At 63.3% G+C, this 115,343-nt stretch carries 102 protein-coding genes and 3 pseudogenes (2 of these 105 running past the window's edge); 55 read left to right on the top strand and 50 right to left on the bottom strand.

Features of this window, described 5'->3' with window-relative positions:
• Both HV770_RS12140 and HV770_RS12135 read right to left on the bottom strand, forming a co-directional pair.
• Positions 1–424, bottom strand: partial view of a LysE family translocator gene (locus HV770_RS12140; RefSeq protein WP_121321262.1) — the 5' portion only. 215 nt of this gene lie to the left of the window's left edge; 424 of the gene's 639 nt are visible here — the first part of the coding sequence; its start codon is at positions 422–424; its stop codon lies off the left edge, out of view.
• Between the two features lie 182 nt (positions 425–606).
• A complete protein-coding gene (locus tag HV770_RS12135) occupies positions 607–1,491 on the bottom strand; it encodes a LysR family transcriptional regulator (protein WP_175159869.1) in 885 nt (294 codons plus the stop codon).
• A gap of 162 nt (positions 1,492–1,653) precedes the next feature.
• On the opposite strand from HV770_RS12135, the gene HV770_RS12130 reads away from it, so the two are divergent.
• From HV770_RS12130 to HV770_RS12105, 6 genes are all read left to right on the top strand, one after another.
• Positions 1,654–2,088 (top strand): VOC family protein, encoded by a 435-nt coding sequence (locus tag HV770_RS12130; protein ID WP_175159867.1) that lies wholly within the window; start codon positions 1,654–1,656, stop codon positions 2,086–2,088.
• A 385-nt stretch (positions 2,089–2,473) separates the two neighbouring features.
• A complete protein-coding gene (locus tag HV770_RS12125; RefSeq protein WP_175159865.1) occupies positions 2,474–5,770 on the top strand; it encodes an efflux RND transporter permease subunit in 3,297 nt (1,098 codons plus the stop codon).
• Between the two features lie 29 nt (positions 5,771–5,799).
• The gene (locus tag HV770_RS12120; RefSeq protein ID WP_175159863.1) at positions 5,800–7,023 is read left to right on the top strand and encodes an efflux RND transporter periplasmic adaptor subunit; all 1,224 of its coding nucleotides are present in this window, start codon (positions 5,800–5,802) and stop codon (positions 7,021–7,023) included.
• Complete coding sequence (locus tag HV770_RS12115) at positions 7,023–8,522, top strand: efflux transporter outer membrane subunit (RefSeq protein ID WP_175159861.1); 1,500 nt, start codon at positions 7,023–7,025, stop codon at positions 8,520–8,522. Before HV770_RS12120 ends, HV770_RS12115 begins: the two co-directional genes overlap by 1 nt.
• A gap of 81 nt (positions 8,523–8,603) precedes the next feature.
• Complete coding sequence (locus HV770_RS12110; protein ID WP_042328199.1) at positions 8,604–9,290, top strand: heavy metal response regulator transcription factor; 687 nt, start codon at positions 8,604–8,606, stop codon at positions 9,288–9,290.
• Entirely contained in the window at positions 9,287–10,747 is a 1,461-nt protein-coding gene (locus tag HV770_RS12105; RefSeq protein WP_175159859.1) for a heavy metal sensor histidine kinase, read from the top strand. The genes HV770_RS12110 and HV770_RS12105 overlap by 4 nt, the downstream gene beginning before the upstream one ends.
• A gap of 121 nt (positions 10,748–10,868) precedes the next feature.
• On the opposite strand, the gene dinB is transcribed toward HV770_RS12105, so the two are convergent.
• The 5 genes from dinB to HV770_RS12080 form a co-directional block, all read right to left on the bottom strand.
• Complete coding sequence (dinB, locus tag HV770_RS12100) at positions 10,869–12,029, bottom strand: DNA polymerase IV (RefSeq protein ID WP_175159857.1); 1,161 nt, start codon at positions 12,027–12,029, stop codon at positions 10,869–10,871.
• Positions 12,030–12,507: 478 nt separating this feature from the next.
• Positions 12,508–13,185 (bottom strand): carbonic anhydrase, encoded by a 678-nt coding sequence (locus HV770_RS12095; protein ID WP_175160163.1) that lies wholly within the window; start codon positions 13,183–13,185, stop codon positions 12,508–12,510.
• 141 nt (positions 13,186–13,326) lie between these two features.
• Positions 13,327–14,046 (bottom strand): potassium channel family protein, encoded by a 720-nt coding sequence (locus HV770_RS12090; RefSeq protein WP_246290873.1) that lies wholly within the window; start codon positions 14,044–14,046, stop codon positions 13,327–13,329.
• 90 nt (positions 14,047–14,136) lie between these two features.
• The gene (locus HV770_RS12085; RefSeq protein WP_175159856.1) at positions 14,137–14,391 is read right to left on the bottom strand and encodes a hypothetical protein; all 255 of its coding nucleotides are present in this window, start codon (positions 14,389–14,391) and stop codon (positions 14,137–14,139) included.
• Positions 14,392–15,113: 722 nt separating this feature from the next.
• The gene (locus HV770_RS12080) at positions 15,114–16,889 is read right to left on the bottom strand and encodes a SulP family inorganic anion transporter (RefSeq protein WP_175159854.1); all 1,776 of its coding nucleotides are present in this window, start codon (positions 16,887–16,889) and stop codon (positions 15,114–15,116) included.
• 176 nt (positions 16,890–17,065) lie between these two features.
• Between HV770_RS12080 and HV770_RS12075 the strand changes: the two genes are divergently transcribed.
• The 10 genes from HV770_RS12075 (at position 17,066) to HV770_RS12030 (ending at position 32,961) form a co-directional block, all read left to right on the top strand.
• On the top strand, positions 17,066–17,464 hold the full coding sequence (locus tag HV770_RS12075; protein WP_175159852.1) for a hypothetical protein: 399 nt from the start codon (positions 17,066–17,068) through the stop codon (positions 17,462–17,464).
• 505 nt (positions 17,465–17,969) lie between these two features.
• Complete coding sequence (locus HV770_RS12070; protein WP_175159850.1) at positions 17,970–20,366, top strand: phosphoketolase family protein; 2,397 nt, start codon at positions 17,970–17,972, stop codon at positions 20,364–20,366.
• A 90-nt stretch (positions 20,367–20,456) separates the two neighbouring features.
• On the top strand, positions 20,457–23,018 hold the full coding sequence (gene ptsP / locus HV770_RS12065) for a phosphoenolpyruvate--protein phosphotransferase (protein ID WP_175159848.1): 2,562 nt from the start codon (positions 20,457–20,459) through the stop codon (positions 23,016–23,018).
• A 22-nt stretch (positions 23,019–23,040) separates the two neighbouring features.
• Positions 23,041–24,861 carry a PTS glucose transporter subunit IIBC gene (gene ptsG, locus HV770_RS12060; RefSeq protein ID WP_175159846.1) on the top strand — a complete coding sequence of 607 codons (1,821 nt, stop codon included), beginning with the start codon at positions 23,041–23,043 and terminating at the stop codon, positions 24,859–24,861.
• A gap of 18 nt (positions 24,862–24,879) precedes the next feature.
• Positions 24,880–27,378 carry a glycogen/starch/alpha-glucan phosphorylase gene (locus HV770_RS12055; protein ID WP_175159844.1) on the top strand — a complete coding sequence of 833 codons (2,499 nt, stop codon included), beginning with the start codon at positions 24,880–24,882 and terminating at the stop codon, positions 27,376–27,378.
• Complete coding sequence (locus HV770_RS12050; protein WP_175159842.1) at positions 27,365–29,458, top strand: glycogen debranching protein; 2,094 nt, start codon at positions 27,365–27,367, stop codon at positions 29,456–29,458. Before HV770_RS12055 ends, HV770_RS12050 begins: the two co-directional genes overlap by 14 nt.
• Before the next feature lie 89 nt (positions 29,459–29,547).
• Complete coding sequence (locus HV770_RS12045) at positions 29,548–31,137, top strand: aspartate:alanine exchanger family transporter (RefSeq protein ID WP_175159841.1); 1,590 nt, start codon at positions 29,548–29,550, stop codon at positions 31,135–31,137.
• Between the two features lie 65 nt (positions 31,138–31,202).
• Complete coding sequence (locus tag HV770_RS12040; protein ID WP_175159839.1) at positions 31,203–32,198, top strand: 2-hydroxyacid dehydrogenase; 996 nt, start codon at positions 31,203–31,205, stop codon at positions 32,196–32,198.
• Between the two features lie 48 nt (positions 32,199–32,246).
• On the top strand, positions 32,247–32,411 hold the full coding sequence (locus tag HV770_RS12035; protein ID WP_175159837.1) for a hypothetical protein: 165 nt from the start codon (positions 32,247–32,249) through the stop codon (positions 32,409–32,411).
• 37 nt (positions 32,412–32,448) lie between these two features.
• On the top strand, positions 32,449–32,961 hold the full coding sequence (locus HV770_RS12030) for a hypothetical protein (RefSeq protein ID WP_175159835.1): 513 nt from the start codon (positions 32,449–32,451) through the stop codon (positions 32,959–32,961).
• Positions 32,962–33,559: 598 nt separating this feature from the next.
• Here the strand turns inward: HV770_RS12030 and HV770_RS12025 are convergent.
• Positions 33,560–34,549: a hypothetical protein gene (locus HV770_RS12025; protein WP_246290872.1), complete on the bottom strand. Its 990-nt coding sequence runs from the start codon at positions 34,547–34,549 to the stop codon at positions 33,560–33,562.
• A gap of 305 nt (positions 34,550–34,854) precedes the next feature.
• Between HV770_RS12025 and HV770_RS12020 the strand changes: the two genes are divergently transcribed.
• Both HV770_RS12020 and HV770_RS12015 read left to right on the top strand, forming a co-directional pair.
• A complete protein-coding gene (locus HV770_RS12020; protein ID WP_175159833.1) occupies positions 34,855–35,046 on the top strand; it encodes a DUF2964 family protein in 192 nt (63 codons plus the stop codon).
• A gap of 483 nt (positions 35,047–35,529) precedes the next feature.
• A complete protein-coding gene (locus HV770_RS12015) occupies positions 35,530–36,702 on the top strand; it encodes a monovalent cation:proton antiporter-2 (CPA2) family protein (RefSeq protein ID WP_175159831.1) in 1,173 nt (390 codons plus the stop codon).
• A gap of 5 nt (positions 36,703–36,707) precedes the next feature.
• Here the strand turns inward: HV770_RS12015 and HV770_RS12010 are convergent.
• The 4 genes and pseudogenes from HV770_RS12010 to HV770_RS11995 all read right to left on the bottom strand — a co-directional run.
• Positions 36,708–36,845: pseudogene (locus tag HV770_RS12010) on the bottom strand (Y-family DNA polymerase); the annotation flags it as partial.
• 177 nt (positions 36,846–37,022) lie between these two features.
• The gene (locus tag HV770_RS12005; protein ID WP_175159829.1) at positions 37,023–37,601 is read right to left on the bottom strand and encodes a YceI family protein; all 579 of its coding nucleotides are present in this window, start codon (positions 37,599–37,601) and stop codon (positions 37,023–37,025) included.
• 49 nt (positions 37,602–37,650) lie between these two features.
• Positions 37,651–38,241, bottom strand: a complete 591-nt coding sequence (locus tag HV770_RS12000; RefSeq protein WP_246290871.1) for a YceI family protein — start codon at positions 38,239–38,241, stop codon at positions 37,651–37,653.
• A gap of 148 nt (positions 38,242–38,389) precedes the next feature.
• Positions 38,390–38,947 (bottom strand): cytochrome b, encoded by a 558-nt coding sequence (locus HV770_RS11995; RefSeq protein WP_175159827.1) that lies wholly within the window; start codon positions 38,945–38,947, stop codon positions 38,390–38,392.
• A gap of 187 nt (positions 38,948–39,134) precedes the next feature.
• Here HV770_RS11995 and HV770_RS11990 point away from each other — a divergent pair.
• Together HV770_RS11990 and HV770_RS11985 are read left to right on the top strand one after the other, a co-directional pair.
• Positions 39,135–39,323: pseudogene (locus tag HV770_RS11990) on the top strand (sensor domain-containing diguanylate cyclase); the annotation flags it as partial.
• 101 nt (positions 39,324–39,424) lie between these two features.
• The gene (locus tag HV770_RS11985; protein WP_175159825.1) at positions 39,425–40,672 is read left to right on the top strand and encodes an arsenic transporter; all 1,248 of its coding nucleotides are present in this window, start codon (positions 39,425–39,427) and stop codon (positions 40,670–40,672) included.
• A 63-nt stretch (positions 40,673–40,735) separates the two neighbouring features.
• Here HV770_RS11985 and HV770_RS11980 read toward each other — a convergent pair whose 3' ends face one another.
• Complete coding sequence (locus HV770_RS11980) at positions 40,736–40,981, bottom strand: hypothetical protein (protein ID WP_175159823.1); 246 nt, start codon at positions 40,979–40,981, stop codon at positions 40,736–40,738.
• Positions 40,982–41,193: 212 nt separating this feature from the next.
• Entirely contained in the window at positions 41,194–41,535 is a 342-nt protein-coding gene (locus tag HV770_RS11975; RefSeq protein ID WP_175159821.1) for a hypothetical protein, read from the bottom strand.
• 486 nt (positions 41,536–42,021) lie between these two features.
• On the opposite strand from HV770_RS11975, the gene HV770_RS11970 reads away from it, so the two are divergent.
• The 6 genes from HV770_RS11970 to HV770_RS11945 all read left to right on the top strand — a co-directional run bounded on the left by HV770_RS11970 (position 42,022) and on the right by HV770_RS11945 (position 50,562).
• The gene (locus HV770_RS11970) at positions 42,022–42,315 is read left to right on the top strand and encodes an EF-hand domain-containing protein (RefSeq protein WP_175159819.1); all 294 of its coding nucleotides are present in this window, start codon (positions 42,022–42,024) and stop codon (positions 42,313–42,315) included.
• A gap of 246 nt (positions 42,316–42,561) precedes the next feature.
• The gene (locus HV770_RS11965) at positions 42,562–44,133 is read left to right on the top strand and encodes an efflux transporter outer membrane subunit (protein ID WP_175159817.1); all 1,572 of its coding nucleotides are present in this window, start codon (positions 42,562–42,564) and stop codon (positions 44,131–44,133) included.
• Positions 44,123–45,334: an efflux RND transporter periplasmic adaptor subunit gene (locus HV770_RS11960; RefSeq protein ID WP_246290870.1), complete on the top strand. Its 1,212-nt coding sequence runs from the start codon at positions 44,123–44,125 to the stop codon at positions 45,332–45,334. Before HV770_RS11965 ends, HV770_RS11960 begins: the two co-directional genes overlap by 11 nt.
• Entirely contained in the window at positions 45,331–48,486 is a 3,156-nt protein-coding gene (locus HV770_RS11955) for an efflux RND transporter permease subunit (RefSeq protein WP_175159815.1), read from the top strand. The genes HV770_RS11960 and HV770_RS11955 overlap by 4 nt, the downstream gene beginning before the upstream one ends.
• A 16-nt stretch (positions 48,487–48,502) precedes the next feature.
• Positions 48,503–49,213: a response regulator gene (locus HV770_RS11950; protein WP_175159813.1), complete on the top strand. Its 711-nt coding sequence runs from the start codon at positions 48,503–48,505 to the stop codon at positions 49,211–49,213.
• A complete protein-coding gene (locus HV770_RS11945; protein ID WP_175159811.1) occupies positions 49,213–50,562 on the top strand; it encodes an ATP-binding protein in 1,350 nt (449 codons plus the stop codon). The genes HV770_RS11950 and HV770_RS11945 overlap by 1 nt, the downstream gene beginning before the upstream one ends.
• Positions 50,563–50,642: 80 nt before the next feature.
• Here the strand turns inward: HV770_RS11945 and HV770_RS11940 are convergent, their stop codons facing one another.
• The 5 genes from HV770_RS11940 to HV770_RS11920 all read right to left on the bottom strand — a co-directional run bounded on the left by HV770_RS11940 (position 50,643) and on the right by HV770_RS11920 (position 53,642).
• Positions 50,643–50,903: a hypothetical protein gene (locus HV770_RS11940; RefSeq protein ID WP_175159809.1), complete on the bottom strand. Its 261-nt coding sequence runs from the start codon at positions 50,901–50,903 to the stop codon at positions 50,643–50,645.
• A gap of 102 nt (positions 50,904–51,005) precedes the next feature.
• Positions 51,006–51,338 carry a DUF1634 domain-containing protein gene (locus HV770_RS11935; protein ID WP_175159807.1) on the bottom strand — a complete coding sequence of 111 codons (333 nt, stop codon included), beginning with the start codon at positions 51,336–51,338 and terminating at the stop codon, positions 51,006–51,008.
• Positions 51,335–52,228, bottom strand: a complete 894-nt coding sequence (locus HV770_RS11930; protein ID WP_246290869.1) for a sulfite exporter TauE/SafE family protein — start codon at positions 52,226–52,228, stop codon at positions 51,335–51,337. The genes HV770_RS11935 and HV770_RS11930 overlap by 4 nt, the downstream gene beginning before the upstream one ends.
• Complete coding sequence (locus tag HV770_RS11925) at positions 52,225–52,971, bottom strand: GntR family transcriptional regulator (protein WP_175159805.1); 747 nt, start codon at positions 52,969–52,971, stop codon at positions 52,225–52,227. The genes HV770_RS11930 and HV770_RS11925 overlap by 4 nt, the downstream gene beginning before the upstream one ends.
• A gap of 482 nt (positions 52,972–53,453) precedes the next feature.
• On the bottom strand, positions 53,454–53,642 hold the full coding sequence (locus tag HV770_RS11920) for a hypothetical protein (RefSeq protein ID WP_121321300.1): 189 nt from the start codon (positions 53,640–53,642) through the stop codon (positions 53,454–53,456).
• Positions 53,643–53,925: 283 nt separating this feature from the next.
• Between HV770_RS11920 and HV770_RS11915 the strand changes: the two genes are divergently transcribed.
• A complete protein-coding gene (locus HV770_RS11915; protein ID WP_175159803.1) occupies positions 53,926–54,753 on the top strand; it encodes an AraC family transcriptional regulator in 828 nt (275 codons plus the stop codon).
• A gap of 77 nt (positions 54,754–54,830) precedes the next feature.
• Positions 54,831–55,256, top strand: a complete 426-nt coding sequence (locus tag HV770_RS11910; RefSeq protein ID WP_175159801.1) for a cupin domain-containing protein — start codon at positions 54,831–54,833, stop codon at positions 55,254–55,256.
• Between the two features lie 28 nt (positions 55,257–55,284).
• On the opposite strand, the gene HV770_RS11905 is transcribed toward HV770_RS11910, so the two are convergent.
• Positions 55,285–56,466, bottom strand: a complete 1,182-nt coding sequence (locus tag HV770_RS11905; protein WP_175159799.1) for a serine hydrolase domain-containing protein — start codon at positions 56,464–56,466, stop codon at positions 55,285–55,287.
• Between the two features lie 169 nt (positions 56,467–56,635).
• Between HV770_RS11905 and HV770_RS11900 the strand changes: the two genes are divergently transcribed.
• The 11 genes from HV770_RS11900 to HV770_RS11845 all read left to right on the top strand — a co-directional run bounded on the left by HV770_RS11900 (position 56,636) and on the right by HV770_RS11845 (position 68,833).
• A complete protein-coding gene (locus HV770_RS11900; RefSeq protein ID WP_175159797.1) occupies positions 56,636–58,909 on the top strand; it encodes an SdiA-regulated domain-containing protein in 2,274 nt (757 codons plus the stop codon).
• Positions 58,910–59,203: 294 nt separating this feature from the next.
• Complete coding sequence (locus tag HV770_RS11895; RefSeq protein WP_175160153.1) at positions 59,204–59,536, top strand: ArsR/SmtB family transcription factor; 333 nt, start codon at positions 59,204–59,206, stop codon at positions 59,534–59,536.
• Between the two features lie 123 nt (positions 59,537–59,659).
• Positions 59,660–60,082 (top strand): arsenate reductase (glutaredoxin), encoded by a 423-nt coding sequence (arsC, locus tag HV770_RS11890; RefSeq protein ID WP_175159795.1) that lies wholly within the window; start codon positions 59,660–59,662, stop codon positions 60,080–60,082.
• Positions 60,082–60,846, top strand: coding sequence for an arsenical resistance protein ArsH (arsH, locus tag HV770_RS11885; RefSeq protein WP_175159793.1), 765 nt, complete (start codon positions 60,082–60,084; stop codon positions 60,844–60,846). The genes arsC and arsH overlap by 1 nt, the downstream gene beginning before the upstream one ends.
• Positions 60,847–60,890: 44 nt before the next feature.
• Positions 60,891–61,385, top strand: a complete 495-nt coding sequence (locus tag HV770_RS11880; protein WP_175159791.1) for a RidA family protein — start codon at positions 60,891–60,893, stop codon at positions 61,383–61,385.
• A gap of 166 nt (positions 61,386–61,551) precedes the next feature.
• Positions 61,552–61,791: a type II toxin-antitoxin system ParD family antitoxin gene (locus HV770_RS11875; RefSeq protein ID WP_175159789.1), complete on the top strand. Its 240-nt coding sequence runs from the start codon at positions 61,552–61,554 to the stop codon at positions 61,789–61,791.
• Between the two features lie 5 nt (positions 61,792–61,796).
• Entirely contained in the window at positions 61,797–64,931 is a 3,135-nt protein-coding gene (locus tag HV770_RS11870) for a CheR family methyltransferase (protein WP_246290868.1), read from the top strand.
• Between the two features lie 12 nt (positions 64,932–64,943).
• Positions 64,944–65,321, top strand: a complete 378-nt coding sequence (locus HV770_RS11865; protein WP_175159785.1) for a response regulator — start codon at positions 64,944–64,946, stop codon at positions 65,319–65,321.
• Positions 65,322–65,904: 583 nt separating this feature from the next.
• Positions 65,905–67,014 (top strand): sugar ABC transporter substrate-binding protein, encoded by a 1,110-nt coding sequence (locus HV770_RS11855; RefSeq protein WP_175159781.1) that lies wholly within the window; start codon positions 65,905–65,907, stop codon positions 67,012–67,014.
• Positions 67,014–68,024: an ABC transporter permease gene (locus tag HV770_RS11850; RefSeq protein ID WP_175159779.1), complete on the top strand. Its 1,011-nt coding sequence runs from the start codon at positions 67,014–67,016 to the stop codon at positions 68,022–68,024. Before HV770_RS11855 ends, HV770_RS11850 begins: the two co-directional genes overlap by 1 nt.
• Entirely contained in the window at positions 68,024–68,833 is an 810-nt protein-coding gene (locus HV770_RS11845; protein WP_175159777.1) for an ATP-binding cassette domain-containing protein, read from the top strand. Before HV770_RS11850 ends, HV770_RS11845 begins: the two co-directional genes overlap by 1 nt.
• Positions 68,834–69,173: 340 nt before the next feature.
• Here the strand turns inward: HV770_RS11845 and HV770_RS11840 are convergent, their stop codons facing one another.
• The 4 genes from HV770_RS11840 to coxB all read right to left on the bottom strand — a co-directional run bounded on the left by HV770_RS11840 (position 69,174) and on the right by coxB (position 74,184).
• Positions 69,174–70,499 (bottom strand): ferredoxin reductase family protein, encoded by a 1,326-nt coding sequence (locus tag HV770_RS11840; RefSeq protein WP_175159775.1) that lies wholly within the window; start codon positions 70,497–70,499, stop codon positions 69,174–69,176.
• Positions 70,500–70,643: 144 nt separating this feature from the next.
• Positions 70,644–70,982, bottom strand: a complete 339-nt coding sequence (locus tag HV770_RS11835) for a hypothetical protein (protein ID WP_175159773.1) — start codon at positions 70,980–70,982, stop codon at positions 70,644–70,646.
• Positions 70,979–73,516, bottom strand: a complete 2,538-nt coding sequence (gene ctaD, locus HV770_RS11830) for a cytochrome c oxidase subunit I (protein WP_175159771.1) — start codon at positions 73,514–73,516, stop codon at positions 70,979–70,981. The genes HV770_RS11835 and ctaD overlap by 4 nt, the downstream gene beginning before the upstream one ends.
• On the bottom strand, positions 73,513–74,184 hold the full coding sequence (coxB, locus tag HV770_RS11825) for a cytochrome c oxidase subunit II (RefSeq protein WP_246290866.1): 672 nt from the start codon (positions 74,182–74,184) through the stop codon (positions 73,513–73,515). The genes ctaD and coxB overlap by 4 nt, the downstream gene beginning before the upstream one ends.
• A 78-nt stretch (positions 74,185–74,262) precedes the next feature.
• On the opposite strand from coxB, the gene HV770_RS11820 reads away from it, so the two are divergent.
• Positions 74,263–74,775, top strand: coding sequence for a DUF2231 domain-containing protein (locus tag HV770_RS11820; protein ID WP_175159767.1), 513 nt, complete (start codon positions 74,263–74,265; stop codon positions 74,773–74,775).
• Here HV770_RS11820 and HV770_RS11815 read toward each other — a convergent pair.
• The 5 genes from HV770_RS11815 to HV770_RS11795 form a co-directional block, all read right to left on the bottom strand.
• The gene (locus HV770_RS11815) at positions 74,739–75,251 is read right to left on the bottom strand and encodes a CopD family protein (RefSeq protein ID WP_175159765.1); all 513 of its coding nucleotides are present in this window, start codon (positions 75,249–75,251) and stop codon (positions 74,739–74,741) included. The two genes, HV770_RS11820 and HV770_RS11815, sit on opposite strands and share 37 nt — an antisense overlap.
• A complete protein-coding gene (locus HV770_RS11810; protein WP_175159763.1) occupies positions 75,248–75,970 on the bottom strand; it encodes a cytochrome c oxidase assembly protein in 723 nt (240 codons plus the stop codon). The genes HV770_RS11815 and HV770_RS11810 overlap by 4 nt, the downstream gene beginning before the upstream one ends.
• 318 nt (positions 75,971–76,288) lie before the next feature.
• Positions 76,289–77,773 carry a CHASE2 domain-containing protein gene (locus HV770_RS11805; protein WP_175159761.1) on the bottom strand — a complete coding sequence of 495 codons (1,485 nt, stop codon included), beginning with the start codon at positions 77,771–77,773 and terminating at the stop codon, positions 76,289–76,291.
• Positions 77,774–77,811: 38 nt separating this feature from the next.
• Positions 77,812–78,378, bottom strand: a complete 567-nt coding sequence (locus HV770_RS11800) for an OmpA family protein (RefSeq protein ID WP_175159759.1) — start codon at positions 78,376–78,378, stop codon at positions 77,812–77,814.
• A gap of 65 nt (positions 78,379–78,443) precedes the next feature.
• Positions 78,444–78,911 carry a FecR family protein gene (locus tag HV770_RS11795; protein ID WP_175159758.1) on the bottom strand — a complete coding sequence of 156 codons (468 nt, stop codon included), beginning with the start codon at positions 78,909–78,911 and terminating at the stop codon, positions 78,444–78,446.
• 413 nt (positions 78,912–79,324) lie between these two features.
• Here HV770_RS11795 and HV770_RS11790 point away from each other — a divergent pair, with 413 nt between their 5' ends.
• Positions 79,325–79,471 (top strand): hypothetical protein, encoded by a 147-nt coding sequence (locus HV770_RS11790; RefSeq protein ID WP_175159757.1) that lies wholly within the window; start codon positions 79,325–79,327, stop codon positions 79,469–79,471.
• Between the two features lie 139 nt (positions 79,472–79,610).
• Entirely contained in the window at positions 79,611–80,507 is an 897-nt protein-coding gene (locus HV770_RS11785) for a fructose bisphosphate aldolase (protein ID WP_175159756.1), read from the top strand.
• Positions 80,508–80,604: 97 nt separating this feature from the next.
• Here the strand turns inward: HV770_RS11785 and HV770_RS11780 are convergent.
• Positions 80,605–81,087: pseudogene (locus tag HV770_RS11780) on the bottom strand (cellulose synthase subunit BcsC-related outer membrane protein); the annotation flags it as partial.
• 268 nt (positions 81,088–81,355) lie between these two features.
• On the opposite strand from HV770_RS11780, the gene HV770_RS11775 reads away from it, so the two are divergent.
• A complete protein-coding gene (locus HV770_RS11775) occupies positions 81,356–82,504 on the top strand; it encodes a GGDEF domain-containing protein (RefSeq protein ID WP_175159755.1) in 1,149 nt (382 codons plus the stop codon).
• A gap of 137 nt (positions 82,505–82,641) precedes the next feature.
• Entirely contained in the window at positions 82,642–84,975 is a 2,334-nt protein-coding gene (locus HV770_RS11770) for a bifunctional diguanylate cyclase/phosphodiesterase (protein ID WP_175159754.1), read from the top strand.
• Between the two features lie 43 nt (positions 84,976–85,018).
• On the opposite strand, the gene hpaI is transcribed toward HV770_RS11770, so the two are convergent.
• From hpaI to HV770_RS11735, 7 genes are all read right to left on the bottom strand, one after another.
• Positions 85,019–85,828, bottom strand: coding sequence for a 4-hydroxy-2-oxoheptanedioate aldolase (gene hpaI, locus HV770_RS11765; RefSeq protein WP_175159753.1), 810 nt, complete (start codon positions 85,826–85,828; stop codon positions 85,019–85,021).
• 10 nt (positions 85,829–85,838) lie between these two features.
• Positions 85,839–86,642 (bottom strand): 2-oxo-hept-4-ene-1,7-dioate hydratase, encoded by an 804-nt coding sequence (hpaH, locus tag HV770_RS11760; RefSeq protein ID WP_175159751.1) that lies wholly within the window; start codon positions 86,640–86,642, stop codon positions 85,839–85,841.
• A gap of 37 nt (positions 86,643–86,679) precedes the next feature.
• Positions 86,680–87,090, bottom strand: a complete 411-nt coding sequence (locus HV770_RS11755; protein ID WP_175159749.1) for a 5-carboxymethyl-2-hydroxymuconate Delta-isomerase — start codon at positions 87,088–87,090, stop codon at positions 86,680–86,682.
• Between the two features lie 17 nt (positions 87,091–87,107).
• Positions 87,108–87,971 carry a 3,4-dihydroxyphenylacetate 2,3-dioxygenase gene (hpaD, locus tag HV770_RS11750; RefSeq protein ID WP_175159747.1) on the bottom strand — a complete coding sequence of 288 codons (864 nt, stop codon included), beginning with the start codon at positions 87,969–87,971 and terminating at the stop codon, positions 87,108–87,110.
• Positions 87,972–88,058: 87 nt separating this feature from the next.
• The gene (hpaE, locus tag HV770_RS11745) at positions 88,059–89,516 is read right to left on the bottom strand and encodes a 5-carboxymethyl-2-hydroxymuconate semialdehyde dehydrogenase (protein ID WP_175159745.1); all 1,458 of its coding nucleotides are present in this window, start codon (positions 89,514–89,516) and stop codon (positions 88,059–88,061) included.
• 21 nt (positions 89,517–89,537) lie between these two features.
• Positions 89,538–90,296 (bottom strand): fumarylacetoacetate hydrolase family protein, encoded by a 759-nt coding sequence (locus tag HV770_RS11740; RefSeq protein WP_175159742.1) that lies wholly within the window; start codon positions 90,294–90,296, stop codon positions 89,538–89,540.
• Positions 90,293–91,066, bottom strand: coding sequence for a fumarylacetoacetate hydrolase family protein (locus HV770_RS11735; protein ID WP_175159740.1), 774 nt, complete (start codon positions 91,064–91,066; stop codon positions 90,293–90,295). Before HV770_RS11735 ends, HV770_RS11740 begins: the two co-directional genes overlap by 4 nt.
• 185 nt (positions 91,067–91,251) lie before the next feature.
• On the opposite strand from HV770_RS11735, the gene hpaR reads away from it, so the two are divergent.
• A complete protein-coding gene (gene hpaR / locus HV770_RS11730; protein WP_121323838.1) occupies positions 91,252–91,659 on the top strand; it encodes a homoprotocatechuate degradation operon regulator HpaR in 408 nt (135 codons plus the stop codon).
• A 33-nt stretch (positions 91,660–91,692) separates the two neighbouring features.
• On the opposite strand, the gene HV770_RS11725 is transcribed toward hpaR, so the two are convergent.
• The 3 genes from HV770_RS11725 to HV770_RS11715 all read right to left on the bottom strand — a co-directional run bounded on the left by HV770_RS11725 (position 91,693) and on the right by HV770_RS11715 (position 94,521).
• Positions 91,693–92,829: a DSD1 family PLP-dependent enzyme gene (locus HV770_RS11725; RefSeq protein WP_175159738.1), complete on the bottom strand. Its 1,137-nt coding sequence runs from the start codon at positions 92,827–92,829 to the stop codon at positions 91,693–91,695.
• Between the two features lie 29 nt (positions 92,830–92,858).
• Positions 92,859–93,500, bottom strand: coding sequence for an HAD family hydrolase (locus tag HV770_RS11720; RefSeq protein ID WP_175159736.1), 642 nt, complete (start codon positions 93,498–93,500; stop codon positions 92,859–92,861).
• 115 nt (positions 93,501–93,615) lie between these two features.
• On the bottom strand, positions 93,616–94,521 hold the full coding sequence (locus HV770_RS11715) for a LysR family transcriptional regulator (protein ID WP_175159734.1): 906 nt from the start codon (positions 94,519–94,521) through the stop codon (positions 93,616–93,618).
• 225 nt (positions 94,522–94,746) lie between these two features.
• On the opposite strand from HV770_RS11715, the gene HV770_RS11710 reads away from it, so the two are divergent.
• Positions 94,747–95,865: a hypothetical protein gene (locus HV770_RS11710; RefSeq protein WP_246290864.1), complete on the top strand. Its 1,119-nt coding sequence runs from the start codon at positions 94,747–94,749 to the stop codon at positions 95,863–95,865.
• Between the two features lie 73 nt (positions 95,866–95,938).
• Here HV770_RS11710 and aroQ read toward each other — a convergent pair whose 3' ends face one another.
• From aroQ to HV770_RS11695, 3 genes are read right to left on the bottom strand one after another with little or no spacing between them, the layout of a single operon-like run.
• Positions 95,939–96,376 carry a type II 3-dehydroquinate dehydratase gene (gene aroQ / locus HV770_RS11705; RefSeq protein ID WP_175159732.1) on the bottom strand — a complete coding sequence of 146 codons (438 nt, stop codon included), beginning with the start codon at positions 96,374–96,376 and terminating at the stop codon, positions 95,939–95,941.
• Between the two features lie 54 nt (positions 96,377–96,430).
• Entirely contained in the window at positions 96,431–97,498 is a 1,068-nt protein-coding gene (locus HV770_RS11700; RefSeq protein ID WP_175159729.1) for a Gfo/Idh/MocA family protein, read from the bottom strand.
• A 46-nt stretch (positions 97,499–97,544) separates the two neighbouring features.
• Positions 97,545–98,951 carry an MFS transporter gene (locus HV770_RS11695; RefSeq protein WP_175159727.1) on the bottom strand — a complete coding sequence of 469 codons (1,407 nt, stop codon included), beginning with the start codon at positions 98,949–98,951 and terminating at the stop codon, positions 97,545–97,547.
• A gap of 251 nt (positions 98,952–99,202) precedes the next feature.
• Between HV770_RS11695 and HV770_RS11690 the strand changes: the two genes are divergently transcribed.
• Positions 99,203–100,159: a LysR family transcriptional regulator gene (locus tag HV770_RS11690; RefSeq protein ID WP_175159725.1), complete on the top strand. Its 957-nt coding sequence runs from the start codon at positions 99,203–99,205 to the stop codon at positions 100,157–100,159.
• A 279-nt stretch (positions 100,160–100,438) separates the two neighbouring features.
• Complete coding sequence (locus tag HV770_RS11685; protein ID WP_175159723.1) at positions 100,439–101,962, top strand: CoA-acylating methylmalonate-semialdehyde dehydrogenase; 1,524 nt, start codon at positions 100,439–100,441, stop codon at positions 101,960–101,962.
• Between the two features lie 96 nt (positions 101,963–102,058).
• On the opposite strand, the gene HV770_RS11680 is transcribed toward HV770_RS11685, so the two are convergent.
• The 4 genes from HV770_RS11680 to HV770_RS11665 form a co-directional block, all read right to left on the bottom strand.
• Complete coding sequence (locus HV770_RS11680; protein ID WP_175159721.1) at positions 102,059–103,411, bottom strand: MFS transporter; 1,353 nt, start codon at positions 103,409–103,411, stop codon at positions 102,059–102,061.
• A gap of 67 nt (positions 103,412–103,478) precedes the next feature.
• Positions 103,479–104,042, bottom strand: a complete 564-nt coding sequence (locus HV770_RS11675) for an isochorismatase family protein (protein ID WP_175159719.1) — start codon at positions 104,040–104,042, stop codon at positions 103,479–103,481.
• 25 nt (positions 104,043–104,067) lie between these two features.
• Positions 104,068–104,448 (bottom strand): MarR family winged helix-turn-helix transcriptional regulator, encoded by a 381-nt coding sequence (locus HV770_RS11670; protein WP_425497406.1) that lies wholly within the window; start codon positions 104,446–104,448, stop codon positions 104,068–104,070.
• A gap of 196 nt (positions 104,449–104,644) precedes the next feature.
• Positions 104,645–105,292 carry a VTT domain-containing protein gene (locus tag HV770_RS11665; protein WP_175159715.1) on the bottom strand — a complete coding sequence of 216 codons (648 nt, stop codon included), beginning with the start codon at positions 105,290–105,292 and terminating at the stop codon, positions 104,645–104,647.
• Positions 105,293–105,405: 113 nt separating this feature from the next.
• Here HV770_RS11665 and HV770_RS11660 point away from each other — a divergent pair, with 113 nt between their 5' ends.
• The gene (locus HV770_RS11660) at positions 105,406–105,933 is read left to right on the top strand and encodes a GNAT family N-acetyltransferase (RefSeq protein ID WP_175159713.1); all 528 of its coding nucleotides are present in this window, start codon (positions 105,406–105,408) and stop codon (positions 105,931–105,933) included.
• A gap of 169 nt (positions 105,934–106,102) precedes the next feature.
• On the opposite strand, the gene HV770_RS11655 is transcribed toward HV770_RS11660, so the two are convergent.
• Positions 106,103–107,164, bottom strand: coding sequence for an alkene reductase (locus HV770_RS11655; RefSeq protein ID WP_175159711.1), 1,062 nt, complete (start codon positions 107,162–107,164; stop codon positions 106,103–106,105).
• Positions 107,165–107,247: 83 nt separating this feature from the next.
• Positions 107,248–107,550 carry an ArsR/SmtB family transcription factor gene (locus HV770_RS11650; protein WP_121321401.1) on the bottom strand — a complete coding sequence of 101 codons (303 nt, stop codon included), beginning with the start codon at positions 107,548–107,550 and terminating at the stop codon, positions 107,248–107,250.
• Positions 107,551–108,044: 494 nt separating this feature from the next.
• Here HV770_RS11650 and HV770_RS11645 point away from each other — a divergent pair, with 494 nt between their 5' ends.
• Positions 108,045–108,677, top strand: a complete 633-nt coding sequence (locus tag HV770_RS11645) for a PH domain-containing protein (RefSeq protein WP_175159709.1) — start codon at positions 108,045–108,047, stop codon at positions 108,675–108,677.
• A gap of 226 nt (positions 108,678–108,903) precedes the next feature.
• On the opposite strand, the gene ppk2 is transcribed toward HV770_RS11645, so the two are convergent.
• On the bottom strand, positions 108,904–109,719 hold the full coding sequence (ppk2, locus tag HV770_RS11640; protein ID WP_175159707.1) for a polyphosphate kinase 2: 816 nt from the start codon (positions 109,717–109,719) through the stop codon (positions 108,904–108,906).
• A 203-nt stretch (positions 109,720–109,922) separates the two neighbouring features.
• Here ppk2 and HV770_RS11635 point away from each other — a divergent pair, with 203 nt between their 5' ends.
• The 5 genes from HV770_RS11635 to HV770_RS11615 all read left to right on the top strand — a co-directional run.
• Entirely contained in the window at positions 109,923–110,603 is a 681-nt protein-coding gene (locus tag HV770_RS11635) for a VIT1/CCC1 transporter family protein (RefSeq protein ID WP_175159705.1), read from the top strand.
• A 427-nt stretch (positions 110,604–111,030) separates the two neighbouring features.
• Positions 111,031–111,618: a BPSL1445 family SYLF domain-containing lipoprotein gene (locus HV770_RS11630; RefSeq protein ID WP_175159703.1), complete on the top strand. Its 588-nt coding sequence runs from the start codon at positions 111,031–111,033 to the stop codon at positions 111,616–111,618.
• A gap of 1,360 nt (positions 111,619–112,978) precedes the next feature.
• Positions 112,979–114,412, top strand: coding sequence for a sensor histidine kinase (locus tag HV770_RS11625; RefSeq protein WP_175159701.1), 1,434 nt, complete (start codon positions 112,979–112,981; stop codon positions 114,410–114,412).
• 17 nt (positions 114,413–114,429) lie between these two features.
• Positions 114,430–115,053: a response regulator transcription factor gene (locus HV770_RS11620; protein WP_175159699.1), complete on the top strand. Its 624-nt coding sequence runs from the start codon at positions 114,430–114,432 to the stop codon at positions 115,051–115,053.
• Positions 115,054–115,213: 160 nt separating this feature from the next.
• Positions 115,214–115,343, top strand: the 5' portion of a protein-coding gene (locus tag HV770_RS11615; RefSeq protein WP_175159698.1) for a response regulator transcription factor. The gene runs 257 nt beyond the window's last position; only the first 130 of its 387 coding nucleotides appear in the window; the start codon lies at positions 115,214–115,216; its stop codon lies off the right edge, out of view.

Below are 115,343 nucleotides of genomic sequence, written 5' to 3'. Positions count from 1 at the left end.
AAACGATCGACAGCCAGACCAGCACCGCTTTCGGATTGGTGAGATGCAGCAGCAGGCCGCGCAGATAGAGGCGCTTGAGCGGCTCGTCAGGCCGCGCGGCCGCGGCGGGCAATTTGCCGGCGCTGAACGCGGAACGCGCGGACTTGAAGCCGAGCCACAGCAGATAGAGGCCGCCGGCAATCCTGATCGCCGTCAGACAGTCGGAGTAAGTGGCGAGCACCGCCGATAGTCCGAGCGACGCCAGCAACGCCCACGAAAACGAACCCGACACCACGCCGAGCGCGAAAGTCAGCGCGGAGCGTCGGCCCGAGCTCATCGCCAGCGACATGATCGCGAGATTGCTGGGCCCCGGGCTCGCGGTGCCGACAAAATAGGCGCTGTAGGCGATCAGGACATCGGCGCTGAGAAAGGGGCTGGCGATCATGGGCGGGCACTCGGTGACAGGCGGTTTCCGCGACGCGCGAGACGCGGCGCGAAGGCGGATCGGGTTCGCGATTCAATGTGTGATCCGATGGGCGAACGACGATTCTGCGCGCGGTGGCGCAGGTCTCACAGATACAGTTGAAGGTCCGCGCGGCAGGACAATCGGCAACGCCAGGCCCTGCATCAAGCCCGACGCCGCCCAGCGGCCACACCGACATATTCCGCCAAGTCATCCGCCACCGCCTGCCGGCTATGCCGCGGCCGCTGCACGAGCCCGATCTCGCGCTGGAAGGTCGCGTCGCCCAGTTCGAGTGCGGCGACGCTCGCAGGCCACTTGCCGAGCCCCGCCGTATTCGGAAGGAGCGCCACGCCGATCCCACGCGCGACCAGTTGCACGATCGCCTGCAACTCGTCAAGTTCGATCGCGTCGTGCACGTTCAGCCGCGAGCGCCGCAAAAAACGCTCGACCAGCCGGCCGCCGAACGACGTGCGGTCATAGCGGATGAACGGCTCGCTCCTGAGCACCTCGCGCCAGGAACGCGTCCCGCGCGCGAGCTTTTTCGGCACGAGCAGCACGAATGGCTCGCTGACGAGCGTGCGCCATTCGAGTTCGGACGGCAGCGCGAACGGCGGCTTGATGATGACGGCCAGATCGAGTTCGCCGGAATCCACCTGGCCCAGCAGACCCAGCGACACGCCCGGCACCACGCGAATCCGCCAGCCGGGCCGGTCGTTGCGAAAGCGGGCGAGCGCGTCGGCGAGAAAGGACACTTGCGCGGACGCGATCGCGCCCACCCGCAGCATGCCGCTTTCCGCCGCGACCGCGCCGCGTTCGGAGAGCCGCGCGTAGAGCGTCATCATTTCCTCGGCGAGCGCGAGCGTTTCGCGGCCGGCGTCGTTGAGCGTCGCGGAGCGGCCGGTGCGGTCGAACAGCGCAAAGCCGAGTTCCGCTTCGAGCCGTTGCATCTGCGCGCTGACCGCCGATTGCGTGAGGCCAATGCGCGCGCCCGCGCCAGAAAACGTGCCGTACTGACTGACGGCGAGGAAGGTCTTGAGCTCGCTGAGCATGATCGATTGATCGAAATGAGTGATGGTCAGATCAAATATATATCGTTTTTCACCACTTTTGGTCATGGTTAAAATTGCACTGAGCTGGGCTTCGCGCAGGCAGCCTGTGCGGCGCCACGCCAATTGCACCCACCCCCACTTCCAGTCAGCGAGTTGTCCATCATGAGCGTTGCCGAAAACGTTTTGCCGCCGTTCCATCTGGCGTTTCCTGTCCACAGCCTCGCCGCCGCCCGCGAGTTTTATGGCGAACTGCTGGGCTGCCCGGAAGGCCGCAGCTCGGACGCGTGGGTCGATTTCAACTTCTACGGCCATCAGATCGTCGCGCACCTCGCGCCGCAAGAGATCGGCCACCGTCAGACCAGCAAGGTCGACGGCGATGCGGTGCCGGTGCGCCACTTCGGCGCGGTGCTGTCGATGGAACAATGGCAGGCCGCCGCCGACAAGCTCAAGCAGGCGGGCATCGACTTCATCATCGAGCCGCATGTGCGCTTCAAGGGCGAAGTCGGCGAGCAGGCGACGATGTTCTTTCTCGATCCGTCGGGCAATGCGCTGGAGTTCAAGGCGTTTGCCGATATGTCGGCGCTGTTCGCCAGGTAAGCGTGACGAACCAACCTGGCACGCGTCGGGAAAAACCGGCCGGCCTCGAAAGGGGCGGCCGGTTTTTTCATCTGACACGTCGGGTAAGGCGCGTTGCGCCGTGCGACGTACTTGCTTTGCACAAATCAAACTGAAAGCATGTTTCCTGGATATCTCCGGATGCCGCCACATATCGCGCGACGCAACGTGCTCGCAACAGGGCGTATCTTTTCTCAACAAACGTTTGCCTGTCGCCAAATACTGGCGAAGTTGAAACGCCGCACAGGCTTACGATTTACTTCCTGACATTTGCGCCATTTTCGCGCCATGCAGGCGTTGGGGCTACCGATCTAGCATACGCGCTGACTTACCCATCTCTTACCTGCATTCTCTCGGGCGCGTTTCAATGTGGATCGTCAACGTAGCGCTTAAACGGCCGTACACGTTCATCGTGATGGCCATTCTGATCTTGCTGGCGACGCCATTCGTGCTGTTCACCACGCCGGTCGACGTGCTGCCGGAAATCAATATTCCGGTGGTCAGCATCATCTGGACGTATACGGGTTTGTCGGCCGAGGACATGGCCAACCGCATCACGTCGGTCAACGAGCGCAGTCTGACCACCACGGTCAACGACATCGAGCACATCGAATCGCAATCGCTCGCGGGTATCTCGATCCTGAAGGTGTTCCTGCAGCCGAACGCGAACATCCAGACCGCGATCGCGCAGACCGTGGCCGTCGAACAGGCGCAGCTCAAGCAGATGCCGCCGGGCGCGACCGCGCCTCTGGTGATCAGCTATTCGGCCTCCAGCATTCCGGTGATCCAGCTCGGTCTGTCGAGCCCGAAGCTCTCGGAGCAGGATCTCAACGACACCGCGTTGAACTTCCTGCGCCCGCAACTCGTGACGATTCCCGGCGCGGCGGTGCCGTATCCGTACGGCGGCAAGTCGCGGCTGATTTCGGTCGACCTGGACACGCGCGCATTGCTTGCCAAAGGGCTGACGCCGACCGACGTGGTCAACGCGTTCAACGCGCAAAACCTGATTCTGCCGACCGGCACAGCCAAGATCGGACCGAAGGAATACACGGTCAATATGAACGGCTCGCCGGACACGCTCGATGGGCTCAACAATATTCCGGTGCGCACGCTCAACGGCGCGACGACTTATTTGCGTGAAGTCGCGCACGTGCGCGACGGCTACTCGCCGCAAACCAACATCGTGAGGCAGAACGGACGGCGCGGCGTGCTGATGTCGGTGATGAAGAACGGCAACGCCTCGACACTGTCGATCGTCGACACGTTGAAAGGGCTGTTGCCGAGCGCGCGTGCCGCATTGCCGCCGGACCTGAGCATCACGGCACTGTTCGATCAGTCGGTGTTCGTGAAAGCGGCCGTGCAGGGCGTGGTGCGCGAAGCGTTGATCGCCGCCGCACTGACCGCCGCGATGATCCTGCTGTTTCTCGGCAACTGGCGCAGCACCTGCATCATCGCGATCTCGATTCCGCTGTCGATCCTGACGTCGCTGATCGTGTTGCATGCGCTCGGGCAGACCATCAACATCATGACGCTCGGTGGGCTCGCGCTGGCGGTCGGGATTCTCGTCGACGATGCCACCGTGACGATCGAGAACATCGAGCGGCATCTGCATATGGGCACGAATCTGCACGATGCGATTCTCGACGGTGCGGGCGAAATCGCGATTCCGGCGCTCGTCTCGACGCTGTGTATCTGTATCGTGTTTGTGCCGATGTTCTTCCTGACCGGCGTCGCGCGCTATCTGTTCGTGCCGCTCGCCGAAGCGGTGGTGTTCGCGATGCTCGCGTCGTACATCCTGTCGCGCACGCTGGTGCCGACGCTCGCGATGCTGCTCATGGGTCACGCGCACAAACCCAAGCCCGATGCGAAGCCGAATCTGTTCACGCGCGTTTACCGGCGTTTCGATAGCGGGTTCGAGCGCATGCGATCCGCGTACATCGTGGTTCTCAGCAGCCTGCTGGTGCGTCGCGGCAGGTTCGGCGGCGTGTTTCTCGGCTTCTGCATCGTCTCGCTGGGTCTGGTCCTGGTGCTGGGCGAGGACTTCTTCCCGACTGTCGACGCGGGCGATATCCGCCTGCATTTTCGCGCGCCGACCGGCACGCGTATCGAGGAAACCGCGCGTCTCGCCGACGAAGTCGAGAAGGTAATCCGCGAGGTCGTGCCGCCGAAAGAACTCGGCACGATTCTCGACAACCTCGGCTTGCCCTATAGCGGTATCAACCTGTCGTATAGCAACGCGGGCACGATCGGCACGTTCGACGGCGAGGTTCAGATCGCGCTGAACGAAGACCACAAGCCGACGCAGATGTACATGGACAAGCTGCGCACGATCCTTCCGCAACGCTTTCCGGGCGTGGAGTTTTTCTTCCAGCCGGCCGACATCGTCACGCAGATTCTCAACTTCGGGTTGCCTGCCGCCGTGGACGTGCAGATTTCCGGCGCGAACCAGCAGGGCAACCTGGAGGTCGCGCGCAAATTGTTGAAGCAGGTGCGGGTGATTCCCGGCACGGTCGACACGCACATCCAGCAAAAACTGGACGAACCGGTGATCAACCTCCAGATGGACCGCACGCGCTTGCAGCAGCTCAACCTGAGTGCGAACGACGTCGCGCAGAACGTGCTCATTTCGTTATCGGGCAGTTCGCAAACGTCGCCGGGATTCTGGATCAACAACAAGAACGGCGTTGAGTACAAGGTGGCGGTGCAGACGCCGCAGTATCAGGTGTCGTCGATCGACGAATTGCTGCGCACTCCGGTGTCGGGTGCGGCCACCGGGCCCACGCAGCTGCTCGGCAACCTGGTGCGCGTCTCGCCGCAAAACCAGTTCGCGGAGATCTCGCACTACAACATCAGGCCGGTGATCGACCTGTACGTGAGCGTCGAGAAGCGCGATCTGGGCAGCGTGGCCAATCAGGTCGACAAGCTCGTCAACAACGTGCGGGCGTCGCTGCCGCGCGGCAGTCAGATTGTCGTGCGCGGCCAGGTGCAGACCATGCGCAGCTCGTTCTTCGGTCTCGGGCTGGGCGTGGCGGTGGCGATCGTGCTGGTGTATCTGCTGATCGTGGTGAATTTCCAGTCGTGGGTCGATCCGCTGATCATCGTCAGCGCGTTGCCGGCGGCGCTCGCTGGCATCGTGTGGATGCTGTTTCTGACCGGCACGCATCTGAGCGTGCCGGCCCTGACCGGCGCGATCATGACGATGGGGGTCGCCACCGCCAACAGTATTCTGATGGTCGCCTTCGCGCGTCAGCGCCTGAGCGCCGGTGCGCCGCCGCTCACCGCCGCGCTCGAAGCCGGCGCGAGCCGGATTCGCCCGGTGCTGATGACCGCGTTCGCGATGATCATCGGCATGATCCCGATGGCGCTCGGTCTCGGCGAAGGCGCCGAGCAGAATGCGCCGCTCGGCCGCGCGGTGATCGGCGGCCTGCTGTTCGCGACGGTGTCCACGCTGTTCTTCGTGCCGGTCGTGTTCGCGAGCATCCATACCCGCCTCGCGCGCCGTCATCGCAACGACGACGCGGATCAAGCGGGTCACGGCGGCAACGGCGACGAAGGTGACCGGAGCGACCAGAGTAAGAACGGCGGCAATAGCGGCAACGGCAACGACCACCCCGACGGCCCCACGCCGGACCACGGCGGCGCTCCCCGGCCCGCATCAAGTTAAATGACGGCTGACTGAGATGGCTGACTGAGATGACCGAAAAAACACATGCATCGCTGGCGATTCCCTCGCGAGAAACCGAAGGTGGGCACGCGCTGCCGCCGCGCCACCGTGAATGGAAGCGCGCGAAGATCGCGCTCTGGATCGTGCTGGCGCTGCTCGCGCTGGGCGCTTTGCGCACCGTGATCGCGAACGTGCTGCAAAGCCGCTCCGTCGAGACGACTACGCAGCAGAACGCCATTCAGTACGTGAACGTGGTGAGCCCGAAGCAGACCGAAGGCGGCGGCAACACGCTCCTGCCGGGCACCTTGCGCGGCTATGTCGAATCGCCGATCTACGCGCGCTCGACCGGCTATCTGCTGCACTGGTACGCCGACATCGGCGCACGCGTGAAGCAGGGCCAACTGCTCGCCGAACTCGATACGCCCGAGATCGATCAGGAACTCGCGCAGGCTCTCGCGCAGCGTCAGCAGATCAGTTCGAGCCTCGGCCTCGCGAAAAGCTCGCTGGAGCGCTGGCAGCAACTGCGTCAACGCGATGCGGTATCGCAGCAGGAACTCGACGAGCGGCAAAGCACCTATACGCAGGACGTCGCCAACCTCGCGGCCGCCGATGCCAACGTCAAGCGGCTGCAGCAGCTCGAATCGTTCAAGCGGATCGTCGCGCCGTTCGCGGGCGTGGTCACGCAGCGCAACGTCGACGTCGGCGATCTGATCGACGCGGGCAGCGGCACGAGCCGCGCGCTGTTCGCACTCGCGCAGTCGGACCCATTGCGCGTCTATGTGCAATTGCCGCAGGCGTACGCGCAGAACGTGTCGGTGGGGCAGAAGGTGGTGGTCACGCAGGCGGAATTGCCGGGCCAGCAGTTTCACGGCACCGTCACGCATATTTCCGGCGCGATCGATGTGCCGACCCGCTCGCTGCAGATCGAAGTGACGCTGCCCAATCCCGACGACAAGCTGCGCCCCGGCGCATACGTGCAGGTCGCGGTGCCGGCGGCGGCGCATGCGCAACTGTCAGTGCCGGGCAACGCGCTGCTGTTTCGCGCGGAAGGGCCGCGCATCGCGGTGGTCGATGCGAAGGGCAACGTCGAACTGCGCAAGGTCGTGATCGCGCGCGACCTCGGGCAGACGCTCGAAATCGAAAGCGGCATCGGGACCGGTGACAGGATCATCATCAACCCGAGCGATTCGATCGCGGACGGCGATCACGTGCAGGTCACGCAGCCGCAGAAGAACGGTAAGGAGGCATCGTGATGTTCGCGGGTCCATGCCGGACGCTCACCGCCATTGCAAGCGCAGCGGGTGCCACGTTGCTGGCCGCGTGCACGGTCGGTCCGGACTATCAACGCCCGCAAGCCGAAGTGCCGCCGGCCTGGCACACCGATTCGTACTGGCGCGTCGCCGCGCCATCGCATGCGCCGATAGCGCCGGACTGGTGGAGCGCATTTGGCGATCCGACGCTGGCCACGCTCGAGACCCAGGCGCTCGCGCAGAACCAGACCCTGGTCGCGGCGAGCGCGCACTACGAGCAGGCGCGCGCGACGCTCGCGAATGCCAGCGCGCAACGCGTGCCGGAAGTGGATGTCGGCGCAACGGCCTCGCGCTTCAGGATTTCGCAGAACCGGCCGCTGACCAACTACGCGACGCCGACGCAATCGACCGTGCAGAACAGTGTGCAACTCGGGCCGACGATCAACTACGACACTGATCTATTCGGCCGGATACGTCGCGAAGTGGAGGGCGCCAGGGCTTCGGCGGAGCAATCGGCCGACGATCTGGCGAATGCGCGGCTCGTGCTCACCACCGACCTCGCCACCGACTATTTTTCGCTGCGCGAACTCGACGCCGAGATCGACGTGCTGAACCAGTCGGTGAAATTGCAGCAGAAGGCGCTCGACTATGTCACGTCCGAGCACGACCTAGGTTCCGTGTCGGGCCTCGAAGTACTGCAGCAGAAGTCGCTGCTCGACTCGACGCGCGTGCAGGCGCAACTGCTGCTGAATCAGCGCGCGCAGTTCGAACACGCGATCGCCGCGCTGGTCGGCGTGCCGGCCCCGCAGTTCGCGATCGAAGCCAAGGTGCTCGACGCGAAGGCGCCCGCGATCCCGCTCGGCGTACCGAGCGATGTGCTGCAACGCCGCCCGGACATCGCTTCGGCGGAACGCGCGATGGCGGCGGCCAACGCGCAGATCGGCGTCGCCAAGGCGGCGTTCTTTCCGAGCCTGACGCTGACGCCGGGCATCGGCTGGGAGAGCACGCAGTTCGCCAGCTTGCTCAGCGCGCCCACGCTGATGTGGACGCTCGGCGCGACGGTCGGCCAGGTGCTGTTCGACGGCGGCCGCCGCGCGGCCAACGTCAAGTTCGCGAGCGAGGGCTATCAGGCCACCGAGGCGACCTACCGGCAGACCGTGCTCGATGCTTTCCAGCAGGTGCAGGACGGCATCACCGGGCTGTCGGTGCTGGACGGCGCGGCGAAGCAGTCGCATGAAGCGGTGAGCGATGCGCAGCGTCTGCTGTCGCTTGCCACCGACCGCTATTCGGGCGGTCTCGTGGCGTACCTCGATGTGATTACCGCGCAGCAGTCGCTACTGAACAGCGAGCGCCAGGACGTGCAGATTCACGGCCAGCAGATGACCTTGTCGGTTGCGCTGGTTAAAGCGCTCGGCGGCGGCTGGGAGGCCGGCGCCGATGTCGCGGGCGCGCCGCACGACGCTCAGCCCGCCGCTCAGGAGGCGATGGCTCCCGCAAGGTGAGCCGCCGGTTCATGATGCATCCGTGCACGCAGGAGGAATTCGAAGGCGTTTCGTATAATGGACACTCAAGGGGACGCGCGCATGAAATTGCTGATCGTTGAAGACGAGCACAAGGTGGTGGACTACCTGCGCTCCGGTTTGACAGAGCAGGGCTGGGTCGTGGACGTGGCGCTGGACGGCGAGGAAGGCATGCATCTGGCGACCGAATTCGATTACGACGTGATCGTCCTCGACGTGATGCTGCCCAAGCGCGACGGTTTCAGCGTGCTCAAGGCGCTGCGCATGCGCAAGTCGACGCCGGTCATCATGCTGACCGCCCGCGACCATGTGAATGACCGCGTGCGCGGCCTGCGCGAAGGCGCCGACGACTACCTGACCAAACCCTTCTCATTTCTCGAACTGGTGGAACGACTGCATGCGCTGGCTCGCCGCACGCGTTCGCAGGAATCCACGCTGATTTCGGTCGGCGATCTGTTCGTCGATCTGATCGGCCGGCGCGCGACGCGCGACGGCGTGCGCCTCGACCTGACCGCGAAGGAGTTCCAGCTGCTCAGCGTGCTCGCGCGGCGGCAAGGCGACATTCTGTCGAAGACGGCGATCACCGAACTCGTCTGGGACGTCAATTTCGACAGCCACACCAACGTGGTCGAGACCGCGATCAAACGATTGCGCGCGAAGCTCGACGGCCCGTTCCCCTCGAAGCTGCTGCACACGGTGCGCGGCATGGGCTACGTGCTGGAAGTGCGCGAAGAGGCTGAATCGTCATGAACCGTTCGATCGCTCGTCGCCTCGCATCGATGTTCGCGCTCGTCGCGCTGTTCGTGTTCACGCTGGTCGGAACCGGGCTGTTTCTGGTGCTGCGCACGCAGTTGGAACATCACTTGCGCGAGTCGCTCGACGATCGCACGCAGATCGCCCGCATCATCGTCTATCACGCGGTGACGCCGGAAAAATGGCGCATGGCCCGCGAAAAACTCACCGACATGACGCCGCACGACAGCAGCACCGTGTACTCGGTGTCGAGCATGGACCCGTCCTACAACTACGGCAAGCCGGTCGACGGTCCAGTCGTGAAGAACTGGCCCGGCGGTTATACGCGCGTGACCCCGCCCGGGGGCGGCCAGGACATGCTCACGTTCACGCAGACCATTCCCGCTTACGGCACGCGTCCGCCCGTGCAATTGCAGGTGGCGTCGAGCTACTCGCCGAATGTGCGCACGATGCGCGTGTTCGGCTCGGCGCTCGCCGCGCTGTCCGCGTTGGGCAGCCTCGCTGTGCTGCTGCTCAGCTATTCGGTGACACGCCTCGGACTCGCGCCGCTCACGCGGCTCACGCGCGATGCGTCCGCCGTGAGCCCGAACAACCGTTCGCAACGTCTGAACACCGCGTCGCTGCCGCTCGAACTGAACGATCTCGCGAACTCCTTCAACGGTGCGCTCGAACGTCTGGACGGCGCGTATGGCCGCCTCGAATCGTTCAACGCGGACGTCGCGCATGAACTGCGCACGCCGGTGACGATCCTGATCGGCCAGACCGAAGTGGCGTTGACGCGCAATCGCTCGGTCGACGATCTGCGTCATACGCTGCAATCGAATCTCGAAGAGTTCGAGCGCATGCGCGCGATCATCAACGACATGCTGTTCCTCGCGCGCGCCGACCAGGGCGAGCGCGCGACCGGTCTGATCGAGGTATCGCTGTCCGCCGAAGTCGCACATACGCTGGAGTTTCTGGAGATTCCGCTCGAAGAAGCGCGCGTGTACGCGAGTTTGCAGGGCGACGCGCAGGCGCGCGTGAATCGCTCGCTGTTCGGCCGCGCATGCGCGAATCTGCTGATGAACGCGATCCAGCATTGCCAGCCGGGTGCGACGATCAAGGTGACGATCGTGCGCGACGGCGATCAGGTGCGCATCGCGGTGGCGAACCCCGGCGAGCCGATTGCGCCGGACGTGCTCGAACATCTGTTCGACCGCTTCTATCGCGCGGAAGTCTCGCGCACGAACAGCCGCGAAAACCACGGGCTGGGTCTGGCAATCGTGAAGGCGATTGCGGAGATGCATCGCGGCACCGTATCGGCGCACAGCGCGCAGGGGATCAACACGTTTGCGTTTTCGGTCGCGGTATCGCAGATCGGCGCAGACGCGCAGATCGCGCGCCCGAATGGCCCGAATGCCGGCATGACGGTCGCGGACGGTTACGCGCCGCTCGCGAAAGGCAAGTCGGCCTGAACCGGCACACGCGGCTTCAGCGCCTGCGCGTTGGCAGGCACGGACGTTCAACGACCCGGAACCATCTCCGTCTCGCGAGAAGTTCTTGTACCGTCGCGGACCACGCAGGGAAAAGGTGCGCCTATGGACTGAACGGGAGTTCGCCTTGGACTGGACCTCTAACCGGGTTGTCAAGCGAAATACGTTCGAGCGCGCTAACCCGCACTCCGATCAACCTTATGCGCCGGTCCAACTCGATTCGTTTCAAACATAGGCTGACGGCGCGCCGGATGGCGGCGGAGTCGCGAACTCCCGCGGGCAGCGATATATCCCTTGTGACGACCTTGAAGTCCGAGAATTTGATCTTCACTCCAACCGTCCGGCCGCAGTAGCCCTTGCTGTCTAAGTCTTGTGCGACCTTTTCGCAAAGGCGAGTCAGCGCGGGAGTGAGGATTTCTCGGTCTCGCTCGACGTGCATATCTCGTTCAAAGGTCGTTTCGCGACTCATTGACTTGGGCTCAGACGACACGACGACCTCGCGGTCGTCCACTCCGTTCGCTATTCGCGCCAGCCAGGCCGCGTAGGTCCGTCCGAAGCTTTCCTGTAGCAATCCAAGGTCAGCGCAAGCGATGTCACCTACCGTCACGATGCCGAGACCGGCTAGGCGCTCGCTCGCCCGAGGTCCAATACCGTTCACCTTTTTTGCAGCTAACGGCCAGATGCGTGACTCAATGTCCGACATCGTGAGAATCGTCAGTCCGTCGGGTTTGTCCAGTTCTGAGCCGATCTTTGCAAGAAGTTTGTTCGGTGCAATCGCAATGGAGCAGGTTAAGCCGGTTGCTTCTCGAACTGCATTTTTGATGCGAGAGCCGAGCACACGCGAGTCACCGTCCACCAGCGTGAGGTCAACGTAAATCTCGTCAATCCCTCGGTCCTCGATCTGGTCTGTGAATGTTCGAACTGCGTCCTTGAATAGGCGCGAGTAGCGTCGATAGGAGTCGAAATCGGTTGGTAAAAGAACCGCATCCGGCGCGAGTTGCGCAGCCTTCATCATGCCCATCGCGGAAAACACGCCGAACGCTCGCGCCTCGTACGTCGATGTCGTGACGACACCACGTCCGGCGTAATCGCGGAGTTTGGCGAAGCGCCGCGTACCGTCGGACTGAAGTTCCGGTGTCGCATTGGGGCCACCTCCGATTACAACGGGTTTGCCCCTTAACTCAGGATAGCGAAGCAGTTCGACTGAAGCATAGAACGCATCCATGTCGACATGCGCGATGCGACGTGATGGCTGTTTGCTCACGACGACTGTATTGCCACACTACACAACATATTTCCAATTTCCGTATGCAGGGTCGCGTGGGCGCTTAAATTAGCTTTCGAAAACAACATGGGCGTTGATGCGTCGCGGCAGCCAATATGGCTTGAATATCGAAACCCGCGTTCTTGGTCGCTTGGGATCAGCTATACGTACATTCTCTGGAGGCACATCTTCACCAACGCCGAGTATGCTGTATATCCATACAGTATTCTACTGTTCACAGCACAAGGGTGCAAGATCGGCGTCAGGCCACCGACCAAGCCGTTGCAATGCAGCAGGACGAAGTAAGCGACAGCCAACCGTACGCGCGCAGCAGTATTTGTGTGAATTTCCGATATGGCCACCGCGTTCGCTTCAGTGATTCGCGACAAGCCACTGCCACGCGGTCCGCTGCAAATGATCGATGCAAATTATGACCCCTCTGAACCAAAAAAATACGCTCCAAGGGATCAGCGCCCTCTCACCGCGCGCGCGAAGCGAGGCGCGCAGCAAGCCGCTCAGCCAGCGCGCGGTCAATGACCTCGAACGACCGGCTCGCCCGCTCATAGGCATACATGTCGCCCGTCGCGATGTCGAACCACCAGCCGCTCAATACCAACGCCCCGGCGGTGACCTGCTGGCGGACGATCGGGTAGGTCATCAGATGCTCGATTTGCACAAGGACGTTGAGTTGGGACAATTGGTCGTGCGGCTTTAGCCTGTCGTCGAGCGGGCCTTCGTGTTCGAGACGAAACGCCGCAATGTTGGCATGGCATAGCCATTTATCGAGGTTCGGCGCTTTCAGCTTCGGGTTGCGTGCAAAGACGGCTTTCATCGCGCCGCATTCGGAATGTCCACACACGACAATATTCGCGACTTTCAGGATCAACACTGCGTACTCGATCGCGCCTGCCTCGGAGAGGTCGCCGGTCGAGACCCCTTCCGCGGTCGCCGGCGGTATCAAGTTGCCGACGTTACGCATAGTGAACAGATCGCCCGGGTGAGTAGATGCGAGCAGGTCCGGCACAACCCGACTGTCCGAGCACGTGATGAAGAGTGCGTCAGGTGTCTGGGCGAGCGCAAGCTTACCGAACTGCTCTGCATATCGCGGCAGCATTTTCTCGCGGAATTCGACAATGCCCATTATGAGTTTGCGCATGGCGTGCCTCCGAACCAAATAGTTGTGCGCCGTCGAGCCTGACGATCCGCCCGGTTCTCGCGCGTCGGGATACGGGCGAGCCTCAGTCCTCCGCAATCAGATTCCAGTCTGCTTGCGCGCGCAGGTGCAATCGTCGAGCGGCTACGGCTCCTTGTCGTCGATATAACTCTCTCGCGGCGGATAAACCCCGGCCAAGCGGGCGATGAGTATCGCGACGAACAAAGCACCGCTTATCTGCTCGATCATGCATAGGCCGCGCGCCTGGCGCGTGAGCGGCGTCACGTCTCCAAAGCCTGTACTGGTGAGCACGGTTATGCTCAGGTAAAGGGCATCAGCATAGACCAGTCGCCCCGGTTGCCCGACGATCATGTATGACTGCGGATAGAAGAATCCGACGATCGCGTAAAGGTACGCCCAGAGCACACCGATTAGAAGATACGCAGCCGCAGCGCCAAACAGCTTGTCCTGCGTCATGATCCTCGGTTGGAAAACGTAGCGGAGCAGATAGGCGGTGGTCATGAAATAAAGTGCGGCGCTGAACATCCACGACCATGTCAGGTCCGTGTCGCTGTCGTGCCAGAGACCCACGTACTGGAACCACACTGCGGGAACGGCGAGTAACAGCCCGACGACGAACGACAGTGACGTGCGCCCGACAGCTGCGACCGTCGCGATGAGGAGAAACATGTTGACACCGCTTACCACCAGGCGGCCATGGTCGGTCGCAGGGACAAACGACACCCCGCCGATGAGAGCGAGGAGCACGGCAAACAGCCAGAAGCAACGCTGGAAAAAAATATGCGACAGGGCGTCGCGCGTGGCATCGACAGCCATATTGATCTCTCGCTCGGTTCGTAACATGTGCCAAATCGAGGCCGCCAAAGGCCAGTAACGCCGACATGCTGTTTCGAGATATCACTTGCGCACCCAACGTATAAGTTGAAACGCAGTTCAAGGTTCGCCGAGGGATCTCGGCTTGAACGCCTGGCGACGCGCCTGATTGATCGCGAGGTTGTTCGGCGCCCGGTGGAGACCGAGAGTCAGAACCTGCACGATACCCGTTTCGCTAATCGGCACAGCGGCATTGACGACGACCGCCAGGTCGCTGGGGCGCCGGGGGAGCGGTCGATGCCGGAACGGTGCCAGTCGCCCGCTGTTGCGAATGTGGCCGTCCCTGCGTGTTCCGTCCAGTGATATATAGGCCATGATGCCCCTCGTCGTCGACCGGTCGCCTCGGTACACAAGCGCAAACGTGGGGCGTACACGAGCCTCGACTTTGAGGGAGCCAAGACAATGACGTGACGCGACCGGGTGTTCCAAATATAGATGGATATTTTCCGAATAGTTAGTTTGATCGTGGCCCGACGAACGGCCATTGTCATTCATGGCCGACCACTGCCCGACGCGATCGCCCGAACCGACCCGAGCCGGCAAGTCTCAAAGGCATACGGGTCATTCAGTGGCCGGCGATGATCAGAAATTCGAGAACGCCACCGTGTTAATTACGGCCCACCCAAACCGGCGCGACTAGCGGAACTTGTCTGTACCCGTCAGAAGAATTGCCGCATACAGCACTAGCGGAGAACACTGCATTCAATGACGACGAAGCCGCGCGTCGGCGTTCAGCGTTTCAAATTGTTCAGCCGCTGCTAGCGATCTCATAGACGGTCCAACCGTATCCCATAACCTCGTTGCGCCTACGCGACAGCGTCGACTCGATGGTGGCTGTCCGACGCAGAGAAGCCGCTCGATTGGCATTGCCAGAGCGTTGACGACTGTCGTTTATGGCCGGCAAGCCGCATTTGCATGCTCCCGGGTCCAAATCCAGGACAAGCTCTGCCGACGAAAACGAGCATCTATTGCTGCAGGCCACGATGGCACAAATCAGAGCCGCCGGGAGCGGATTCTCCCACGCAAGCCATGACCGGTCACGTCTCGTCCAACGGCGTCGGACCGGCATCGCCACGATGCTCTTTGACGGCATGACTGCCAAGATGGTCATCGACCGCACTGCCTATCGTGGGATGAAATTGCGTGTCCCCGAGAAGGTCCATCATTTCGAAGCGCCTGAACTTGTCGCGCACAGGATCCTTAAGCTCGGCGAAGTGCAACTCGATGCCAAGCGCTTTCAGCTTGCCGACTAACTCGCGAAGCATATCGGCCGATGTCACGTCCACGCTCGTCATCGGCTCTGCAGCCACGACCACTCTGCGAACGGGTGTCGGCGATTGCGCGATGACCTGTGACAGACGGTCCTGAAACAGCTCGGCGTTGGCGAAGAAGAGCGGTGCATCCCACCGGAACAGAACGAGACCGGAAATCCCCTCGCCATGCGGATAGCGCTCCAGGTCGTGGTAGCCGCGCAAGCCAGGAACGCGCCCGAGAACCGCGAAATGCGGTCTCCAGCCGTCCCACAGAAATTCAATGATCGCTATTGCCACCGCAAGGCAGATACCGGGGATGGCGCCAAAGACAGCGACGCCCGCCAGACACGCAATGGATAGCCAGAACTCCCATTGCTGAATGCGAAAAATGCGCTTGAGGTCGTTGATCTCGAAGAGACCAATGGCTGCCGCAATGACCACTGCGGCGAGCGCGCTGGTGGGAAGAAAGCGTAACAGGTTCGGCGCCACCAGCAGCAACGCTGCGACCGCCACGGCGCCTACGACGCCCGTCAACTGCGTCTTCGCGCCTGCCGCTTCCGCCACGGGGGTGCGAGAGGAACTGCTGCTGATCGGGAAACCCTGGAAGAGTCCGGCCGCAAGGTTGGCGGCGCCGAGGCCGATCATCTCCTGGTTCGGGTCGACCCGGCTGTTGGCGCGCGCAGCGAAGGTTCGCGACAGCACGCTGGTATCGGCGAATGCGATGAGCGCGACCGCGCTGCCGCCAAGGACGATCTTCGCCAGGTCCACGCCGCTTGCCCACGGCAGCGCGAACGCTGGCAGTCCCTGCGGAATCTTGCCGAGCACTTTGACGCCGAGATTGTCGAGGCCGAATAAGCTGACAGCCAGCGTCGCCAGCACGACTGCGATGAGAATGCCCGGGAGCTTTTCGAAACGCTTCAGAAAGAGGATGAGCACGAGGCTTCCCGCGCCCACCGCGAAGCTGGTCCAATTGGCCTTGCCCGCGGCGATGGCCTGCACGAGGCTGATGAGATCGCGAAGCGGTCCTTGTTCCTCGATGGAGATGGCGAACAGCTTGGGCAACTGGCTGATCAGCACCGCGAGCGCAATGCCGTTCATGTAGCCGTAACGGATGGGCTTGGACAGCAGTTCGGTAATGAAGCCCAGCCGCAAGATTCCCATCACGATGCAGACCACCCCGGAGACGACGGCCATCATGCTGGCCACCGCAATCGCGCGAGAGGGATCGCCGGCGGCGAGCTGCGCAACCACCGCCAATATGGGTGCGGCGAGCGCGGAATCCGGCCCGAGCACCAATATTCGGCTGGGCCCAAATACCGCATAGGCGAGCAGCGGAACAATCGTCGCGTACAGGCCGCATACCCCCGGAACGCCTGAAGCCGCCGCGTAAGCGATCCCGACCGGCACTAACATCGTGGTCAGCACCAGCCCTGCGGCCAGATCCTTCGGCAGCCAGCTTGCCTGATATCCTTTGACGACCTGAATACCGGGCAACGAGCGAAGCCATCGTTGTGCGCTTCTTGTTTCGTGCTCCGGGCGAAAAGGGGTATCGGTCCGCATGGTTCGCACCTTCAGACGATTGAGAGGCGTGGATGGTGACAGTATGCGCTCGACTCTTCAAGCGTACCTGCTTGATCTGCCAGCTAAACCCGCCCTGTGGCCGGGTAGCGTTCGCTTTGTTCTACGACGCGGCCGCCACAGTCCGCTAACCAGTCACTTCGATGCCGGAGAACCTCATGACAGATATCGCACTTGCACGCAAGGATGCCTGCCTCGCAATGGTTCATGCGGTCTTGACCGACTTGATTGACGACGACAGTCTGATCGACGGGGCTCTACGGATTGCGGACTACGACGCAGATGATCTCGAAGGCAAGATCACCGAGACGGATGCCGTACTGCTTGCTGTCGCGGCGCTCACCAAAATCAATCGCGCGGCTTGTGAGTGGTCCGACGTGGACGGCAACCCGATGGACGCGATCAGAGTCGCGGACTTTGTCGTCGATGAACAAATGAACGGGTACGACCGCGCAGCCAATCCGCATGAAACGACTTCGTCCGCGGCAAAGATTCAGGCGCGGGCGGCCGCAGTGATTCGGCCAATGGGATCACCGGTTCGGCCCGTTCACCACTGAGGGGCGAGCCTTCGATGCGGGTAGGAGTCTCCACGGCGGGAAATCAAGAGCGGATGCGTCCAATGCCTGACGGTCGATGGCGTGCTTCGTCTTCGATCGGCAAGAATTGCGGCATTCCTCCATATTGAGTTTTATTCTCGCGTCCAGTTGGACGCCTTCCCCCTAGAACCGTGCACCTAAAACGCAAAAACCAACTTGAGACGTACTGCTTTCAAGGAAATGCCGCCGCACGCTTCGCTAAGCGAATAATACAAAAACTCGAACCGCACGTCAGAGCCCAACACAAAGATTGCATTCGTGCGGCGGAAATCCGACCGTGCTTGCATTCTGCGCTCAGTAACATATGCTTTTTTGTCAGCGAGCTTACAGAGTTCTGTTGGTAATCCGATGTAAAGGGTCGTCGGTAGGGCGCGACGCGGCCCGGCAAAAACTACAGCGCCGCCGCAGCACGCCCGACGCTTCTACATCCATTCGGGTGGAGGCTGCAAGGACAGGAGACGCCAGCATGAGCGACGATCGCGCATCGGATGCTTCGTATCGCGCTACGCTATCAGGCGACGAACTCAGACGCATCGACGACTGGTGGCGCGCGTGCAATTACCTGTCGGTCGGCATGATTTATCTCAGGGACAATCCGCTTTTGCGCGAGCCCTTGAAAGTCGAACACGTCAAGCACCGTCTGCTCGGACACTGGGGCGCAAGCCCCGCGTTGTCGTTCGTCTGGGCCCATCTGAACCGCGTGATCAAGCGCGACGACCTCGACGTAATCTTCATGGCGGGCCCCGGACACGGTGCGCCAGGCGTACTCGGCCCCGTTTATCTGGAAGGCACCTACTCGGAGGTGTACCCGGACAAGAGCGAAGACGCCGAGGGCATGCAGAAGTTCTTCAAGCAGTTCTCGTTTCCGGGGCATATCGGCTCGCATGTGACGCCCGAAACACCCGGCTCGATTCACGAAGGCGGTGAACTCGGCTACAGCCTCTCGCATGCCTACGGCGCGGCGCTCGACAATCCCGATCTGATCGTCGCGTGCGTGGTGGGCGACGGCGAGGCCGAGACCGGCCCACTCGCTACCGCATGGCATTCGAACAAGTTCATCAATCCGGTGCGCGACGGCACCGTTCTGCCGATCCTGAACCTGAATGGCTACAAGATCGCCAATCCGACGATCCTCTCGCGCATCAGCCACGGCGAGCTGAAAGCGCTATTCGAGGGCTATGGCTATACGCCGTATTTCGTCGAAGGATCGGAGCCGTCGGAAATGCATCAGAAGATGGCCGACACGCTCGATACGGTCATCGCCGAAATCCGCGCGATTCACGAAAGAACGCGTGCAAGCGGCACTCCCGAGCGGCCGCGCTGGCCAATGATCGTGTTGCGCACGCCGAAGGGCTGGACGGGGCCGAAGGAGATCAAAGGCCACAAGGTCGAGGGTTCGTGGCGCTCGCATCAGGTGCCGTTTTCCGATGTGAGCGGCAACCCCGCGAATCTCGAACTGCTGGAAAGCTGGCTGCGCAGCTACAAGGCCGACGAGTTGTTCGACGACAACGGCCGGTTGCTCGCCGAGCTGCGCGAGCTTGCGCCGCAAGGGCCACGCCGCATGAGCGCCAATCCACATGCGAACGGCGGCATACTGCGCCGCGAGTTGAAGCTGCCGGACTTCCGCGACTACGCGGTCGACGTCACGCACGCCGGCAAGGTGCTGCGCGAGAACACGCTGCCGCTCGGCCAGTTCCTGCGCGACACGATGCGTTGCAACATGAACACGTTTCGCGTCTTCGGTCCTGACGAGACCGCGTCCAACCGCTTGCAGTCCATCTACGAAGTGAGCAAGAAAGTGTGGATGGCCGACATGCTGCCAGAGGACGACGACGGCGGCGAACTCGCGCACGACGGCCGCGTGATGGAGATGCTCTCGGAACACACGTTGATGGGCTGGCTCGAAGGCTATCTGCTGTCCGGCCGTCATGGCTTTTTTCACACTTACGAAGCGTTCGCGCACGTGGTGGACTCGATGTTCAACCAGCACGCGAAGTGGCTGGACGTGTGCAAGAACCATGTGCCGTGGCGCGCTTCGGTGGCCTCGGAGAACATTCTGCTTTCGTCGACGGTATGGCGTCAGGATCACAACGGCTTCTCGCATCAGGACCCCGGCTTCATCGACCTCGTGACCAACAAGAGCCCGTCGGTCACGCGCGTCTATTTACCGCCTGACGCCAATACGCTGCTCGTCGTCGCGGATCAATGCCTGCGCTCGACCGACTGCATCAACGTGATCGTCGCCGATAAGCAGAAGCATCTGCAATTCACCACCATCGACGAAGCGGTCGTGCATTGCGCAAAGGGCATGGGCGTGTGGCGGCGCGCGAGCAATGACGAAGACATGGAGCCGGATGCGGTAATGGCTTCATGCGGCGATGTCGCCACGCAGGAAGCACTCGCGGCCACGGCTATCTTGCGCGAGCGTCTGCCCGAGTTGAGACTGCGCTTCGTGAACGTGGTCGATCTGTTCAGGATGCAGCCGGTGAGCGAGCATCCGCACGGTTCGAGCGAGCGAGAGTTCGACAGTCTGTTTACCGTCGACAAGCCCGTGATCTTCAACTTCCACGGCTATCCGTGGCTGATTCACAAGCTCGCGTATCGCTTTCGTAATCACGAGAATCTGCACGTTCGCGGCTACACCGAGAAGGGCAACATCAACACACCGCTCGAACTCGCGATCCTCAATAAGGTGGATCGCTTCAACCTGGTGCTCGACGTGCTCGACCGCGTGCCTCGCTTGCAAGGCAGAACCGCGCATCTGCGCGAGGACATGAGGAACGCCATCATCCTCAACATAAATTACGCGCACGAGCACGGCACCGATAGCCCGGAGATTTCCGAATGGGTGTGGCCATATTGAGCGGTTCGTAGTCGGCGCCGTGCCTCGCTCGCTCACTCGGCCCGGATCGAACGCATTCACGCGAGCGTCAAAGCATGAGGAGTCGTCGCAATGAAAGCTCCTGAGCGTCCTCTGCGTATCGAGCTGATCGCGCCACTTTCGGGCGTGATGGTGCCGCTGGATAGCGTGCCCGATCCGGTCTTCGCGCAGAAGATGGTCGGCGACGGTGTGTCGATCGATCCGACTTCTGACGAGTTGCTCGCGCCGCTTGCCGGAAAGGTCACGCAACTGCATAAGTCCAGCCACGCGGTGACGATCACGGGCGACAACGGGCTGCAAGTCCTGCTGCACATCGGACTCGACACCGTGCTGCTGCGCGGCGAGGGCTTCATGCCGCTGGTCAGCGAAGGCGGCACGGTCGCGGTCGGCACACCGCTGATCCGTTTCGATCCGGTGGCGGTCGGCGCGAAGGCGAGCAGCCTGCTCACGCAGATGGTGATCGCCAACGGCGAACTCGTCACGCGCTATGTGCCCGCGAAGGGCCTCGTCAACGCGGGCACCGACACGGCCCTGTACGTCGAGTTGGTCGGCAGCGTCCCGGACAAGGAGACGGCCGGTGCGGCCGGCGCAATCCTCTCCGGCGAAATCACGCTGCCGAATCCGGCGGGCCTGCATGCGCGGCCCGCCGCCGTCGTCGCGGCGCAAGCAAAGAAATTCACGTCGGAGATCCGCCTGCTGCGCGGCAGCGACAGCGTCAATGCGAAGTCGATCGTGGCGATCATGGGGTTTGCCACCACGCTCGGCGACAAGCTACGCGTCGAGGCGCGTGGACCCGACGCGGCGGAAGCGGCGAGCGTGCTCGCGCGCGTGCTTGCCGAAGGTTCCGGCGAAAAGCCCGGCGACGCGCCTGCGCCTTCAACACCTTCAGCACCGATCGCCGCACAAGCCGCCACACCAATCGCCGAGCCAGTTGCAACCCGCTCCCCGCTCACCGACGCCAACGAATTCACCGGCGTTTCCGCCTCACCAGGCCTTGCCGTCGGCAAGGTGGTGCAATTTCGCCAGCAAGCGATCGAAGTAACCGAAACGGGCGAGTCGCCGCAACGCGAACGCGCGCAACTCGAAGCGGCGAGGCACCAGGCGCGCCAGCAGATCGAAGCGCTGAAGGCGACGCTTGCCGACGCGTCGAAAGCGCAGATTCTCGCCGCGCATCTCGAACTGCTGGACGACCCCGACCTGAACGATATGGCCATCGCCGGCATCAGCGAAGGCAAGGGCGCGGGCTTCGCGTGGCGCGCGGCGTTCCAGACGCAGGCGGACACGCTCGAAAAGCTCGCCAATCCGCTGCTGCGCGAACGCGCGGGCGACATCCGCGACGTCGGCCGCCGGGTGCTCGCGTTGCTCGCGGGCGTCAGGCAGGCGCAGATCGACGTGCCGCAGGACTCGATTCTGATTGCGGAAGAACTCTCGCCGTCCGACACCACATCGCTCGATCGCAGCAAGGTGCTCGGCTTTTGCACGACGACCGGCGGCGCGACGAGTCACGTCGCGATCCTTGCGCGTTCGCTCGGCATTCCCGCGATTTGCGGCATCGACGCACGCGCGTTGCAACTCGCCGACGGCACCCCCGTCGTGCTCGACGGATCGCGCGGCAGCTTGCGGCGCAACCCGAGCGCCGACGAACTCGAACAGGCGAACCAACGCATCAGCCGCCAGGCCACTAAACGCGAAGCCGAAAAGCTCGCGGCGACCAAGCTCGCGATGACGGCCGATGGTCACCGCATCGAAGTCGTCGCGAACATCCGCAATGCACAGGAAGCGCGCGACGCGGTGGCGGCCGGCGCGGAGGGCGTGGGCCTGTTGCGCTCCGAGTTCCTGTTCGATGCGCGCGACACCGCACCATCCGAAGACGAGCAGGCCGCCGAATACTGCGCGGTAGCCGAAGCGCTCGGCCGCGAACGTCCCCTCGTCGTGCGCACGCTGGACGTTGGCGGCGACAAACCGCTGTCGTATCTGCCGCTGCCGAAGGAAGACAATCCATTCCTCGGTTTGCGCGGCGTGCGTGTGAGCCTCGCGCATCCCGACATTTTCCGCACGCAATTGCGCGCGATCCTGCGCGCGGCGCCGCTCGGCAATCTGCACGTGATGTTCCCGATGATCGCGACGATCGAAGAAGTGCAGGCGGCGCGCAAGCTCCTGCTCGAAGAAGCCGGCGACCATGCCGCGAGCGTGAAGATCGGCGTGATGATCGAAGTGCCTGCCGCCGCGTTGATCGCCGAACCGCTCGCGCGTGAAGTCGACTTCTTCTCGATCGGCACGAACGATCTGACGCAATACACGCTCGCGATGGACCGTGGCCACCCGCAACTCGCGAGACAGGCCGACGCGCTTCACCCTGCGGTATTGCGTCTCATCGGTATGACGGTCGAAGGCGCGCATCGGCACGGCAAATGGGTCGGCATTTGCGGCGGCATCGCGTCGGATGCGATGGCGGTGCCGGTGCTCGCCGGCCTCGGCATCGATGAACTGTCGGTCAGTATTCCCGCAGTCGGTTCAGTGAAGGCCCAGCTTGCGCGGCTGACGATGGCCGAAGCCAGCAAACTCGCCGCCGACGTGCTGCGCCTGGGCACCGCCGCCGAAGTTCGCGCGCATCTTGCGCGCTTTGCCGATTGAGCGGATCGAGAGGAGACCAGCCATGTTTTCGCATGCGTTCGGAGTCTTGCAGAAAATCGGTAAGTCGCTGATGTTGCCGGTCGCCGTGTTGCCGGTTGCCGGGCTGCTGCTTGGTCTCGGTGCGACCGACTTCCACGGTTACGTGCCGGCCATCGTGCTCGCGCTGATGAAGAACGCGGGCGACGTGATCTTCGGCAACCTGCCGCTCATCTTCGCCATTGGCGTCGCCCTCGGCTTCACCGAGAACGACGGCGTCTCGGGCATTGCCGCGACGATCGGCTATCTGGTGATGACCGCGACGCTCGGCGTGATCGCGAAGGTCGAAGGGATCGAGCCCGACATGATCATGGGCATCCCGTCGATCCAGACCGGCGTGTTCGGCGGCATCCTCGCCGGTGGCCTTGCCGCGTGGATGTTCAACCGCTACTACCGGATCACGTTGCCGGCATATCTCGGCTTCTTCGCCGGCAAGCGCTTCGTGCCGATCGTGACGGCGATCGGCGCCATCGTGCTCGGCGGCATCCTGTCGTTCGTGTGGCCGCCGATCGGCAGCGGCATCAAGGCCTTCTCGCACTGGGCGGCGGTGTCCGACCCGCGCACGGCGGCGACGATCTACGGTTTCATCGAGCGTCTGCTGATTCCGTTCGGCCTGCATCACATCTGGAACGTGCCGTTCTTCTTCGAAATGGGCAGTTACCTCGATCCGACCACCGGCAGGACGGTGCACGGCGACATCACCCGTTTCTTTGCCGGCGACCGCACCGCCGGCATCCTGGCAGGCGCGTTCCTGTTCAAGATGTTCGGCCTGCCGGCCGCCGCCATCGCGATCTGGCACTGCGCGAAGCCGGAGAAAAAGCTAGCCGTCGGCGGCATGATGATTTCGGCCGCGCTGACGTCCTTCCTGACCGGCATCACCGAGCCGATTGAATTCGCGTTCATGTTCGTCGCACCGGTCCTTTACATCATCCACGCGTGCCTCGCGGCGTCGGCGCAGTTCGTCGCGAACACGCTGGGCATGCGCATGGGCTTCACGTTTTCGCAAGGCGGCATCGACTTGCTGATGTTCAACCTGATCGGCGGCAAGGCCACGCATGCGTGGTACGTGTTCATTCTCGGCCCGATTTACGCGGCGATCTATTACGGCATATTCCGCTTCGTGATCACGCGCTTCAATCTGAAGACGCCCGGCCGCGAACTCGACACGGTTGAAAGCGCGCCGCTCGCCGCGAGTGGTACGGGCGGGCGTTCGCGCGAACTGGTGCTGGCGTTCGGCGGCCGCTCGAATATCACGAGTCTCGATGCGTGCATCACGCGCCTGCGCATTTCCGTGAAAGACCCCGCGCGCGTCGACGAAGCCAAGCTGAAGGCGCTCGGCGCGGCGGGCGTGTTGCGCGTCGGCGATGGCGTGCAGGCGATCTTCGGGCCGTTGTCGGAGAACATGAAGACCGACATGCAGGAGTACATGAAGACGGCCGGCAGCGACGCCGAACTCGCGCCTGCCGGCACGCCGGTCGCGCCAGACGCGGCGACGGCCAGTGGTGTAGCCGCGGCGGCGACAGCCGCGGCGCAAAGCTCGGCGCAGCAGAGCGCGCGCGCGGAGAAGATTCGCGCGGCGCTCGGCGGCGCGGCCAACATCGTCAAGCTCGATGCGCTTGCCGCCACGCGCTTGCGCGTCGAGCTGTCCGACGTCTCGCGGATCGACGCGGCGGCGCTCAAGGATGCGGGTGTGCCAGCCACGCAAGCGTTGAAGAACGGCGCGATCGACCTGCTGGTCGGACTCGGCGCGGAGGATCTCGCGAATGCGCTGCGCTGGACACCGGCAAGCCATCCAACCCCGGCATGACAGGCGAGGGCAGCGATCATGAACGATGTTTCCACAGAAGAGGCCGCGGCGAACGCGCAAGCCGCGTCGCAGGATGTGAGCGGCTACGCGTTTCAGCACGACGTGGTGAGGAATCTGATTTGCCGCGCGGGGCGCTATCCAGAAATTGCGAGCCCGCAAGACTGGTACATGGCGCTTGCCTACAGCGTGCGCGACCGGATGCTCGCGCGCTGGTCCGCCTCGATGAAGGTCTATGCGGAGAAGGACGTCAAGGTCGCCTGCTATCTTTCCGCGGAGTTCCTGATTGGTCCGCAACTCGGCAATAACCTGCTCAATCTCGGCATGCAGGACGAAGCGCGCGAGGCGATGCACGCGCTCGGCCAGGATCTCGACGCGCTCCTCGCGATCGAGGAAGAACCCGGGCTTGGCAACGGCGGGCTCGGACGCCTGGCCGCCTGCTATATGGACTCGCTGTCGACGCTCGAAATTCCGGCGATCGGTTACGGCATCCACTACGAGTTCGGTATCTTCGATCAGGAAATTCGCGACGGCTGGCAGGTCGAGGTGACCGACAAGTGGTTGCAGAACGGCAATCCCTGGGAAATCGTGCGGCCGGATGTGAGCCATTACGTCGGCTTTGGCGGACACACGCAACACCAGATCGACGACCAGGGACGCCTGCGCGTGAGCTGGATTGCGGCGCGGCAAGTGAAGGGCGTCGCGTGCGATCTGCCGGTGCAGGGCTATCGCGTCGATACCTGCAATGTGCTGCGCCTCTGGAAGAGCGAAGCGGTCGAATCGTTCGACTTTCAGGACTTCAACGCCGGCCAATACTACGAGGCGGTGCAGGAAAAAGTCGTGTCGGAAACCTTGTCGAAGGTGCTCTATCCGAACGACGAACCCGAAGCGGGCAAGCGCCTGCGGCTCGCACAGCAGTACTTTTTCGTTTCGTGTTCGCTGCAGGACATGTTGCGGTTAATGGTATGGAAAGGCACGTCAATCGAGCAGTTCTCGGACCTGTTTGCCGCGCAACTCAACGATACGCATCCGTCGATCGCGGTGGCCGAGCTGATGCGTCTGCTGATGGACGTGCACGGGCTTGCGTGGGATACCGCATGGGAGATCACGCAGCGCACCTTCGCGTACACCAATCACACGCTGTTGCCCGAGGCGCTCGAAACCTGGGGCCTGCCGCTCTTCCAGAGCCTGTTGCCGCGCCCGCTCGAAATCATCTACGAAATCAACCGCCGTTTTCTCGACGACGTGCGGCGCGAGTTTCCGGGCGACGACGCGTGCGTCGCACGCATGTCGCTGATCGACGAACGCGGCGACAAGAAAGTGCGCATGGCGCATCTCGCGACGGTGGGCAGTCATGCGGTCAACGGTGTGGCCGCGTTGCATTCGGACCTGCTGCGCCAGACCGTGATGCACGATTTCGCCGAGATGTATCCGCAGCGCTTTCTCAACGTGACGAACGGCGTGACGCCACGCCGCTTCCTGATGTTGAGCAACCCAGGCCTCGCGGGTCTTATCGATCAAACGATCGGCGCCGGCTGGCGCACCGATCTCACGCAGCTCGACAAGCTCGCCGCGCACGCCGACGATGCCGGCTTTCATGAAGCATGGCGCGCGATCAGGCGCGACAACAAGACCGTGCTCGCGGCGCGGATCGCGGGCGCAACGGGCATCGACGTCGATCCGAACGCGCTGTTCGACATTCAGGTCAAGCGCATTCACGAGTACAAGCGGCAGCATCTGAACGCGCTGTACATCATTAGTCTCTATCACCGGTTATGCCGCAATCCCGCGCTCGACGTCGCGCCGCGCTGTTTTATCTTCGGCGGCAAGGCCGCGCCGGGCTACGCGATGGCCAAGCTGATGATCCGCCTGATCACCGGCATCGCGGAAGTCGTCAACCATGATCCGGTGATCGAAGGCCGGCTGAAAGTGGTCTTCTATCCGGACTTCAACGTGAAGAACGGGCACTGGGTCTATCCCGCCGCGGACCTGTCGGAGCAGATTTCGACAGCGGGCAAGGAAGCATCCGGCACCGGCAACATGAAGTTCATGATGAACGGCGCGCTGACGATCGGCACGCTCGACGGCGCCAACGTGGAGATCCGCGAAGAAGCGGGCGAAGAAAACTTCTTCCTGTTCGGCTTGAGCGCGCAACAGGTCGATGAATTGAAACGCAACGGCTATCGCCCGTCCGACTACGTGCAGGCCAACGACGACTTGCGCGAAGCGCTCGCGCAGATCGCGCAAGGCCGTTTTTCGCGCGGCGATCCAGATGTATTCAGGCCGCTCGTCGACAATCTGCTGCGCTCGGACCCGTTCCTCGTGCTGGCCGATTTCGCGGACTACGTCGAGTGTCAGGATCGCGTGAGCGACGCATGGCGCGACGCGCGGCGGTGGACGCGCATGTCGATCGTCAACACGGCGCGCTCGGGCAAGTTCTCGTCGGATCGTGCGATCGGCGAGTACTGCGAGCGCATCTGGAACGCGCGTGCGGTGAGGATCGACCTTGCTCAGCCCTAATGTAGAAAGTACGCGCAGTTATCGGGCGCGCCCCGGTTCACGATTTCCGCTTGGTGCGTCGGTCGTGCCGGACGGCGTCAACTTCTGCGTTTTTTGCCGGCACGCGACTCACCTCGAACTGCTGCTTTACGCTTCGACGGATAGCATCGAGCCGTTTCAGATCATCGGACTCACGCCCGAAAGAAACCGCACGTTCTATTTCTGGCATGTGCTGGTCGAAGACCTTCCGGTGCCGTGCTGGTACACGTGGCGCGCCTACGGCCATCATGGCGTGCCGCAGGTCGACGACGAAGCCGGCAGCCGTTACGAGTTGCTCGATCCCGCCGCGCGCGCGGTCAGCGACCGCCACTGGCATCGCCAGGCCGCTGCCGGTGTGCGCGAACCGGGGCATGCGTCCTTTCGAGCCATCGTCACCGAACCGCTGCCTGAACGCGACGACGTGGCCGTGCGCACGCTCGACGACGCGATCATCTACGAGCTGCATGTGGGCGGCTTCACGCGCGATCCATCGAGCGGCGTTCGAGATCCGGGCACGTTCGCGGCGCTGATCGAGAAGATCCCTTACCTGAAGGAGCTGGGCATCACGCACGTCGAGCTGCTGCCGGTGATGGCCTTCGATGAGCAGGACGTGCCTGGGTCGGCGGCCGCCGAGGGGCTCGTCAATTACTGGGGTTACAGCACACATAGCTTCTACAGTCCGCATCCGCGCTACTGCGTCGAGGCTGAGCGCGCGCCGCAGGAGTTCCGTGCGTTGATCGACGCGATGCACGCGGCCGGCATCCGCGTGCTGCTCGACGTAGTGTTGAATCACACCGCGGAAGCGGGCCTTAGCGGTCCGGTGATCAATTTCAAGGTGCTCGCCAACGAATTCTTCTATCACATCGATTCGGCCAATGGCGGGCGCTATCTCGACTACACGGGCTGCGGTAACACGCTCAACTGCAATCACCCGCTGGTATCGGCGTTCATCCTGCATTGCCTCGAGTACTGGGTGCAGGAACTCGGTGTGGACGGCTTTCGCTTCGATCTCGCGAGCGTCTTCACGCGCGGCGAAGGCGGCGCGTTGCTGCGCACGCCGCCGTTGCCGTGGGCGATGGAAGCGTCGCCGGTGCTCGCGCGCGTGCCGCTGATCGCGGAAGCGTGGGACGCGGCGGGCCTATATCACGTCGGCGCATTCCCGGGCATGGCGTGGGCCGAATGGAACGGCCGCTATCGGGATGTGATCCGGCGCTTCGTGCGCGGCGATTCTGGACTGATCGGCCAGATGTGCACGTGCGTCGCGGGTAGCGCAGATCTCTACCAGGCGGACGGCCGATTGCCCGTGAACAGCATCAACTTCGTGACCTGCCACGACGGCTTTACGTTGCGCGATCTCGTCAGCTACGACGCGAAACGCAACGAAGCGAACGGCGAAGGCAACCGCGACGGCAGCAACGACAACCTGTCGTGGAACTGCGGGGCGGAAGGGGATACCGATGATCCGTCGATCGCCGGCCTGCGTTTGCGGCAGGCGCGCAACTTCATCGCGATCCTGCTGCTGAGCCAGGGCGTACCGATGCTGCTCGCCGGCGACGAAATCCTGCGAAGCCAGCGGGGCAACAACAACGCATACTGCCAGGACAACGCGCTGTCGTGGATGGACTGGCGTTTTTCCGGTGACGCGCTCGACATGCTGCGTTTCGTGCGCGAGATGATCGCGTTTCGCAAGCGTCACCCGAGCCTGCGCCGTCGCCGTTTCCTCACGGGAGCTACGGAGCCCGGGCAAACGCATCCCGATGTCGCCTGGCATGGCGAACGGCTCGGCGCGCCCGCATGGGGCGACGCGGGTGCACGGCTGGTCGCGTTCACGCTCGCCGGGCATGCGCCGGGCGCGCCCAGGTTGCACATCGTCTTTAACATGAACGCCGATGCGCGCAGTGCAGAGCTTCCCGCGCTCGACGACGACGCAAACTGGCGGCGCATTATCGATACGGCTGCGCAACCTCCGGGGGACATTGTTTCGACTGTTGAAACCGCGCGCCTCGAACGCGGTAGCTGCCGTGTAGAAGCTCGCAGTGTCGTCGTGCTTGAATCGCGATGAATGTGCGCGATGGCGCTGGACGGTGCGCGGTAAAGCGACTTTAATATCGATGTACTGCGGTGTTGCTTTGTCCATCACCAGGGGGCGGCATGGATGCAGTCAGAACCTTCATCGAAAGTCAGCCGCTGTTCGCGCTCTTTCTGACCATCGCGGTGGGCTATCTGGTCGGCGAAATCAATGTGAAAGGCGTGGCGCTGGGCTCCGGGGCCGTGCTGTTCGTTGGGCTGGCGGTCGGCGCGTTCGCGCCGAAATCTACGCCGCCGACGCTGCTGGGCACGCTCGGATTGTTGATGTTTCTTTATGGCATCGGCATTCAGTATGGCGCGCAGTTCTTCCGCGGGCTCACGAGCCGGGCGGGCATGAAAGCCAATGCGGCGGCGTGTCTCGGCGTGATCGCTTCCGGTCTCGTCGCGTGCGGCTTCATTCATTTCGGCGTCACGCTCGCCGATGCCCTCGGCATGTTCGCGGGCAGCGGCACGAGCACGGCGAGCCTGCAAGTTGCCATCGCGTCGATGAAGAGCAGCGATGCCGCGGTGGCCTATAGCGTGGCCTATCCATTTGGCGTGGCCGGGCCGATTCTATTTATCTACGCGCTGCAACTGGCCCTCAAAGTCAAGATAGGCAAGCCGCCGGCCAAGTTGATGGAGACTGCGGAAGTCGCGCTGCGCAATGCCAGTCTCTTCGGTCTCAAGGTGTCGGAGCTATTGATACGCCTACCTGCCGGTGTGGCAATCGCTGCAGTGCGGCGCGCGCATCACAACTTGCTCACCATCGACGATTTCGCGCTGCGCGGTGACGACGTGCTCCTCCTCACCGCGACGGACTCGCGCCTGCTCGACGAAGCAGCGGCACTGTGCGGCGAGTTGCAGCCCGGGCGCATATCGAGTCACCGGGAAGACCTGGACTACATGCGCGTGTTCGCCTCGAATCCTTCGGTCGTCGGAATGTCGCTCGGCAGTTTGCGCTACCCGGACGGCGTGAACTGCGCGGTCGCGCACGTGCGGCGCGGCGACACCGATCTGCTGTCCACGCCCGACCTCATTCTCGAAGCGGGCGACCGCGTCGGCCTGCTCGTCAATCGCGCGCATCAGGCGAGCGTTCGCGCGTTCTTCGGCGATTCGATCAAAAGCACGGCCGAGCTCAGTTTCATTTGCCTCGGCATCGGCGCGGCCGCCGGGCTGCTGGTCGGCGCGATCCCGCTGCGTTTTCCCGGTCTCGGCGCGTTCAGCCTCGGTCTCGCGGCGTTGCTGCTGGTCGCGCTGTGCCTCGGCAAGGTCCGCCGCAGCGGACCGTTCGTCTGGGTGATGCCGCTGTCGGCGAATCTTGTGCTGCGCAATCTTGGGCTCACGATTTTCCTCGCGCAGGTGGGCATCGCTTGCGGACCGAAGTTCGTCGCGACCGTGGGCACCGCTGGGCCGCTGCTGCTGCTTTATGGCGCGATCACGTTGCTGGTGCTCGTCGGCGTGACGGCTATATGTTGCCTGTGGATCTTCAGGCTGTCGTTCGATACGTCGGTCGGCGTGATCTGCGGTGCGACCGGCAACCCGGCGATTCTCGCCTTCGCCAACCGCGTCGCGCCGACGGACCAGCCCGACATCATGTACGCGATGATTTTCCCGTCGATGACCATCGTCAAGGTGCTGTTCGTGCAGATCGCGATAGCGATTGCAGCGGGCTGAACGCACCTGCGCGCACTTGCGCCACGGGCGAATGAACGTCCAACCGGATACAGAAGGAGTCCATCATGAAAGTGGCGATCTTCAGTTCGACGCGCTATGAACGCCGGTATCTCGACGAGGCCAACAAAAGCGGCAAGCACGAGCTGCATTACTTCGACGTTTCGCTAAATATGGACACCGTCGGTCTTGCCGCCGGCTACGGTGCGGTCTGCGTCTTCGTCAACGACAAGGCGGACGCGCCAGTACTGAGCGCGCTGCACGAGGGTGGGACGCGTTTGCTCGCGTTGCGCTGCACGGGCTTCAACAACGTGGATCTCGAAGCGGCGGCCGCGCTCGACATGAAGGTAGTGCGCGTCGTGACGTATTCGCCGAACTCCGTGGCGGAGCACGCGGTAGCGCTACTGCTCGCGGTCAACCGCAAGGTGCACCGTGCCTACAATCGCACCCGCGACTCGAATTTTTCGCTCGACGGACTGACTGGCTTCGACCTTTTCGGCAAGACAGTTGCGGTGGTTGGAACGGGCAAGATCGGCTGTGTATTCGCCAGGATCATGCTCGGCTTTGGCTGCAGGGTGATTGGTTTTGACCCGCACCCCTCTGCGGAATTTGAAGCGCTCGGTCTGAGCTATGCAACGCCGGGCGAGATCGGGGAGAAAGCCGACATCATTTCGCTGCATTGTCCGCTCACCCCGACAACACACCACGTCATCAATTCGGAAACGCTAAAACGCGCGAAGCCGGGCGCGATACTGATCAACACGAGCCGCGGTGGGCTGGTCGATACGGCGGCTGTCATCGACGCATTGAAGACCGGGCAGCTTGGCGGGCTCGGAATCGACGTCTACGAACAGGAGGAGAATCTCTTCTTTCGTGATCTCTCCAGCGAGATCATCATCGATGACGTTTTTCAGCGGCTCGTTTCGTTTCCAAATGTAATCGTCACCGGACATCAGGCCTATCTGACGCATGAGGCATTGACGACCATCTGCGAAACCACGCTCGAGAGCGTCTCGGCGTTCGAGAAAAGTCTGCCTTTGCAGAATGAGGTGAAGGTGGGATAGAAGCAAAGCCGCGTTCATGTCACGCTGAAAACCGGTTCGGGCAAAGTGATGGAACTCGAAGTGACGAACGAGGCGCGCAGCTTCGACCACCTTGCGCTCGGCGACGTCGTGACGGCGCGGTATCGTGAATCGCTCACATTGAGCCTGCTCGACGAGAAGGCGCAGGCGTCAGAGGCACTCGCGATATCCGTGGAGCCCGCCTCGACGAAATAGCCGCAACGCAAGCCGGGCAAAAACGCGGGAGACAACGATGAGAAAACGCATTGCATTGGCGTTGACGCCTGGCGCGTGCGCCGTTGCGCTCGTGCTCGGCGCTTGCGCACAGCCGGAGCAGCGTGTGCAAATCGGCATGAATGAGCAGGCGATTATCGCGAAGCTCGGTCCGCCGAAGGAGACGTATGATCTGCCCAACGGCGGCAAGCGCCTCATGTGGCCCACGCAGCCCATGGGAACGACGACCACCGCCGTCGATCTCGATGCGTCGGGCAATACGACCGGTGTGCGGCAAGTGCTTCAGGAAAACGAGTTCTATCGCGCCGAGGTCAACAAGTGGACGCGCAACGATGTGCTGGTCGCGTTCGGTCGACCGTTCGAAACGGCGCGTTTCAAGCGGATGGATCGCGAGGTATGGTCGTATCGGTACATGGAGAACAACATCTACCACATGATCTTCAACTTCTATTTCGACCCGCAGGGCGTGCTCAGGCAAACGCAAAAGCAGCCGGACCCGCAATTCGATCCGAGCATGCGCAACAGGCTTTGAACGGAGACGGAAAGGGCGCAGATGCGCTTGGACACACTAGCGCGGCGGGGGACCGCGTCATCCGAACCTGGCGGCGCGCCGCCGTGCCCCTTGCGCCCGCATCATCGTTTTCTAACATCGGAACTGATGCATGTAATCATAAAGGCGGACGCTGATGAGCAGGAGGCCCTTGAAGATGATATCCACGCCTTCGCAGACCCGGCTCGAATGACGTTGTCGCTGAGCGCATGAGATTGATGCTTACCCGATGGAGTCATCCCAGTTCTCCTCGATTGAATACGACGTCCGGCAACGCACAAATCCTTATTCCGGCATGCGGCTCCAGTGAATGGCGGCCGGTCTGTCGTTTGTAGCGTCGCGCGAGCAAGCAATGCGCAGTAGGTACGCAATGCACGGCGAGCACAGCGGCGGCCCGCGCGAGCAGTGCGATCGCTGCGTTTGATGATGCAAAAAGCACACGGCGTGTTTTTCGCGTCTGGCGCTCGCTACTCAATACGTGATATCGCGAGCTGTCTGACCGGCTGCAAGAAACGCAACGGCGACTGGAAAGTGCGAAAGCAATAGCGCGCTGCGGCATGCCGCGCACGCCGCCCGGGTGCTAGAAACTTATCGCGAAGCCGAACGACACGCCGTGCACATTGTGGCCGAACACGTAGCGCACCATCGCCCGGGTTCTCGTGATGATGATCGGATACCTGCCGCTGTCGAGTTCCAGTCCAACGCCCACTGAAGTGAGGTCGTTGAAGCCAAGCACACCCGCGCTTTCGCCAAAATAGTGCGAATAGGCGGTTTCCAGCACATAGCGCAGCGGCCGCTCAAGCGCCGTGAGGCCCGTAGGCGCCCGCCATCGCGCCCACAGGCTGACCTGTTGCGCGGTCGCCGATCCCTGCACAGCCTGCGACGATCCGCCGAAGCTGCGCAAATAGATGTCGGTCGCGCGCAGTTCGACGTCGATCTCGTAGTGTTCGCGATAGTGCTCGAAGTCCAGCATCAGCGATCCGCCTGCACCATACGCATTGAGCGAACCGCCGTCGAGAAATTGCAGGTTTGCATCGTTCCTCTCGTTGATCACCGTTTGTCCGATGTGCAGATCGCTTGCCACGCGGCCGACCATGCCGTTCAGGATCGGCCTGAAACGCAGTTCGTCCGTGATCGGGAAATCCCAGCCGATGCCGACCGTCGTGCTCACAGTGTTCCATCGCGTGGGAATCGGGCGTTGCTGCCCGCCTTCCGTCGCGATAAAGGTCGGATCGTAGCGGCTATAGGCGACCGTGCCTTCGAGATACAGCGGGAACGACTTGCTGAGCGTAAAGCCGCCGCCGAGCTGGGTCTGACCGAAACCCGGGTTGCCGGTGCCCGCGTTATTGATCGACAGCGAACTGGTCGTCACGTCGGGCACGGCCGTGTACGACATGATCGCGAGCACGGCATCGGCGTAGTTCTTCACGTTGGCGCCGATAAAAGTTCGGGCCGGAGGCGGCGTCCCTTGTGCGTGCAGATCCCGAGACAGTGGGAACAGTACGAATAGCACGAGGATCACCGGTGCCAGAGAGCGAGCCTGCCGCGCTAAAAGAATCGACTTCGGCATGTCCGGTGTCCATTTGAGGGGTGAACGTCTGATTTCTCGGTCGGGTTGTCTTCGACAAGTCATCGCAACGGTTTGTTGCTTCGCGCCGTTGCCGCTGGACTATCACGCTGTTTCGCTCAGGTGGGCGTTGTGCCGCAAGTCGAGGCCTCAACTGGATGGATGCTCGCAAGAAATGTCGTACACGATCAGTTCGAATGAATCATATGGGTTTTTTTTAGCATACGCACGATCATAGGAATTCCTAAGCTATAGCTATCTCGTTTCCCGTCGGCGGAAGGCCGCGATGAAACGTTTCCGAGCGTCGTATGGTATGGGCGTCGATTGGTGTTTTCATCTGGCTCGGCGGGCTTTACGCGACGATCCGCGGCTTGCTGTACGAAGTTCCGGCCGAATTTCGTTGGGGCATGTTGGCGCTCGCCGTGGGCATCGCGACGTTGGTTGTCGCGCTCAATCCGCTCGCGCAGCGGGAAGCGGGCATGCGCGACCGCCTCGATTGAACATGCGGCAGAGGAGCTGAAGCCGTTGCCTAAGCGGCTTGCTGCACGCCTCGCCTTTCGCGCGCGGTGAGAGGCCAACGACTTGCCGGGATGGCGGTAACGCGTTTCTCTTCCATTAGTCGGCCAGTATCCGAGTGTCGTATGGATGGGCTTCCCGCAACTATGCGGTTGGCTGTTCATCCGGATATTTGATTGGACCAAGGTCCTATACCGTCCGTGCTACGCAACGCATAGAGTTGATACTCGCGCGTGATCGCGAGGTGTTCCGCTGACATTTTGCCCGCCGCCTAAACAGACGCGATCTGTAGCCTATGTGGCCAAGGATCCCGGTCGGCCGCAAGAGCGGGCGTCGCTAGCCAGATCGCCCGCAGCCGCAGCCTTGGTCGAATCGGGCAATCCGTCTCTCGCGGTTGGCGACCAGATTCGATGGCTGGCCACAATGAGTTCTTCGCGACTTGTGATGTCGGTTCAGGAGGACAGCACGTGACGAAGTTGCTGATCGATGTGCTCATCTTTCTTGCGGCGGCGCTGGTCGCCGTGCCACTGGCAGTTCGCCTCGGTTTTGGGGCAGTGCTCGGCTATCTGGTGGCAGGCGTCATCATTGGTCCGTGGGCGCTGAAGCTGGTCACGGACATAGACGCGATCCTCCACTTTTCCGAGTTGGGCATCGTGTTGATGATGTTCGTCATCGGACTCGAAATGAGGGTCGACACGCTCTGGGCAATGCGCCGCACTATCTTTGGCTACGGCACAATGCAGATGACCGTTTGCGCTGCGGCGTTGTTGGGGATTTTCCTGATGTTAGGGTTGCCCTGGCGAATCGCATTGACCGGCGGACTTGCACTCTCGCTGTCATCGACGGCAATGGTTATGTCCGAACTTCAGGAACGCAACTTAATGGACATGCCTACGGGTCGTGCCGGGTTCGGCATTCTCCTGTTCCAGGACATGGCAGCCATCCCGCTGATTGCTCTCCTGCCTTTGCTTGGACCGACGGCACCCACTGCCGTAGCGGAACCGGGTTGGCTCCTAGCCTTGAAAGCACTCGCCATGCTTGCTGCGGTGGCTCTTGTCGGCCGCTACCTGCTACATGTCGCGCTGCGTTTGATCACCAGCATCGGTGTCCCAGAGATTTTCACCGCGTTTGCGCTGCTCTGGATTGTAGGCATCGCATTGCTCATGCAGAGCGTTCATCTGTCGATGTCCCTCGGCGCCTTTGTCGCGGGTGTACTGCTTGCAGATTCGGATTATCGCCACCAAGTCGAAGTCGACATGATGCCCTTCAAGGGCTTGTTGCTTGGTTTGTTTTTCATTGCCGTGGGAATGTCAATCGACTTCGGTGTGTTGACGCGCGAGCCGGTACGGGTCGCGGTACTGGTCGTGGCACTCGTCGGTATCAAGGCGATCGCGCAGTGGTTTCTTGCAAATAGATTTGGCGTGCCGGCGTCGCAACGCGCCTACTTTGCCATTCTGCTGTCACAAGGCGGCGAGTTCGCCTTTGTGGTGATGGCCGCTTCACTGGCTGCACGTGTCATCGATCAGCGCCAGTCGTCGCTTGTCACGTTGGTCGTCGCGCTCTCGATGATTTCAACGCCTCTGCTGCTGCTCGTGCACCGCCGGCTCTTGCAGCCATTTACCGGTCGCGAGCCCGGATAGCCTTCGAGCGTTTGCGGCGCGGCGTTGCGCCCGCCGCCGATCACCACCGCCTGGCCGCGCAGCGCCGGATAGCGCAACAGCTCGACAGATGCGTAGAACGCATCCATGTCGAGGTGCGCGATGCGGCGGGCGGGAGAACTCATGGGTGGTAACGACCGATGACGGCCACGGCAGCGGACAGTTCATTCGATGCGCGTGCCGTGCTGCCGTGCGGGATGGCCTGCTGCGTAGGGCAGCGGCCAGCGCGGAAGACGATTCGCCGCTCGCCCGCTGCCAAACCGTCAGTTACCTTGAGTACCTTGCCGCGTCCGCCGGGGCAATTACTGCTTGATGCCTTCAGCCTGGATGTGCAGCGTGGTCTGCATCTTGAAGCCGTAGGTCTTGCCGAAGTCGATGCCGAAATCGTCGCGATTGAATGTCGCGGTCGATTCCGTGCCGCACACTTCGCGCTTGAGCATCGGGTTGACGAAGCACTTGAACGATTCGATCTTCAAATTGACTGGCTTAGTGATGCCGTGCATCGTCAGCGTGCCGATCACTTCCACCGGCTTGTCACCGTCGAAGCGGATCTGCGTGCCCTTGTAGCTGGCCGTCGGGAACTTCGCGGTGTCGAAGAACTTGTCGGTGACGAGTTCCGCGTCGAGCTTGTCATTGCCGATGTCGACCGACGTCATGTCGATCGTCACGTCGACCGTACCGGTCTTCGCGGCGCGATCGAGCACGACGGTGCCGCTGCTCTTCTTGAACTTGCCGCGCCAGGTCGAGATGCCGCCGAAGTGGTCGGTCTCGAAGCTCGGGTACGTGTGGGTCGGATCGAGCTGATACGTATCGGCTGCCATCGCGTTGAACGACAATGCAGCGGCCAGCGCGCCCGTGGCGAGCAAAAATTGTTTCTTCAAGGTGTACTCCAGGTTTTAGAAAAGTGCTGCGGTGTTTCGATGTTGTGCGTTACTTCTTTGCCGCGACGAGGTGAAACTTGATGACGACTTCGTCGGCGACGACCGACGTGTCTTTCCATTCTCCGGTGCCGACATCGAACTGCGAGCGCTTGATCGGCAACGCGCCGTCGAAGGTTTGCGTGGCGCCCTGGCTCGCGATGGCGACCGGCACCACGACGGTTTGCGACTTGCCCTTGATGGTCAGCTTGCCGGTAATCCGATACTGGTTGCCGCCGGCCGGCGCGATCGCGCTCGACACGAACGTCGCGGCGGGGAAGGCCGCGCTGTCGAACCATTCCTTGCCTTGCGCCTGCTTGTTGTAGTCGTCGGCGCCGAGGTCGTAGCTGCCGGTGTCGATCGACACGTTCGCGCTGCCGGCGGTGGGCTTCGCCGGATCGAAATTCAGTTGCGCGGAGAACTTCCTGAACTTGCCGTCCACCGGCACGTTCATCTGCTTCGTCGTGGCGATGACCGTGCTTTTGCTCAGATCGACGTCGGCGTGCGCGAGGCCCGCGCCGAAGAGCGAGAGTGAGGCGAGGCCGGCGAGCGTCGCGCGGCGAACGGATTGAAGACGCATGGTATGGGAAGAGGTTGATTTCATGGTGGTACGCATCCTATCGAACCCGCGTGCATTGATTGCACACCGCAGGGAATTAGATTGCCAATGAGCCGTGGCCAATCGCGGCCACGCTGGCGCCGGTTACCGCACGGCGCACGGCGCACGGCGCACGGCGTAATCGCGGTAATCGTTACTTGAGAAACGGCATCATCCGGGCGAGCATTCCGTCGCGATCGACGAACTGATGCTTGAGCGCGGCCAGCACGTGCATAACCACGAGCGTAAGCAGCGCGTAATTGAGCAGCACGTGGAGCGTGCGCAGCGTGGCCTTGAGCGCCTGATCCGGGCCGATGATCGTGGGCAGCGGCACGATGCCGAGATACACCACCTGGATGCCCGCCGCCGAACTGTAGAAGTAGCCGGACAGCGGAATCGCCAGCATCAGCAGGTACAGCAGGCCATGCACCAGATGCGCGGCCACCTTCTGCCACGCGGGCGTGGCGTGCTCGAGCGGCGGCGCGCGGTGGCTCGCGCGCCACAGCACGCGCAGCACGGCGAGCACGAACACGGTCACGCCTATCCACTTGTGCCACGAGAAGTACTTCAGCTTGGTGGGTGTGAAGCCGGGGATATCGGTCATGATCCAGCCGATATAGAAGCCGCAGACGATCAGCACCGCGATCAGCCAGTGCAGCGCAATCGCGCCGCCGTTGTAGCGTTCTTTATTACCGGAAGGACGTGATGGCATGGTTGTGCTCGTGCATGGCGAGGTCTTGAGTGAATGTCGCGTGTGAAAGCGGATGGTAGGCAGGCTGATAAAAACTGAATAGGCGGGCGCAAGAGAACAGATTGTTGTGGTAGTAACGCTAATGCGATTGAAATACGCTCTCGCTGTGGTAATTTTCCGGCTGACTCTCAACGAGGAACGACCACCGATGACCCGGACCGGAACGCAATCCGCCGCGCTCCGCGCGGATTTTTTGCGGCAGGAGCTGCAGGAAGCGGCGCCTCGCGCGACGGGCGTGGAAGGCTACCTGGAGCACGAGGCGGCCGTCTACGGGACCCTGCTCGAATCGACCCGGGCGATTCCGTGGAAGATCGACTGGGCCAGCATGGAGTTCGCTCAGCGTCATGGTTCGCCGCTGTCACCGGCTCTAGCGCGCTTGCGCGGCGTCGGCAAGATGCCACTGTGTTCGCTCACAACCCATCATCCAGGGCCTATGCCGTGAATTCCGTTTTCCTGTCTTGGGGTATCGCCGCCATCGCCACGGCCGGCGTCATCACGCGGCCTTTCAAATGGCCCGAAGCCGTGTGGGCCGTCGCCGGCGCGCTCCTGCTGGTGTCGCTCGGGCTCTTGCCCGCGCACCTCGCGTTCGAGGCGATCGGCAAAGGCACCGACGTCTACCTGTTCCTGTTCGGCATGATGCTGCTGTCGGAGGTGGGTCGCCGCGAAGGTCTGTTCGACTGGGTCGCGGTGCTGGCGGTCAACCACGCGCAAGGTTCGCCGCGCAGGCTGTTCGTGTTGGTGTACCTGGTCGGCGTGGTGATCACCGCGTTTCTGTCGAACGATGCCACCGCGGTCGTGCTCACGCCGGCCGTGTTCGCCGCAGCCAAAAAAGCGAAGACGCCGCCGCTGCCCTTGCTGTTCGTCTGCGCGTTCGTCGCCAACGCGGCGAGCTTCGTGCTGCCGATTTCGAACCCGGCCAACATCGTCCTGTACGGCAATCACACGCCCGCGCTCGGCGCGTGGATGATGCGCTTCACGTTGCCGTCGGTGCTGTCGATCGTCGCGACTTACGTGATGTTGCGCTGGACCCAGCGCGGCGCGCTCGCGGGCATCTGTGAGGCGAATCTCGAAGCCGTCGAACTGTCGTCGAGCGGACGCGTCGCTCTGGCCGGCATCGCGGTGACGGCGGGCGTGCTGCTGACGGTCTCCGCCTACGATGTCCCGCTCGGGATGCCCACTGCGATCCTCGGCGCACTGACCGCGCTGGTCGTGCTGATCCTTGAGCGCAAGTCGCCGCTGCCGATGATCCGCGAGATCTCGTGGAGCGTGCTGCCGCTGGTCGCCGCGCTGTTCGTGCTGGTCGAGATGCTCGACCACACTGGCGTCATCACGGCGCTGGCCACGACGCTGCGGCGCGCGACCGAACACAACGAACTGGCGACGGCGGGTTGGGCCGGCACGATCATCGCGTTCGGCAGCAACCTGATGAACAATCTGCCGGCCGGGCTGATCGCCAGTTCGACGGTGTTGCAGGCGCAGAGCCCCGAGCGGGTGATCGACGCGCTGCTGATCGGCGTCGATCTCGGCCCGAACCTGTCGATCACCGGCTCGCTCGCGACGATCCTCTGGCTCAACGCGATTCGCCGCGAAGGCGAGGACGTGAGCTTCATCAAGTTTCTGAAGGTCGGCGTGCTCGTGATGGTGCCCGCGCTTGTGCTGGCGCTCGGCGCGCGGCTTCTCTTCTGACCGGCTGAGCGGCCAGGCGGGTCGGGTCCAGCCTTGCGGGCGGGTTGCTCCCCGGCGCGGGCTTCACCGCTGCGCCGCGGTTGAACTGCGCTGCCGCTGCGCGCGGGTCGTTTCCTCCGCCGCGCTCAACGAGCGCAGCGTCGCTTCGAGCCGCGCGACGCGCGCCCGTTGCGCGGGCATCATCGACTCACGGAGCAGCGCGCGTAGACGCTGATGCCAGTACGACAGCGGAAAGCGGTCGCGCGTCGAGATCAACCCGAAGACGACTTCGAGGTGCCCAATTTCCTTGTCGATGTCTTGATGTCCCATCTGATGTTTCCAAAAGAATGCCGTTGTGGCCGACGCTGCCTGAAAGCATTCAGCAAGCGCCATTCCAGGGCCCGTGCGGCGCGCGCCGGTGGCGGCCTCTTCTCCATCGCAACGATTGGTCGGCGGGTTTGCGCACAGTCTCTTCCATGCGGGCACCGGCGGTCTTTTGCAGTGATCCGTACACCGGATCAGCCCACACACCGAGCGCACGCTCAGCGCGGCATCATCACGACCGGTTGCGCGTAGCTGACGGCGGGAGCGGGCGCGACCGCATAGGTGGTGGGCGGGGGCACGACGACCGTGGTGTACATCGGCGCCGGCTCGAGGGGCGGCACTGTGACGGCCGCCGTAACCGGCACCGCCACAGGCGCGGCAACCGGAGGCGGCGCCGTCGCATACACCGGACTGACCGGCACCGCGTAATAGACCGCGCGCGGCGGCGGCGCGTAGACCACGGCCGCGGGCATATACACGACGCCCCTCGCGAATGCCGTCGACGAACAGGCAAGACCGAGGGCGGCAAAAGTAGAGGCGCAGACAAGACGAATAGTCACTTGGTACTCCTGAGGCGTTGAGCCGCGCGTCTTCCGGCGAAGCGGCGGCTCGACTGTGGTCCGGATTCGCGTGGAGGCTCGGCCGTTCCGCGAGGCGCATGTGGCGCGAAGGGTGCCGGCAGCGCATGTGGTGCTTGCTAATGCCTGCTGCGCCGGCAGACGAAAGATACGCAACGCGCGCGCAAAACGGCACGGCAAACTCATTTCATTCGATGTCGCGACGAGACCGCGTGCGCTCAGGTGCGCGGCGTCGTATTCGTCTGTATGAAGCAAGTGCTGGGCGTCGGCGGGAAGCGTCGCGAAGGGACGCGCGAGGGCCGCGTGAAAGGCCGCGCAGGGCGCTCGCGAAAGCCCATGACATAACTCGACATGATTCTGCAATTGCCAGCCAGCGGCGCATCCACAAGAATTCGGCCTGTCATCGAAACGGATCGCGGCATCGGCAGGCGACGCAAGATGGCTCAACCTCAGTCGAAGGAGTCAGTCATGAAAAAGTTGCTCGCCGCGATGCTGCTGTGCTGCGCCTCTACCGTCACGTTCGCGCAGAGCGCCGCACCGCAAGGCGCCAACCCGCAGCGTATGGAGCGCATGGCGCAGCAGGTGCAAACGCGCTTTTCAAACGCCAACACCACGCACGACGGCAAGCTCACGAAGGCGCAAGCCGAAGCGGGCATGCCGAGGGTCGCGCAGCATTTCGACGAAATCGATACGCAGAGGACGGGCTACGTCACGTTGCCGCAAATTGCGGCATTCATGCAGGAACGCGCGGCAGCGCACTGAGCCGCGCGGGCATCGGCGCGATCGTAGAGGGTGGCGCGGTGCAGCGTGCGCAACCGCCTTGGTCGCCTGGCCGCTTGATCCGCTCGGGCCGTCACCGTGCGAACTCCGCGGCCGACGCGTAACGCCGCTAACGTGGCGCCGCCATTTGCCCGTGGTCCGATCTGCTTCGTCTTGCGCCATGCCGCGCGTGCCGCGCGCCATGCTGCCGAACCATCAGCCGCACTTTGAAGCCTGCGAAAACGCGTGATGAAACCTGCCACGTCCCGCCGCCTGCGCATCGTCAGCGCGTCGTTGATCGTCTCGCTCGGTGCGGCGCTGACCGGTTGCATGACAGTTGGCCCGGATTTCAAGCAGCCTGACGTGACGCTCGAAGACCAGTGGCTGGAAAGTTTGCCGGGCAGCGCGCCGACCGCGCCCGCCGCGCAGGCAGCCTGGTGGACCGCGTTCAACGACCCCGTGCTCACCGCGCTCGAACAGCGCGCCTACGAACGCAACCTGACGCTGCAAGTGGCCGGCTTGCACATCTTCAAGGCGCGCGCGCAGCTCGCGATCAGCGAGCAGAATCTGCTGCCGCAGTCGGGCAGCGTCTCGGTGGGCGCGAGCCATATCAACACGAGCGGCGTCGGGCCGATTCCGCCGGCGCATCTGTGGGCCGAGCATCTGCATGTGAATGCCGGCTGGGAGATCGATTTTTGGGGCAAATATCGCCGGCAGATCGAATCTGACCGGGCGCAGTTGCGCGTATCGGAAGCCGCGTACGACAACGCGCTCGTGTCGCTGTTCGGCGATATCGCCAATGCGTACATCGATCTGCGCGCGCTCGACCAGCGCATCGCGGTCGCGCGGGAGAATCTGAAGTCGGTGCAGCAGAGCCTCACGCTGACCCAGGCGCGCTATAAGCGCGGCGCGTCGAGCCAGCTCGATGTCGAACAGGCCGCCACCCTGGTGGCCGAAACCGAGGCGCAGATTCCGCCGCTCATCAAGGCGCGCGCGCAGGATCGCGATACGCTGGCGGTGCTGCTCGCCGATCCGCCCGGCGCGGTCGACGCGCAACTCAAGGGCAGCGCGTCGATCCCGGTGCCGCCGACGCAGATCGATGTCGGCATTCCCGCCGATCTGCTGCGGCGCCGGCCCGACGTGCGGCAGGCCGCGCTCAACGCGGCCGCGCAATCGGCGCTGATCGGCGCGGCGAAGGCGAAGCTGTATCCGTCGTTGTCGTTGACCGGGCTGTTCGGACTGACGTCAGGCGAACAGCACGGCATCGGGCTCACGCAATGGGGCAGCAAGACGATCGGCCTCTTTTCGGCGGGCATCACGTTGCCGATTCTCGATCGCAATCAGTTGCAAAACGCGGTGCGGATTCAGGACGCGTCGTTTCAGGAGGCCGTGTTCGACTATCAGAACACGGTGCTGCAGGCGCAGAAAGAAGTGGAGGACGCGATCTCGGGGCTACGCACGACGCTCGATGCGCTGGCCGCGTCAGCGCGTGCAACCGACGCATCGCAACGGGCGTTGAAGCTGGCGAATGCGCAGTATCGCTCGGGTTCGGTCACATACGACACGGTGCTCGACGCGTCGCGTTCGGCATTGCGCGACGGCGATTCGCTCGCGCAGAACCAGGGGCTCGCCGCGCTCGCGGCGGTGTCGCTGTATCGGGCGCTTGGCGGCGGATGGGAGGTCGCGCAAGGGCAGCAGGTGGTCAGCGAACAGGTGGCCGAAGAGATGGCGCGGCGCACGAATTGGGGGCGGCTGTTGAATCCGCCCGCGAGTTCGCCGCTCGCGCGCGCGGGTGGAGGGCAGCCAGAGAATGGGAAATAACAACATGGCGAATGACGTGATGGGGCATCACGGTGTGGTGGAACGGTGTGGCGGGGCAACGGTCGAAACGGGACGTGACGCGAGGTGCGAAGCGGACGCACGGCCCGATACGATACCAAACGCAGCACGCGCAACAAGGCTCACCGTCGCACTCTGCCTCGCGCTCGCGATGACCTTGGCCGCCTGCCGCGACAGCAACGCACCGGGCTCTCAAACCGCGTTGCCGCAAGTCGCCGTGACACGGCCGCTCGCCCGCGAGGTACGCGAACAGATCGATCTGAACGGCACGGTCGCGCCGTCCGCCACGGTCACGCTGGTCGCGCGCGTGCAAGGCACGCTGAAGGAAATCGGCTTCACCGACGGCGCTTACGTGAAGCAGGGGCAGTTGCTGTTTCGCATCGAGCCGGATACGTATCGCGCGCAACTCGTGTACGACCAGGCCGCGCTCGATAACGCGGAACAGGAACTGACACGCCAGAAGCAGCTCACGTCCGACAACGCGACCTCCGAGTCGACCTTGCAGAAAGCGCAGACCACACGCGACCAGGCCGCAGCCAAGCGCGACATGTCGCGCATCAATCTCGGCTATACGGAAATACGCGCGCCGTTCGCGGGCCGCATCGGCGCACGCGCGTTCGACGTCGGCAACGTGGTCGGCGCGTCGGACTCCGCGAAGCTCGCCACGCTCGATCGCATCCAGCCGGTCTATGTGAATTTCACGCTGAACGAGCGCGACGCGAACCGCATTGGCCTCTTCACGCGGCCGCCGCGCACGGTGCGCGTCAACGTGCCCGGCGCGCCCGCCGCTCAAGGCCAGAACGCCGCGCTCGAATTCGTCGATACGCGGGTAGATTCCGACAGCGGCACGCTCAGGCTGCGCGCCGACATCGCGAACCCGGACGCGCATCTGATTCCGGGCATGTCGGTCGAGGTGCACATCCCCGCCGGCGCGCCGCACGACGTGCTGCTGGTGCCCGACACCGCCTTGCTGCGCGAACAGGCGGGCGCGTTCGTGCTGGTCGTCAACGGCGCGGGCGTGATCGAGCGGCGCGCGGTGACGACGCGCGGCCTGTTCGGCGCGCAGCGCGCGATTACGGCGGGCCTCGACGCCGACGACCGGGTCGTGACCGGCGGCGCGCTGGCGGTGTCGCCCGGCGTCAAGGTGCAGGTGATCGCCGCGGCCGCGCAGGGCCGCTCATGATCCGCTTCTTTGTCGAGCGGCCGGTCTTCGCCAATGTGATCGCGCTGATCGTGATGTTGCTCGGCGCGGTCGCGCTCATCAATCTGCCGATCGCGCAATATCCGCCGATCACGCCGCCCACCGTGCAAGTGGTCGCGCGCTTCCCTGGCGCGAGTGCCGCGACGCTGATCAACCGCGTGGCGCTGCCGATCGAATCGCAGGTCAATGGCGTGGAAAACGCGCTGTACATGCAGTCGACCAGCACGAACGACGGCACCTATACGCTCACGGTCACGTTCGCCGTCGGCACCGATGTCGACAAGGCGCAGGTGCTGGTGCAGAACCGCGTGCAGGCCGCTACCGCGCAATTGCCGCAAGCGGTGCAGCAGCAGGGCGTGACCGTGCGCAAGCGCTCGACCGCGATCCTGCAGCTCTACACGCTCGAATCGCCTGACCCACGCTACGACTCGCTGTTTCTCAGCAACTACGCGGTGATCAATCTGCGCGACACGCTCGCGCGTTTGCCAGGCGTCGGCGACGTGAGCGTGTTCGGCACCGGCCAGTACAGCATGCGCGTGTGGCTCGACCCGCGCAAACTGAGCCAGCGCAATCTGAGCGCCGCCGACGTGATGCAGGCGATCCAGAGCCAGAGCCGGGACGTGAGCGCGGGGCAGCTCGGTTCCGAGCCGAACGCCGGCGGCGCGGCATTCCAGCTCACGGTGACGATGCAGGGCGCGCTTTCCACGCCGGCCGAGTTCGACAACATCATCATCAAGGCCGATCCGGATGACGGCGGCCGCTTCGTGCGGATTCGCGACGTCGGGCATAGCGAACTCGGCTCGTCCAGCTACGGGCAGTTCTTCAATCTCGACGGCCGGCCCGCGGCGGGCATCGCCATTTATCAGTTACCCGAAGCAAATGCGCTGGAAGTCGGCAACGCGGTGAAGGCGACCATGGCGCGTCTTGCAAAGAACATGCCGCAGGGCATCAGCTACCAACTGCCGTTCGACACGACCACCTTCGTGCGGCAATCGGTAGTCGACGTGTACAAGACGCTGTTCGAAGCGGCCTTGCTGGTGCTCCTGGTGATCCTGCTGTTTCTGCAAAACTGGCGCGCGATGCTCGTGCCCGCCACGACGATTCCGGTGACGATCATCGGCACGTTCGGCGCGATCTACCTGCTGGGTTTCTCGATCAATCTGTTGACGCTGTTCGCGATCGTGCTGGCGATCGGCATCGTGGTCGACGACGCGATCGTGGTGGTCGAAGGCATCACGCAGCACATCGAGCAGGGCAAGGCGCCGAAGCAGGCGGCGATCGACGCGATGCACGAACTGCTCGGGCCGATCGTCGGCATCACGCTGGTGCTGATTTCGGTGTTCCTGCCGTCGGCGTTTCTGGGCGGCGTCACCGGCCAGATGTACCGGCAGTTCGCGCTGGTGGTGGTGGCGACCACGGTGATCAGCGCGATCAACGCGGTCACGCTCAAGCCGGTGCAAAGCGTGCGTTGGCTGCGGCACGCGCGGCCCGGCAAGCCGAACGTGATCTATCGCGTGTTCGACCGGGGCTATGCGCGCGTCGAAGGCGTCTATGTGCACGTGGTGTTGTGGTTCGTGCGGCGCTGCGGCCTCGCGCTCGTAATTGCGCTGGTGCTCGGCGCGGCGTCCGTGTTCCTGCTCACGCGCGTGCCGACCAGTTTCATTCCGCTCGAAGATCAGGGCTATGTGCTGATCGCCGCGCAACTGGCCGACGCGGCCTCGCTCGAGCGCACCCGCGAGGCGAGCAGGCAGATCGAAAAGCGGATCGGTGCGATTCCGGGCGTGAACCACGTGGTGTCCATCGGCGGCATCTCGCCACTCGACAACAACGCGTCAGTGCCGAATTCCGCGCTGATCTACGTGACGCTCGATGACTGGAGCAAGCGCGGCAAAGGCGAGGACCTGCGCTCGCTGTATTTGCGCATGAATAACGAACTGGCGACGCTGCCCGACGTCCGCTCGGTGGTGATCGTGCCGCCGCCGATCCAGGGTCTCGGCAACAGCGGCGGCGTGCAACTGCAGGTGTTCCTCACCGACGGCACGCAGAACTATCGACGCCTGCAGGAAGCCACCGACGCGCTGATCGCGGGCGTCGCGAAGCGCCCTGAATTGCAGCGCGTGTTCAGCCCGTTCCGCGCGGCGGTGCCGAGCGTCGAACTGACGCTGGATCGTGCAAAGGCCGAGTCGCTGCAGGTGCCGGTGGGCAACGTGTTCGATCTGTTGCAGGACTATGTCGGGTCGAGCTACGTGAATCAGTTCACCGCGTTCAACCACACGTTCCCCGTGTTCGTGCAGGCGGACGGCGCGTTCCGCCGTCAGACCGACGACATCCGCCGTCTGCAGATTCGCAGCAACAGCGGCCATATGGTCGAGCTGGGCACCTTCATCGACGCGCGTCCGAGCGTCGGCCCGGCCGTCGCGACGCTTTACAACCTCGCGCCGGCCGCGGCGATCAACGGCAATCCGGCGGCCGGCTTCAGCACCGGCGACGCCATCGCCGCGTTTGAACAGGAAGCCGCGCGCATCCTGCCGTCCGGCATCGGTTATGAATGGACCGCGATGTCGTATCAGGAGAAGCTGGTCGGTAACTCGGCGTACTGGGTATTCGCCGTGGGCGTGCTGCTGGTGTTCTGCGTGCTGGCCGCGCAATACGAAAGCTGGCTGCTGCCGGCGGCCGTGGTGCTCGCGGTGCCGCTCGCCTTGCTCGGCACAGCCGGCACGCTGGCGTTGCTCGGCGCCGCCAACAACCTGTACACGCAGATCGGTCTCGTGCTGCTGATCGCGCTCTCGGCGAAGAACGCGATCCTGATTGTCGAATTCGCACGGCATCTGCGCGCACGCGGCGTGGGCATCGCCGAGGCGGCGGTGGAAGCGGCGCGGCTGCGCTTCCGGCCGATCATGATGACCTCGTTCGCCTTCATTCTCGGCGTGGTGCCGCTCGTGATCGCGACCGGCGCCAGCGCGAGCGCGCGCCGGTCGCTGGGAATTGCGGTATTTTCTGGAATGCTCGCGTCGACCTGTATCGCCGTGCTGTTCATTCCGTCGTTTTACGTGCTGCTGCAGCGTCTTTCCGAACGGCAAGCGGGGAGGCGGACGTCATCCGGCATGTCACCCGACACGCCGCCGGACGCTTAAACCGAGGAGCTTTCATATGGATCGCCCCGCCAAAATCATCGTGCTCGACGACGAAATCGAATTGCGCAACATGCTGCAGCGGTTTTTGCGCGGGCACGGCTTCGACGTGCGCGTCGCCGAGGACGGCAAGCGGCTGGACCGTTATCTGGAGCGTGAGCCGTTCGATCTGCTGGTGCTTGATCTGATGATCGGCGACGAAGACGGCCTGCAAATCTGCGCGCGTTTGCGCGAGCAGGGCCAGACCTTGCCGATCCTGATGCTGACCGCGAAGGGCGATCCGCTCGACCGGGTGGTGGGCCTCGAAACCGGCGCCGACGACTACCTCGCCAAACCGTTCCTGCCGCGCGAACTGGTGGCGCGCATCAATGCCTTGCTGCGCCGCCAGAAAATCGCGTCGGGCGAGGTCACCGTGACGTCGCAATGCGTGCGCTTCGGCGACTTCACGCTCGATGTCGGCAAGCAGGAGTTGTCGCGCGCGGGCGCGCCGCTGGAGATCCATTCGGCGCAGATGCTGCTGCTGGTCGCGCTCGCCTCGTCGCCGAACCGGCCGGTGAGCCGCGACAACCTGCTCGCGCGCGCGCGCGGCCGCGACCACGATGCGCTCGATCGCAGCATCGACGTGCAGGTGCTGCGCCTGCGGCAGATCGTCGAGGACGATCCGTCGAAGCCGCGCTTCATCAAGACCGTATGGGGCGTCGGCTACATGCTGGCCGCGGACCTCGAGTGATGGCGCGCTCGCTGGTGCGAAGAGTGCTGCCGCGCACGCTGCTCGCGCGCAATATCGTGCTCCTGATCGTGCTCGTGATGCTGAGCCAGGCGTGCTCGCTCGGCGTGCTGCTGCACTACGTGCAGCGGCCTCGCGTGGAGCGCGCGGCGGCCGTGTTCGCCACCTATGTGACCACGCTCGACAACCTGCTGGCTGCCACGCCGTCCGGCGCGCGCGCCGCGTTGACCGCGCGCCTCGACGCACACGCGCAACTGCCGCCCGAGGCCACCGAAGCGCCGCCGCGCAGTCTTCTGCGCGCCTATCGCACCTATCAGCACGATATGTTTCTCGACACCTTGCGCGCGCATTTGCCCGCCGACATGCCGGTGCGCTGGCAAACCGAAGGCGGGCAGCGAATGTGGATCCGCATGCACGCGCCGGCCGACGCGCCGCAAACGCCGTACTGGATCGCGTTGCCGATTCCCGAGGACGCGCAGGGCAATGGACTCGAAGCGGCGATTTTCCTGTCGCTGGGTCTGGGCCTGCTCGCCGCGCTGGCCGGCTACGCGATCCAGTTGCACCTGAACGAGCCGCTTCAGGAACTGGCGCGCGCCGCACGCCGCGTGAGCGCCGGCGAAATGCCCGCGCCGTTGCCGACCGACGGCCCCACTGAAATCGCGGCGGTGAGCGGCGCGTTCAATCAGATGACCCAGGTGTTGCAGGAAGCCGAAGCGACGCGCGCGTTGATGCTCGCGGGCATCTCGCACGACATCCGCACGCCGCTCACCAAGCTGCGCCTTTCGATGGCGATGGCGATGCCGCACGGCAGCGACAGCAGCTTCGTGGTGGCCGCCGAGTCGTATCTGGACCAGATCGAAACGATCCTGCAGCAGTTCATGGACTACGCGGGCAGCGGCGAACGCGAGGCGCCGCAGCCCGGCGATCTGAATACGTTGATCGAACGGCTCGCGGGCGATTTCGCCGGGCTCGGGCACGAGTTCGAGCTATCGCTCGCGAAGCTGCCGGCGCTCGCGTACCGGCCGATCAGCATGATGCGGCTGTTGATGAACCTGATGCAGAACGCGATCGTGTACGGCGGCAGCGGCCTTACGGTGCGCACGTGGGCCACCGCCGGGACGGTGACGGTCGCGGTCGGCGACCGGGGCAAGGGGCTCTCGGCGCAGGAGCTGGAGCAACTGAAGGCGCCGTTTCAGCGCGGCCGCAATGCGCGCGCGCATAGCGGCGGCACGGGGCTGGGGTTGTCGATCGTCGAGCGGATTGCGCGGCTGCATGGCGGTGGCTTGCAGTTTCATTCGCGCGAGGGTGGGGGGCTGGAGGTTTGGGTGGTGCTGCCGGTGACGTCCGTTTGACGGCGGGGTGCGCCACGCGACGCAATCACCGGCGCGTCGCCGTCACCGCTGCCGTTACCGCGTCTGCCGGTTCGCGCCGCTCAGCCGCGGTCCAGCCACGCATCCAGTCCGACCCGAAACGCCACACCTGCGATGACCGGCACGGTCATCATCAGGATGATGCCGAAATTGGGGATCTGGTCGCCGTACATGATCGTGCTGTACAGCACCACGGTAGCCACGACCGCGAACACCGCCACGCCGACGGCGATCATCAGCAGATTGCGCGTGGTGATGGACATGGTCTTGCGCGTGGCCTTGCCCGGCGTGGTGGTGGGCGTTTCGTCGTGTTGGGCAGGCATGATGGTTCTCGTGACTAGAAAATGCTGCATAAGGAGCGGCGCCCGCCGCTCCGATGAGGGCGCGCCCGGCATCATACCCGCCACAGATGCCGCTCAGGCGGATCACGCCGCGCCGACCAGCAATCCCGCGGCGACGATCGCCAGCACGAGCGCGGCAATCGCGCCGAACCGGTAGTCGCGTTGATGCAGGAACACCCCTAACATCAATATAAGCCGCATTATCGGCAACAGAATGAAAAGCGCGATGCCGGCCGTCATGACCGACGCACCAATGGTGGCCGGCCCGGCGCCGCCCTGCGTGCGCAGCGTGAACGCGAGGCCGGCGGCGATCGTGCCGGTGGCGATCCACGTGCCGTAGTGCAGCAAGCTCGCGAGCCAATGTTCGAGCCGCGCGCCGGGCCGCTCGAGGCGGCTTGAGCCATGCGTGCGGTTCATGCGGGTGCGCCGAATAGATGGACGCCGAATGCTTCGAGCAGCATCTGCACGGCCAGCGCGGCGAGCATCGCGACGAACAGCACGCGCAGCTTGTCGTTCGACACGCGCATCAGCACCCGCGCGCCGAGCACCGCGCCGACGACCGAACCGAGCGCCACCGGACCCGCGATCGCGGTCACGATCTCGCCGCGTAGAAAGTAGGCTCCGGCGCTGGCCGTCGCCGTCACGCCGATCATGAAGTTGGAGGTGGCCGATGAAACTTTGATCGGCAGGCGCAGCGCGGTGTCCATCGCGGGAATCTTCAGCACGCCGCTGCCGATGCCGAGCAGCGCCGAAATCAGGCCGGCGCCGTACATCAGCGAGAGGCCGAGCGGGATGCGTTGCACGCGATACGCGACGTCGCATCCCAGCGCGCGGTCCGGATAGCTCGAATCGAGTCGCAGCGACGCGCCCCACGCGCGGGCGGCACCGTGGCGAGGTCCGGCCACGGCGAGCGCCGGATCGGCGCGCCGCGCCAGCATCTGCTGCGCCGACAGAATCAGGACCACGCCGAAGATGAAATAGAGCAGCGGCACCGGCACGAATCCGCTCAGCAGCACGCCCGTCAATGCGCCGAGCGTGGTGGCCGTTTCCAGCAGCACGGCGAGCCGCACGTTGGTCAGACGCCCGCGCAGGAAGGGCGCGGCGCCGCCGCACGAACAGGCGATCACCGACACGATGCTCGCGCCGATCGCCACATGGATGTCGAGGTGGCCGAACATCGTCAAGATCGGCACGATGAAGATGCCGCTCGCCATGCCGAGCATGCCGCCCAACGCGCTCGCGCCGAGCGACACCGCGAACAGCCACACCGTGTCATGCAGATTCATCGCCGCCGCCGCGCCGCTCATCGAGCGCTCGCCTTGCGCCGTGCGAGGCGGGTGACGAACTGGATCTGGTCGCCGCGGTAGTACAGCTTTTCATAGTCGACCGGACGGTTGCCGTCGCAATACGACGTGCGCTCGATCAGAAAGATCGGACTGCCAGGCGCGATTTCCAGCGCGCGCGCGACGGCCTTGTCGGCGGCGATCGCTTCGAGCCGGTATTCCGCTTCGATCAGCGGAACGCCGTACTTCTCTTCGAGCAGCGCGAAGATCGGCTCGGCCTCCAGATCGTTTTCGATGATCTTCTCGCCGATGTCTTTCGGCAGCCAGGTTTCGTCGAACGAGAGCGGGGTGCCGTCGGCGATGCGCACGCGCTGGATGTGCACGACCTGCGCGCCAGGCTTGAGCGCGAGCTTTCGGGCGACGGCTTCGCCCGCGCGTTCGATGCGTTTGGTGAGCAGCCGCGCGCTGGGCCGGCGGCCATGCGCGCGCATGTCTTCGACGAAGCCGCTCAGTTCGGTGAGCGGCTGCGTCAGTCGTGGTTGCGTGACGAACGTGCCTTTGCCGCGGCGAATTTCGATCAGCCCGCGCGCAATCAGGTTCTGGACGGTCTTTTGCAGCGTGGTGCGGCTGATGCCGAAGCTGTCAAGCAGGCTCGCTTCGTTGGGCAGTTGCGCGCCCGGCGGGTAAGTGCCGTCGGCGATGCGCGCGGCGAGCGCCGCTTCGACTTGCGCGTAAAGGGGAAGCTGGTTCGGGGAGGCGGTCGTCATAGGAGACATCATGACGTCATGATGTCTTTGCGTCAAGCAGGTTGTCAGGGCGGCCTCACCGCAGCGCGGGTTTTCGGTCAAACGGGTTTCGGTCAAATCCAGCACTTCTAGGATTGTCGGCCTAAATGCGAATCTGCGGCCCGTGCGGCCGATTGGCCTCGACGATTACACCACGCTGAAATATGTCTGCAGGGCGGGCTAGCATAACGACGGCGATCGGAACCTCGAGGCCGCGCGGTGGACGCCTAGCCCGGAGGCAAAGAACGCGGATGAATATTGAGTGAAGCCGGAGTTGGGGAATGAGGGTTGTGGCCGGAACGCAAGACCGCTTGGGGTCGCTAACGTTTTGTCCTCTGAGGCGAGTGGCATACGAGGCGAGCAGCGGCTAAAACATAAGGGCCGGCAAGCCAGCCCTTATGGCAATCTTCTACTTGCATTCGTATCCATGCTTTCTACCGGCGCAGTTTGTCAAAGGTCGATAATTATCCCGGCAACTTCATCGATACATGCACGGGCGGGTCGGGTGTATCCACGCCCATCCCGGCTATGACACGATAGAGTTCGACGAGCGCTTTTTCCTTTTCGACATCGTGCCCGCCAACAACACGCGCCATAGCGGAACGGGAGAGCTCTTCCTCCTGATGCAGGTCGGCAATAGTGAGTGTGTTCATTTCCATTCACCTTTAAAGTAGTTTGGTAACCAGACGTGGGCTTTGGTGAGCGGTTGCGATTTCCGCTCGCTAAACGACTATTCACGATCTGTGCCAAACCCGCACCGAGTACACGGCGAACACGTAACATGCTGTTTAAGTTGAATATTTTGACTTCGCCTCGGCTGCGGCAGCGAGTCGAACTGTGCGGCATGTGGGCTCGATTCCAACACGTCACGATCTCTTGTTGGTTATTGAAGAACAAGGGGCCCGCCAGACGTCAGGTCATCCAGGGTCATCCATCATGAGCCGACAAACACCGGTTTTGCACCCCGACTGGGTAAAGCATGCCGAGCCGATCGAAGGCGTCGAGCGCATCGAAGCCTGGTTTCACGGCCGTGCATATGCCATGCATCGCCATGACACCTATGCGATTGGCCGCACGCTCGCCGGCGTGCAGAGTTTCAGCTATCGGCGCAGCCAGCGAAACAGCCTGCCCGGCAACACGCTCGTGCTGCATCCCGACGAGCCTCACGATGGCCAGGCGGGCACCGCCGAAGGGTTTCAATACCGGATGATCTACATCGAGCCCGCCATCTTTCAGGAGGTGCTCGGCGGACGTGCGCTGCCGTTCCTCGAAGGCGGCGTGACGACCGATCCGCGCCTTGCGGCGGCAACCGCGACGTTGCTGCAACACGTTGGCTATACGCTCGAGCCGCTCGAACAGAGCGATGCGCTCGCCGACGTGGCGCACGCGCTTGCCGCCGTTGCCGGCGTGCCCGCACGGCGCTCGAAAGGCGACTTTCTCGCGGCGCGCCGCGCACGCGACTATCTGCAAGTGAACTGCGCGCGCATCGTCACGCTCGACGAACTCGAAGCGGCGACCGGCCGCGATCGCTGGAGCCTGTCGCACGACTTTCGCACGTTCTACGGTACGAGCCCATACCGTTATCTGACGATGCGGCGCCTCGACGCGGTGCGCCGCATGCTGCTCGCCGGCACCTCGCTCGCCCATGCCGCCGCGAGCGCTGGCTTTGCCGATCAAAGCCACATGACGCGACACTTCTCGAAGACGTTCGGGCTGACGCCGGGGCACTGGCTCCAGGTCGCGGGCGGCATCCAGCGCGGCTGAAAACGCCCACGATCGTTCAATACAGCCGCAAGCAGCATGCGTATTCTCAACGCGTCAACCTTTGAACGGAGAGAACGATGTCTCAATCCTCGAACAACCGCACCGCGCCCCTCGACCGTGGGCAGTGCCAGACCATCGATCTGACCGGCAAGATCGCGCAGATCGACGGTCACTGGCAACCGCGCGTCGTCGCTGAAATGAACGACTATCAATTCAAGGTCGTGAAGGTCGAAGGCGAATTTCAGTGGCACCGGCATGCCGATACCGACGAAACGTTCATCGTCCTCGAAGGTGAGTTGCGTATCGATTTCCGGGGGGCACCATCGGGCGACGGTTCAATCGTGCTGCGCGCCGGGCAAATGGCGGTGGTGCCGAAGGGTGTCGAGCACAAGCCGCGTGCAAACTCGGAAGTCAAGCTGCTGCTGATCGAGCCGCGAGGCGTGGTGAACACCGGCGACGGTGCGACGAGCGAGCGTACCGTCGAGAACGACCAATGGATTTGAGGCGGTCTTCGACGGTGTCAGCACGTCGTCACGTGACTCCGTAGACGGCGTCGCGCAGATCGATTGTGTATTGGCCGTTCATACCTTCGTAAAGCGTGTTCGACAGCGACACGACAGTCAGCCCGCGCGCGCGGTCGACGAACCACGAGTGACCGTAGACACCGCCCCAGCGCCACGTGCCAGGCGACTCCGGCGACGCCGCCGCGCGTGGATCGCGCAGCACCGAAAAGCCGATCCCGAAGCCGACACCCGGCCGATCCGGCAAATCGAGGTTGCCAGTCTGCACACGTCCCATCTCGTCCACGAGGGCGGCAGGCAGCAACGCACCGCCACCCGCGCGCAGCGTGTCGAGCACATGCAGCACGTCGCTCGCGCGGCCTACCATCCCCGCACCGCCCGACGCAAAAGCATGCGCGTCGAGCGCGCGCGCCGGCGAGTACGTGACACCGACAATTCCTTCGACTGCACGTGCGGTCTCGTTCTCGGCGAGCCGGTGCGGCTGCGGCATATCGTTCACGTACGGTGTCGCGAGCCGCGCGGGATCGAGCGCCACGAACGCCGTGTCGCGAACGCCCAGCGGACGCAGCACGAGTGCATCGACCGCCTCGGCGAGGGGCATCCCACAGACAGCTTCGATGAGCGCACCGGTCACATCGAGCGCGACTGAATAAGTCCAACTCGTCCCCGGTGCATACAGCAACGGCGCGCTTGCGATCCGGCGCACGTTTTCGCCGAGCGTGATGGCCGCGCCGTCGAGCCCGTCCGACACTCCCGCGCGCGCATAGGGGCCGTTCGCGTCGGTTTCCGCAAAGCGGTAGCCGAGGCCCGCCGTATGCGTAAGCAACTGCCGCACCGTGATCGCCGGTACTCGGCCGTCGGGAAGGGCCGGGCGGAAATCGGGCAGCCAGCGGGTGACGTCATCGTCGAGCGACAGTTTGCGTTGCGCCACGAGCACCATCGCGGCCGTCGAGACGATCGGCTTCGTCACCGACGCGAGCCTGAACAGCGTGTCCTCGCGCATCGGTGCACGTGCTTCCCGGTCGGCGAATCCGCCCGCGCGGTGATAGACGAGCTGTCCCTCGCGCGCGATCAGCACGACCGCGCCGACGAGACGTTGTGCGTCGAGCGCTCGGGACAGCACGGCATCGACGCGCTCGGCGAGCGCCGCATCGGCGCAAGGCTGGGATGACGATGCTGGGGTAGTGGGCATAGACGACTCCGTCGTGATCGGTCCAGCCGAGATAGTAGGAGAGACCTGGTCGCGATCACCACTTACCCATACGCCGAAAAGGGCTACATGCAGCAAATCCATCATGAAGATGAAACAAAAGCCCGATATGGTCGCGAATTCTTAAAACCTTTCAATTTGTTTCCATACCGTGAAAAAAGAACTCTTAATTTCTGCGATTCTCGCAGCCGGTCTTAGTGCATGTGGCGGGGGCGGGGGCGGGGGCGACAATGGCAGCAGCACTGCTGGCGGCAATAGCGGCAATAGCGGCAATGCTGCGCCCGTAGTAGATAGCAAAATTCCTGCGCTCGCATTCAGCGATCCGCAAAGCACCTACGATTTGAATAGCTACACGCAGACAGCAATGTTTCCTCTGCAGTACGCCACGTCCGGCACCCATCTGTTGAATGCGGAAGCATCCGGCGTAACCTATAACAAGGATACCGATTCGCTGTATGTCGTCGGCGACGGTGCGACCGCGGTCGTGCAGGTTGCAAAGAGCGATGGTCACGTGATCGATTCCATGACGCTCAATGCCGGCGATTTCGAGGACACCGAAGGCATCACCTATGTCGGCGGCGGCAAGTTCGTATTGGTGGAAGAGCGTCTGCGTCAAGTCGATCTGTTCACTTACGTTCCGGGCGGAACGCTGCACCGAGCAGACGTACAGTCCGTCAAACTGGGTACGACGGTGGCCAACGTCGGTATCGAGGGCGTGACTTTCGATACCAAAACAGGCGGCTACATTGCCGTGCGCCAGTCGCAGCCCACTAGCATCTTCCAGGCCGCAATCAACTTTGCAGGCGGGTCGGCGACGGCATCGGACGGCTCGCCCATCCTGCCGTCGACAGATAATCCGCCGGTGCTCTTCGACGCGGCCAGAACGGGCCTTTCCGCGTTCAATGACGTTTTCTCGTTGTCGAATATCGCACCGACCAAGGCGCCGGATTACGATGACGTCATCATCATCGGCGCGCCGGATGGCAAGATCGTCAAGATGGATCGCACCGGCAATCTGCTGAGCAGCTTGTATATGAGTGCCACTGCCCAGAACGAGGGTGTGACGATGGACTCGGACGGTACCATCTATGCGGTCGGTGAACAGGCCGCGGGGCCGAGCCTGCCCGGGCTGACCGTCTTCAAGCCAACCACCAGCACAAGCAATGTCGGCATTGGCAGCAACCTCTATCTCACGTTCGATCAATCGGTGAAGGCGGGTGCGGGCAATATCGTTCTCACTAACGGCGCGGACGATACGCGGTCGATTCCTGTGAGCGACGCATCGCAAGTGTCGTTCAGCGGTAATGTGGTGAAGATTCATCCGAAGTTCTACATGGTTGCCGGCACCACCTACCACATCAAGTACCCAACGGGCGCGATCAAGACGGCAGCGGGGGGCGATACCGCCGCCGTGTCCGACCTGTCGACATTCTCGTTCAAGGCGGTGGGTACCGTTGACCACACAGCGCCGACATTGACCAGCACGGCGCCGGTCGATGGCGCGACAGGCATCATCGGCAACCACATGACATTGTCGTTCGACGAAGTCGTACAGGCGGGTACGGGTAACATCGTTATCAGCAACGGCTCCGATACGCGCAATGTGTCCGTTGACGACACGACCCAGGTCAAATTCAACGGCACTCGGGTCAGCGTCACCTTGACGACACCGTTGCAGGCTAGTTCTCATTACACCGTAAAACTGGCCGGCGGCGTTATCACTGATCTGTACGGCAACGCCTATGCGGGCACGACGCAGAGCTTCACGACTGCAGCAACAGGTGCTCCGGCGCCGACCGTGCTGATCTCGGAAGTGAACTCGAACGCAGACGGGGGCCAGGATTTCTTTGAAATCTATAACTACGGCAGCACGGCCATCGATCTGACCGGCTGGAAGTGGGGCGACAGTCATGCTGACGTCAACGATGCCAACAATAGCGCGGCATTCGTGGCCGGGACGATGCTTGCACCGGGTGAACATCTGGTCGTTGTGCCCGGTGTGCCCGGAACGGATGAAAATACGTTCCGTACGACCTGGGGCCTCGCTGGCACGGTGCCGGTCGTGGCGATGTTGAACGTCAATAACGACGCGGCGAATCCGATCGGCTTGGGTAAAGGCGACGCGGTGATCGTCTATGACGCGAACGGCAATGTCGCGGCTGCAATGAACTACGGCGCAGCGCTCGGCGCAACGCAGGGAGACGGCACGACGAAAGCGATTGCAACGGCTTCAGGTGCGGATGCCAGCCTCGTTGCCGCCGGAAATCATGCCGGTGCCGTCTTCGTCGGCGGCAGTGCGAAGGTGTCCGCAGTGTGGGATACCGTTTCGACAACGGCGCCAAGCTATGTCGATGCAGTGGTTGGCGTGCACGGCGGCATAGCCGAGCCGCTTAAACCTGCGTCAGTTGGTTCGCCTGGGCAGTAATTTTTCGCCGCTTTGCGGCGCGCGTAGGCAGAAGAACCGTCCGACCATGTCGGGCGGTTCTTTTTTTTGGCCTGTAGGCGTTAGTTCGTCGTGGGCTTAGGTCTTCTGACGCGGGGAATTCTCGACCATGCCCGTCGCTTTTACGTCATGCGCTACATGACGCGCAGGGTCTACGAGTCGGAAGTCACAGCGAATGCGCAGATCGTGCCGTCGCCTGAAGCGCCAGTAGTCTGCGCCTCGCTATCATTTCAATATCCGTTGAAATATAAAAACGCATGGGCTATCGTTGCGTCCATGGACTCGAATCTCGTTGTACGCGCGCTGAGCGCGCTCGCCCATGAATCGCGGCTGGCGATTTTCCGTCTGCTGGTCATTGCCGGTCCGGATGGGATGGCGGCTGGCGAGATCGCGCAGCAGCTCGGGCTTTCCCCCTCGGGCTTGTCGTTCCACCTGAAGGATCTGTCGCACGCGGAGCTGGTGAAGCCGCGCCAGGACGGACGATTCGTCATCTACACAGCTAACTTCGATGCGATGACAGGGCTGATTGGTTTCCTGACGGAGAACTGCTGCGACGGCGCGACCTGTGCCGCGAGCAGCCTCGCCGATTGCGGTGGAAATAGCCGATGAAGTAGATGCCTCGCTTCTCCACATTCGCGGCCGCTGCCGCAATCAGCCCGTACGGTTTCCGTTCAGGCAAGGCGCTAGCGCTAGCTGGTACGAAGCCAAACACAGCGTTAGAGGACATAAGATATGAGCGTCACGATCTATCACAACCCGGAGTGCGGCACGTCGCGCAATACGTTGGCCTTGATCCGCAATGCCGGTGTCGAGCCCGAGGTTATCGAATACCTCAAAACGCCGCCGGAGCGGGACACGTTGCGGGATTTGATCGCCCGTGCCGGTCTCACGGTTCGCGCCGCGCTGCGTGAAAAGGGCACACCGTACATGGAGCTCGGCCTGAGCGATCCCTCCCTGCGCGATGAGCAGTTGCTCGACGCCATGGTGCAATACCCGATCCTCATCAACCGCCCGTTCGTTGTCACGCCGCTTGGCGTGCGTCTGTGCCGGCCCTCCGAGGTAGTGCTCGATATCCTGCCCACCGGGCAGAAGGGCGCGTTCACGAAGGAGGACGGCGAGCAGGCCGTCGATAGCGAAGGAAGGAGGATGCTCTAATGATGCAGGACATTCCCAACGTCAGCGCTGCGCACCTCGACACGCCGGATGTGCAGAAGCTCGAACCACGTACAGTGTCTTCCCACGCTCCACGGATTCTGCTGCTCTATGGCTCGTTGCGCCCTACGTCGTACAGCCGGCTTCTCACGCTCGAAGCCGAACGCATCCTGCGCCATTTCGGCGCGGACACACGTGTCTTCGATCCGCACGGCTTGCCGCTCGTGGATAGCGTGCCGGCCGATCATCCGAAGGTGGTCGAACTGCGCAAACTTTCCGAGTGGTCGGAAGGGCACGTATGGTGCAGCCCGGAGCGTCACGGAACGTTGACGGCGGTATTCAAGAACCAGATCGATTGGCTACCGCTCGAAAGCGGCGGCGTTCGCCCCACGCAAGGTCGCACGCTCGCGGTAATGCAGGTGTGCGGTGGATCGCAATCGTTCAACGCTGTGAACGCGCTACGCATTCTCGGCCGGTGGATGCGGATGGTGACCATCCCGAATCAGTCTTCGGTGGCGAAAGCGTACCAAGAGTTCGACGACAGTGGCCGGATGAAACCGTCGGCCTATTACGATCGCGTCCTCGACGTAATGGAAGAACTGTACAAGTTCACGCTGTTGGTGCGAGACCGTTCGGACTACCTGACCGACCGCTACAGCGAGCGGAAAGAGGCTCATCCGGAACTCGCCACGACGCTGGCGGCCGCCGCCATGAAGCAGGAAACGGTGGGCGCCAATGCGGACACCGACGACAGCGAAACCGAGTAGCGGCGCGGCCACCTGACCATTGGGTATTCACAAGGAGTCCAAAGATGTCGACCATCGAAGAGCGCCTGCACGCACTCGGCTACGTCATACCCGAACCCCTGCGGCTTCCGCCGGGGGTGACACTGCCATTTCCCTGGGTTCGGGTGGTGGGCAACAGAGCCGTCATCTCGGGCCACGGACCGACCAACGCCGACGGTTCGCTCGCCGAGCCCCTCGGCAAGGTGGGGAGCGAGGTTACCCAGGAGCAGGCGTTCGCGGCAGCTCGCCTGACAGGACTGGCCATCCTTGGGAGCCTCAAGCGCGAACTCGGCAGCCTTGAGCGCATTGCGTGTTGGACGAGGGTGTTCGGCATGGTCAACTCGGCACCGGGGTTCAACCGGCAGCCTGCGGTCATCAACGGTTTCACGGAACTCATACTCGATGTCTTTGGCGAAGAGCGTGGCGCTCACGCTCGCAGTGCGGTGGGAATGGCCGGCCTGCCCTTTGACATTCCCGTGGAGATCGAAGGCGAAGTCGAGCTTTTCCCACGACATTCGTGATGCTTTTATCGAATGAACGTGAAGGCAGGCTGTTGGATCGCACAACGGTGAAACGCAGTTGCCCCTCGTGCAGTGATTGGCCTCGGACCACCTGTTCGAATGTTGCGCCGCGCCGTCCGTACGCGGGGTAACATAAGGTATTACCCCTCGTGGTTCCGAGACCCCCATGCCGGCCAAATACGCAATCAGCGTCAGTCTGACGGAGCATCTCGCTTCGTTCGTCAAATCCGAGATCACTAAAGGTCGTTACGGTACAGCCAGCGAGGTCGTCCGCGCGGGGTTGCGCCTGCTCGAAGAGCAGGCCGCGCTTCGTGCCGCCCCGGACGGTGGCGGCGATAGTTCGACGAGGCCGCGCAAGGAACGTGCAGACGGACGCGGCCGCGCCATCATGCAGGGAAAGCCGTGATGTCAATGAATGAATTTCCTGTCGTGGGTATAGGTGCATCGGCCGGCGCTGTCGAGGCACTGGAGGGCTTTTTCCACGGCATGCCGGAGAAGCCCGGTCTCGCGTGTGTGATCGTGACTCACCTGAGCCCGGATCGCGAAAGCCTGCTGCCGGAGATCGTCGCGCGCTTTACCACGATGCCTGTGCGCATCATTACCGATGGCATGCAAATCGAGGCTGACAGTGTGTATCTGTTACCGACGGACGCCGTGCTGAGCATCGAGAACCGGACGCTCCATGTTCAGGTTCAGGACAAGCACCGCCGGGAACGCCGGCCGATCGACGTGTTCCTGAGCACCCTTGCAGCGGACGTCGGGGAGTTCTCCGCCGGCGTCATTCTTTCCGGCGCGGATTCCGACGGCACGCTCGGCATCAAGGCCATCAAGGAGTGCGGCGGGCTGACGCTCGCGCAGGCCACCGATGGCTTCGGTCCCCATCATGCAGACATGCCCGCGAGTGCAATCTCCACCGGTCTCGTGGATTTCGCGGTGCCGGTCGAGCAGATGGGCGCGAAGCTCGTCCGCTTTGCCGCAGGCGCGTTCACGCTCGACGGGCTTGCCGGCGAGGTCACCGCACAAGCTGAAGCAACAGGGTTCGACGAGGCGCGCGAAGCGATCTATGCAGTTTTGCGCAACCAGGTCGGACATGACTTCAGCGGCTACAAGATCAAGACTTTCCTGCGTCGCGTGCAGCGGCGCATGCAGGTTCTGGAAATCCAGACCCCTGACGCCTACGTGGCGCGGCTGTCCGCGGATTCCCAGGAAGTCACGGCGCTCTTTCGCGATCTGCTGATCAACGTCACCAGCTTCTTTCGCGATGCGCACGCCTTCGAAAGTCTCGCGACTATCGTCATTCCGAAACTGCTGGATGGGCGCGGCGCCGACCAGACCGTGCGGGTGTGGGTGCCGGGCTGCGCGACGGGCGAAGAGGTCTATTCGCTCGCCATCCTCATGCGCGAGCGGATCAACGGCCGCACCGACGCACCCCGCGTTCAGATTTTCGCGACCGATATCGATGACGGCGCGCTTGCCGTCGCGCGGGCGGCCCGTTATCCGCTCCCGTTACTCGACGGCGTATCGGACGAGCGCCGCCGGCGGTTTTTCGTTCCCGATGGCGGCAGTTACGTGGTGGCCAAAGAGGTCCGTGACCTCTGCATCTTTTCGCCCCATAGCGTCATTCGCGACCCGCCTTATTCCCGCATCGACCTCGTGTCGTGCCGCAACCTTCTGATCTACTTCGGTACCGACATCCAGAACCAGGTCATCCCGACGTTTCACTACGCGCTGCGTCCGGACGGTTACCTCTTTCTCGGCACGTCGGAGCACGTCAGCCAGTTCGACGAGCTTTTCACGCCGGTGGAGAAGAAGCACCGGATCTTCCGTCGCCGGGCGGACGTCGCGCCGCAAATCCGTCTGCCGCTCTCGGTGTCGTCTCTGCGGATCGGCAATCTGGCGGCGTTCTCGCCCAGCCGGCCGCCGCTCGGTGGCGCCGCGCTTCGCCATATGGTCGATACCCACATGCTGGAGCGCTTCACCCCGCCGCACGTGCTTGCCACGCGTGATGGCGATGTCGTCTACTACTCGGGCCGCACGGGCAAATATCTGGAGGCCGCACCCGGGGCCCCGACGCGGCAGCTGTTTTCAATGGCACGCAAGGGACTCAGCCTCGACCTGCGCGCGGTCTTCCGGGAGGCGGTCGAGTCGGGACGTCTGGTGACGCGCGATGACGTCGTCGTCGAGGGAGAGGACGGTCGCGTGCAGGTGGTCAGTCTGACGGTCGAGCCGCTGGCCGAGCACACGCAAAACGAGCGTATGTATCTTGTCGTCTTCGCCGATCATGGACCGGGCTTGACGCGCGAGGAGGCGTTAATCCGCGCGCAAACGACGCATGACGGAACCGCCGCCCAAGTCGAGAAAGAACTGCGCGATACCCGCGAGCGTTTGCAGTCGATGATCGAAGAGTACGAAACGGCACTCGAGGAACTCAAGTCGTCGAACGAGGAGCTGGTGTCGGTCAATGAGGAACTGCAATCGTCGAACGAGGAGCTGGAGGCGTCGAAAGAGGAACTCGTTTCATTGAACGAGGAGTTGCACACCGTCAACCTGGAGCTGAACGGGAAGATCGACGCGTTGGATCGCGCGAACACCGATCTGCAAAACCTGTTCGAGAGCACCTCGGTCGCGACTGTGTTTCTCGATCGCAACCTCGTGATCCGTTCGTTCACGCCCGCCATGAGCGGCATTTTTCACATTCGGCCTGGCGACCGCGGCCGTCCCATCACGGAGCTCGCAAGCCGTCTGGAACTGGCCGGACTCGAGGACGACATCGCGACCGTGTTTCGCACCGATGAGCCGCGCGAACGGCACGTCAGCAGCAACAACGGTCGGACCCATTTTCTGGTGCGCCTCGTGCCTTACCGCAATGGCGACCGGACAACGGACGGCGTGGTCGTCGCGTTTGTCGACGTGACAGGCATGGTGCATGCTGAGGAAAGGCAGGACGTGCTGATTGCGGAGTTGCAGCATCGTACGCGCAACCTGCTGGCCGTCATCCAGTCGATCGCGCAGCAGACGCTCGCGGACGATCCCGCCCTCGAGACGTTCGCGACCCGTCTGGCGGCGCTTGGGCGCCTGCAAGGGCTCATCGGCGAAGCGAACGGGAATCTGATCGATCTCAGCGATATCGTGCGTCTAGAATTCGATGCGCTCGGCGTAACAGACGGTGACCGGATTACCGTGAATGGTCCGGCCGTGCCGCTATCGTTTCGCAGCGTACAAACGATAGCGCTCGTGCTGCACGAACTGGCAACGAATGCGATCAAGTACGGCGCACTGAAGGACAGGGAGGCGCGGCTCGCGTTGAACTGGAATGTTCGACCGGGAGCGGCCGGAGGCGGCGCACTCGTGATCGACTGGATTGAAAGCGGCTTGCGAACACCGCCGAATGCGTCCAAAACCGGCTTCGGCCGGCAACTGATCGAGAAGGCATTGAAGTTCACGCTTCAGGCGAACACCGAACTGGTTTTCAGCTCGGACGGCGTGACGTGCCACATCGAGATACCGTTGCCGTCGGTCCGCTCGCACGACAGCACTTCTCCATAGGAAAGGCGGCAGATGCCCCGCTTGGAAAAACAGCTACAGGATCAAAGGGTGATGGTGGTCGAAGACGACTACCTGGTGGCGCTCGCGCTGTCCAGCCTGCTTGAAGAGGCGGGGGCGAGCGTCGTCGGCCCGATCTCCCGTGCGCAGGAAGCGGTCACGCTGATCGAAGAAGGCAAGGAGCATATCGACGCCGCGATCCTCGACGTCGACCTGAACGGCGAGAAATCGTATGCGGTGGCGGACGCGCTCGCGTCGCGTCGTATCCGGTTCGTGTTTGCCACGGGATATGGCGCTGACGCGGTCGCTCAGCCGTATCGTCATTACCCGCGCTGTCAGAAGCCGTTCGATCACCAGGCGCTGTTCCGCGCATTGATGGCACAGGGAAATTGAGCGATGAGTCGTGTTATCTCGGCACGGTAAATCACATACCGCTGCCCAGCCCGTTCCCACTATCTGCGCTGGGCAGAGACAGACGCAGCTCCCCGTTCCCGAAGCAGTCCTCCCACACCCCATCCGTTTCCTAGCCTTCCAATACCTGCACGCCCGGCCCGGTTTCGCGGAAACACCCACTGAATGTCCTTTTTGCCGGGCGCGAGGCGCGGTAATAAAAATTTCGAAATCCTTACCCGCAGCCGACAGCGCAACGTCGGCGAAGCAATCTTCGCCTGGCTGATTCTTCGCCTTTACGACGCCCCTATCGGCTTTGTCGGTTTCCTGGCCTGGCGGTCCGTCAGCCGGGCATCCCAATAGTCGGACTAGTTAGGGGTATACATGGATTAGGAGGTACAACCGCGCTGCACTACCATTTTTTCGGTACCGCACGGCGTGTATCGAGCGCTTTCGAATCGGGGTTGCACATTTCCACGCCTCAGCCCCGCGCTACCCAGCGCACTCCCGGTGCCGTCCAGCATCTGCACGCGATCGACTCAACGTCGAGCGCATCAACGAACGAAGAAGAGAACCGGAGGACGACATGGCACAGCAACGGGATGACGACGAGGAACAGCGCCGTAACGGTTTCAGCGCGGCGCGGCGCGGGCTCATGCAGGGCACGGGATTAGGCGCGGCGCTTTCGCTGATGGGCGCGCTAGGCGGCGCGGGTGGGCTGGTCGGCACGGCGCAGGCGGCGGAGGCGGCATTCCCCGCCCACAAGAAGTGGAAGATCGTGTTCGTCAATCACGTCACCACGAACCCGTTCTTCGTCCCGACGCAGTACGGCATCCAGGACGCGTGCTCGCTGCTCAGCATGAATTATCAGTGGACCGGCTCGGCCACGTCGGACGCGGGCGAGATGGTCCGCGCCGTGAACTCGGCCATTGCCGCGAAGGCCGACGCCATCGCCGTGCCGATCGTCGATCCGGGCGCCTTCGACAAGCCGATCCAGGCCGCGCTCGACGCCGGCATTCCGGTGTTCGCTTATAACGCCGACGCGCCGCGCGGCAAAAAGAACCCGCGCCTCGCCTATATCGGCCAGGACCTGTATCTCTCCGGTTATCAGATGGGCGAGCGCATCGTGAGCCTCATCGACAGCGGCATGGTCGCGCTTTTCATCGCGACGCCGGGGCAGCTCAATATCCAGCCACGCCTGGACGGTGCGAGCGACGCCATCAAGAAGTCCGGCAAGAAGATCGACATCCAGACCGTGGCGACGGGCGCGACCGTCAACGAGGAGCTTTCTAAAATCAAGTCGTTCTATCTGGGCCACCAGGACCTGAAGGGCATGTTCGCGGTGGATGCGGGCAGCACGCAGGGCGTCGCGCAGGTGATGAAGGAATCGAACCTTCCCTCGAAGGGCGTGCACGGTGGCGGCTTCGACCTGCTGCCGACCACGATCCAGCTCATCCACGAAGGCTTCCTCGACTTCACCATCGATCAGCAGCCCTACGTGCAGGGCTTCTACACGGTGATGGAAGCGTTCGTGTTCCTCTCCTCGGGCGGGCTGGTCGGGCCGGCCGACATCAACACGGGCTTGAAATTCGTGACGAAGGAGACTGTCGAGCCCTACCTGAATACCTCGACGCGCTACGAAGGCAAGACCAACAAGCCGCAAATCGTTCCGATGAGCGGCGCAATCAGATCGTGATGGATACGGTGAACGAAACCAGCAAGATCGAAGCGGCCCGTGCGCCTCGGCGCGCGGCGATTTCATTCGCGTCACACTGGTCGGCCGAGCTGCGCATCCTGCTCGTGGCCGTGCTGCTGGCCGCCTACTTCGAATTCGCTAATCACGATTTCCTGCTCACCAACGCGAGCCTCGTCAACCTGTCGCAATTCATCGCGCCGGTGGCGATCATCGCGTTCGGCGAAATCATGTTGATGATCGGCGGTGACATCGATCTATCGGCGGGGATGGTGTTCGCATTCGCGCCGTTCATGATGGTGTTTGCCAACGACGCAGGCGCGCCCATGTGGCTCGCCGTGATCGCGGGGCTCGTGGCCGCGGCGATCGTCGGCTTCGTGAACGGCGCCGTGACGGTGTGGCTGCGGTTGCCCTCGTTCGTGACCACGCTCGGCACGCTGTTTCTCATCAACGGCATCACGCTCACCGTTTCGCGCGGCACGCCCGCGCCCGCACCGGGATCGCCTACGTTCTCGGCGTTCATGGGTGGGTGGGGGTACAGCGAGATCATCTGGACCGTGGCGATCGCTTTCGTGATGCACGTGCTTTTGCGCCATACCCGATGGGGCTTGCATACGCAGGCCGCCGGCGCGAATCCAATCGGCGCGAGCGAGGCTGGCATTCAGGTGAACCGGCTGCGCCTCGGCAACTTCATCCTCGCGGCGGTGCTGGCGGGCTTCACCGGCATGCTCGAAGCCTTTCGCATTACCTCGATCGATCCGCAGGCGGGCGGCAACCAGATCATGTTCCTTGCCGTGGCCGCCGCCGTGATCGGCGGCACGCCGCTCACGGGCGGGTCGGGCACCATCGTGGGCGGCCTGATCGGCGCGGCGGTGCTCGGCATTCTCAACGACGGCTTCACGCTCATCGGCATCAACGCGTTCACGTTCAACATCATTCTCGGCGCGGCGATCCTGGCGGCGATGATCTTCAATATCCACGTCGGGCGCATTCGTCGCAAGGCAGGGCGCTGATGGACCCATCGCAAACCTCCTCCGGCGCGACGGCCGCGCCCGCTGCGCCGCTCGCGCTGCGCGGCGAGAGCCTCGTCAAACGTTTCGGCGCGGTGACCGCGCTCGACGGCGTCTCGCTCACGCTCGGCAAGGGCGAGATTCTCGGCATACTCGGCGACAATGGCGCGGGCAAGTCCACGCTCGTCAAGATTCTCACGGGCTTTCATCAGCCAACAGGCGGTACGCTCCATATCGACGGCCACGAGACGCTGCTGCGCTCGGTCGATCATGCGCGTTCGCTCGGCATCGAATGCGTGTATCAGGATCTCGCGCTCGCCAATTCCCTGAGCATTTACCACAACATGTTCCTGAACCGCGAGATCGTGCGGCGCGGGCCGTTCAGGCTGCTCGACCACAAGCAGATGCGCGAGCGTGCAGCGCAATGTCTCGACGATATCGGCGTGCACGTGTCCTCGGTGGATTTGCCTGTGGAGCGCCTGTCGGGCGGGCAGCGTCAAGCCATCGCCGTGGCGCGCGCCGTGCATTCCAATGCGAAGATCTTATTGCTCGACGAGCCGCTTGCCGCGATGGGCGCACGCGAGGCGGGGCTTATCATCGACCTGCTGATGCGCCTGAAGGAAAAGGGCGGCCTGTCCATCATCATGATCATGCACAACTATGCGCAGACGCTCGATATCGCCGATCGCATCATGCTGATGCAGCGAGGTCGGGTGACCTATGAGCAAAAGAGTGCGCTGACTTCCGTGTCGGAACTCATGGACATCGTGCGGCGGGAATACCGGGAAATGCGCGCCGCCGGCGCGCGTTGAACTCGCTGCTCGGGTGTAAAAACACAGCGCATCGCGCATTCGTATCGGAACGGGGTGCGATACAGCACACATGGACAGGTCGGGCGCTATCACTCGCGGATAGCCGGCACCTCCATGCTCTGATGGTATGGAAGCAGACACAATCGGTATTGGCGAAATAGAGCGGGCTCTCGTACCCTTGCCACTTGCCAACCGATATACCGTCGCGCACGCACCTCACCCACTAATGCCCCGCACCCACCCGCAACAACGCAAACACCAGCGATAGCGCCACCACGATCACCCCGGTGACAACGGCCAGTCGATCAGCTAACAGTCGGCGCATCGTAACTCTCCACAGTCAGACGAAGCTATACCGCTCGGAATGATAGCGCGCGAGCGGCACTTTCATCTCGCCCAGCGCGGTTTCGATCGCATCCATCATCACGTCGGGCCCGCAGATGAAGTACTCGTGTTCGGCGTACTCGGGCGGCAGATGACGCCTGAACACTTCGGCATTGATGCGTCCGCTTTCGCCGCTCCAGCCTTCGGGCGGGTCTGACAGTACATACACGACCTTCAGATCGAGCCGCGTTTTCAGCGCCTCGAGTTCCTCGCGGAAGGTCATGGACTCCCAGTGCTTGCTGCCGTACAAAAGGACCAGCGGGCGCCGGTCGCCGCGATCGGCGAGCGTGCGGATCATGCTCATCATCGGCGTGATGCCGATGCCGCCTGCGATCAACACGTGCATGTCGGTCGGATGGCCGATCGTGAAAGCGCCATACGGCCCGTCGAGATAGACGCGCTGTCCGGCCGTCACCGTTCTCACGGCGCTCGTGAAATCGCCGAGGTTGCGAATCGTCATTTCGACGCGGCCGTCCGCGGCTTCCGCGCTCGATGAAAACGAAAACGGATGCCCGGTAATGCGAAACGGGCTCGCCCACAACGTCAGCCAGCCGAACTGGCCCGGCTTGAAGCGAAAGCCCGCGTGCCCCTCCGGCTGCATCACGAGCGTCGTGGTGTCGCCGTGTTCCGCGCGCACCTCGGTGACGCGATAGGGACGCCGCAGCATGAACAGCGGCTTGAACAGACGCACGTAAAGCAGGAGGCCGATCCAGAAGATCGTCATGCCGACCCACAACGTACGCTTGAGCGGGTCGACCAGATAAAAGCCCCAGCCCACCATATGCAGCATGCCGGCGGCAATCGCGATCAGCGCGAGCACGATATGCGACAGATGCCAGAGCTCGTAGCGCAGCTTCAACTGTTTGCGCCACAGCGCCATGACCACGAGAAGGATCAGCGAGCCGATCGACAGCACCGCGAAGCGCGCACCCCAAGGAATGTCCCGGACCGAGTCGGGCAGCGCGAGCTGCGGCGAGCGGATCGCGATCAGAATCAACGGATGCGCGACGACGAGGCCGACCGCCATCAGCGAAATACGCCGGTGAAAGTGATAGATGACGTCCTCGCCCCAGGGCTCGGTCACATGGCGAAAGCGCGCGGTGAGACCGAATTGCAGTCCCATCATCGCGAGGCCGGAATAGCCGAGCGCGACGGAAAACTCGGTGGCGAAATTGCGGGCTGGCGGCAGGTTGCCCGCGAGCAGCGCGAACAGTGGAGCAAGAATGAACAGCAGATAGATGACGGACCAGATGGCCTTGCGCATGAGATCGCGATACTGCATGAAATCCCTCTCTATTCGAGCATTCAGACATGCCGGCATGGCGGCTGTAAAGCGGGGCGGGCGGACCGGCGCGCCAACCTGAGCGCTGGCCAGCGCGCGAGCTATTGCGTCATCTGTTGTTTCAAGCGTCGCCGGTCGTCGCGTTCATATGCAAGTAGTCAGCAAGAGCGCGGGCCCAAACGTGATAACCGTGGCAACCAGCGCCGCGATCAAAGTCCAGATGACGACGGTATGCATGAACGTACTGATGCGCTCGGGACCCGGATCGCGCATGGCCGCCGCGCGATAGCGCCACAGCCAGCCGATCGCGACCAGATGCAGCAGCAACACGATGGCAAGGCTCACACGCAGCGGCCCGCTCGGCCAGCCGAACGCGCAGCCGATCGCGTGCAGCGCATACAGGATCACGAGCGCAACGCACCAGATGGTGAAGCCCACGGCGAGCCACCACAAACGCCGTGGCGCAAGCGGCCGTCCGTTCATGGCCGTGCTCCCAGCATCGCGACCAGCGAGGGCAGCGCGAGCACGAGGACCAGCGCAATGATGCCCGTCGTCAGCGTGTAGTCGAGCCACAAGCGCGTGAGCCGCAGGTCCGTGAGCCGGCGCGGCGAGACGAAGCCGGCGCCGATGCGCAGTACATTGCTGATCAGAAACAGAAGCCCGATGCCCGCATGAATGCCGACATACGTCAGCAACGCTGCCGCCGTTGCGCCGAGCGCGTGCTCACGCGGGTGCGGCATGACGCCGGCGATCAGCGCGACATCGGCGGCGATCGCGATGACCAGTGCCAGCGCGGCAACGCTGATCCAGCGATGCGCGTGACGGTCCGCGGCGGCCGCGCGCAGCGACCCGCGCGCCGCCACCGCCGCGACGGCCAGCGCGACGACGCTCACGAGCGCGAACAGGCGGCTCGGCTCGGGGCTCACCGCGGCCGGCCAGTTCGGCGCGGCGATCCACAGATAGAACGTGCCGAACACGAGCGACGTGAACAGCGTGCCGTTCGCGACCAACGTGCAGATCAGCGCGAGCCACGCGGGCGCGCCGGCCACTTCGGTATGCGGCGGCACGCTGACGCCGCGGCCCACCGGAAGCGGTCCGTAATCGCGCGCGTGACCCGCACTTTGGCCCGCGTAGATGAAGAGACCGAAGGTCACGAACGCAAAGGTCAGCGACAGCAGATAGAACCCGAACAGCATCGACAGCACCGCCACGCAGGTCACGCTGGCAGTGACGAGCGGCAGATAGGTCGCGCGCGGCAGTACGATCAGTTGTTCGGGTTCGCCGGAAGTCATATGCACGCCGAGCGTTTCCTGCCAGCCGTTGCGCGTGAAGCCGAGATAGCCGTCGCCGCGCGCGAGCAGCGCCGCCAGTTTGCCCGGCGCGACGTCCTCCATTTCCGTGCCCACGCGCGGGATCGACGCGAACGCGTACGGCGCGGGCGGAATCGGCATCGCCCATTCCAGCGTGGTCGAATCCCACGGATTGCGCCGCACGCGCCGCCCGTAGCGTACCTGCACGATGATGTCGATCGCCACCAGCGCGAAGCCGATCGTCATCACGAAGCTGCCCACCGACGACAGCAGATTGAGCCAGTTCCACCCCTCGTCGCCGCGATAGGTGAAGATGCGCCGCGGCATGCCGAGCAGGCCGGTCAGGTGCATCATGAAGAAGGTCATGTTAAAGCCGATGAACACCAGCCAGAACGCCGGCAGCGACAGCTTGTGCACGGCGGTGCGGCCGGTCAGCAACGGCAGCCAGTAGTAGAACGCCGCGAGCATTGGAAACGCGAGCGCGCCGGCCACCACGTAGTGCATGTGGGCGACGACGAAGTAAGTGTCGTGCGCTTGCCAGTCGAACGGCACCATCGCGAGCATCACGCCGGTCAGCCCGCCCGCCGTGAACACGAAGAAGAAGCCGAACACGTACAGCATGGGTACATCCCAGCGCGGGCGTCCGTGCGAGAGCGTCGCGAGCCACGCGAAGAACTGGATCGCGGTCGGCACCGCGACGATCGCCGAGCCGGCCGAGAAGAACGCGAGCGCCAGATGCGGAATGCCCACCGTGAACATGTGATGGACCCAGATGCCGAAGCTCAGGAACGCGAGCGCGATGATGGCGACGACGATGGCCCGGTAGCCGACCAGCGGCCGCCGCGCGAACACGGGGATGATGGTCGACAGCACGCCCGCCATCGGCAGGAAGATGATGTACACGTCCGGGTGGCCGAACAGCCAGAACAGGTGCTGCCACAGCAGCGGATCGCCGCCGCGCCGCGGATCGAAGAAGGGCAGGCCGAAGGCGCGCTCCACTTCGAGCAGGATCGAGCCGAGGATCAGCGGCGGAAAGGCGACGATCATCATCATCGCCGTGACGAGGATGTACCACGCGAAAATCGGCATGCGGTCGAGCGACATGCCGGGCGCGCGCATCTTCAGGATCGACACGACAATTTCCATCGCGAGCGAGAGCGCGGAGATTTCCACGAAGGTAATGCCGAGCAGCCATACGTCGGCATTGATGCCCGGCGTGTAGACGTTCGAGCTGAGCGGCGTGTACATGAACCAGCCGCCGTCGGGCGCGGCGCGCATGATCAGCGAGACCGTGAGGATCGTGCCGCCGAACAGATAGCACCAGTAGCCGTACGCGGTCAGGCGCGGGAACGCGAAGTCGCGCGAGCCGAGAATTTTCGGCGTGAGGTAGACCGCGAAGCTCTCCACCATCGGAATCGCGAACAGGAACAGCATCATCGAGCCGTGCATCGTGAAGACCTGGTTATAGGTCTCGGCGTCCATGAAAGCCGCGTGCGGCGTCGCGAGCTGCACGCGCGTGAGCATGCCGAGCACGCCCGCAATCGCGAAGAACACGAACGACGTGATCATCATGCGCATGCCGAGGACCGTATGGTTCACGGCGGCGAGGCGCTGCACGCCGGGCCCGGTGGCCCAGATCGCGGCGAGCTGGCGATGCAGCCGCAACGCGTTCATGCTCTGTGACGGCGGCTCGACGGGCACACTCATTTCTTTATCTCCCCGTTGGCGGCCGCCTGCTTGACGGCGGCGGCAAAGTCTTCCGGACGATCGACGATCACCGTGAAGTGCATTCCTGCATGTCCCCGCCCGCAGAACTGGTTGCATTGCCCTTCGTACTGACCGGGCTGATCGGCCTGCACGCGCAGACGTGTGGCGTGCCCGGGTATCGCGTCGATCTTGCCGGCGAAGCGCGGTATCCAGAACGAATGTATGACGTCCTCGCTCGTGACGACGATGTCGACCGGCGTGCCCGCGGGCAGGTGCAGTACGTCATGGGTCTCCAGTCCGCCCTGATCCGGATAGCGGAAGGTCCAGCTCCATTGCTTGCCGATCGCGTCGACGCGCGCGGGCGCATGGCCCGGCAGCGGCAACAGCCGTTCGCCGGCAAGGAGCGCATAGCAGATCAGCGGGATCAGGATCACGGCGGGCAGCACGAGGCCACCCAGCACGATCCAGCGCGCGGGCGACACCTGCGAGCCCCAGCCCGGGCGCCGCATCACCAGCGCGAACAGCACGAGCACCAGCGCGAACAGCACGGCCGAGCCCGCCAGCATCGTCCACCACAGCCCGGCGATCGACGCCGCCGCGGGGCCCGACGGCGCGAGCGTCGACAGCGGGCCGGCGCAGCCCGACAGCGCCGCGCCCAGGGCCGCCATCGATCCCGCTTGGACCGGTCCACGCAAGCAGCTATGATGGTTCGCACGATCACGCATTCGACGCGAGGGACTGTGACCATGGCAAAGAAAGACCATGCCGGATCCAACGGCAAGAGCGAGGTGTTGCTGGAACTGTTGCGGCTCGATGCGGGTTCGGCCGTCGCCTTCGTCGGGCATCCGATTCACGTGATGATGGTGCATTTCCCGATCGCGTTCGTGGTCGCCACGCTCGGCATCGACGTGCTCTACTGGTGGTCGGGCGATCCGTTCTGGGTGAGGGCGGGTCTGTGGGCCGCGGGCTTCGCGTTCTGGAGCGGCGTGGGCGCGAGCCTCGTCGGCACCGGCGAGATTCTGCTCGTGCGCGGCATCCGCCTGAGGGAAGCGAGCTGGTCCCACGCGGTAGCCGCGATGACGCTGGTCGCCATTGCCGGCGCCAACTGGGGCGTACGTCTCTACTATCCCGGGCAGATCCTTCCGCACGGACTCGCGCTGTCGGTTCTCGCCTCGGTGATGACGGGCTTCGCCGGCTGGCATGGGGGCAAGCTCGTGTTCGATCATGGCGTCGGCATTCTCGTGTCGCCGAAGGACTGATGCAGCCAGCGGGCGAGTCCGCCTGGCTCGAACAGATGCGGGGCGAACAGGTTTGAGTCGAGGTGCGGCTTGGCGAGCACGATCCAGATGATCGCGACGATCACGACCACATAGGCGCTCGTCAGCGCGATCGAGGACAGCTTGCCGAAATGCCCGTCGGGCAGGAACAGATGCAGCATCACGAGGCCGGCCACCACATGCAGCATCGCCATGATGCCGACCAGCACCATCTTGAGAGAAAACCATTCGACGAAGGTGGCCTGCAGGAAAATCAGCGCCGTGCCGCTCGCAATCGCGACGAAGGCGGCGGGCGAAGTCAGCTCCACATAGACCAGTCGCGTGATGCGGTGCAGACGGTCGAGGTCCGAGCCGGGCGGCAACGCGCGGCGTTGCCGGAACAGGTAGGGCAATACGATCAGGCCACCTGACCATATCGCGATCGCGCCCAGATGGATGAACTTCAGCAGGGTGGTCACAGTGCGGGCTCTCTGACGCGCAGGCTGGACCACGCGAGCCACAGTCCCGCTGCGAGATAAGGGATCATCGCCAGCACCCACATCAACAGTCCGGCAAGCTGCTGGTCGGCAAGCGGGGTGAGTCCCCATGCGGCGGTGCTGCCGAAATGCACGACATAGAGCGGTGCCGGAGCGAACACGATCAACGCGCCGAGCAGACCCATTTGCCCGATCGTTGCGACTAGCGCCATCAAGGCGGCGCCCGTTTGCAGCGTCGGCGCAAGGACGCTGCGCCACATCAGCCACGCGCTGCCGAGCAGCGTGGTTTGCATCAGCCAGTAAGCGGGCACCGTGGCGAGTCCCCAGGTGTACGGACCGGGCGCATGCCAGAGCCACACGATCACCGCATGTGCGGCGACCACGGGAACGAGCGGCGCATAACCGAGGCGCGGCAGCGCAAACGCGCGTGCGAGCAAGGGCGCGACGGCCGCAATCAGAATAATGTGGTGGGTCACGCGCGCCGAGAACAAGGCCGACGACAGCGCGCACAGTGGCGAGACGAACACGACGGCCATAAGCGCCAGCGCGGCCCAGCCCGCTCGCGCATCGGCGCTGCGGCCGCTCGCGACGAGGTAGGCGAAAACGGCAAGCGCTGCGAGCAGCAGCGGGTCGGTGTTCCAGCGAAACCACAGATCGGCGGGGAGCGCGGCCGGCCCGCAGTAGGCGACTAGATAGGGCATGGCGCGATGTCGTCCGAGAGTCCGGTTTCGATCGCGTAACACGCGGCCTGTATTTTTCTTCGTAACTCGCGTCCGGTTGTCTTGTGGGAGACATGAGCACCTGCACGCGCGCTCACCGGGACACTTTCCGCATCTGCCATTTCCGTCACCTCACAGGTTGCGTAGAACGCGCTGGAAGAACCTGGAAAATTATCGAAACGGGTTCGCAGCCTCATCGACCGCAGAGGTACTGTAGCGCAAATAGCGCGCTTTGGGGCCAGCTATGGCGGATTCTACCGATCTCGTCAGGCTGACAACGAGCTTTCATAAGAGTGCTAATCAAGTGCCCGGCGCCTTGCCTGCGCCGTCCTGATCGGCTGATGGAGCTTGCGTGAGGGCGGCTTCCAGCCGGGTTTGTTCCTGCAGATGAAGCAACGCGGGCGAGAGGAAACAGCCCATCACCGCGGACAGAATGATGAAGATCGCGGCCGCATCGACGAGCAGTCCGAAGCGAATGAAAATATAGAAGCAGCATAGGAGATTCAGCAGATGAAGGCACAGCCCCAGCACCGTGACCGCCTTCGGCACGGCCCCTATCATCCCCACGAGCCGCGATTGCCTGCGCGGCACATACCAGATGAGCAGTAGGCCGACGCCCATGATGAACCCGCTCTCGGTCCATTTAAGCCATGTGGGACGCAGCAGGAAGCGTCCCTCGACGATGGTCTCGATGACCTGCGCCTGAATCTCGATGCCCGGCACCAGTTCTCCTAACGGAGTCGTGCGCATGTCGGTCACGCCGGCGCCGGTCAATCCGACCAGCACGAGCTTGTCGCGGATGCGGTCCTCATCGACCTTGCCGTCGAGGACCTCGCGTGCGGACACATAACGGCCCAGCGTCGAGCGGATGGATGCGAAATGCAGCCAGATGTCGCCGCCGGGTTGCGTGGGCACTTGCACGTCGGCGACCCCGACCGTCTGCACGCCGGAACCGTTGGTCGATACATCGAGCGCCGCCGAACCGGTGGCGACGCGCAGCATCTCCATCGGCAGACTGGGGACCAGCGTGTCGCGCAGACCCATGATGAGTGGAATATGCCGGACCACGCCCTGTTCGAGCGCGACGCTCAGCATCGCCTGGCCGTGCGCCGCGGCCTGCAATTGCGGCAGGCTGGCGAGCACGTAGTCGTAACGCGGTACGCGCGGCAGCGGGTCGGCGCCATGCAGGAGAATCGGCGCGCTACGCAGATCGATGCTGGTGGCGAAGGCGGCATGATCGAGCGCGGCCGCGCCCAGGATGGTCGGCGCGGCATGGAGCGAGCGGGCGAGAATCGTGTCGTGGCTGGGCAGCGCACGCAATGCGGCCGCAAGCGCCGTGGCGGTTTCCGGCAGATTGCCGGCCACCATGTCGGGCGAGGTTTGATCCGGCTCCGGCATGTAGATGTCGAGACCGATCGCGAGCGGCTTGTGTGCCGCGATCGCGTCGATCAGACCGGCGAGGCGGTTGCGCGGCCACGGCCATTGACCGACGCTGGCGAGCGTCTCCTCGTCGATTTCGACGATCGTCACCGGCTGTGCGCCCGGCATGCGCGGGTAGTGACGCTGGTACTGGTCGAACAGCAGTTGCCGCGCGGATTTGAACGAGTCGGGCAGCGTCTGCTCGAGCGTGGTGACGAAGGCCGGACGCGCGAGGTTGCTCGGCCATTCGCTGGCCAGGTTGAGCAAGCTCAATGCGAACAGCACCGCGAGCGCGACCGGACGCCCCTGCGTCGCCTTCAGCAGAGACTTGATGCGGGCGAGCCAGAGGTCGTAATAGCGTTTCATCGAAGGAAGGGCGACTCAGCACCGACGACCCGTGCGCGTCATTGAATGGTGATGACGACCCGCCGGTTCATGCGATTGGGTACGCCATCCGCCGTCGGGACTAGCGGCTCGCGTTTGCCCCGGCCCGCGGTTTCGATTTTCCCGGCGGGAATGCCTTCCTTGACCAGAAATGCCGCGGCGCTTTTGGCCCGCCGCAGCGACAGCTTGTCGTTGAATTGCTGGGAGCCGGCCAGATCCGTGTGGCCGATCACCACGATCTGCGGCGCGGGCCAGTTCGCGAGGACGGCTTTCAGCTTCTCGACCGTGGCGGGCGACTCCGGGGCCAACTGGGTTGCCGAGTCGAACAGGAAGAACAGGGTGAAGGTCATCGGGCGCGGCGGCCGGGCGGCGAGCAGTTCGCCGTAGCGCGCTTGCACGCCGGAGCGACTGTCCATGGTCTTTTCCATGGCGCCGTTCCTGGTCACGTCGACGCCCGCGTAGGCTGTGTCGATGGTCTGCTGCGCGTTGGCGCTGTGCACGATGACCGCGCCGACTTTGCCTTCGGGATCGGGCAACAGAACGATCCGGTCCGGCGGCGTGCTGCATCCGCTGAGGAAGCTCAGCATGACGAATGCCGCGGCGAACAGCGTTGCCGATAGTGATGCTGGCCGGTGAGAGCGGATAAGGGCTGTCAACGCGCATTCCCCCCGTTCTCGCCGACTTCGATGATGAATTCGGTGCCGCGCACCCCCAGCGTGGTGGTCGGCGTGCTGAAGCGGACCGCGTCCGGATTCGCCTTGGCGAGCTTGCCGGAGATCACGGCCAGCGAACCGCGTTTGACGCTGGCGTCGAGCACGCCGGCATGGGTCGTATTGTCGAACGCGAACCGGTTGAGTTCGAGCGTGGTGTTGGCCCCCGCGGACAGCAACGTCGTGTCGCGCAGCGTGATGCCGACCGACGACTCAGGACCGGTCACGATGCGGTCGCTGCTGTACACGTCGGTGCCGATCGTCGCGCCCGCGCTTGCGCCCGCGTGCTCGATGCGCACCGCGCCCTTGACGGTCTTGACGACGCCGGCGGCATCCTCCGCGCGCGCATTGGCGGCGGCCGCGCATCCGCAGGCAAGAATCAATGCATGGGCGATGGATCGGAAACGCATCGGCGGCACCTGTTGGCGAGAGCGCTACTTTCCACGGAGCGGCGCGGCGTGCCGATGTCGACGTGGTGCTGGACCGATAATGGCCCGACTGCCGGTGGAGCTGGGACTGGCGAAGGGGAGGCGGAAAGGCGAGTCCTGGGGAGCCAGGGAGGCGCTTCTGCGGTATCCAGCAGGGTAGGTCCGCCGATGCAAACGACTCTGTGCGCTGCCGCGCATAACGTCACCCGAAAGGCTTGCAGTTGCCGAAAGTGTTGCTGCAGGTGCGCTGCGATCGGGGCCGGGATCGGCGGCTGGCCTTGCAGGCCCCGGCTCGCCCGCTTCAAAGCCGAACCACGCCGAATCATGAACCGGATGCCGTACAGCAATGCCCGCCGGGCGTAATATGAGCAGACCTTGTGGCGGAGGCTTCCCTCATGTTCCATGACCCTATCCAGATTCCCGCGCTGATCGAATTGACGTTGCTGGCCGTCGTGTTGATCTTCGTGAGCGTCGTCCGCGCCCGACGGCGCAGGCAGCGGCTGCGCAACGGCGCCGACGCAGGAACGAACCCGGGTAGATAGGGCTTGCGGCGCCTTCAGCGGATGCGCTTGAATACGGCTATGCCCTTCAGTTCAGGCGGAACCCTGATGGAGCAGATTTCAACGGGCCCGGACCGGACTCACCGGGCTGTTATCCGGCTATCGACAGAGAGAGGTGTTCATGGCTAAAGACGGAATGATGGCGCAGGTGTGTGAAAAGCAGGGCTTCTTCGCAGCCCTCGATCAGAGCGGCGGATCGACGCCCGGTGCGTTGCGGCTCTACGGCATTCCGGATACCGCCTACAGCGACGACGCCGGCATGTTCAAACTGATCCACGAGATGCGCGTGCGCATCATCACCGCGCCTGCTTTTACCGGCGCGAGGATCATCGGCGCGATTCTGTTCGAAGCCACCATGGATGGTCAGGCGCAGGGCAAGCCGGTGCCGGCCTTCCTGTGGGAGGAGCGGAGCGTCGTGCCGTTCCTCAAGGTCGACAAGGGACTGGAAGCCGAAGCCAACGGCGTCCAACTGATGAAACCGATACCGGGACTGGACGCACTGCTCGAGCGTGCGGTGAAGCTCGGCATCTTCGGCACGAAGATGCGTTCGGTCATCAACGAGAACTCACCGGCCGGCATCGCGGCGATCGTGCGGCAGCAATTCGAACGGGCGGCGCAGATCGAATCGCACGGCCTGATGCCGATTCTCGAACCCGAAGTGTCGATCAAGAGTCCCGACAAAGCGGGCGCCGAGGCCACGCTGCGCGCGGAGCTGAGCAAGGGGCTCGACGCGTTGCCGCAGAGCAGTCGCGTTATGCTCAAGCTGACCTTGCCCGAGACCGCGGACTTTTATCGTCCGCTGATCGAGCATCCGCGAGTGGCGCGGGTGGTTGCGCTGTCGGGGGGGTACTCGCGAAGCGATGCGTGCGCGCGGCTCGCTTCCAATCACGGCATGATCGCCAGCTTCTCGCGGGCGTTGATCAACGACCTCAAGAAGCCGATGAGCGACAGTGAATTCGACGCGACGCTGGAAAAGGCCGTCGAAGAGATTTATCAGGCTTCCGTCGTCAAGGTCTGAAGGGCAGCCCGCTAGCGGCCGGTGAATCTTGCAATGCCCGGATAGCTGGGCATTGCAACGATCACCGCCACCCGGCATGTCACCGCCCGCGCCCCCGTCAATTCGACAACGACAGGTACGGCGAACTGAGCGGCGTCGGCGGGAACGGCTGCAAGCCTGTCTGCTTGCTGAAGCTGTAGCACACATAGACGGCGGCGAGGAACTCGCGATACTCATACGCATTGCCGAGCGAAGCGTCGCGCCGAACGCCAACTGCGGCGCCAGTTGATATTCACCGACCGCGCTGAGCGGGTACGACACGCCCGTCTTGCTCTGGCCGGGATACACCGCGCCGCTATCCACGCCGCTGCCGATCGATGCCGCATTGTCCGCCGCCGCGCCCTGCCGGCCGGAGGCCTCGTTCAACGGAAATAATTGGACGGGTCCTGCCGATAATGCTGCACCCGATCGCCCCGCTGAGGTCATAGGTGAACTGGCCGTTGCGTCCGGTCCATTCCACCGGCAAATTCAGGATCACGTACCGTTGCGGGCTGAAATAATCGCCTTCGCCATACGTGAAGTACGAGAGGCTCCCGTTGTAGGCATAGCCATCCGGCGCGCCGTATTGCGGCCGCTGCGGCGCCCGCGGCTGGGGATTCGCCGTCGCGGGGCTTACAAAATCGTGCTTCGCTATAGCGTGAAGTAATTTTTACGCAGACCGTATAAGCTGACGAATATTCCAAGACTCGCCGCGCACGCAATGGCGCACGAGCGGGGAGGGCGCGTATTAATCACGCATATGAAGCGTGCGCGGGTACGCGTTACAAGCGTCCGTGCCGTTGTCACGTCGTTCGAGTCATTCACTTGCCATGCTCAATCCACTCAGTATTCTGCTGGTCACCGTTTTATCCAGCGCGATGGCCATGGCCGTGCTCGGGTCGTTATGGCGCGCGGCGATTCCCGGCGTCGGCTACTGGATCGCGGCCAACGCGGTCGCAATCGTCGCGCTGCTTGCATTCGCGCTGCAGGGACATGCGTCGCGCTGGCTGACCTTCGTCGCGGCCAACGAGTTGCTGGCCATGTCGCTATTGCTCGTGATCGAAGGCTGCCTGCGTTTTCTCGGCCGCCGCACGCGGCCATGGGCGGCGTACGCCGGGCTCGTCGCGGTGTTGATCGGCATTTCGTACTGGACCTTCGCCGCGCCGGACTTCAATGCACGCGTCGCACTGGTTTCGGCGTATCACGCGGGACTCTATGCGGTGCTCGCCGCTCTGATGGTGCGCGGCCGTCCGTCGCACCGGCCGCGCTATAGCTACTACTTCCTTGCGGTGGCGGCCACGCTGCTGTGTGCGGGGCATGCGTCGCGCGGCGTGATGTACGGCTTCGGCATCCTTATGCAGACCGGCCTCATGCAGGTTACCCCGTCCAACATCATCTTTCTCGCGCTCGGCATTCTCGCGCCGCCCTGTCTGTCGATTGGCGTCGTGATGCTGGCGCACGACCGCCTCGCCGAACGGCTGGAACGGCTCGCGAACGTCGACGACCTGACAGGCGCGCTGTCGCGCCGCGCTTTCCTTGCGATCGGCGAAGGGCTGCTCAAGGCGTCGCTGCGGACCCGCTCGCCGCTGACGATGGCGATCATCGACATCGATTCGTTCAAGGCCGTCAACGATACCTACGGCCACGCCGCCGGCGATCAGGTGCTGGTGCACTTTGCGGCGTTCGTCGCGGACAACCTGCGGGACGGCGACGTATTCGGCCGGCTGGGCGGCGAGGAGTTCGGCGTGCTGTGCCCGGCGACCACCGCCGCCGACGCGGTCGCGCTGCTCGAGCGCCTGCGCGGCCGGCTCGTCGCGACCACGCCGGCCGGCCTGCCGCGCGGACTGCGCTACACCTTCAGTGTCGGTGTGGATCAGCATCGGCGCTCCGAGTCGCTCGCCCAGTTGATGGCGCGCGCCGATGGTGCACTGTACGGCGCCAAGGAATCGGGCCGCAATCGCGTGATGGCGGCCGCGTAACCGGCATCGAAAGGGCATCGACAAGGGCATCCGCGGAATTTTTTACCTCTATTTGCGCGGCAGGCATAAATATCCGTGAGTCATGTGCCGATAACCATTGGCGGAGTAACTGGAACCACCAGCTGATAACCCTCGATATGTCTGCCACCTCAACGCAGCACCTGCCCGATCCCGGTCTGCGCGATCGCTTTCACGAGCGCTCGCTGGAGCAACAGCGCCCACTGTCCACGGTGACGATGGCATTCACGGTGGTCGCATTCCTGTGCATGGTCGGCGCGCGCAATCTGGTGGACGGCCCGGCGCCGCCGCTCACCTACCAGTTGCTCTGCGCGCTGGTGCTCCTGCTGCTGGTGCTGGCGATTCCGAATGTGAAATCGACCTTGCTGTTCGGCGCGATCGGCGTCGCGTACATGCAGGTGCTGGTGGCGGGCCTCGCGCTGAACACCGCCGGCCTCGCGCAGCCGCTGCTGTGGGTGCTGCCCGCGCTGGTGGTGATCCCGGTTTGCGCGGCGCCGCTGTGGCTCACGCCGACGCACTTCTTCACCGGCAGCGTGCTCTTCTATGCGGCGGCCTTCGTGCTGCTGCTAGGCGAGCCGCTTGCGCACGATGTCGGCATCGCCGTGTGGACGTGGATCGTGGTGATCGGCGTGCCGGCTTCGATGGTGTTTCACTTGGGCTTTTACCGCTTCAGGCGCAATCACTTCCTGCTCGAGAGCCAGCTCGCGCAGCTTGCCGCGACCGATCCGCTGACCGGCCTGCAAAACCGCCGGGCCTTCGTCAAGCAGGCGGAGCGCCGCCTCGGCGGGCTTGCGCCCGAGGCGCGCATCAGCGCGATCTTCGTCGATATCGACAACTTCAAGTCCTTGAACGACCGGTTCGGCCATGCGCTCGGCGACTGGGCGCTGCACCGGGTCGCCCAGGTGCTGATGGACGAGACCACCACGGAAGACAGCGTGAGCCGGATTGGCGGCGAGGAGTTCGCCGTGCTGTTGCACGACGGCCTGGCCGGCGCACTGAAGCTGGCCGAACGCATGCGCGGCGCGATCGAAGCGATCGAACGCCCGGACGGCAATCTGACCGCGAGCTTCGGCGTGGCCGAGCATCGGCGCGGCGAAAGCATCATGGTGCTGCTCGACCGCGCAGACGAAGCGTTGCTGCGCGCGAAACACTCGGGCAGGAACCGCGTGTGCGCCGCACGCGCGCTGCCGCTCGACGCGCTGCAGCCGTTCGCCGCCGATGCGCAGGCCATCGAGGGTGGCGCGGGGCGGCGGTATCGCTGGGACGATTTTTACCTTATCTCGCACTTCCAGCCGCTCTACAGTCTGTCGCATCAAAAGCAGGTCGGGTTCGAGGCGCTGCTGCGCGGCGAGCAGGACGACGGCACGCTGGTGCTGCCCGTAGTGATGTTTGCGCCGAAGCCGTCCAACGACGAAGGCGCGCTCGACCGCGCGAGCCATGCCGTGCATCTCGGCAACGCGTGCCGGTCGCTGCCGGGCGATGCGTGGCTATTCCTCAACATCCTGCCCGCCACCTTCATCGCCGATGGATACGCCGACCAGCTCGCCACCCTCGTGCGCAGTTCGGGGTTCGACACCGAGCGCGTGATCCTCGAGATTCTCGAATCGCATGGCGGCAGCGTCGACGATATGTCGCGGGCGGCGGCCGCGTACCGCGAGCACGGCTTCCTGATCGCCGTCGACGACTTCGGTGCCGGGCAGTCGAATCTGGACCGCTTGCTGCGCATCCGCCCGGACCTCGTCAAGCTCGACGGCGAACTGATTCGCGCGACCACTCACGGCACCGAACAGCCGATCCTGCCCAAGCTCGTCTCGCTGCTGCATCAGGCGGGGATGCTGGTGGTGGTCGAAGGCGTGGAGACGACCGAGGAGCTGATACTCGCGGTGGAATCGAATGTGGATTTCGCGCAGGGCTATCTGCTCGGGCGGCCCGCGGTCGAGATCGCGCCGCCGGAGTTCGTGCACCGGCAGATCGACGACGCGTTCGACGTGATTGCTCAGGGGCGCGCGCATCAGCATGCGTTGTTCGAATCCGAAGTGGAACCGTACCGGGTCGCGTTGCGGCTCGCCGCCGCCGCGTTGCTGGCCGGCGCCGTGGCGGACGACGCGTTTGCGACGCTCGCGACGTTCGAGCGCTGCGTCAGCTGTTTCATCCTCGACGATTCAGGCCGGCAGATCGGTCACGAGGTGCCGGGGCCGGCTTGGAGCAAGGAGGGCGCATCCCTGCATCCGGTGGCGGATCCGCGCGGTGCGCGATGGGATCATCGGCCGTATTTCCGCAATGCGGTGCTGTTGCCGGGTGTGGCGGTCGCCAGTAATCCTTATCTTTCGCTGGCGAGCGGACGGCCTTGCGTCGCGGTGACGTTGGCCGTGCAGTTCGCGGCTGAGCGTTCGGTGATCGGCGTGGAGCTGGACTGGTCGGAGCTTGGGTTGCCATGGCCCGCGGGGGAGTAGTGTTTTGCCGCGGACACCACGTGGGGCGTGGAGGCGGCCTGCTTCAATAACCGCCTTTGTCTTTGACCGGCGCAGCCGCTTGCGCCGTTGTCTTATACGACGCAGCCAGCTCCGCCGCCGCGCGGCTCAACAGACCCGTATCCGTTCCGACCGCGACGAAGCTCGCACCCGCCGCGAGATAGTCGGCGGCAATCGCCGGATCGGGCGCCAGCACGCCCGCCGCTTTGCCCGCATGACGCACGGTGTCGATGCCATGGCAAATTGCGGCGCGCACGCTCGCGTCGCCCGGCCTGCCGAGCAGGCCCATCGACGCGCTCAGATCCGACGGCCCGAAAAACACGCCGTCGACGCCTTCGACGCGCGCAATCGCCGCAAGGTTCTCCATGCTTTGCACGGTTTCCGCCTGCACCAGCACGCACAACTCATCGGCGGCGGTGGTCAGATAGTCCGGTATCCGGTTCCAGCGCGATGCCCGCGCCAACGCACTGCCTACACCGCGAACGCCTTGCGGCGGATAGCGCGTGGCTGCCACGGCGTCGACGGCTTGCGCGGCGGAGTCGATCATCGGCAGCAGCAGGGTTTGCGCGCCGATGTCGAGCAACTGCTTGATCAACGCGCTGTCGCTGCGCACCGGGCGCACCACCGGATGTGACGCGTACGCGGCCACCGCCTGCAATTGCGACAGCGTACTGCGCACGTCGTTGGGCGCATGCTCGTTGTCGATCAGCAGCCAGTCGAAACCGGCGGTGGCCAGCAGTTCGGTCACATACGCGTCGGCGAGCGCGGCCCACAGGCCGAATTGCGGCCGGCCTTCCGCCAGCGCGCGTTTAAATGGGTTGGGCGGTAAAGACATGTCGCTCCACTTAGATGAAATTCAAACCGATGCCGCCCAACGGGCCATAGTCGACGTGGAACGTGTCGCCTGCGCGTGCCGCGATCGGACTCGTGAACGAGCCGCTCAGGATCACGTCGTTCGCGTTCAGTGCTTCGTCGTACGGCGCGATCTTGTTGGCAAGCCACGCCACGCCCGTTGCCGGATGATTCAACACCGCCGCGGCAAGACCGCTTTCTTCGACGGTGCCGTTTTTATAGAGCAATGCGCCGATCCAGCGCAGGTCGACATCGAGCGGCCGCACCGGGCGGCCGCCGAGCACGATGCCCGCATTCGCGGCGAAGTCCGAAATCGTGTCGTAGACCTTGCGCGGCGCTTTGGTCTCGCGGTCGAACTGTTCGATGCGCGCGTCGATGATTTCCACCGCGGGGCTCACGTAGGCCGTGGCGTCGAGCACGTCGAACAGCGTCACGCCGGGACCCTTTAGCGGTTTGCCGAGCACGAACGCGAGTTCCACCTCGACGCGCGGCGCAATGAAGCGGTCCGCCCGAATGTCCTGGCCGTTCTCGATGAACATGCTGTCGAGCAGCGGCGCGTAATCGGGCTCGTCGATCTGCGACGAACGCTGCATCGCGCGCGACGTCAGCCCGATTTTGCGGCCTTTGATCACGTGGCCCTCGGCCAGTTTGAGCTTGACCCACTCGCGTTGAATCGCGTAGCCGTCCTGTACGGTCATCTGCGGATATTGCGCGGAAAAGTGGCGCAGTTGTGTGCGGGTTTTTTCGGCGTGATCGAGTTGCGCCGCGAGCTCGCGGATAGTCTGTTCGTCTAGCATGAGGGATTCTCTATGGACCGCAGCGCGGCTTCGGGTGTCAGCGTTTGAGTCGCGCGTGCAGATTGTTGTGCTTCCATGTGCCGGCTTCGCTGAACTCGCCGATTTCCAGCGACAGCGCCAGGCCCTGCTGTTCGAACTCGACCGCAAAGTGCTGTTTGATCAGGGCGAACAGCGCGTCGCCAGTTGCTTTTTTCGTGGCATCGGAGCGACCTGCGCCGATCTTCAGATTCGCATGCAGGAATGCGGCGTCGGGGCCGCCGTCGGCGATGCAGTACTGCTCGTAGCGCAAAGCGCGCACGCGAATGCCGCCGAGCGGATAAACCCGCTGTTCGCTTTCGTTGACGTTTTCGCGTTGCGCATCGAGGCATTGCGCAAGCGCGTTGCACAGTTGGCCGATGCGCTCCGGGCCGGCGAGATTGGCGCTATATTCGAGTGTCAGATGTGGCACGTCGGTCTCCTCACTATTCAGGCGGGCAGCGGCGTGACCGGAAAGATCGCGTTGATCTGGCCGGTGCCCGAACTGCCGAAATACGGCGTGACGACCTCCACCTTGCCGTCATACCGGTCCCAACCGAGCGCGCCGAGCAGCATCGCGGTGTCGTGCATGCCGCCTTCGCCCCAGCATTTCTCGTTGTAAAGCGGCAGCATGGCGCAAAAGGTGTTCCAGTCGCCGGCTTCCCACAACTCGACGACGCTGCGGTCCATCCGTTCGAGAAACGGGCTCCACACCTTGTGCATGAATTGCTCGGCCGTACCGTTGTTGGCGAAGTGATGACTGAGCGAGCCGCTCGCGAGTATCGCGACGGTGCCGTCGTAGCGCTCCTCGATCGCCTTGCGTACCGCGAGACCAAAGCGTGCGCTCGTGTCCAGGTCGTGCCACATGCACCAGCCCGCCACCGACACGGCCTTGAAATGCTGATCACTATTCATATAGCGCATTGGAACCAGTGTGCCGTATTCGAGTTCGAGCGTGGTTTCACTGTGCGCGCGGCTCTTCACGCCCATTTCGTTGGCGACTTCGGCGATTAGATGCCCGAGCCCGACATTACCCGGATACGCGTACGGCATGTTCTTGATGAAATGCGGCAGCTCGTTGCTGGTGTACACGCCCTCGAATTGCGGTGCGCAATTGACGTGGTACTCACTATTCACGAGCCAGTGCACATCGAACACGACGATCGTATCGACGCCCAGTTCGCGGCAGCGCCGGCCGATTTCATGGTGACCGTCGATCGCAGGCTGACGGCAACCCTTGTGCGGACCGTCGAGTTCAGACAGATATAACGACGGGACGTGAGTCACTTTTGCCGCCAATGCGAGTTTGCCCATTGTGGTCTCCGTGTCGGCTGCAGTTAGCGCGTGAGCGCTGATTGCGACCCCATGCTAGATAGTTGCTGTTTCGTCGCGTGAGCGGTGTCACACACCCCAGCGCGGAATATGATGCGAGCCGAGCGATACGCAGACATTCTTCGGTTCGAGAAACACTTCGTAGCTCCAGGTGCCACCTTCGCGGCCCACGCCCGATGCCTTGGTGCCACCGAACGGCTGGCGCAGATCGCGCACGTTCTGGCTATTGACGAAGCACATGCCCGCTTCGACGGCGGCGGCGACACGATGCGCGCGGCCTGTGTTCTCGGTCCAGATGTAGCTCGAGAGTCCGTATGAGATATCGTTGGCGAGCTTGATCGCGTCGACTTCGTCGTCGAACGGAATCAGGCACGCGACCGGGCCGAAGATTTCTTCTTGCGCGATGCGCATGCGGTTGTCGACATCGACGAATACCGTCGGCATGACGAAGTTGCCTTTGCGGATCGCGTCGGGCAGGTCCGGCGTATCGAGGCCGCCGCACGCGAGCGTGGCGCCTTCCTTCGGGCCCAGTTCGATATAGCTGCGTACTTTCGCCAGATGACCCTGGCTGATCATCGGGCCGACGATGGTGCTGTCCGAGAGCGGATCGCCGACGGTCAGACGCTTCGCGCGCTCGATGAAGCGCTCGGCGAAACGCGCGTAGATCGAGCGCTGCACCAGAATGCGCGAACCCGCGGTGCAGCGTTCGCCGTTGTTCGAGAAGATCATGAACACGGCGGCGTCGAGTGCGCGTTCGAAATCGGCGTCGTCGAAAATGACGAACGGCGACTTGCCGCCGAGTTCCATCGAAAACTTCTTCAGCCCCGCGGTTTGCACGATGCGGTTGCCGGTCGCCGTCGATCCCGTGAACGATACCGCGTGCACGTCGGGATGCGCGACCAGCGGCTCGCCGGCTTCCTTGCCGAAGCCGTGCACCACGTTCAGCACCCCGGCGGGGATGCCGGCTTCGAGCGCCAGTTGCCCAAGCATTGACGCGGTGAGCGGCGACAGTTCGCTCATCTTCAGCACGGCCGTGTTGCCGAATGCGAGGCAGGGCGCGACCTTCCACGTGGCGGTCATGAACGGCACGTTCCACGGCGAGATCAGCGCGCAGACGCCGACCGGGTGAAACAACGTGTAGTTCAGGTGCGTGTCGGTCGGATACGTGTGCCCGTCGACGCGCGTGCACATCTCGGCGAAGTAGCTGAAGTTGTCGGCGGCGCGCGGCACGAGTTGCTTGCGCGTTTGCGAAATGGTCTGGCCGGTGTCCTTCGTTTCCGTCTCCGAGATTTCCGGCACATGCTTCGCGATCAATTCGCCGAGCTTGCGCACGAGCTTCGCGCGTTCCGCGGCGGGCTTGCCGGCCCAGGCGGGAAACGCATCCTTGGCCGCGCGCACGGCGGCATCCACCTCTTGCGCGCCGCCGCGGGCCACTTCGGCGAGCACGTCCTGCGTGGCCGGATTGACCGTTTCGAAATAGTCTTTCGCGGCGCACGCTTGGCCGTTGATCAGATGGTCGATTCGCATGGGTAGTCCTTTTGCTGTCGCTCAGGGGCGGCCGAAGTCCGCGTCCGAGCCAATCGTGTTGACGAGACGGCCCAAGCCGTCGATTTCGCAGACCACTTCGTCGCCCGCCTTCACGTTGACGACGCCTTCCGGCGTGCCGGTGAGGATCACGTCGCCGGGCGCGAGCGTCATGAAGCCGCTCAGGTATTCGATCAACGCCGGGATGCCGGTCACGAGATCGCGCGTGTTGCCGCGTTGTTGGAGCGTGCCGTTGACGAACGTGCGCAATTCCAGTTGCGTGACGTCGCCGATGTCGGCCGCGTCGACCAACCAGGGGCCGAGCACCGTGCCGCCGTCGCGATTCTTCACGCGCAGGTTGGGGCGGTAGTAGTTTTCGAGGTAGTCGCGAATCGCATAGTCGTTGGCGATCATGTAGCCGGACACATGCTGCAGTGCGTTTTCGCGCGTCACGTTCCGCGCGCTCCGGCCGATCACGACAGCCAGCTCGCACTCGTAGTGCATGAACGTGACATCGGCGGGGCGGCGCGTGACACCGCGATGACCGAGCACCGTGCCCGGGCCCTTGAGAAAGACGAGCGGTTCTTCCTGTTTGTTGAACTGCAATTCCTTCGCATGCTCGGCGTAGTTGAGCCCGAGCGCGAAGATCGTGCCGACTTCGATCGGTGCAAGCCAGACCACTTCATCTTCGCGACACACGCGGCCGTCCGCGAGGCGCACGCCATGGGCGTCGGGATAGGCTTCATGAATCGCGCCTGCATACGCAACACGGCCGCGCATCATCGTTGTTCTCCGTCGTGTTCCGGTGCGGCGACAAACGACACCATGAGCGGCGGCATGGCACCGATCGTCAGCGTGGCCGTGTCGCCGATATGCGCGACCGGCGAGCCCTGGCGCACGCCGAGCGTGATGACGTCGCCCGCGCTCAAGGTCATGAAATCGGTGACGTCTGCGAGCAATTGCGCGACCTTGCGCACCGACGACGCCGTGCTTGCCGTAAAGGCCGCGGCGCCATTGAGCGAGACCGCGATGGCAAGATCGTCCGGCGTTGCGACATGGCGCGCTGCCACGACAGCCGGTCCGATCACACAGAAGCCGTCGCGCGCGCGAAAACGCACCGAAGGCCGGTACACGCTCGCATGCGGCACGCTCAGGTCGGCGATCAGCGTATAGCCGGCGATGTAGTCCGCCGCGCGATTCGCATCGACGCGTGTTGCCGTGCGGCCAATCACGATACCGAGCGACGCGCCGACTTCGACTCCCAACGCATCGTCCGGCACGACAACTTTCGCGCGATGTCCGGCGAGCGTGTTGCGAGGCTTCAGGTAAAGAACCGGCGCTGCCGGCGGCGCTTTATATGGAGCCGCATGCACCGCGTCGCCTAGCGCATCCAGCGCGGCACGGTCGTTCAGCAGGGTTCCGTACACCGCGCCATGCACCGGCGCGCGGCAGGCGATGCCGCGTGCAAGCAACGCGGCCGCGGTGCACGCGTCCACGTCGCGAGGCAGTGGGTCGCCTTCGGGATGCAGCAGGTGATCGGCAAGGGCGAACATAAAGGCAGACTCTCGGAAAAAAAAACTCAGCGAAACCACTAACATGTTAGTAGTATTGCGCTTGATATGATTCACGGTCAATAGGCTGTCGATTGATCGCGGGTTTTCCCTTAAGCTTCGCTGGCTGCCCTTATTCCTTTTCCAACATGTCCGCTGCCACCCGAGTTTTGCACCGCAACCTGCCGATGCTGTTGTTGCGCGCCCGAGAAAAAATGATGGAGCGTTTCCGTCCATTGATTACCGCTCACGGACTGACCGAACAGCAATGGCGCGTGATTCGCGCGCTCGACGAGCACGGCCCGATGGAGCCGCGCCACATCTCCGATATCTGCACGATTTCGAGCCCGAGCATGGCCGGCGTGCTCGCACGCATGGAGAGCATGGATCTCGTCATCAAGGAGCGTTTTGCCGAGGATCAGCGGCGCGTGCTGGTGTCGCTGACGGACACGAGCGTGGAGCTGGTGCGCGTGATTTCGAAGGATCTCGAAGCGCACTATCGCGAGCTGGAGCGCAAGGTGGGGCCGGAGATCGTCGAGCGCGTGTATCGGGCGGTCGACGATCTGCTGGCGGGGCTGGGCGAAGAGGATGAGTGAGCGGGGCTGCTGCAGGCTTGGGGCCGCGTTCGGCTACCAGCCGTGAAAGCGTCGCCACTCCACGCTGTTGCCGTCCGGCGCGACCGCGTGATACTCGGGAAACTGCGCGCCCGTCGCGCACGCATGATTCGGCAGAATGCGCAGCTTCATGCCGATTGGAAAGCGCTCCACGATATCGTCGACCTGCGTGCCTGCTTCGGTCGACGACAGAATGCCGTGCTCCTGATTCGCGCCGCTCACCACATACCCGGGCAGCAGCGTGCCGTTCAGCAGACACGGCTGGCCGTAGCCGAAATCGTGCGACTGTTTCGACGTGCCGCGATCGCGGCTCATTGCCATCCAGCCTGCGTCGAGAATCGCCCAGCCCTTGTCTGCCTGATGACCGATTACCGTGGCGAGCACGCTGAGCGCGATGTCGTCGAGCGCGCACACGCCGACGTTGTGCATGACCAGATCGAACAGCACATAGACACCGGCCCGCACTTCGGTGACGCCGTTCAGTTGCGCGGCGGCGAGCGCGGTGGGCGTCGAGCCGACGCTGACCGCCGGGCACGCGATGCCGGCCTCGCGCAGCCGTTGCGCCGCGCGCACACAGCCCGCGCGCTCCTGCTCGGCGAGCGCCGCGAGCGCGGCCGGCGTATCGAGCTCGTAGCTCGAACCCGCGTGGGTCATCACGCCGCCCACTTTCACGCCGTTCTCATGCAGAATTCGCCCGACTTCGAGCAATGTGTCTTCTTCGGGCGTGATGCCCGAGCGGTGTCCATCGGTGTCGACTTCGATCCACACCTCGAAGGTTTCGCCATGCTGGTCGCCGAATGCGGCGAGCGCCGACGCGGCGTTCGGGTTGTCCACCACCAGCTTGAGATCGCAGCCCTGGCGGCGCAGCGCGAGCGCTCTCGGCAACTTCGAGGGCGCCATGCTGACTGCGTAGAGAATGTCATGGATGCCGGCGGCAAAGAATGCTTCCGCTTCCTTCAGCGTCGACACCGTGATGCCGCGCGCGCCGGCGGCAATCTGCGCACGCACCACGTCGATGCATTTGGTGGTCTTCACGTGCGGCCTGAACGCGACGCCCAGCGTGTTCATGCATGCCTGCATGCGCGCGATGTTCTTCTGCATGCGCGCGACATCGATCAGCGCGGCAGGGGTTTCGATCTGTTCGAGTTTCATGCTGTCACCGGGATGGAAGTGATGTGGGCTCACAGGCCGAAACGGCCGAGCCACGGGATGAGCGAGTCGAGCGTGGGCGCTTCGATCTCGGGCGCCTGCGCACCCGCGACGAGCGGCAGGCCGACATGGTTGTGCCAGTATGTACGCAAGCCGACGGCGGCGGTGCCGAACATGTCGTAGCTGGAGCCGGCCACGAACGCGGCTTCGTGGGCCTGAACGCCGAGTTTCGCGAGCGCGAGCCGGTACGGTTGCGGGTCCGGCTTGTAGACACCGGTTTCTTCGGCGGTCACGATTGCGTCCCAGCGGCTCGGGAACAGGTTGGCTGCCCGAGTGCCGAGGCGGGTAGAGCAATTGGTGACGACCGCGAGCTTGCAGTGCGGCTCGAGTGCGCGCAGCGCGTCGAGTGCGCCTTGCCAGGGCGTCAGGTTGAGCCAGCTTGCCTCGAGCGCATGCGCGGCGCCGTCGTGCAGGCCGACTTGCGCGGCGGCTTCGCGCACCAGTTGCTCATATGCGACGTAGCGGCCGCAGCCATAAGTCAGACGCAAATAGGCGGCTCGCCATGCGCGGCCCGCCTGTTCGGAGCCCGCCGCGTGATTCCATGAAGTCCACGAGTCGAGCAGCGCGGTGAGAAGGTCGAAGAGGACTGCTTTGGGGTAGGCGGCGGGCATCATGATCGAACCGGCGGTGAACGGTGAGTCGATTATAAAGTTTCGTCGGTGGTCGGGCGTTTAGATGAAGTAATTCATAGATTCAGTGAAACTGAATTGACCGCATGGCTTGCTGGGACTACCGCCGCCACGGCGGCAGCGGCCTGAATCGACTCTGCAAGTACTGCATGAAATGACGTGTACGCGCCGGCAGCCCCGCACGCTGATGGGTGAGCGCGATCACATTCGCGTCCGGCGCTTTCCAGCCCGGCAGCAAACGCACGAGCTTTCCTTTCGCGATATCGTCGGCGACGTCCCATTCGGAACGCAGGATCACACCGCGTCCTTGGCAGGCCCACTCGCGGATCACGTCTCCGTCGTTGCAACTCAGGTGCGCGGACACGCGCACGCTGCGGCGCATACGGCCCTTGCTGAACTGCCACAGCGACACGTCTTCGTTATTTTCGCGCAGCAGGATGCACGGCAGCCTGCTCAACTCGTCCGGCGATTGCGGCGCACCCAGCCGCTTGAGCAGCGCGGGCGCTGCGCAGACGAAGCGTGCATTCGGCGCGATCATATGGCCGACCAGATTCGAAATCCGCAACTCGCCGATGTGCACGACGATGTCGAAACGATCCGGCGTGTCGGTCAAAGGCCGGTCGGAGAGCGTGAGCGCGACATCGATATCCGGATTCTGTTGCTGGAACTCGCCGATCACGGGCGCGAGATGGCGCCGCCCGAATCCCAGCGGTGCATTGATTTTCAGCGTACCGACGAGACCGCCGCGGCGCATCTGCAAGTCGTCGAACAACGCGTCGAACTGTTCGACGAGTTCGGCGCCGCGTTCGCACAGTAGCGAGCCTTCTTCCGTGAATTGCAGGCGGCGCGCACTGCGGTTCACCAGCTGCGCGCCCAGCTTCTTTTCGAGTTGCTGGAGGCGCTGCGTGACAGCCGACGGCGACAGTCCCAGTTTGCGCGCCGCGGCGATCAGGCTGCCGCTTTCGCGGAGGGTGAGCAGGAAGCGGATATCGGCCGAATCGTTCATGTCAGCAATGGAAGAGTGCCCAAGTCTGGCAGCATAATGCGTTTGGCTGCGCCGATCCATTAGCGTCGACTATGCATGCAGGCGAACGCGGCACGGCCTCGCAAGGTAAAGTGATGTTTCCGTCACGAAGCGGACAGGCCGACCCTCAAGTACGAGGCGCCATGAAGCGCCGCGGGCAGTGTCCGCTTTCCATCGAATCGTTGTCGCTTTCAGAAGAGAAGTCCCATGCCGTTGTCACAAGGGCCGTCGAACAGTCCGTCGAACGCCGCTAACGAACCGGTTTCCCGATTGAACGATGTCGTGCAGAAAAGTGTACTGAAACAGGCGGTATTTCTGCACACGGGCTGGCGCAGCGCGGGCACGTGGGTCTGGTCCCGTCTGCGAGAGCTCGACGCGGCAACCGGCTTTTATGAACCGCTCAGCAACGTGCTGGCCGAACTGAGCCTCGCCGAGGTGGCCGCTTCCCGTCCCACGCTGACCTCGGGGCATCCGCCGCTCGCCGCGCCGTACTTCGACGAGTACCGCCCGTTTCTTCTGGACAGCGCGCGCGGCGTGGTCGGCTATCGCAAACGTTTCAGCATCGATCGATTCGCGAGCGCGCCGGATGCGGAGTTCCCTGATTTACAGGCCTATTTGCGCAATCTGTGCGAACGGACCGTCGGACAGGGCAGCGTGCCGGTCTTCAAGTTTTGCCGCTCGTCGGGCCGGCTGCCCTGGTTGAAGCAGGCCTTTCCGGAAACGATGCACGTGGGCGTGCTGCGCAATCCCGCGTCGCAATTCGCATCGGGATGGCTGCTCAGTCAGCAATGGAGCAATCCGTTTTTCGTGGCCGCGCCGTTTCGTGTACTCGGTCTGAATCAGTCGGACCCGCTGGTCAGGCAGGCGATCGACGTTTGCGGCGCGAGCTTGCCGCCCGTAGGATCGATGCCGGATGACGCCTATGCGATGGCATGTGAGCAATACGCGCGCACGGCGGAAGGAAATAACGCCTATCGGGCGTTCGTCGCGTTGTGGATTCTCTGCGCGTTGCGAATGGTCGAAGGTGTCGATCTGCTGATCGATATCGACCGGCTCGGCCAGTCGCGCGACTATGCGGCCGGATTGCGCGCAGCGTTCGAGGCGCAGAGCGGGTTGTCGCCCGACTTCGGCAGCGCCCGCGATCTGGTCGAAGAAACGCGGCGCAGCGCGGCGCGTATGGCGGGGATCGACGGGCGCGCGATGCGCACGGTGCATTCCGCCGCGCTGAAGTTCCTGAAAGCGCAGGGCGGCGTCGATGCCGCATTGGTCGACGTGGTGCGCGAGAAGATGGTGCTGGCCAACGAACTGACCGAACAATGGCGCTAACGGCGCAGCACACACGGCGTGGCGTTGCGTACGTGAAAAGAATCTTCGCGCAACACCGGGCACTCGCCGTGATCTAGGCTGCCGCCGACACGGCCGCGCGTAGCCCAAGCAGATAACTGTCGACGCCAAAGCCGCAAATCTGCCCTTTGACGATCTCCGCGAACACCGACTGATGCCGGAACGCTTCGCGCGCGTGAATGTTCGACATGTGGATTTCGACCACCGGCACCACCAGAATGGCGAGCGCGTCGCGAATCCCGTAGCTGTAGTGCGTCCATGCGCCGGCGTTGATGAGCACGCCGTCGACGTTGTCGGTGAACGCCTGGTGAATGCGCTCGCACATGGCGGCTTCGCTGTTGGTCTGGAAGCTTTGCACGTGAACGCCCAGTTCCGTGCCCAACGTCTGCAGCTTGCTGTCGATTTCAGCGAGCGTGATGGTGCCGTATTGCGCCGGATCACGCTTGCCGAACATGTTGTGGTTGATGCCATGCAGCATCACGAACGTTTTCATCTGGGATCCTGAAGAATGAGTTTGCCGGCGCGGCGCGGCGCGCGCCGCACGGATTTAACGAGCCGACGCGACGGCAGGCGTGGTGTCCACGACCGAGCCCGCGTTCGCGGCTTCGGCGATGGCCTCGGTAATGCGCAGATTCTGCAAGCCATCCCGGGCGCTTACGAGCGGCTCCGTTTCGCGGCGAATCACGCGTTCGAAATGTGCCAGTTGCAGCTTGAGCGGATCGTCGCGCGTCATGGCGGCGACGCTCACCTCGAACGGCTTCCACCACGACCGGTCCTCGGCTTTGCCGTACGTTTTCAGGCGCATGGTCGGCACGGACAACGAACCGAACGTTCCCGCGATCACATAGCAGTCTTCGTCCGGATACGACGGGTAGGCCTTGTTTTCCTGCGAAGTCTGTTCCCAGCTGCGCGCGCTCGCTGCGGTGTCCGACAGCATGAAGCTGCCGAGCGCGCCGCTCGCGAAACGCAGGTTGATCGCGACGGTGTCTTCGACCGGAAAGCCGCGCGTCGCATGCGATGAAAAAGCCTGCACGGCGACGATGTCGCCGCACAGCATGCGCAGGTTGTGCACCTCGTGAATCATGTTCAGCAGAATCGGGCCGCCGCCCGGCTCGCGCCGCCATTCGGCGTCGGAGAAGTACTGGTCGGGTTTGAAAAACACCGCGCTGCCCATCACCGCGACCAGTTTGCCGAGGCGGCCTTCGTCGATCAGTTGCCGCGCGCGCGCCATGATCGGACTATGCGCGCGGTGATGGCCGATCAGCAATGGCACACCGCTGCGTTCGACTTCGCCGACCAGCATCTCCGCTTCATCGACGGTCGGCGCGATCGGCTTTTCGAGCAGCGTCGGCACGCCGGCCGCGAGGCAGGCCAACGCATGCTCCACATGCAACTGGTTCGGCGTGGCGAGAATCACACCGTCCGGACGGTCCCGTTCGATCAGTTCGTCGAGCGTGCGGTAGAGCGGCACGCCGGCCTGGGCCGCGATTGGCCCGGCCGCCGGCGAAGGGTCGACGATCGCCGACAGCGTGCACGTGCCGCTCTGTTGTGCGACGGCCATATGCGCGCGGCCGATATAGCCCGCGCCAGCCACGGCGATCCGCGTCCTGTTCATGAATCGGGTCCTGTGCGGTTGCGATCGGATGCGTGAGCGTCTGGGCTCACGCGACGGCTTTTTTTGCGTCGGCCATGGTCTGCGCGCGCAGCGTTTCATAGCTGTGCTTGTCGATCGGCACCGCGCCGGGTTCGCCGAGATCGCTCAGCTTGACGCGGAAGTTCTCGCGCGCACTCCATGCCGTGACCGCCGCGATGACCGTGATGCCGAACGTGATCGCGCCGATGGTGAGCGGGATGTTGTGCGATCCGGGCGGCGCGACGTAGGCGAACAGGGCCGGCAGAAGTGCGGTGATCGTCGTGCCGATGTTCTGGCCGATCGCCATCGCGGACACGCGCGAGCGGGTCGGGAACAGTTCCGGATAAAAGCTCGGGAAGATCGCGTTATAGCCTTGATAGATGATGCCCCACATGAGGACCGACATGACCATGGCGAGCGGCACGTTGCGGATGCTGATCGCGTAGAGATACGCGAACGAGAGCAGGCCCGCGCCGAGCGCCCCGACGATGATCGGCAGGCGCCGCCCGATGCGGTCCGACAGATTGCCCACATACGGAATCACCAGCACCGCGACTATGTTGCCGACCACCGGAATCCACAGATAGACGCTCTTGGAGAAGCCGATACCGTAAGACTGCTGCACCGCATACGCTGCGCCGAAGATCGTGGCGACGACGGGAATCACGTTCATCAGCGAGCAGCCGACCACGCGCAGCATGTCGCCCCAGTTGTAGCGGAAGGCTTCGACGATCGGCGACCTCGGCACGTTGCCGCTCGCGTCTTCCTTGGCGAAGGCGGGCGTTTCCTCCACCTCGCGGCGAATGTAGTAGCCGGCGATCAGCACCAGCGCGCTGAGCAGGAACGGAATCCGCCAGCCCCACGAGTTGAACGAACTGTCATCCATGAAGTAGGCGAGCGGCAGGAACACGGCGGCGGCGAGAATCTGGCCCGCCTGCACGCCCTGCAGCGTGAAACTCGCGTAGTAGCCGCGTCGCCCGAATGGCGCGTGTTCGAGAATCATGGAGCTTGCGCCCGAGATTTCACCGGCGACGGCAAAGCCCTGAATCAGCCGGAGAACCACCAGAAGCGTCGGCGCGAGCATACCGACGTGATGGTAGGTGGGCAGGAGGCCGACCGCCATCGTCGAGAAGCCCATCAGGAACATGCACACGAGCAGCACGTTCTTGCGGCCGTGGGTGTCGCCCCAATGCCCGAGCACGACCGCACCGATCGGCCGCGCGACGTAACCAACCCCATAGGTTGCGAGCGAGGCGACGATCGCGATCTTCGGGTTGCCGGATGGAAAGAACAGCTGAGGGAAGATGAGGGCGGCCGCCTGAGCGTAGATAAAGAAATCGTAGTACTCGAGCGCCGAGCCGATCCAGCCGCTGGCGGTTGCTTTGCGAGCCTGCGAGCCATGCCCGTGGGTGCTCGCTGATGCGTTCGTTTGCATATCGTCTCCTGAACAGAAATGTTTTTGTCAGCTTCTATGGCTGACTCATTGGCGCGCCGAAATCGAAACTATGCAAGCCAGGACTTTCCTGGACGGCTGGCCGGCGGTTCGTTGCCAGTCGTTGTTGCGCCGCGGTACAGGGTTAACCAGTGCCTGGGTGTACGGAACATCGCGCCCGGCCTGCCCTGGCTTGCCCGATCAATCCGTTGAGGCTAGGGTAATGTGCTTCTGCACCGACACAATGCGACCAGATGAAAAATCAGAATGCGCTCACAGCCAGCAATGAGTCCTTTCTGCGTGATCTTCAGCTGTTCTGCAACATCGCGCGGCGAGGCAGCTTCGTCGCGGCGTCGACGGAGATGGGCTTGTCGCCCTCGCATGTGAGCAAACGGATCGCGATGCTGGAGGCCAGTCTCGGCGTGAAGCTGTTTCTGCGCACCACGCGGCGCGTCAGCGTGACAAGCGATGGCGAAGCCGCTTTGCAGTGGGCGCAGAAGATACTCGATGACGTGCAGGGTATGGCCGATGCGTTCGCCGATCGTCGTACCGAGTTGAGCGGGCTGCTGCGTATCAGCACGAGTCTGCGGCTCGGCCGCAAACATGTGTCGCCGATTCTCGCGATGCTGCGCGAGCGTCATCCGAATCTGGAGATCTGGCTGGAGTTGCTGGACCGGCGCGCCGATCTGGTCGGCGAGAATTTCGACATCGACGTTCGCGTCGGGGAAGTGCAGGAACCACATCTGATTGCACACAAGATGGTGCAGAGCGCGCGGATTCTTTGTGCGTCGCCCGCATATCTCGAGCGGCGCGGCACACCGGCCGATCTGGGCGAACTGACGCAACACGACTGCCTGCTGTTTCGCGGCCGCGATGATCGCTTCGGCGTCTGGCGCCTGGCCGGACCGGATGGCGAAAAGAGCGTGAAGGTGACGGGCACGGTCGCGTCGAATCTCAGCGATATCGTCGTGCAATGGGCCAAGGACGGCTACGGCGTGGTGATGGTGTCGATCTGGGATGTGGCCGAAAGTCTGCGCGCCGGCGAACTGGTGCGCGTGCTGCCGGACTACCAGCAGCCCGCCGACGTGTGGGCGGTGACGGCGGAGCGGCTGTCGTCGTCGGCGAAGATTCAGGTGTGCATCGAATTCCTCAGGGAGCAGTTGACGTGCGGACCGTATGCGCTCGTCACGCGGGGTGTGGGCGGGTTTTGACGCTCTGCGCGTCGCGGGCCGTCCGCGTTTGCGTATCGCTTCGCTGCCGCGCGTGCGGCTCCATGACAGTTGCGGCGCCAAAAACAATACAGTGAGGCGCGGTTCTATCGCGCTGTATCGGGAATATGATCGGCGCCGTCGATACAGTTGGCGGGTCTTCATGAAGCCAGCGCGGCGGGCGGCCCGCCGCTTTCATACGCTGTGCGACGCAGCCCGATATTTCTTGCTCACGGCCCGAGGGCGAAGCGCCGTGGCCTATCCCGAACACGAGGTCAGAACATGAATGTAGCGAACAAAGAAGCGCAACTGTCGGTGCGGCAACTGGGTCATTACATCGGCGGTGCGCCGGTCGAGCCGACGAGCGGCCGCTTCAAGGACGTGTTCAATCCCGCGACAGGCAAGGTGAGCGGTTCGGTCGCGCTGGCTTCGGTCGAAGAAGTGGACGCGGCCGTCAAAGCTGCGAAGGGCGCGTTTGCCGCGTGGAGCGAAACGGCGCCGCTCAAGCGCGCCCGCATCCTGTTCAAATTCAAGGAACTGCTGAATCAGCATCACGACGAACTCGCGATGCTGATCACGCGCGAACACGGCAAGGTGTTCACGGACGCGCAAGGCGAAGTGGTGCGCGGCATCGAAGTGGTCGAGTTCGCGTGCGGAATCCCGAACCTGTTGAAGACCGACTTCACCGACCAGATCGGCGGTGGCATCGACAACTGGAATCTGCGCCAGCCGCTCGGTGTGGTCGCGGGCATTACGCCGTTCAATTTCCCGGTGATGGTGCCGATGTGGATGTTCCCGATCGCGCTCGCATGCGGCAACACGTTCGTGCTGAAGCCGTCGGAGCGCGATCCGTCGGCGTCGCTGCGGATCGCCGAATTGCTGAAGGAAGCAGGGCTGCCGGACGGCGTATTCAATGTGGTGAACGGCGACAAGGTGGCCGTCGATGCATTGATCGAACACCCGGATGTCGCGGCGCTGTCATTCGTGGGCTCCACGCCGATCGCCGAATACATTCACACGGAAGCGTCGAAGCACGGCAAGCGCGTGCAGGCGCTGGGCGGCGCGAAAAATCACCTCGTGGTGATGCCGGACGCCGATCTCGATCAGGCGGTCGATGCGCTGATCGGCGCCGCGTATGGGTCGGCGGGCGAGCGTTGCATGGCGATCTCGGTCGCGGTAGCAGTGGGCAATGTCGCCGACCGGTTGATCGACAAGCTGGTGCCGCGCGTCAAATCGCTCGTCATCAAGAATGGCGAGCACCTCGACGCCGAGATGGGACCGTTGGTGACCGCCGAACATAAAGCCAAGGTGGCCGGCTATATCGCCTCGGGCGAGGCGGAAGGCGCGAAGCTGATCGTCGACGGTCGCGCGCATCCGGTGGCGGCGGAGGAAGGCTTCTTCATCGGCGGCACGTTGTTCGACAACGTCGGCACGCAGATGAAGATCTACAAGGAAGAGATCTTCGGCCCGGTGCTGGCGGTCGTGCGAGTGCCCGATTTCGCGAGCGCCGTCGAGTTGATCAACGCGCATGAGTTCGGCAACGGCGTGTCGCTCTTCACCTCGGATGGCGGCGTTGCCCGGGCGTTCGGCCGGCAGATTCAGGTGGGCATGGTCGGCATCAACGTGCCGATTCCGGTGCCGATGGCGTGGCACTCGTTCGGCGGCTGGAAGCGTTCGCTATTCGGCGATCACCATGCGTATGGCGAAGAGGGTGTGCGCTTCTATACGCGCTACAAGAGCATCATGCAGCGCTGGCCGGACAGCATTGCGAAGGGCGCGGAATTCACGATGCCGGTCGCAAAGTAAGCTGCCGCGCGGCGCCAGTACGGGCGGTAAAGACAAAGCCGCGCCTGATCGATCCAGGTGCGGCTTTTTTGCATTGCATCGAATCGGCGGGGGCGTCTAAACGCCCGACGAAGCATCTTCCTCGGCTTCGCTGACGGCGGCGTTTTGCACCGCGGCGACGGGACCGACGTAAGACGTTGCCGAAGTCGCAACCGGACGCGGGTCGTCGATGCTGTAGCGCAACCGTCGCCCTTCGACATATACGCGCAACTGCCGGTACTTCACGAGATAAAGCAGGCCGACGAGCGCCGCAGCGAAGCCCGAAGCGGCGCCCACGCCGAGCGCCCAGCGCGGGCCGAAACGATCAGCGACCCAGCCCACCACCGGTGCGCCGAGCGGCGTGCCCCCGAGCGCGATCGCCAGCAGGATCGCGATCACGCGGCCACGCATCGCGGGCTCCGTGGTGAGCTGCACGAGACTGTTGGTGGAAGTGGTGAAGGTTTGCGTCGATACGCCGATCACGACGAGCGCCATGCCGAATAGCACGTAGTTCGGCATCAGCGCGGCCACCGTGCAGCCCACGCCGAAAATCGCGCCCGCGCCGAGCAGCAGCGCCATCCGGGGGCGCGCGCGGCGCGCGGCGAGCAGTGCGCCGGTGACCGAGCCGATCGCCATTGTCGAGCTCAGCGCGCCGTATTGACTGGCGCCCGCGTGAAAGGCCGTGACCGACATCGTGGAGATGAAAATCGGGAAGTTCAGTCCGAACGTGCCGATCAGGAACAGCATCAGCAAGGCCGCTTTCAGATCGGGACGCGTCCACACATACTTGAAGCCTTCGACGAAACTGCCGCGCGAGCGCACGGCGCGTGGCTTCAGGTGCAACTCGTGCAGGCGCAGCATGCGCAGCGAACCGAGCACCGCGACGAAAGACAGCGCGTTGATCAGGAACACCCAGCCGGTGCCCACCGACGCGATCAGCAGCCCCGCCACAGCGGGCCCGATCATGCGCGCCGCGTTGAACGAGGTGGAGTTGAGGCCGACCGCATTCGCCAGATCGCTTTCGCCGACCAGATCCGATACGAAGGTTTGACGCGCCGGAGAATCGAACGCGGTGACGCAGCCGAGCAGCCCCGCGAAAACATAGACGTGCCAGAGTTGCACGAGCCCGGTGATCGTGAGAAGACCGAGCGCCAGTGCCAGCGAGCCCATCGCCGCCTGGGTGGCGAACAGCAGCTTGCGGCGGTCGAAATGATCGGCCGCATAGCCGGTGAGGGGCAGCAACAGCATTTGTGGCCCGAATTGCAAGGACATGACGATACCCACGGAAGTCGCATTGTGATGCGTGAGTTCCGTGAGTACGAGCCAGTCTTGCGCCGTGCGTTGCATCCACGTACCGACGTTCGAGACGATCGCGCCACTCGCCCAGACCCGGTAGTTGAAATTTCGCAGCGAACGGAAAGTGCCTGTCACAGCATGATTCCCGTCTGAACGGTGAACCATGCTGTGTGCAGCCGCGAGCGCGCGCTCAGGTGCATGATCATGCGCGCGTGCTGTCGAGCAGGGCGAGGACCTCCTGCGTCGTGCCGGTTTCGCCCAGACGCGGGAAGATGCGCGTGATGCTGTTAGTGTGCGCATCCGCGTTCATGTCGGTCATCGCGTCGACGACGAGCGTGACGTTCAGGCCGAGTTCGCTCGCGTAGCGCGCGGTGGATTCGACGCCAATGCTGGTTGCAATACCCACCAGCACCACTTGCGTCACACCTTCCTTGCGCAGATAGGCTTCGAGGTCCGTGTTCGTGAACGCGCCCCAGGTCCGCTTGGTCACCAGATGATCCGACGGCTGCGGGTTCAGTTCGGGCACGAGCTCCGTGAATCCGGCGGGGAAGTCGCCGGTGCGGGTGCCCTGGTCGGTGCGGCCCGGCGCGCCGGCCGCGACGTTGACGAGCACCACGGGCAGGCCGTGGCGGCGAAACGCGTCGAGGACGGCGACCGAGCGTTGGACGATTTCGCTCGCCGGGTGAACGACGGGCAGTGCGACGATGCCGCGCTGCAAATCGATCACGATCAGCGCAGTCTTTGCATCGAGGGCGGTGAGTGCCATGGTGTGCTCCAGGGAGGACAAGTCGTTACGAGTCGATCAGGCGTTTGAGTAAGTCGACGCCGATAGCGAGTTGTTGCTGCTCGGCCGGCGAGAAGTGGGTCTGAATGGTGCGAAACAGCCAGTCTTCGCGTGCGGCCCGGGCGGCCTTGATTTTCTTGCGAAAGGCCGGAGTCAGGGAGAGAACCGTCTGCCGGCCGTCATTCGGATCGGGTGCGCCGTTGACGAATCCCGCGGCTTTCAGCGCCGAAAGTGTTTCGCCCATCGATTGCGGGCGCATGCCTTGCGCCCGTGCGAGCGCCGTGACCGTAGCCGGACCTTCGCGCTCCAGCAGAGCGAGAACCTGCATCTGCGAAGGCGTGAAGTCGCCTACATTGGACTCTTCGCGCAGACGGCGGCGCAGCTTCATACCCGCCACGCGCAGGTCTTCAGCCAACGCGTGCAGCGCTTCGGGGGTAGGCGAAGAGGTATTTCTGCTCACGCGATGACAGCCAGATGTGAAGGTTGCCTGAGAAGGTTACCTTCGTATCTCGTTCGAGTCAAGCCGGGACACCGTGGCGAACGGCGGCCATGCAGGTGACGCGATGTATGCCGCGCCCGGAAGTTCAGGGAGCGCGCAAGCGCCGATGGACCACACGCCATACCGTACCGCCGATCAGCATAGCGCCGCCGAGCGCAATGCCCAGCAGGACGATTGCGCTCATATGATCGCGCACCATCGGCACGTTGCCGAACAGGAAGCCGGCCGTCATCAGCGAGACGACCCATAGGACCGCGCCGGCGCTCACGAGCCACACGAAACGCGAGAACGTCATGCGCGAGACGCCGGCGACGAACGGCGCGAACGTGCGCACCACGGCGATGAACGGCGACAGCAGAAAGGTCAGGCCTCCGCGTGCTTCGCTGAAATCGTGCGCTTTACGCAGCGCGCGCTTGTTGAGCCAGCGATAGTCGGCGGTATAGACCTTGTGGCCGACCGCGCGTCCGATCGCGTAGCCCACGATGCTGCCGCCCACCGTCGCCACGAACAGCACGGGCGCCACGATCCAGGCATTAAGCGCGCCCGTGGCCGCGAGCGCGCCGCAGATGAAAATCAGCGGATCGCCCGGCAGGAAAAACAGCGGCAGGAAACCGTATTCGACGAACACGACGACAAACAGCAGCACATATGCGCCGTTGCCGAACTGCGTGATCAGTGCGCCCAGGTGCTGGTCGAGATGCAGCGCGACCTGCAACACATTCAGGAGATCCATCTTGGGCCGAAGCGGAGTCAGATGTCAGGAGTGTAGTCCCGCAGTAGCGCGAGCACTTGTGTATTTGTCTGTTGAGATGTCAATATCGGGCGAAATTTTTGGTTCGGAACGCCATGCAGCCTGCACCTACTGTCACTTTCCGTTTTGCCGCGCCGCGCGAGGCGAGCGTGATTCGTGAGATCGAATTCGAAGCAGGCCAGCGCTTCGTCAGTGTCGGCATGGCCGGGATTGCCGATGCGCCGCCGATGGCGCTGGAACTCGTCGAGCGCAAGATCGCCGCGAGCGAGATCATCGTCGCGGTCGACGCCGATGCAACGTGCGCCGGCTTCGTGATGTTCGAGCCGCAGCCCGCGCGTATCTATGTCCAGGAACTCGACGTGCTCACCGCGTATGCCGGGCGGCGCATCGGTGCTTCGCTCATCGAGCAGGTCGCGCAACTCGCGCGCACTCGGCAATTGCCACAACTCGTTCTGTCGACGTATCGTGAGGTGCCGTGGAATGCGCCGTATTATCGGCGACTGGGGTTTTGCGACATCGAGCAAGCCGAGCTCGATGCGGCGTTGATCGCGCGACGCGACGCGCATATCGTGCGAGGACTCGACGAATCGAAGCGCGTGTTCATGCGGCGTGATCTGGGATGACGTCTGGGGTGTGGGCGTGTGCTGTCGCGTTGATTCAGCGCGCGCGCGCCGTGGCGAACATGGTGAAGGGGCAACGCGCAAGAAGGCGCGGCGGGCGATGAGCCGAATATTGTTCGCTCATCACCCGCCGCACGGATTCGACAGCGACCCGCGATTCACACGCGGCCGCTTATTCCACCGTTTCCAGCGCCGGATAATCCACGTAGCCGGTTTCGCCGCGCGCATAGTAGGTGGCCGGATTCGGCTTGTTCAACGGCGCACCGGTCGCGAACCGGCGCACCAGATCCGGATTGGCGATGAACAGTTGACCCCATGCCACCGCGTCCGCTTCGCCCGCGTCGAGCACCTGCTGTGCGGTCTCTTTGGTGAACTTCTCGTTCGCAATGTACGGGCCGCCGAATGCCTTCTTCAACTGCGGGCCGAGGCGGTCGTCGCCGAGCGATTCGCGGGCGGCAATGAACGCGATCTTGCGCTTGCCGAGTTCGCGGGCCACATAACCGAAGGTGCCGGACGGGTCGGAATCGCCCATTGCGTGCGAGTCGCGGCGCGGTGCGAGATGCACGCCGACGCGGTTCGCGCCCCACACGTCGATACACGCGTCGGTCACGTCGAGCAGCAGACGCGCACGGTTTTCGATCGGGCCGCCATAGGCATCGGTACGCTTGTTGGTGCTGTCCTGCAGGAACTGGTCGAGCAGGTAGCCGTTCGCGCCATGCACTTCGACGCCGTCGAAACCCGCCGCCTTCGCGTTTTCCGCGCCCTGGCGGAACGCTTCGACCACGCCGGCGATTTCATCGAGTTCCAGCGCGCGCGGTGTCACGTACGGACGTTCCGGACGCACCAGGCTCACATGGCCTTTTGCCGCGATCGCGCTCGGCGCAACCGGCAATTCGCCGTTCAGGAACAGCGGGTCCGAAATGCGGCCCACATGCCACAGTTGCAGGAAGATCTTGCCGCCAGCCGCGTGCACTGCGTTCGTGACGAGCTTCCAGCCTTCAACCTGTTCCTGCGACCAGATGCCCGGCGTTTCCGCATAGCCGACGCCCTGCGGCGTGACCGAAGTGGCTTCGCTGATGATCAGGCCGGCCGTTGCACGCTCGGCGTAGTAGCGTGCCATCAGCGCGTTCGGCACGCGGACTTCTTCGGCGCGTTGACGCGTCAGCGGGGCCATGATGATGCGGTTCGACAACGTGATGTCGCCAATTTGCAGCGGATCGAAAAGAGTCGGCATAAGAGTTCACCTTTGGCGGCGGGCGCGGCCCGAGCCTGAAAAAACTGCGTGATGAAGGTAGCGCGGCGATGCGAGCGAAGCGTTCAGAGCCGGGAGTTCATATGATCGAGGAACGCCTGGATGACGGGCTCGTTGCGCTTGAAAAAGACCCATTGACCGACCCGTTTCGACGTGACGAGCCCCGCGCGCTGCAAGGCCGCGAGGTGCGCCGACACGGTGGACTGCGACAGGCCGCAGCGCGCGTCGATCTTGCCCGCGCATACGCCGTGATCGAGCGGCAACTCCTGATCGGCGAAATGCGCGTGCGGCTCCCGCAGCCAGCCGAGAATCTCCCGGCGGACCGGGTTGGCAAGCGCTTTGTGGATCGCGTCGATATCGGGTTTCATCTGGGTTCGTTCAAGCTATTCGACAACAGGCAGCCGGGACGCCGGAAGGCGTCGACGCATCTGCATCGCTACATGGCGAAGTATATATCGTAATCTTGCGATATGTTTGAAAGCACTACTGGCGATGGGGCGATCGCGTTATCGACATACAAAAAAGCACGCCCGACCCGCTTGCGACGCCTACGCATCGGACCGCAACGGCCGCAACGGCCGCAGATCGCCCTAAAGCGCCAAAAATGGAAGGCGTACTCACAGCGGTGCTCGCATGGCTGGTATTCCGCGAAAACGTCGCTGTTCAAATATTTCTCGGCATGGTCTCGATCGTTGCATGGGACTAAACCCGGACGGATGACGACCGCCTCACTTCATTCCCCAGCGGCCTTTCGCAACAGGGCGCCCCACGACACTTCCTTGCGCCGAAAGAGGCCGTGGGCCGGTCTGCGACGATCACTGCGCTACAATCGCGCTATGTCAGTGTGCTTGGCGTAACGGTCATGGCATTGTCGCCGGTCAGCAGTCAGTTCGCCGACGCGCAGCCCAATCGGGCAGCGCCGCCTTTTTCGACGGACGACTCGGGCCGTCGGTCAGAAAAAGGAATAAACGCGATGGCTAATCAGGTGATTTTCAGCGGCGCGCCGTCGCAGGCCTGCAATCTTCCAGCGCTCCTGAAGGGGGGCGTTGTCATGGCAATGATTGCCGGTGTACATCTCTGCACGTCGAACGCTTTCCCGTTTCAGTGGAATGTGCTGCTTGCACAAGCCGGCGCGGTTTTGATCGGTGTCGGTTTGCCGTTCGTCAAGACCGCGTTCACCCGAATCGTCATCGATACCGCACGGATTTCCTGGACGCAGGGCATTTTGCATCGCCGTGTGTCGACTCTCGAACTTTCGCGGATTCAGTGCATCACCTCGATCCACCCATGGTGGCAACGTCTGTTCGGCACCGGTACGATCATCCTGATGACCAACGACGCTGCTCATCCCGTGAGGCGTTTGCCGGCCATCAGCAACGCGGTTCAGCTCTGCAAAAAACTTGAGGATGCGATAGCCCTGCATCAGGAACGGCTTGTTCCCGCGTACACGAATGATCCGAACGCACCGGATTACTCTCAGGCGCATGGTATGTGAACCGTGCGACGTCAGTTCGCACATGTCAGATCATTGCTGACTGCATTTCGGGCCGCAGATGGCGATGCCCGAGTCCCGCCTAGGTGCGATCGACGTGGTCGATCGGGCCGTCCGGCCGACCGAAATTGTGCCGATCCATGTTCTCTAGATGGCAAGATAAGCGCGTTTTGCAAAAGCCAACTCAGGCAGACGAGACCTTGGCTGCGCCACCGCGATCCCACTAAGCTCAGAATCGCTCGGCGACGTATTTGAACGGATAGTCCGGTTCCTTATAGCCGTCGGATTTCTGCCTTTTCGGTAGCGTCACTTTCTTGCGCGGCATCGCCGTATATGGAATCCTGCTCAGTACATCGCTGATGATGTTCAGTCGCACGCGCCGCTTGTCGTTCGAATTCGCCACGTGCCACGCGGCGATACCGGTGTCCGTCGCTTCGAACATCGCGTCGCGCGCACGCGAGTAGTCATACCATCGGCTATACGATTTCAAATCCATATCCGTGAGCTTCCAGACCTTACGCCCGTCGTGGATGCGGGCTTCGAGACGGCGGGTCTGTTCCTCGGGGCTGACCTCCAGCCAGTATTTGAGGAGAATCACCCCGGACTCGACGATCGCCCGCTCGACCAGCGGCAGCGCCTTGAGGAAGGCCACGGCGTCCGCGTCGGTGCAGAAGCCCATCACCCGCTCGACGCCCGCGCGGTTGTACCAGCTACGGTCGAAGATCACGACTTCCCCTGCGGCCGGCAAGTGCGGCAGATAGCGCTGCACGTACATCTGGCTCTTTTCCCGGTCGGTCGGCGCGGGGAGCGCGACGACGCGAAACACGCGCGGACTCACGCGCTCGGTGAGCGCCTTGATGGTGCCGCCCTTGCCCGCGCCATCACGCCCTTCGAAAACAATGCAGACTTTGCTGCCCGTTTGCACCACCCATTCCTGAAGCTTGACGAGTTCGACATGCAGATCGAACAACGCCTTGCGGTACTCCTTGTATGAGAGTGCCTTGCCCTCGACGGACGGGTCTCCTTTCGCCTGGGTCTTCGCCATCGCCCTGTCTCCGCGCGTATATGAGCTGAGTCATTAGCCAACGATCCTTTTGCAATGTAGTGCGCGGCGCGCGGGAAGACCATACGACCTTGGTCCAATATCGGCGCCGGATCGCGAGCCGTATGCTGCATGATGTTTAATGGCATCGGCGCGTTCGGCCAGGTGGTGAGAACGATCACACGCTAACCGCGGCGGGAGATCTCATGGGCTTTACCGGTCTAATGGATCAGCAGGACATCGGCGCTCGCGAGCCGATTCTGGATACCGTCGATCGGGTATCGGAACTGTGTTTTGGTCTCTTCATGGCGCTCACGTTTGTCGGGGCCGTGTCGGCCGCGACGGCGGGCGAAGGCGCCGGGCGCAAAATGTTCTATACGGCACTCGGCTGCAACCTCGCGTGGGGTCTGGCGGACGCGGTGATGTTTCTCGTGCGCACGCTGACGAATCGCGGCCGCCGTCTGACCCTCGCGTTGAACATCAAACACGAGCAGGACGCGGCCACGGGCGTTCGTGCGCTTCGCAAGGCATTACCGGCATGGATCACACCGCTGATCGCCGATACGGAACTGGAGCCGATCCGGGCGCGCATCGCCACGATCCCCGATTGGCCGGGCCGTCCGCGCTTTTTGCGCGATGACGTCGTCGGCGCGGTGGGCATCTTCGTGATCGTCGTTTTATCGACTTTCCCGGTGGCATTGCCGTTCCTGCTGTTCGCGGACGTCTCGACGGCGTTGATCGTTTCGCGCGCGCTGACGATTGCCATGCTGTTCGGCAGCGGGATGGCGCTGGGCTACCACGCCGGGTTCGGCGGATGGAGAGCGGGGCTGGCGATGGCGGCGCTCGGCGTCGTGCTGACCATGGCGATCATTGCGCTGGGCGGTTGATGACGGGCGGCGATTGTGGATAGCGCATTCACGAAGCAAGGGGCGACATGGGTGCCGTCGGGCGATCGGTCTGTCCAACGCTCACGCGGCGCCTCCAGGGGGGGCCCGTAAGACCAAGGTCCGATTTCCCAATTGCCGCGCCGTGACATCATGTAAGCGAAGGCGTTGCTGTCGCGGTCCTCGGTCATCGAAGGCAATGGCGGCTCGATATGTCCGGCGCAATCCGGACGTCTGCGCTGTGTGGACAGAAGTGTGAAGCCGGGTGAGAGCTTCACGGGTGTCGTCGCGCACCCGCCGCATTGCGCGTGGAGGGACCGGCAAGCCGGGCTGCACGGCAGCCACCTGCTGGATTGCGATAGAGCAAGGGACCGAAGCGGCCAGACACGGCGGCCGGCGATTCGCACTGTAACCACAACGGAGCTCGATAATGAACAGACGGAACTTTGTGCAAACGATCGCGATTTCAGGCGCTGCCGCGAGTTTGGCCTTGACGGGTTGCACCACGACATCGGGTGGTGGCAAGAGTCCCGAGACTGCCGCGTCGAAGCGGCAGGAGATCGATGCAGCTGTGAACGGCACGTTGTCGCGGCTGGGCACGCAGGTCCAGGGTTCGCATGAGCTCATGGCGAAGGCCCAGGGGATTCTGGTTTTTCCGGCCGTGAAAAAAGCGGCCTTTATCGTGGGCGGCTCGCACGGCGATGGTGCCTTGCGCGTCGGTGGCGCGACCGTCGGTTACTACAGTACGACCGCCGCTTCATTTGGATTTCAGGCCGGCGTTCAGTCGACCGCGATCATCTTCCTCTTCATGACGAAGGACGCGCTGGACAAGTTCCGCAACTCGAACGGCTGGTCGGCCGGCGCCGACGCGGGTGTTTCGGTTGCGAAAGTCGGCGCCAACGGTTCACTGGACACGTCGTCCGTGAATTCGCAGGTCGTGGCGCTGGTATTGACCAACACCGGTCTGATGGCGGATCTGTCGCTCTCCGGAACGAAGGTGAACCGGCTCGACCTGTAAGCGGGTAAACATGGGCGACCGTTGCGCCACGCTGAATCAACCGGCGTAACCGACGGCGGCGCCGTTGCGTCGCGAACCCGTCAGCGCGCGCGACGGAATGCGATACGACCGGCGCAAAGCGTCGTGGTGGATCACGTCGTTGGGCGAGAGCCGGACAACGGGGCGTAACCGTGCGCAAGGCCGTCGACTCTCCCCGTGGCGCCGCAGAGCGCGCGCACGTATCTGACCGCCGATGAACGGGCCCGCGACAGCCGGCTCCTCGCGACACGGTGCCACGCGTGTCGCAGGCCGGATGGCTGGCGCCCGCGGATCGTCAAGATCCGGGTGCACTGGCTCATCAAGTCCAATGAGGGCCGCATGCCGGCGTTGATAGCGATCCGCTTCGCGCGCATGTCGGCGTCGTCTGCGTTCGCGTTCTATCGCGCGTTCGTGGGCGCGATCCCAGGATGGGCGAATCGAAGCCGTGGCCAACGAATGATTGCCTTCGGCGATGCCGTTTCATCGTTCTCCGGATCGTCGTCCTTCCCGCGCATAAGTCCGGCGTCGCCCCGACCGGGCCGGCCGCGGTCATCTCTATCCGGCGAGCCAGCGCCATGGCTCGTCATTCGTGACGCGGTTCAGGCTATGTCTTCGTCGTTACCGGCGTTCGTATTCATTCGAAGTCACTACTGAATTCGCACGAGCATCTCCGCGAATTATAGTGCCGGATCGGGATGCATTTTAAAAAACGGCTACATCGCGATAAGAGCCACATCGAATACGCGGAACAAAAATTAAATATTTTCTAAATATGTCGGTTTTTGGCGGACGGGTTAACCACGAGTGGATCGTGTCGTTATAAATCTCGGCATGCTATTTGTACCGAAAAATATCATGGAAAACCGGGCAAGCGCGCTTGATACTATCGAAACCCGTGGCGAAAATCGTTTCGCCCGAGAGCTCGCGCGGAAGGTTTGTCACGCGCCAAATCCCGGCTGCAGTGCGTCCAGCGAGCCGCCACCGCGGATAAATGCCGGTTGCATATTAAAAAAAGACGCCCCTAGTCAAGTTGTCAGAACCTCTGAAAAAGCGTATGGATAATTAACCGGGTATGAAATCAGCTATGCCATTATTCCGACGACAACTAATGTATGTCAGAAAGTACCAGACACCGTAGCCTACAGTGGGCACGTGAATTTGGAAAAATTGCATCTTTTTCTCATGAAATCGCCGCTTGATGATCCTATACTGTTTCAAAGTTACTGGTGTACGACGTGATCGGCCACGGAATCAGCGTAAGCGCTGTAATCCGGCAGACCAGGCGTTGCGGTGGTGTTGACTGACTCCATACATGCACTTGGCACTGGTGACGGAGATTCCAATGATCAACCTGATCGTGCATGGCAAGGATCTGATGCAAGGCGTGGTTGGATTTGCGATGACCCTCTATGTGCAACCGCGCCGTCCTTCCCCATGCTCCCATCGGGCTGCAGGCGCCTTCATTCTCAACACCAGTTCGACTCACGAGCGGGGCGATCCGCGTTTGGGAACGCCTGAAGCCGAATCGGCCGCTTTCATTCGCGACGCTGCGAATCGGTTCAGGCTGCCCGTAGCAGCGAACGAGCGTGAGCTTGCCCGTTCCAGGTCGGGATGGCGAAGCTACGCGGGCGCATGCGTGTCGTGGCTGCGCGCAGGTGGGCGGCTCAGACGCGAGATGCTGGACCAGCAAATTACGTGGCGCGACGCGCTCGCCATGTTGCCGGTCCCGATCCTCACGGTCGACCCGCAGAATCGGATCGCTTTTGCAAACGCGAGCACGATCGAACTGTTCGGCTACACGAGAGAACAATTGGTCGGTGCATCGACCGAGATGCTATTTCCGATCCGCGGCCTGCGCGATTGCCAGTCCACGGGCGCGGACGATGACGTTGCAAACAGCACCGGTAACGGGAAAACCACCCAGATGCGCTTCGCGCGGCGCAGCGACGGTGAAGGTTTTCACGTCGAAACCAATACGACGAAATACGGCGCAGGCAATGAGCAAGTGCGGATCATCGCGATATCGAGTCGCAATGCATGCCGCGAAGTCGATCGAAACCGCAAGGAGCTGATGCATCTGGCGCGCGTCGCTTCGTTGGGAGAACTGGCGAGTTCTCTTGCCCACGAGCTGAACCAGCCGCTTACCGCCATCCTGAGCAACGCACAGGCCGCGCAGAAATTCATCGAATCGGATAAGGCCAATACGGCTGACCTGCGTGAGGCGGTGGACGACATCGTCCTGGATAGCTGTCGCGCGAGCGAAGTGATCAAGAAGATCCGCACGATGGTGCGAAAAGGCGACATGGAGTTGCAACCGGTGGACGTGGGCGGTGTGGTGCGCGACATCGCGCTGCTTGTACACAGCGATGCGATGGCGCGCGAGGTCAGCACGACATTCGACATTGCCGAGAATCTGTCGATGGTGCTCGGCGACAAGGTTCAATTGCAGCAGGTCGTACTGAATCTGCTGCTGAACGCCTTCGACGCGGTGAAGGAATGCGACCCGAAAGACCGCCTGATCGAAACGACGGTGCGCGAAGAATCCGGCACAGGCGTGCGCATTACGGTGAAAGACCGGGGTCAGGGTTTGACCGCCGACAAGATGAGCAAAATATTCAGGCCATTTTTCACGACCAAACCTCAAGGACTCGGACTGGGTCTGTCTATCAGCCGCACGATCGTGACGGCGCACGGAGGCCGGTTATGGGCGGAGAACAACGAGGGCAAGGGAGCATCCTTTCACATAGCGCTGCCGCGGGGCGCGGACCTGCGATAGGGCCGCCTCCGGCCGTCGTGAGTCAGGCCGCCGCCCGCGTTTTCATCGTCGACGATGACGAGCGCGTGCGAAGCGCGCTCGCCCGACTGCTGCGCGCTTCGGGTTATCACGTCGAATCCTTCGAGAGCCCGGATGCTTTTCTGGACCGGGCCGATCTGGCGGGCACGCCCGCCTGTCTCGTTCTCGATCTGCAGATGCCGGGCATGAACGGGCTCGACGTGCAGCGTAATCTCAAGCAGTTGCTCCCCATCGTCTTTCTGACAGGCAGGGGCGACGTCAGCACGAGCGTCGAAGCCATGAAGGGGGGGGCGCTCGATTTTCTGCCCAAGCCGGTGTGCGAGTCGCTATTGCTGGCCGCGATCGATCGCGCGCTCGAACGGGCCTGCATCGAGTTTGCGAAAAGAAACGAAGCGGCGGAGCTTCAGGAGCGGGTCAACCATCTCACACGCCGTGAACGTGAGGTCATGGTGCTCGTGCTGACCGGACGGCTGAACAAGCAGGTCGCCAGCGATCTTGGCGCGGCCGAAAAGACCATCAAGATTCATCGGGCGCGCGTGATGGAGAAGATGAAGGCCCGATCGATCGTCGAACTCGTTCGGCTCGCGGAAAAAGCCGGCCTGTACCGCGCCGACGACAAGTAGTCCTGCATGGTCCGATCGCGGACCGGAGAACGTTCATCGTCTTCGGTCCCCCGCTAGTTGCCGCTAGTGGACCAAAGTCCTATATCTCATTTCCCGGTCTGCCGTTAGTCTGAAGCTCCAATGATCTATTCATGGAGCGACAGCGTGTTCGCGTCGCCATATGGTCAACCCCAACCAAATCGTTGCTGTGGTCGACGATGACGAATCGGTTTGCCGGGCCATCAAGCGTCTGCTGCACTCCGCAGGGATCGAGGCGGAGACGTTCTCAAGTGGCGACGAACTGTTGAATA

Source organism: Paraburkholderia fynbosensis (assembly GCF_902859935.1).
In the GTDB taxonomy this organism is placed as follows: Bacteria; Pseudomonadota; Gammaproteobacteria; order Burkholderiales; family Burkholderiaceae; genus Paraburkholderia; species Paraburkholderia fynbosensis.
This window is presented reverse-complemented; position numbering and strand designations above follow the sequence as displayed.

Coding starts and splice junctions, on each gene's coding strand:
- HV770_RS12135 (WP_175159869.1), bottom strand. CDS start 1,491: ATGCTCAGCGAGCTCAAGACCTTCCTCGCCGTCAGTCAGTACGGCACG.
- HV770_RS12130 (WP_175159867.1), top strand. CDS start 1,654: ATGAGCGTTGCCGAAAACGTTTTGCCGCCGTTCCATCTGGCGTTTCCT.
- HV770_RS12125 (WP_175159865.1), top strand. CDS start 2,474: ATGTGGATCGTCAACGTAGCGCTTAAACGGCCGTACACGTTCATCGTG.
- HV770_RS12120 (WP_175159863.1), top strand. CDS start 5,800: ATGACCGAAAAAACACATGCATCGCTGGCGATTCCCTCGCGAGAAACC.
- HV770_RS12115 (WP_175159861.1), top strand. CDS start 7,023: ATGTTCGCGGGTCCATGCCGGACGCTCACCGCCATTGCAAGCGCAGCG.
- HV770_RS12110 (WP_042328199.1), top strand. CDS start 8,604: ATGAAATTGCTGATCGTTGAAGACGAGCACAAGGTGGTGGACTACCTG.
- HV770_RS12105 (WP_175159859.1), top strand. CDS start 9,287: ATGAACCGTTCGATCGCTCGTCGCCTCGCATCGATGTTCGCGCTCGTC.
- HV770_RS12095 (WP_175160163.1), bottom strand. CDS start 13,185: ATGCGCAAACTCATAATGGGCATTGTCGAATTCCGCGAGAAAATGCTG.
- HV770_RS12090 (WP_246290873.1), bottom strand. CDS start 14,046: ATGTTACGAACCGAGCGAGAGATCAATATGGCTGTCGATGCCACGCGC.
- HV770_RS12085 (WP_175159856.1), bottom strand. CDS start 14,391: ATGGCCTATATATCACTGGACGGAACACGCAGGGACGGCCACATTCGC.
- HV770_RS12080 (WP_175159854.1), bottom strand. CDS start 16,889: ATGCGGACCGATACCCCTTTTCGCCCGGAGCACGAAACAAGAAGCGCA.
- HV770_RS12075 (WP_175159852.1), top strand. CDS start 17,066: ATGACAGATATCGCACTTGCACGCAAGGATGCCTGCCTCGCAATGGTT.
- HV770_RS12070 (WP_175159850.1), top strand. CDS start 17,970: ATGAGCGACGATCGCGCATCGGATGCTTCGTATCGCGCTACGCTATCA.
- ptsP (WP_175159848.1), top strand. CDS start 20,457: ATGAAAGCTCCTGAGCGTCCTCTGCGTATCGAGCTGATCGCGCCACTT.
- ptsG (WP_175159846.1), top strand. CDS start 23,041: ATGTTTTCGCATGCGTTCGGAGTCTTGCAGAAAATCGGTAAGTCGCTG.
- HV770_RS12055 (WP_175159844.1), top strand. CDS start 24,880: ATGAACGATGTTTCCACAGAAGAGGCCGCGGCGAACGCGCAAGCCGCG.
- HV770_RS12045 (WP_175159841.1), top strand. CDS start 29,548: ATGGATGCAGTCAGAACCTTCATCGAAAGTCAGCCGCTGTTCGCGCTC.
- HV770_RS12040 (WP_175159839.1), top strand. CDS start 31,203: ATGAAAGTGGCGATCTTCAGTTCGACGCGCTATGAACGCCGGTATCTC.
- HV770_RS12035 (WP_175159837.1), top strand. CDS start 32,247: ATGGAACTCGAAGTGACGAACGAGGCGCGCAGCTTCGACCACCTTGCG.
- HV770_RS12030 (WP_175159835.1), top strand. CDS start 32,449: ATGAGAAAACGCATTGCATTGGCGTTGACGCCTGGCGCGTGCGCCGTT.
- HV770_RS12025 (WP_246290872.1), bottom strand. CDS start 34,549: ATGCCGAAGTCGATTCTTTTAGCGCGGCAGGCTCGCTCTCTGGCACCG.
- HV770_RS12020 (WP_175159833.1), top strand. CDS start 34,855: ATGGTATGGGCGTCGATTGGTGTTTTCATCTGGCTCGGCGGGCTTTAC.
- HV770_RS12000 (WP_246290871.1), bottom strand. CDS start 38,241: ATGAAATCAACCTCTTCCCATACCATGCGTCTTCAATCCGTTCGCCGC.
- HV770_RS11995 (WP_175159827.1), bottom strand. CDS start 38,947: ATGCCATCACGTCCTTCCGGTAATAAAGAACGCTACAACGGCGGCGCG.
- HV770_RS11980 (WP_175159823.1), bottom strand. CDS start 40,981: ATGGGACATCAAGACATCGACAAGGAAATTGGGCACCTCGAAGTCGTC.
- HV770_RS11970 (WP_175159819.1), top strand. CDS start 42,022: ATGAAAAAGTTGCTCGCCGCGATGCTGCTGTGCTGCGCCTCTACCGTC.
- HV770_RS11965 (WP_175159817.1), top strand. CDS start 42,562: ATGAAACCTGCCACGTCCCGCCGCCTGCGCATCGTCAGCGCGTCGTTG.
- HV770_RS11960 (WP_246290870.1), top strand. CDS start 44,123: ATGGGAAATAACAACATGGCGAATGACGTGATGGGGCATCACGGTGTG.
- HV770_RS11955 (WP_175159815.1), top strand. CDS start 45,331: ATGATCCGCTTCTTTGTCGAGCGGCCGGTCTTCGCCAATGTGATCGCG.
- HV770_RS11950 (WP_175159813.1), top strand. CDS start 48,503: ATGGATCGCCCCGCCAAAATCATCGTGCTCGACGACGAAATCGAATTG.
- HV770_RS11945 (WP_175159811.1), top strand. CDS start 49,213: ATGGCGCGCTCGCTGGTGCGAAGAGTGCTGCCGCGCACGCTGCTCGCG.
- HV770_RS11940 (WP_175159809.1), bottom strand. CDS start 50,903: ATGCCTGCCCAACACGACGAAACGCCCACCACCACGCCGGGCAAGGCC.
- HV770_RS11935 (WP_175159807.1), bottom strand. CDS start 51,338: ATGAACCGCACGCATGGCTCAAGCCGCCTCGAGCGGCCCGGCGCGCGG.
- HV770_RS11930 (WP_246290869.1), bottom strand. CDS start 52,228: ATGAGCGGCGCGGCGGCGGCGATGAATCTGCATGACACGGTGTGGCTG.
- HV770_RS11925 (WP_175159805.1), bottom strand. CDS start 52,971: ATGACGACCGCCTCCCCGAACCAGCTTCCCCTTTACGCGCAAGTCGAA.
- HV770_RS11920 (WP_121321300.1), bottom strand. CDS start 53,642: ATGAACACACTCACTATTGCCGACCTGCATCAGGAGGAAGAGCTCTCC.
- HV770_RS11915 (WP_175159803.1), top strand. CDS start 53,926: ATGAGCCGACAAACACCGGTTTTGCACCCCGACTGGGTAAAGCATGCC.
- HV770_RS11910 (WP_175159801.1), top strand. CDS start 54,831: ATGTCTCAATCCTCGAACAACCGCACCGCGCCCCTCGACCGTGGGCAG.
- HV770_RS11905 (WP_175159799.1), bottom strand. CDS start 56,466: ATGCCCACTACCCCAGCATCGTCATCCCAGCCTTGCGCCGATGCGGCG.
- HV770_RS11895 (WP_175160153.1), top strand. CDS start 59,204: ATGGACTCGAATCTCGTTGTACGCGCGCTGAGCGCGCTCGCCCATGAA.
- arsC (WP_175159795.1), top strand. CDS start 59,660: ATGAGCGTCACGATCTATCACAACCCGGAGTGCGGCACGTCGCGCAAT.
- arsH (WP_175159793.1), top strand. CDS start 60,082: ATGATGCAGGACATTCCCAACGTCAGCGCTGCGCACCTCGACACGCCG.
- HV770_RS11880 (WP_175159791.1), top strand. CDS start 60,891: ATGTCGACCATCGAAGAGCGCCTGCACGCACTCGGCTACGTCATACCC.
- HV770_RS11875 (WP_175159789.1), top strand. CDS start 61,552: ATGCCGGCCAAATACGCAATCAGCGTCAGTCTGACGGAGCATCTCGCT.
- HV770_RS11870 (WP_246290868.1), top strand. CDS start 61,797: ATGAATGAATTTCCTGTCGTGGGTATAGGTGCATCGGCCGGCGCTGTC.
- HV770_RS11865 (WP_175159785.1), top strand. CDS start 64,944: ATGCCCCGCTTGGAAAAACAGCTACAGGATCAAAGGGTGATGGTGGTC.
- HV770_RS11855 (WP_175159781.1), top strand. CDS start 65,905: ATGGCACAGCAACGGGATGACGACGAGGAACAGCGCCGTAACGGTTTC.
- HV770_RS11850 (WP_175159779.1), top strand. CDS start 67,014: ATGGATACGGTGAACGAAACCAGCAAGATCGAAGCGGCCCGTGCGCCT.
- HV770_RS11845 (WP_175159777.1), top strand. CDS start 68,024: ATGGACCCATCGCAAACCTCCTCCGGCGCGACGGCCGCGCCCGCTGCG.
- HV770_RS11840 (WP_175159775.1), bottom strand. CDS start 70,499: ATGCAGTATCGCGATCTCATGCGCAAGGCCATCTGGTCCGTCATCTAT.
- HV770_RS11835 (WP_175159773.1), bottom strand. CDS start 70,982: ATGAACGGACGGCCGCTTGCGCCACGGCGTTTGTGGTGGCTCGCCGTG.
- ctaD (WP_175159771.1), bottom strand. CDS start 73,516: ATGAGTGTGCCCGTCGAGCCGCCGTCACAGAGCATGAACGCGTTGCGG.
- coxB (WP_246290866.1), bottom strand. CDS start 74,184: ATGGCGGCCCTGGGCGCGGCGCTGTCGGGCTGCGCCGGCCCGCTGTCG.
- HV770_RS11820 (WP_175159767.1), top strand. CDS start 74,263: ATGGCAAAGAAAGACCATGCCGGATCCAACGGCAAGAGCGAGGTGTTG.
- HV770_RS11810 (WP_175159763.1), bottom strand. CDS start 75,970: ATGCCCTATCTAGTCGCCTACTGCGGGCCGGCCGCGCTCCCCGCCGAT.
- HV770_RS11805 (WP_175159761.1), bottom strand. CDS start 77,773: ATGAAACGCTATTACGACCTCTGGCTCGCCCGCATCAAGTCTCTGCTG.
- HV770_RS11800 (WP_175159759.1), bottom strand. CDS start 78,378: ATGCTGAGCTTCCTCAGCGGATGCAGCACGCCGCCGGACCGGATCGTT.
- HV770_RS11795 (WP_175159758.1), bottom strand. CDS start 78,911: ATGCGTTTCCGATCCATCGCCCATGCATTGATTCTTGCCTGCGGATGC.
- HV770_RS11790 (WP_175159757.1), top strand. CDS start 79,325: ATGTTCCATGACCCTATCCAGATTCCCGCGCTGATCGAATTGACGTTG.
- HV770_RS11785 (WP_175159756.1), top strand. CDS start 79,611: ATGGCTAAAGACGGAATGATGGCGCAGGTGTGTGAAAAGCAGGGCTTC.
- HV770_RS11775 (WP_175159755.1), top strand. CDS start 81,356: ATGCTCAATCCACTCAGTATTCTGCTGGTCACCGTTTTATCCAGCGCG.
- HV770_RS11770 (WP_175159754.1), top strand. CDS start 82,642: ATGTCTGCCACCTCAACGCAGCACCTGCCCGATCCCGGTCTGCGCGAT.
- hpaI (WP_175159753.1), bottom strand. CDS start 85,828: ATGTCTTTACCGCCCAACCCATTTAAACGCGCGCTGGCGGAAGGCCGG.
- hpaH (WP_175159751.1), bottom strand. CDS start 86,642: ATGCTAGACGAACAGACTATCCGCGAGCTCGCGGCGCAACTCGATCAC.
- hpaD (WP_175159747.1), bottom strand. CDS start 87,971: ATGGGCAAACTCGCATTGGCGGCAAAAGTGACTCACGTCCCGTCGTTA.
- hpaE (WP_175159745.1), bottom strand. CDS start 89,516: ATGCGAATCGACCATCTGATCAACGGCCAAGCGTGCGCCGCGAAAGAC.
- HV770_RS11740 (WP_175159742.1), bottom strand. CDS start 90,296: ATGATGCGCGGCCGTGTTGCGTATGCAGGCGCGATTCATGAAGCCTAT.
- HV770_RS11735 (WP_175159740.1), bottom strand. CDS start 91,066: ATGTTCGCCCTTGCCGATCACCTGCTGCATCCCGAAGGCGACCCACTG.
- hpaR (WP_121323838.1), top strand. CDS start 91,252: ATGCTGTTGTTGCGCGCCCGAGAAAAAATGATGGAGCGTTTCCGTCCA.
- HV770_RS11725 (WP_175159738.1), bottom strand. CDS start 92,829: ATGAAACTCGAACAGATCGAAACCCCTGCCGCGCTGATCGATGTCGCG.
- HV770_RS11720 (WP_175159736.1), bottom strand. CDS start 93,500: ATGATGCCCGCCGCCTACCCCAAAGCAGTCCTCTTCGACCTTCTCACC.
- HV770_RS11715 (WP_175159734.1), bottom strand. CDS start 94,521: ATGAACGATTCGGCCGATATCCGCTTCCTGCTCACCCTCCGCGAAAGC.
- HV770_RS11710 (WP_246290864.1), top strand. CDS start 94,747: ATGCCGTTGTCACAAGGGCCGTCGAACAGTCCGTCGAACGCCGCTAAC.
- aroQ (WP_175159732.1), bottom strand. CDS start 96,376: ATGAAAACGTTCGTGATGCTGCATGGCATCAACCACAACATGTTCGGC.
- HV770_RS11700 (WP_175159729.1), bottom strand. CDS start 97,498: ATGAACAGGACGCGGATCGCCGTGGCTGGCGCGGGCTATATCGGCCGC.
- HV770_RS11695 (WP_175159727.1), bottom strand. CDS start 98,951: ATGCAAACGAACGCATCAGCGAGCACCCACGGGCATGGCTCGCAGGCT.
- HV770_RS11690 (WP_175159725.1), top strand. CDS start 99,203: ATGAAAAATCAGAATGCGCTCACAGCCAGCAATGAGTCCTTTCTGCGT.
- HV770_RS11685 (WP_175159723.1), top strand. CDS start 100,439: ATGAATGTAGCGAACAAAGAAGCGCAACTGTCGGTGCGGCAACTGGGT.
- HV770_RS11675 (WP_175159719.1), bottom strand. CDS start 104,042: ATGGCACTCACCGCCCTCGATGCAAAGACTGCGCTGATCGTGATCGAT.
- HV770_RS11670 (WP_425497406.1), bottom strand. CDS start 104,448: ATGAAGCTGCGCCGCCGTCTGCGCGAAGAGTCCAATGTAGGCGACTTC.
- HV770_RS11665 (WP_175159715.1), bottom strand. CDS start 105,292: ATGGATCTCCTGAATGTGTTGCAGGTCGCGCTGCATCTCGACCAGCAC.
- HV770_RS11660 (WP_175159713.1), top strand. CDS start 105,406: ATGCAGCCTGCACCTACTGTCACTTTCCGTTTTGCCGCGCCGCGCGAG.
- HV770_RS11655 (WP_175159711.1), bottom strand. CDS start 107,164: ATGCCGACTCTTTTCGATCCGCTGCAAATTGGCGACATCACGTTGTCG.
- HV770_RS11650 (WP_121321401.1), bottom strand. CDS start 107,550: ATGAAACCCGATATCGACGCGATCCACAAAGCGCTTGCCAACCCGGTC.
- HV770_RS11645 (WP_175159709.1), top strand. CDS start 108,045: ATGGCATTGTCGCCGGTCAGCAGTCAGTTCGCCGACGCGCAGCCCAAT.
- ppk2 (WP_175159707.1), bottom strand. CDS start 109,719: ATGGCGAAGACCCAGGCGAAAGGAGACCCGTCCGTCGAGGGCAAGGCA.
- HV770_RS11635 (WP_175159705.1), top strand. CDS start 109,923: ATGGGCTTTACCGGTCTAATGGATCAGCAGGACATCGGCGCTCGCGAG.
- HV770_RS11630 (WP_175159703.1), top strand. CDS start 111,031: ATGAACAGACGGAACTTTGTGCAAACGATCGCGATTTCAGGCGCTGCC.
- HV770_RS11625 (WP_175159701.1), top strand. CDS start 112,979: ATGATCAACCTGATCGTGCATGGCAAGGATCTGATGCAAGGCGTGGTT.